General features: G+C 54.1%; 110 protein-coding genes, 3 tRNA genes, 1 other RNA gene and 1 other annotated feature (2 of these 115 cut by a window edge). Of the genes, 43 read left to right on the forward strand and 71 right to left on the reverse strand.

Translation table 11 applies throughout. From position 1 onward, the window contains the following. On the forward strand, positions 1–713 hold the 3' portion of the coding sequence (locus tag ACG1VR_RS13380) for an FUSC family protein (RefSeq protein ID WP_395489038.1). Its footprint begins 1,309 nt before the window's first position; the window shows 713 of its 2,022 coding nt (coding positions 1,310–2,022); its start codon lies off the left edge, out of view; it ends in the stop codon at positions 711–713. 3 nt (positions 714–716) lie between these two features. Here the strand turns inward: ACG1VR_RS13380 and ACG1VR_RS13385 are convergent, their stop codons facing one another. Then, positions 717–1,613 (reverse strand): aldo/keto reductase family oxidoreductase, encoded by an 897-nt coding sequence (locus ACG1VR_RS13385; protein ID WP_395489039.1) that lies wholly within the window; start codon positions 1,611–1,613, stop codon positions 717–719. A gap of 56 nt (positions 1,614–1,669) precedes the next feature. Beyond that, entirely contained in the window at positions 1,670–1,909 is a 240-nt protein-coding gene (locus ACG1VR_RS13390) for a DUF1289 domain-containing protein (protein ID WP_172570170.1), read from the reverse strand. A 166-nt stretch (positions 1,910–2,075) separates the two neighbouring features. Here ACG1VR_RS13390 and eptA point away from each other — a divergent pair, with 166 nt between their 5' ends. The 5 genes from eptA to rnt all read left to right on the forward strand — a co-directional run bounded on the left by eptA (position 2,076) and on the right by rnt (position 6,784). Beyond that, a complete protein-coding gene (gene eptA / locus ACG1VR_RS13395; RefSeq protein WP_395489040.1) occupies positions 2,076–3,704 on the forward strand; it encodes a phosphoethanolamine transferase EptA in 1,629 nt (542 codons plus the stop codon). Positions 3,705–3,777: 73 nt separating this feature from the next. After that, on the forward strand, positions 3,778–4,377 hold the full coding sequence (locus ACG1VR_RS13400) for a TetR/AcrR family transcriptional regulator (RefSeq protein ID WP_172570172.1): 600 nt from the start codon (positions 3,778–3,780) through the stop codon (positions 4,375–4,377). A gap of 52 nt (positions 4,378–4,429) precedes the next feature. After that, entirely contained in the window at positions 4,430–5,527 is a 1,098-nt protein-coding gene (locus ACG1VR_RS13405; protein WP_172570173.1) for an alkene reductase, read from the forward strand. 88 nt (positions 5,528–5,615) lie between these two features. After that, positions 5,616–6,023, forward strand: a complete 408-nt coding sequence (gene gloA, locus ACG1VR_RS13410) for a lactoylglutathione lyase (RefSeq protein WP_166864730.1) — start codon at positions 5,616–5,618, stop codon at positions 6,021–6,023. Between the two features lie 101 nt (positions 6,024–6,124). Further along, positions 6,125–6,784, forward strand: coding sequence for a ribonuclease T (rnt, locus tag ACG1VR_RS13415; protein WP_172570174.1), 660 nt, complete (start codon positions 6,125–6,127; stop codon positions 6,782–6,784). A gap of 42 nt (positions 6,785–6,826) precedes the next feature. On the opposite strand, the gene ACG1VR_RS13420 is transcribed toward rnt, so the two are convergent. Continuing rightward, positions 6,827–7,171, reverse strand: coding sequence for a Grx4 family monothiol glutaredoxin (locus tag ACG1VR_RS13420; RefSeq protein WP_016536094.1), 345 nt, complete (start codon positions 7,169–7,171; stop codon positions 6,827–6,829). Positions 7,172–7,534: 363 nt separating this feature from the next. On the opposite strand from ACG1VR_RS13420, the gene ACG1VR_RS13425 reads away from it, so the two are divergent. Both ACG1VR_RS13425 and sodB read left to right on the forward strand, forming a co-directional pair. Next, positions 7,535–8,368 carry an NlpC/P60 family protein gene (locus ACG1VR_RS13425; RefSeq protein ID WP_395489041.1) on the forward strand — a complete coding sequence of 278 codons (834 nt, stop codon included), beginning with the start codon at positions 7,535–7,537 and terminating at the stop codon, positions 8,366–8,368. 122 nt (positions 8,369–8,490) lie between these two features. Beyond that, positions 8,491–9,072: a superoxide dismutase [Fe] gene (gene sodB / locus ACG1VR_RS13430; RefSeq protein WP_016536092.1), complete on the forward strand. Its 582-nt coding sequence runs from the start codon at positions 8,491–8,493 to the stop codon at positions 9,070–9,072. A 70-nt stretch (positions 9,073–9,142) separates the two neighbouring features. On the opposite strand, the gene ACG1VR_RS13435 is transcribed toward sodB, so the two are convergent. Continuing rightward, positions 9,143–9,232, reverse strand: coding sequence for a YnhF family membrane protein (locus tag ACG1VR_RS13435; protein WP_039898138.1), 90 nt, complete (start codon positions 9,230–9,232; stop codon positions 9,143–9,145). Between the two features lie 291 nt (positions 9,233–9,523). Between ACG1VR_RS13435 and purR the strand changes: the two genes are divergently transcribed. Next, positions 9,524–10,549 (forward strand): HTH-type transcriptional repressor PurR, encoded by a 1,026-nt coding sequence (gene purR / locus ACG1VR_RS13440; protein WP_016536090.1) that lies wholly within the window; start codon positions 9,524–9,526, stop codon positions 10,547–10,549. On the opposite strand, the gene punR is transcribed toward purR, so the two are convergent. Then, on the reverse strand, positions 10,546–11,484 hold the full coding sequence (gene punR, locus ACG1VR_RS13445; protein WP_395489042.1) for a DNA-binding transcriptional activator PunR: 939 nt from the start codon (positions 11,482–11,484) through the stop codon (positions 10,546–10,548). The two genes, purR and punR, sit on opposite strands and share 4 nt — an antisense overlap. Positions 11,485–11,599: 115 nt before the next feature. Between punR and punC the strand changes: the two genes are divergently transcribed. From punC to ACG1VR_RS13460, 3 genes are all read left to right on the forward strand, one after another. Beyond that, a complete protein-coding gene (punC, locus tag ACG1VR_RS13450) occupies positions 11,600–12,802 on the forward strand; it encodes a purine nucleoside transporter PunC (protein WP_395489043.1) in 1,203 nt (400 codons plus the stop codon). Between the two features lie 296 nt (positions 12,803–13,098). Then, on the forward strand, positions 13,099–14,247 hold the full coding sequence (cfa, locus tag ACG1VR_RS13455) for a cyclopropane fatty acyl phospholipid synthase (RefSeq protein WP_395489044.1): 1,149 nt from the start codon (positions 13,099–13,101) through the stop codon (positions 14,245–14,247). 226 nt (positions 14,248–14,473) lie between these two features. After that, positions 14,474–15,865, forward strand: coding sequence for a glycoside hydrolase family 1 protein (locus tag ACG1VR_RS13460; RefSeq protein ID WP_039898134.1), 1,392 nt, complete (start codon positions 14,474–14,476; stop codon positions 15,863–15,865). Positions 15,866–15,916: 51 nt separating this feature from the next. Here the strand turns inward: ACG1VR_RS13460 and ACG1VR_RS13465 are convergent, their stop codons facing one another. Next, positions 15,917–16,561: a riboflavin synthase gene (locus ACG1VR_RS13465; protein ID WP_016536085.1), complete on the reverse strand. Its 645-nt coding sequence runs from the start codon at positions 16,559–16,561 to the stop codon at positions 15,917–15,919. A 237-nt stretch (positions 16,562–16,798) separates the two neighbouring features. Here ACG1VR_RS13465 and mdtK point away from each other — a divergent pair, with 237 nt between their 5' ends. The 9 genes from mdtK (at position 16,799) to ACG1VR_RS13510 (ending at position 22,935) form a co-directional block, all read left to right on the forward strand. Further along, on the forward strand, positions 16,799–18,172 hold the full coding sequence (gene mdtK, locus ACG1VR_RS13470; RefSeq protein WP_395489045.1) for an MdtK family multidrug efflux MATE transporter: 1,374 nt from the start codon (positions 16,799–16,801) through the stop codon (positions 18,170–18,172). Positions 18,173–18,326: 154 nt separating this feature from the next. Further along, positions 18,327–18,403, forward strand: a tRNA-Val gene (locus ACG1VR_RS13475). Positions 18,404–18,419: 16 nt separating this feature from the next. Then, positions 18,420–18,496, forward strand: a tRNA-Val gene (locus ACG1VR_RS13480). 157 nt (positions 18,497–18,653) lie between these two features. Then, positions 18,654–19,010: a hypothetical protein gene (locus tag ACG1VR_RS13485; RefSeq protein ID WP_016536082.1), complete on the forward strand. Its 357-nt coding sequence runs from the start codon at positions 18,654–18,656 to the stop codon at positions 19,008–19,010. Between the two features lie 121 nt (positions 19,011–19,131). After that, positions 19,132–19,272, forward strand: coding sequence for a hypothetical protein (locus ACG1VR_RS13490; protein WP_016536081.1), 141 nt, complete (start codon positions 19,132–19,134; stop codon positions 19,270–19,272). 192 nt (positions 19,273–19,464) lie between these two features. After that, on the forward strand, positions 19,465–20,361 hold the full coding sequence (locus ACG1VR_RS13495; protein WP_395489046.1) for a PhzF family isomerase: 897 nt from the start codon (positions 19,465–19,467) through the stop codon (positions 20,359–20,361). 166 nt (positions 20,362–20,527) lie between these two features. Beyond that, a tRNA-Val gene (locus tag ACG1VR_RS13500) sits at positions 20,528–20,604 on the forward strand. Between the two features lie 373 nt (positions 20,605–20,977). After that, positions 20,978–22,390: a pyruvate kinase PykF gene (gene pykF, locus ACG1VR_RS13505; RefSeq protein WP_172570183.1), complete on the forward strand. Its 1,413-nt coding sequence runs from the start codon at positions 20,978–20,980 to the stop codon at positions 22,388–22,390. A gap of 308 nt (positions 22,391–22,698) precedes the next feature. Continuing rightward, positions 22,699–22,935 (forward strand): major outer membrane lipoprotein, encoded by a 237-nt coding sequence (locus ACG1VR_RS13510; protein ID WP_008456504.1) that lies wholly within the window; start codon positions 22,699–22,701, stop codon positions 22,933–22,935. A 67-nt stretch (positions 22,936–23,002) separates the two neighbouring features. On the opposite strand, the gene ACG1VR_RS13515 is transcribed toward ACG1VR_RS13510, so the two are convergent. From ACG1VR_RS13515 to sufA, 7 genes are all read right to left on the reverse strand, one after another. Then, positions 23,003–24,001: a L,D-transpeptidase family protein gene (locus ACG1VR_RS13515; RefSeq protein ID WP_395489047.1), complete on the reverse strand. Its 999-nt coding sequence runs from the start codon at positions 23,999–24,001 to the stop codon at positions 23,003–23,005. A 109-nt stretch (positions 24,002–24,110) separates the two neighbouring features. Further along, on the reverse strand, positions 24,111–24,527 hold the full coding sequence (gene sufE / locus ACG1VR_RS13520) for a cysteine desulfuration protein SufE (protein WP_172570185.1): 417 nt from the start codon (positions 24,525–24,527) through the stop codon (positions 24,111–24,113). Positions 24,528–24,538: 11 nt separating this feature from the next. After that, positions 24,539–25,759, reverse strand: a complete 1,221-nt coding sequence (gene sufS, locus ACG1VR_RS13525) for a cysteine desulfurase SufS (RefSeq protein ID WP_395489048.1) — start codon at positions 25,757–25,759, stop codon at positions 24,539–24,541. After that, the gene (gene sufD, locus ACG1VR_RS13530; RefSeq protein WP_395489049.1) at positions 25,756–27,036 is read right to left on the reverse strand and encodes a Fe-S cluster assembly protein SufD; all 1,281 of its coding nucleotides are present in this window, start codon (positions 27,034–27,036) and stop codon (positions 25,756–25,758) included. The genes sufS and sufD overlap by 4 nt, the downstream gene beginning before the upstream one ends. After that, positions 27,011–27,757 carry a Fe-S cluster assembly ATPase SufC gene (gene sufC, locus ACG1VR_RS13535; RefSeq protein WP_395489050.1) on the reverse strand — a complete coding sequence of 249 codons (747 nt, stop codon included), beginning with the start codon at positions 27,755–27,757 and terminating at the stop codon, positions 27,011–27,013. The genes sufD and sufC overlap by 26 nt, the downstream gene beginning before the upstream one ends. Before the next feature lie 16 nt (positions 27,758–27,773). Further along, the gene (gene sufB / locus ACG1VR_RS13540; protein ID WP_172570188.1) at positions 27,774–29,255 is read right to left on the reverse strand and encodes a Fe-S cluster assembly protein SufB; all 1,482 of its coding nucleotides are present in this window, start codon (positions 29,253–29,255) and stop codon (positions 27,774–27,776) included. Positions 29,256–29,264: 9 nt separating this feature from the next. Then, positions 29,265–29,633, reverse strand: a complete 369-nt coding sequence (gene sufA / locus ACG1VR_RS13545) for a Fe-S cluster assembly scaffold SufA (protein ID WP_016536072.1) — start codon at positions 29,631–29,633, stop codon at positions 29,265–29,267. Between the two features lie 396 nt (positions 29,634–30,029). Between sufA and ACG1VR_RS13550 the strand changes: the two genes are divergently transcribed. Then, positions 30,030–31,670 carry an ABC1 kinase family protein gene (locus ACG1VR_RS13550; protein WP_395489051.1) on the forward strand — a complete coding sequence of 547 codons (1,641 nt, stop codon included), beginning with the start codon at positions 30,030–30,032 and terminating at the stop codon, positions 31,668–31,670. 99 nt (positions 31,671–31,769) lie between these two features. After that, positions 31,770–32,399, forward strand: a complete 630-nt coding sequence (locus ACG1VR_RS13555; protein WP_395489052.1) for an isochorismatase family cysteine hydrolase — start codon at positions 31,770–31,772, stop codon at positions 32,397–32,399. 14 nt (positions 32,400–32,413) lie between these two features. Here ACG1VR_RS13555 and ACG1VR_RS13560 read toward each other — a convergent pair whose 3' ends face one another. The 4 genes from ACG1VR_RS13560 to ACG1VR_RS13575 form a co-directional block, all read right to left on the reverse strand. Next, positions 32,414–32,974 (reverse strand): TetR/AcrR family transcriptional regulator, encoded by a 561-nt coding sequence (locus ACG1VR_RS13560; protein ID WP_016536069.1) that lies wholly within the window; start codon positions 32,972–32,974, stop codon positions 32,414–32,416. Between the two features lie 103 nt (positions 32,975–33,077). Further along, positions 33,078–33,902 carry a lysostaphin resistance A-like protein gene (locus tag ACG1VR_RS13565; RefSeq protein WP_395489053.1) on the reverse strand — a complete coding sequence of 275 codons (825 nt, stop codon included), beginning with the start codon at positions 33,900–33,902 and terminating at the stop codon, positions 33,078–33,080. Positions 33,903–34,136: 234 nt separating this feature from the next. Continuing rightward, positions 34,137–34,547 (reverse strand): 1,4-dihydroxy-2-naphthoyl-CoA hydrolase, encoded by a 411-nt coding sequence (gene menI, locus ACG1VR_RS13570; RefSeq protein ID WP_172570193.1) that lies wholly within the window; start codon positions 34,545–34,547, stop codon positions 34,137–34,139. Then, positions 34,544–37,600, reverse strand: a complete 3,057-nt coding sequence (locus ACG1VR_RS13575) for an FAD-binding and (Fe-S)-binding domain-containing protein (RefSeq protein WP_395489054.1) — start codon at positions 37,598–37,600, stop codon at positions 34,544–34,546. Before ACG1VR_RS13575 ends, menI begins: the two co-directional genes overlap by 4 nt. A gap of 204 nt (positions 37,601–37,804) precedes the next feature. On the opposite strand from ACG1VR_RS13575, the gene ydiK reads away from it, so the two are divergent. Together ydiK and rprA are read left to right on the forward strand one after the other, a co-directional pair. Then, positions 37,805–38,923, forward strand: a complete 1,119-nt coding sequence (gene ydiK, locus ACG1VR_RS13580) for an AI-2E family transporter YdiK (RefSeq protein WP_016536065.1) — start codon at positions 37,805–37,807, stop codon at positions 38,921–38,923. 202 nt (positions 38,924–39,125) lie between these two features. After that, positions 39,126–39,232: antisense sRNA RprA (gene rprA, locus ACG1VR_RS13585), an RNA gene on the forward strand. Positions 39,233–39,508: 276 nt separating this feature from the next. Here rprA and ACG1VR_RS13590 read toward each other — a convergent pair. From ACG1VR_RS13590 to ACG1VR_RS13600, 3 genes are all read right to left on the reverse strand, one after another. Beyond that, positions 39,509–39,883, reverse strand: coding sequence for a hypothetical protein (locus ACG1VR_RS13590; protein ID WP_395489055.1), 375 nt, complete (start codon positions 39,881–39,883; stop codon positions 39,509–39,511). Between the two features lie 155 nt (positions 39,884–40,038). Further along, a complete protein-coding gene (locus ACG1VR_RS13595; RefSeq protein WP_395489056.1) occupies positions 40,039–40,944 on the reverse strand; it encodes an alpha/beta hydrolase in 906 nt (301 codons plus the stop codon). A gap of 10 nt (positions 40,945–40,954) precedes the next feature. Beyond that, a complete protein-coding gene (locus ACG1VR_RS13600; protein WP_395491110.1) occupies positions 40,955–43,075 on the reverse strand; it encodes a TonB-dependent siderophore receptor in 2,121 nt (706 codons plus the stop codon). Between the two features lie 196 nt (positions 43,076–43,271). On the opposite strand from ACG1VR_RS13600, the gene ACG1VR_RS13605 reads away from it, so the two are divergent. Beyond that, positions 43,272–44,834, forward strand: coding sequence for an alpha/beta hydrolase-fold protein (locus tag ACG1VR_RS13605; protein ID WP_395489057.1), 1,563 nt, complete (start codon positions 43,272–43,274; stop codon positions 44,832–44,834). 74 nt (positions 44,835–44,908) lie between these two features. Here ACG1VR_RS13605 and ACG1VR_RS13610 read toward each other — a convergent pair whose 3' ends face one another. The 3 genes from ACG1VR_RS13610 to ppsA form a co-directional block, all read right to left on the reverse strand. Further along, the gene (locus tag ACG1VR_RS13610) at positions 44,909–47,281 is read right to left on the reverse strand and encodes a glycoside hydrolase family 3 N-terminal domain-containing protein (RefSeq protein WP_395489058.1); all 2,373 of its coding nucleotides are present in this window, start codon (positions 47,279–47,281) and stop codon (positions 44,909–44,911) included. A 3-nt stretch (positions 47,282–47,284) separates the two neighbouring features. Then, a complete protein-coding gene (locus tag ACG1VR_RS13615) occupies positions 47,285–48,682 on the reverse strand; it encodes an MFS transporter (protein WP_395489059.1) in 1,398 nt (465 codons plus the stop codon). Positions 48,683–48,990: 308 nt separating this feature from the next. Beyond that, the gene (gene ppsA / locus ACG1VR_RS13620; RefSeq protein WP_172570200.1) at positions 48,991–51,369 is read right to left on the reverse strand and encodes a phosphoenolpyruvate synthase; all 2,379 of its coding nucleotides are present in this window, start codon (positions 51,367–51,369) and stop codon (positions 48,991–48,993) included. 328 nt (positions 51,370–51,697) lie between these two features. Between ppsA and ACG1VR_RS13625 the strand changes: the two genes are divergently transcribed. The 8 genes from ACG1VR_RS13625 (at position 51,698) to ACG1VR_RS13660 (ending at position 59,807) form a co-directional block, all read left to right on the forward strand. Continuing rightward, on the forward strand, positions 51,698–52,531 hold the full coding sequence (locus ACG1VR_RS13625; protein ID WP_016536054.1) for a pyruvate, water dikinase regulatory protein: 834 nt from the start codon (positions 51,698–51,700) through the stop codon (positions 52,529–52,531). Between the two features lie 169 nt (positions 52,532–52,700). Continuing rightward, positions 52,701–53,747 carry a 3-deoxy-7-phosphoheptulonate synthase AroH gene (aroH, locus tag ACG1VR_RS13630; RefSeq protein WP_395489060.1) on the forward strand — a complete coding sequence of 349 codons (1,047 nt, stop codon included), beginning with the start codon at positions 52,701–52,703 and terminating at the stop codon, positions 53,745–53,747. Positions 53,748–53,936: 189 nt separating this feature from the next. Further along, positions 53,937–54,101 carry a hemin uptake protein HemP gene (gene hemP / locus ACG1VR_RS13635; RefSeq protein ID WP_227317636.1) on the forward strand — a complete coding sequence of 55 codons (165 nt, stop codon included), beginning with the start codon at positions 53,937–53,939 and terminating at the stop codon, positions 54,099–54,101. 103 nt (positions 54,102–54,204) lie between these two features. Then, on the forward strand, positions 54,205–56,181 hold the full coding sequence (locus tag ACG1VR_RS13640) for a TonB-dependent hemoglobin/transferrin/lactoferrin family receptor (protein WP_039898125.1): 1,977 nt from the start codon (positions 54,205–54,207) through the stop codon (positions 56,179–56,181). Positions 56,182–56,192: 11 nt separating this feature from the next. After that, a complete protein-coding gene (locus tag ACG1VR_RS13645) occupies positions 56,193–57,224 on the forward strand; it encodes a hemin-degrading factor (protein ID WP_039898123.1) in 1,032 nt (343 codons plus the stop codon). Next, positions 57,221–58,036 (forward strand): hemin ABC transporter substrate-binding protein, encoded by an 816-nt coding sequence (locus ACG1VR_RS13650; RefSeq protein WP_395489061.1) that lies wholly within the window; start codon positions 57,221–57,223, stop codon positions 58,034–58,036. The genes ACG1VR_RS13645 and ACG1VR_RS13650 overlap by 4 nt, the downstream gene beginning before the upstream one ends. A 35-nt stretch (positions 58,037–58,071) precedes the next feature. Beyond that, positions 58,072–59,028: an iron ABC transporter permease gene (locus ACG1VR_RS13655; RefSeq protein ID WP_016536048.1), complete on the forward strand. Its 957-nt coding sequence runs from the start codon at positions 58,072–58,074 to the stop codon at positions 59,026–59,028. Next, positions 59,028–59,807, forward strand: coding sequence for a heme ABC transporter ATP-binding protein (locus ACG1VR_RS13660; RefSeq protein ID WP_016536047.1), 780 nt, complete (start codon positions 59,028–59,030; stop codon positions 59,805–59,807). Before ACG1VR_RS13655 ends, ACG1VR_RS13660 begins: the two co-directional genes overlap by 1 nt. Position 59,808: 1 nt before the next feature. On the opposite strand, the gene selO is transcribed toward ACG1VR_RS13660, so the two are convergent. From selO to ACG1VR_RS13860, 40 genes are all read right to left on the reverse strand, one after another. After that, positions 59,809–61,254 (reverse strand): protein adenylyltransferase SelO, encoded by a 1,446-nt coding sequence (selO, locus tag ACG1VR_RS13665; protein WP_395489062.1) that lies wholly within the window; start codon positions 61,252–61,254, stop codon positions 59,809–59,811. A gap of 64 nt (positions 61,255–61,318) precedes the next feature. Further along, complete coding sequence (locus ACG1VR_RS13670; RefSeq protein WP_395489063.1) at positions 61,319–62,050, reverse strand: EAL domain-containing protein; 732 nt, start codon at positions 62,048–62,050, stop codon at positions 61,319–61,321. A gap of 167 nt (positions 62,051–62,217) precedes the next feature. Beyond that, on the reverse strand, positions 62,218–63,192 hold the full coding sequence (locus ACG1VR_RS13675; protein ID WP_395489064.1) for a LacI family DNA-binding transcriptional regulator: 975 nt from the start codon (positions 63,190–63,192) through the stop codon (positions 62,218–62,220). 123 nt (positions 63,193–63,315) lie between these two features. Then, positions 63,316–63,777 carry a C40 family peptidase gene (locus ACG1VR_RS13680; RefSeq protein ID WP_172570206.1) on the reverse strand — a complete coding sequence of 154 codons (462 nt, stop codon included), beginning with the start codon at positions 63,775–63,777 and terminating at the stop codon, positions 63,316–63,318. A gap of 77 nt (positions 63,778–63,854) precedes the next feature. Further along, complete coding sequence (btuD, locus tag ACG1VR_RS13685) at positions 63,855–64,592, reverse strand: vitamin B12 ABC transporter ATP-binding protein BtuD (RefSeq protein WP_395491111.1); 738 nt, start codon at positions 64,590–64,592, stop codon at positions 63,855–63,857. A gap of 10 nt (positions 64,593–64,602) precedes the next feature. Continuing rightward, positions 64,603–65,154 (reverse strand): glutathione peroxidase, encoded by a 552-nt coding sequence (locus tag ACG1VR_RS13690; protein WP_395489065.1) that lies wholly within the window; start codon positions 65,152–65,154, stop codon positions 64,603–64,605. A gap of 26 nt (positions 65,155–65,180) precedes the next feature. Then, positions 65,181–66,161, reverse strand: coding sequence for a vitamin B12 ABC transporter permease BtuC (gene btuC, locus ACG1VR_RS13695; protein WP_172570208.1), 981 nt, complete (start codon positions 66,159–66,161; stop codon positions 65,181–65,183). A gap of 110 nt (positions 66,162–66,271) precedes the next feature. Further along, positions 66,272–66,571, reverse strand: a complete 300-nt coding sequence (gene ihfA / locus ACG1VR_RS13700; protein WP_001229265.1) for an integration host factor subunit alpha — start codon at positions 66,569–66,571, stop codon at positions 66,272–66,274. Positions 66,572–66,575: 4 nt separating this feature from the next. Next, positions 66,576–68,963, reverse strand: coding sequence for a phenylalanine--tRNA ligase subunit beta (gene pheT, locus ACG1VR_RS13705; RefSeq protein WP_395489066.1), 2,388 nt, complete (start codon positions 68,961–68,963; stop codon positions 66,576–66,578). Between the two features lie 14 nt (positions 68,964–68,977). Then, the gene (gene pheS, locus ACG1VR_RS13710) at positions 68,978–69,961 is read right to left on the reverse strand and encodes a phenylalanine--tRNA ligase subunit alpha (protein ID WP_016536038.1); all 984 of its coding nucleotides are present in this window, start codon (positions 69,959–69,961) and stop codon (positions 68,978–68,980) included. Positions 69,962–70,021: 60 nt separating this feature from the next. Further along, positions 70,022–70,145 (reverse strand) — a sequence feature (Phe leader region). After that, positions 70,096–70,140 carry a pheST operon leader peptide PheM gene (gene pheM, locus ACG1VR_RS13715; RefSeq protein WP_106120997.1) on the reverse strand — a complete coding sequence of 15 codons (45 nt, stop codon included), beginning with the start codon at positions 70,138–70,140 and terminating at the stop codon, positions 70,096–70,098. It overlaps the preceding feature by 45 nt. Positions 70,146–70,263: 118 nt before the next feature. After that, a complete protein-coding gene (rplT, locus tag ACG1VR_RS13720) occupies positions 70,264–70,620 on the reverse strand; it encodes a 50S ribosomal protein L20 (protein WP_000124850.1) in 357 nt (118 codons plus the stop codon). 46 nt (positions 70,621–70,666) lie between these two features. Beyond that, positions 70,667–70,864, reverse strand: a complete 198-nt coding sequence (rpmI, locus tag ACG1VR_RS13725; RefSeq protein WP_006118955.1) for a 50S ribosomal protein L35 — start codon at positions 70,862–70,864, stop codon at positions 70,667–70,669. 92 nt (positions 70,865–70,956) lie between these two features. After that, positions 70,957–71,499 carry a translation initiation factor IF-3 gene (gene infC, locus ACG1VR_RS13730; RefSeq protein ID WP_071704088.1) on the reverse strand — a complete coding sequence of 181 codons (543 nt, stop codon included), beginning with the start codon at positions 71,497–71,499 and terminating at the stop codon, positions 70,957–70,959. A 3-nt stretch (positions 71,500–71,502) separates the two neighbouring features. Continuing rightward, positions 71,503–73,431: a threonine--tRNA ligase gene (gene thrS / locus ACG1VR_RS13735; protein ID WP_039898108.1), complete on the reverse strand. Its 1,929-nt coding sequence runs from the start codon at positions 73,429–73,431 to the stop codon at positions 71,503–71,505. Between the two features lie 853 nt (positions 73,432–74,284). Continuing rightward, a complete protein-coding gene (locus ACG1VR_RS13740; RefSeq protein ID WP_395489067.1) occupies positions 74,285–75,910 on the reverse strand; it encodes an SgrR family transcriptional regulator in 1,626 nt (541 codons plus the stop codon). A gap of 136 nt (positions 75,911–76,046) precedes the next feature. Further along, positions 76,047–76,763: a helix-turn-helix transcriptional regulator gene (locus ACG1VR_RS13745; RefSeq protein WP_395489068.1), complete on the reverse strand. Its 717-nt coding sequence runs from the start codon at positions 76,761–76,763 to the stop codon at positions 76,047–76,049. After that, complete coding sequence (locus ACG1VR_RS13750; RefSeq protein ID WP_395489069.1) at positions 76,756–77,232, reverse strand: hypothetical protein; 477 nt, start codon at positions 77,230–77,232, stop codon at positions 76,756–76,758. Before ACG1VR_RS13750 ends, ACG1VR_RS13745 begins: the two co-directional genes overlap by 8 nt. Further along, positions 77,229–77,861 carry an HAD family hydrolase gene (locus ACG1VR_RS13755; RefSeq protein WP_395489070.1) on the reverse strand — a complete coding sequence of 211 codons (633 nt, stop codon included), beginning with the start codon at positions 77,859–77,861 and terminating at the stop codon, positions 77,229–77,231. Before ACG1VR_RS13755 ends, ACG1VR_RS13750 begins: the two co-directional genes overlap by 4 nt. Further along, complete coding sequence (locus tag ACG1VR_RS13760; RefSeq protein ID WP_395489071.1) at positions 77,858–78,490, reverse strand: hypothetical protein; 633 nt, start codon at positions 78,488–78,490, stop codon at positions 77,858–77,860. The genes ACG1VR_RS13755 and ACG1VR_RS13760 overlap by 4 nt, the downstream gene beginning before the upstream one ends. A gap of 16 nt (positions 78,491–78,506) precedes the next feature. Then, positions 78,507–79,220, reverse strand: coding sequence for an ABC transporter ATP-binding protein (locus ACG1VR_RS13765; RefSeq protein WP_395489072.1), 714 nt, complete (start codon positions 79,218–79,220; stop codon positions 78,507–78,509). Next, complete coding sequence (locus ACG1VR_RS13770) at positions 79,217–80,035, reverse strand: ABC transporter permease (protein ID WP_016536027.1); 819 nt, start codon at positions 80,033–80,035, stop codon at positions 79,217–79,219. The genes ACG1VR_RS13765 and ACG1VR_RS13770 overlap by 4 nt, the downstream gene beginning before the upstream one ends. A 10-nt stretch (positions 80,036–80,045) precedes the next feature. Next, on the reverse strand, positions 80,046–81,062 hold the full coding sequence (locus ACG1VR_RS13775; RefSeq protein ID WP_395489073.1) for a WavE lipopolysaccharide synthesis family protein: 1,017 nt from the start codon (positions 81,060–81,062) through the stop codon (positions 80,046–80,048). Beyond that, positions 81,062–81,535, reverse strand: coding sequence for a hypothetical protein (locus ACG1VR_RS13780; protein WP_395489074.1), 474 nt, complete (start codon positions 81,533–81,535; stop codon positions 81,062–81,064). Before ACG1VR_RS13780 ends, ACG1VR_RS13775 begins: the two co-directional genes overlap by 1 nt. Continuing rightward, the gene (locus ACG1VR_RS13785) at positions 81,522–83,261 is read right to left on the reverse strand and encodes a hypothetical protein (RefSeq protein WP_395489075.1); all 1,740 of its coding nucleotides are present in this window, start codon (positions 83,259–83,261) and stop codon (positions 81,522–81,524) included. The genes ACG1VR_RS13780 and ACG1VR_RS13785 overlap by 14 nt, the downstream gene beginning before the upstream one ends. Further along, positions 83,258–84,019 carry a glycosyltransferase family 2 protein gene (locus ACG1VR_RS13790; RefSeq protein WP_395489076.1) on the reverse strand — a complete coding sequence of 254 codons (762 nt, stop codon included), beginning with the start codon at positions 84,017–84,019 and terminating at the stop codon, positions 83,258–83,260. The genes ACG1VR_RS13785 and ACG1VR_RS13790 overlap by 4 nt, the downstream gene beginning before the upstream one ends. Further along, positions 84,019–84,399, reverse strand: a complete 381-nt coding sequence (locus ACG1VR_RS13795) for a hypothetical protein (RefSeq protein WP_395489077.1) — start codon at positions 84,397–84,399, stop codon at positions 84,019–84,021. Before ACG1VR_RS13795 ends, ACG1VR_RS13790 begins: the two co-directional genes overlap by 1 nt. Next, entirely contained in the window at positions 84,396–86,240 is a 1,845-nt protein-coding gene (locus ACG1VR_RS13800; RefSeq protein ID WP_395489078.1) for a Wzy polymerase domain-containing protein, read from the reverse strand. Before ACG1VR_RS13800 ends, ACG1VR_RS13795 begins: the two co-directional genes overlap by 4 nt. Then, positions 86,237–86,515, reverse strand: coding sequence for a hypothetical protein (locus ACG1VR_RS13805; RefSeq protein WP_016536020.1), 279 nt, complete (start codon positions 86,513–86,515; stop codon positions 86,237–86,239). The genes ACG1VR_RS13800 and ACG1VR_RS13805 overlap by 4 nt, the downstream gene beginning before the upstream one ends. Positions 86,516–86,600: 85 nt before the next feature. Beyond that, complete coding sequence (locus ACG1VR_RS13810) at positions 86,601–87,542, reverse strand: hypothetical protein (protein ID WP_395489079.1); 942 nt, start codon at positions 87,540–87,542, stop codon at positions 86,601–86,603. A 237-nt stretch (positions 87,543–87,779) separates the two neighbouring features. Continuing rightward, a complete protein-coding gene (locus tag ACG1VR_RS13815; RefSeq protein ID WP_395491112.1) occupies positions 87,780–88,304 on the reverse strand; it encodes a fimbrial protein in 525 nt (174 codons plus the stop codon). A gap of 21 nt (positions 88,305–88,325) precedes the next feature. Then, on the reverse strand, positions 88,326–88,790 hold the full coding sequence (locus tag ACG1VR_RS13820; protein WP_395489080.1) for a fimbrial protein: 465 nt from the start codon (positions 88,788–88,790) through the stop codon (positions 88,326–88,328). Between the two features lie 194 nt (positions 88,791–88,984). Further along, positions 88,985–89,575, reverse strand: coding sequence for a fimbrial protein (locus ACG1VR_RS13825; RefSeq protein ID WP_395489081.1), 591 nt, complete (start codon positions 89,573–89,575; stop codon positions 88,985–88,987). Positions 89,576–89,586: 11 nt separating this feature from the next. Further along, positions 89,587–90,252: a fimbrial protein gene (locus tag ACG1VR_RS13830; protein WP_395489082.1), complete on the reverse strand. Its 666-nt coding sequence runs from the start codon at positions 90,250–90,252 to the stop codon at positions 89,587–89,589. Between the two features lie 44 nt (positions 90,253–90,296). Next, positions 90,297–91,067 (reverse strand): fimbria/pilus periplasmic chaperone, encoded by a 771-nt coding sequence (locus ACG1VR_RS13835; RefSeq protein ID WP_395489083.1) that lies wholly within the window; start codon positions 91,065–91,067, stop codon positions 90,297–90,299. Between the two features lie 119 nt (positions 91,068–91,186). Further along, entirely contained in the window at positions 91,187–93,715 is a 2,529-nt protein-coding gene (locus ACG1VR_RS13840) for an outer membrane usher protein (protein ID WP_395489084.1), read from the reverse strand. Positions 93,716–93,769: 54 nt separating this feature from the next. Further along, positions 93,770–94,333: a fimbrial protein gene (locus ACG1VR_RS13845; RefSeq protein ID WP_016536012.1), complete on the reverse strand. Its 564-nt coding sequence runs from the start codon at positions 94,331–94,333 to the stop codon at positions 93,770–93,772. A gap of 129 nt (positions 94,334–94,462) precedes the next feature. Further along, the gene (locus ACG1VR_RS13850) at positions 94,463–94,993 is read right to left on the reverse strand and encodes a fimbrial protein (protein WP_016536011.1); all 531 of its coding nucleotides are present in this window, start codon (positions 94,991–94,993) and stop codon (positions 94,463–94,465) included. A gap of 1,211 nt (positions 94,994–96,204) precedes the next feature. Beyond that, positions 96,205–97,251 (reverse strand): hypothetical protein, encoded by a 1,047-nt coding sequence (locus ACG1VR_RS13855; RefSeq protein WP_395489085.1) that lies wholly within the window; start codon positions 97,249–97,251, stop codon positions 96,205–96,207. A 480-nt stretch (positions 97,252–97,731) separates the two neighbouring features. Then, entirely contained in the window at positions 97,732–98,490 is a 759-nt protein-coding gene (locus tag ACG1VR_RS13860) for a YdiY family protein (protein WP_016536006.1), read from the reverse strand. Between the two features lie 293 nt (positions 98,491–98,783). Between ACG1VR_RS13860 and pfkB the strand changes: the two genes are divergently transcribed. The 3 genes from pfkB (at position 98,784) to ACG1VR_RS13875 (ending at position 101,056) form a co-directional block, all read left to right on the forward strand. Beyond that, positions 98,784–99,713 (forward strand): 6-phosphofructokinase II, encoded by a 930-nt coding sequence (pfkB, locus tag ACG1VR_RS13865; protein ID WP_395489086.1) that lies wholly within the window; start codon positions 98,784–98,786, stop codon positions 99,711–99,713. Between the two features lie 89 nt (positions 99,714–99,802). Then, positions 99,803–100,087, forward strand: a complete 285-nt coding sequence (ghoS, locus tag ACG1VR_RS13870) for a type V toxin-antitoxin system endoribonuclease antitoxin GhoS (protein WP_395489087.1) — start codon at positions 99,803–99,805, stop codon at positions 100,085–100,087. A 108-nt stretch (positions 100,088–100,195) separates the two neighbouring features. Beyond that, positions 100,196–101,056, forward strand: a complete 861-nt coding sequence (locus tag ACG1VR_RS13875; protein ID WP_395489088.1) for a fructosamine kinase family protein — start codon at positions 100,196–100,198, stop codon at positions 101,054–101,056. A 35-nt stretch (positions 101,057–101,091) separates the two neighbouring features. Here the strand turns inward: ACG1VR_RS13875 and ACG1VR_RS13880 are convergent, their stop codons facing one another. After that, positions 101,092–101,628, reverse strand: coding sequence for a YniB family protein (locus ACG1VR_RS13880; RefSeq protein ID WP_395489089.1), 537 nt, complete (start codon positions 101,626–101,628; stop codon positions 101,092–101,094). A gap of 168 nt (positions 101,629–101,796) precedes the next feature. Here ACG1VR_RS13880 and hxpB point away from each other — a divergent pair, with 168 nt between their 5' ends. The 3 genes from hxpB (at position 101,797) to ACG1VR_RS13895 (ending at position 104,698) form a co-directional block, all read left to right on the forward strand. Beyond that, complete coding sequence (gene hxpB, locus ACG1VR_RS13885; protein ID WP_172570216.1) at positions 101,797–102,465, forward strand: hexitol phosphatase HxpB; 669 nt, start codon at positions 101,797–101,799, stop codon at positions 102,463–102,465. A gap of 118 nt (positions 102,466–102,583) precedes the next feature. Further along, the gene (locus tag ACG1VR_RS13890; protein ID WP_395489090.1) at positions 102,584–103,174 is read left to right on the forward strand and encodes a metal-dependent hydrolase; all 591 of its coding nucleotides are present in this window, start codon (positions 102,584–102,586) and stop codon (positions 103,172–103,174) included. Positions 103,175–103,306: 132 nt separating this feature from the next. Further along, the gene (locus ACG1VR_RS13895; protein WP_395489091.1) at positions 103,307–104,698 is read left to right on the forward strand and encodes an L-cystine transporter; all 1,392 of its coding nucleotides are present in this window, start codon (positions 103,307–103,309) and stop codon (positions 104,696–104,698) included. 45 nt (positions 104,699–104,743) lie between these two features. Here the strand turns inward: ACG1VR_RS13895 and cedA are convergent, their stop codons facing one another. Continuing rightward, positions 104,744–104,980, reverse strand: a complete 237-nt coding sequence (gene cedA / locus ACG1VR_RS13900) for a cell division activator CedA (protein ID WP_016535998.1) — start codon at positions 104,978–104,980, stop codon at positions 104,744–104,746. A 171-nt stretch (positions 104,981–105,151) separates the two neighbouring features. Next, positions 105,152–105,493 carry an osmotically-inducible lipoprotein OsmE gene (gene osmE / locus ACG1VR_RS13905; RefSeq protein ID WP_039899236.1) on the reverse strand — a complete coding sequence of 114 codons (342 nt, stop codon included), beginning with the start codon at positions 105,491–105,493 and terminating at the stop codon, positions 105,152–105,154. Between the two features lie 267 nt (positions 105,494–105,760). Here osmE and nadE point away from each other — a divergent pair, with 267 nt between their 5' ends. The 3 genes from nadE (at position 105,761) to cho (ending at position 108,475) form a co-directional block, all read left to right on the forward strand. Continuing rightward, positions 105,761–106,588, forward strand: a complete 828-nt coding sequence (gene nadE / locus ACG1VR_RS13910) for an ammonia-dependent NAD(+) synthetase (RefSeq protein ID WP_395489092.1) — start codon at positions 105,761–105,763, stop codon at positions 106,586–106,588. Between the two features lie 66 nt (positions 106,589–106,654). Then, on the forward strand, positions 106,655–107,545 hold the full coding sequence (gene yddG, locus ACG1VR_RS13915; protein ID WP_395489093.1) for an aromatic amino acid DMT transporter YddG: 891 nt from the start codon (positions 106,655–106,657) through the stop codon (positions 107,543–107,545). A 66-nt stretch (positions 107,546–107,611) separates the two neighbouring features. Further along, on the forward strand, positions 107,612–108,475 hold the full coding sequence (gene cho, locus ACG1VR_RS13920; RefSeq protein ID WP_395489094.1) for an excinuclease Cho: 864 nt from the start codon (positions 107,612–107,614) through the stop codon (positions 108,473–108,475). 32 nt (positions 108,476–108,507) lie between these two features. On the opposite strand, the gene hutH is transcribed toward cho, so the two are convergent. From hutH to astB, 5 genes are all read right to left on the reverse strand, one after another. Further along, the gene (gene hutH / locus ACG1VR_RS13925) at positions 108,508–110,052 is read right to left on the reverse strand and encodes a histidine ammonia-lyase (RefSeq protein WP_395489095.1); all 1,545 of its coding nucleotides are present in this window, start codon (positions 110,050–110,052) and stop codon (positions 108,508–108,510) included. A gap of 206 nt (positions 110,053–110,258) precedes the next feature. Next, positions 110,259–110,804, reverse strand: coding sequence for an environmental stress-induced protein Ves (ves, locus tag ACG1VR_RS13930; protein ID WP_016535991.1), 546 nt, complete (start codon positions 110,802–110,804; stop codon positions 110,259–110,261). A 336-nt stretch (positions 110,805–111,140) separates the two neighbouring features. Continuing rightward, entirely contained in the window at positions 111,141–111,629 is a 489-nt protein-coding gene (spy, locus tag ACG1VR_RS13935; protein WP_395489096.1) for an ATP-independent periplasmic protein-refolding chaperone Spy, read from the reverse strand. 338 nt (positions 111,630–111,967) lie between these two features. Beyond that, a complete protein-coding gene (gene astE, locus ACG1VR_RS13940; RefSeq protein WP_395489097.1) occupies positions 111,968–112,933 on the reverse strand; it encodes a succinylglutamate desuccinylase in 966 nt (321 codons plus the stop codon). An 11-nt stretch (positions 112,934–112,944) separates the two neighbouring features. Beyond that, positions 112,945–114,058, reverse strand: the 3' portion of a protein-coding gene (gene astB / locus ACG1VR_RS13945; protein ID WP_395489098.1) for an N-succinylarginine dihydrolase. 218 nt of this gene lie beyond the right edge of the window; only the last 1,114 of its 1,332 coding nucleotides appear in the window; the start codon falls outside the window, past its right edge — the gene reads right to left on this strand; the stop codon is at positions 112,945–112,947.

Consider the following 114,058-nt stretch of genomic DNA (forward strand, 5'->3'; position numbering starts at 1 on the left):
AGCTCTGGCAATTCCTGCTTTTCCTGCTGCCGCTGCTGGCAACCATGCAATTGTTAAAATTGCAGCAGCCCAAACGCGCCGCCCTGTGGGGACAGCTGATCGTGTTTATGGGGTCATTTCTCGCCGTCAGCAATCCGCCGGTTTATGACTTTGCCGGTTTTATGAATGACAACCTGGCAAAAGTGCTCGGGGTCGGCATCTCCTGGCTCGCGTTTTCGGTCCTCAAGCCGAGCTCGGATACCCGCCGCAGCCGCCGCCATATCAGAGCGCTGCGGCGCGGTTTTATCGACCAGCTCAGCCGCAAACCGCAGCACAGCGAAAGCCAGTTTGAGTCGCTGGTTTATCATCACATCAGCCAGCTAAGCAGCAGTAAAGATGACGCGGCCCGCCGCTGGCTGCTGCGCTGGGGCGTGGTTCTGCTTAACTGTTCGCATGTTGTCTGGCAGCTACGCGGCTGGGAAACGCGCTCCGATCCGCTGTCGATGGTGCGGGATGTCTGCATCCATACCCTGCGCGACGTGATGAGCGAACGCGGCGTACTGCAAAGGCCGCTGGCGGAGTCACTTAAGGAACTACAGAGGATCTGCGAAACGCTGGCGCACCATCATGATCCGGCGGCGCGGGAACTGGCGGAAATTATCTGGCGGCTTTACTGCTCGCTTTCGCAGCTGGAACAGGCACCGCCTGCCGGAACGCTGGCAGGCGGTCAATAACAGTTAAGGCACGTCGTAACCGAGAGCCGCTTTGCGGATGCGGAACCATTGCTGGCGGCTCATTTCCAGCGACAGGGAGTGGATAGCGGAGCGTACGCGCTCGATTTTGCCCGAGCCGATGATCGGCAGCGGAGAAGACGGGAGGCGCATCACCCAGGCGTAAACCACCTGTTCGATAGTGTCGGCGCCCATTTCTTCCGCCACTTTTTGCAGCTCGTCGCGCAGCGGCTGGTACGCATCATCATTAAACAGGCTGCCGCCGCCGAGGCATGACCACGCCATCGGACGAATGCGCAGTTGCTGGAGCTGATCCAGCGTGCCGTCAAGCAGCAGCGGCTGGTGTACCGGGGAGAGCTCCACTTGGTTGGTTGCCAGGGTAAACGGCAGGCGGGACTGTAACAGCGCAAACTGGGCCGGCGTAAAGTTAGATACGCCGAAGTGGCGTACCTTGCCACTGTGGTGCAGCGCGGTAAACGCCTCGGCCACTTCATCGGCATCCATTAGCGGGTCCGGACGGTGAATAAGCAGCAGGTCGATATAGTCGGTTGCCAGCTTTTTCAGGGAGCTTTCCGCGCTGCTGATAATGTAATCGCGGTCGGTAATATAGTGACCAATAGCGTTCTCTGGCTTCGCCGTAGTGGCGATACCGCACTTGGTAACAATCTCCATTTTGCCACGCAGATGCGGCACCAGGCGCATGGCTTCCCCAAACGCAGCTTCACAGGCATAACCACCATAAATATCGGCGTGGTCCGCGGTGGTAATACCCAGCTCAACGTGCTCTTCAATGAAACTCGCCAGCTGGCGAGGCGACATATTCCATTCCATCAAACGCCAGTAGCCCATCACCAGGCGTGAAAACTCCGGTCCCTGCGGGGCAATCGTAATGCGCTGTACCATAAAAATATAACCTCAATAAGGAAAAGAACTGCCCCGAGTATAACGGCGCTGAATGATTAAAACAGTGAGGGCTGCTCGGGTTCTTCAGGAGAATTTGGCTTGTTTGCTCGTAACTTGCGCAATAAACGCTGGCGGCACAGGCGCAGCACGTCCTGCTTTTGCCCGTCGCTCATTTGCTGCCACTGAAAGCGCTCATCCCGGCTGCGCATACAGCCGCGGCAAAAACCGCGCTCATCCGACTGGCAGATGCCGCGACAGGGACTCTGAATGGGGAAGAACTCAAGCTGTTCGGACACTAACCCACCTCGCTGGCGACTTTGCATCAATTGAAGCCCGACTCTTGCCGGGATGCAAGCGCGGCGGCTAAATAATCGTCGCCCGGATAAAAGCTGGCGAAATTAAGGTTGAGCTAATCTTCCCTCACTATTCTGGCGGAAATTCTGTTTTGTATTCACGGCTTATATGGATTTCCTGAGAAAGTTACGATGTAACGACGCGCAATTTAACCTCTGCTGCGCCTTTTTCTTCACCCTGATTAACTCGCTGTTTATTCGCCGCAGCTGGCAGCTGATCGCCCCGGACTCTTTTCACAGCTGGCTCTTTGCCGCCTCGGTGCCGGTAGTGCTGTTTTGCGCCTGGCTGACCATCTTTAGCGTGATTAACCTGCCGTGGCTGCGCAAACCCGTGCTGGTGCTGCTGGTTATCGGCTGCGCGGCCAGCAACTATTTTATGTTTACCTACGGGGCCGTCATCGATAAAAACATGATGGTTAACGTGTTTGAGACCGACTCCCAGGAAGCCGCCGCCCTGGTTACGCCGCAGCTGATAGGCTGGCTGACGCTGGCTGGCGTGGTTCCCGCCCTTGCACTGGCCGTGGTGAAAGTTTCGCCTGCCCGCTGGTGGCATACTGTCCTTACCCGCCTGGTGAGCATTCTGGCCGGGCTTCTGGTGATAATCCTCGTTGCTTCGGTGTTTTATAAAGATTACGCCTCGCTGTTTCGCAATAATAAAGGCGTGGTGAAAATGGTCACCCCGGCAAACTACATCAGCGCCATTAGCCGCTATAGCAAAGAGCGCTGGTTTGCAGGAGACCAGACGTTAATCAAAATTGGCGAAGATGCTCAAAAAGGCGCCATCATTCGCCACCAGGCGAAGAAAACGCTGGTGCTGCTGGTGGTTGGAGAAGCCTCGCGAGGCGAGAATTATTCCCTTGGCGGCTACCAAAGAGAAACCAATCCGCAGCTTAAAAAACAGCAGGTGATTTACTTCCAGAAAGCGTCATCCTGCGGCACGGAAACGGCGGTGTCGGTGCCGTGCATGTTTTCCGATATGCCGCGTAAAAGCTACGATGCCGACGTGGCTCGCCACCAGGAAGGCGTGCTGGACGTGCTCGCTCACGCCGGGGTAAATGTTCTGTGGCGCGACAACGACGGCGGCTGCAAAGGAGCCTGCGACCGTATACCCCATAGCGATATGACTCAATGGCGGCTGGATTTGTACTGCAAAGATAACGCCTGCATTGATGACGTCCTGCTCCACCGCCTGGATAATGTGATTGACGGATTGCGCCACGACACGGTGATTGTGCTGCACCTGATGGGCAGCCACGGCCCGGCCTATTACCAGCGCTATCCGGAAAACTTCCGTAAATTTGCCCCAACCTGCGACAGCAATCAGATTCAGGATTGCAGCCGCCAGGCGCTGATTAACTCCTACGACAACACCATTCTGCATACCGATGACGTGCTGAGCCGCACCATCGACAAACTAAAGCAACATCAGGAGAAGCTTAACACCGCCCTGATTTATCTTGCCGACCACGGGGAATCTCTCGGCGAGAACGGCATTTACCTGCACGGCACGCCTTATATGCTGGCGCCTTCACAGCAAACGCATATTCCTCTGCTGGTCTGGCTGTCCCAGGATTACCAGCAGAATTTTGCCGTCGATAACGTCTGCCTGGCCCAAAAAGCCGCCAGAGATGAGGTTTCGCAGGATAATTTGTTCTCCACGCTGCTGGGCATGATGAACGTTAATAGTTCGGTTTATCAGAAAGATATGGATATTCTTGCCGACTGTCGTCGCCGTTGAAATCCGGCAGTCGTGAAAAAAAGCGAGCGTCGGGTATTGCATTAGACTGACTGGTCTACTACATTCTGTAGCCATGAATCGACATCCTGAACACGACACTCGCGAACACCTGCTTGCCATCGGCGAACGGCTCTGCCTTGCCAGAGGCTTTACCGGCATGGGTCTTAGCGAACTGTTACGCACGGCGGAAGTGCCAAAAGGCTCGTTCTACCACTACTTTCGCTCTAAAGAAGCGTTTGGCGTGGCGATGCTGGAGCGTTATTACCAGGCGTCGAACCAGCGGCTGGCGGAACACTTTGCTAACGGTGAGGGCAACTACCGCCGCCGTTTGCTGAAGTGGTATCAGGATATGTTGAGCTATTTTTGCCAGAGCGGAAACCTGAGCAACTGCCTGGTGGTTAAGCTGTCGGCAGAAGTGTGTGACCTTTCGGAAGATATGCGCGGCGCGTTAAACAACGGCGGCGCACAGGTTATCGCCCTGCTTGCAGACGCCCTTGAAAAAGGCCGTGCGGAAAAAAGCCTGAGCTTTGAAGGCGAGGCTTTTGACCAGGCAATGGTGCTTTATGCATTGTGGCTCGGCGCCAGCCTGCAGGCAAAAATTTCCCGCAATGCCGTGCCGCTGGAAAGCGCCCTTGCGCATGTGCAAACCCTATTAGCTGAACCCGTTTGTTAACGGGTTTTTATTTACGAAATTACTAGACGACCGGTCTACTTGAGGAAAATCCATGTCAGCAGATAAACTGTTTACGCCGCTTAAAGTTGGCGCAATTACCGTACCAAACCGCATCTTTATGGCTCCGCTGACGCGCCTGCGCAGCATCGAACCCGGCGATATCCCAACGCCGCTAATGGGCGAGTATTACCGTCAACGCGCGAGCGCTGGCCTTATCATCAGCGAAGCTACGCAGATTTCTGCTCAGGCTAAAGGTTATGCCGGTGCGCCAGGCCTGCACAGCGATGAGCAAATCGCGGTGTGGAAAGACATCACCGCTGGCGTACATGCGGCGAAGGGCCATATGGCCGTTCAGCTGTGGCATACCGGTCGTATTTCCCACAACACCCTCCAGCCAGACCAGCAGGCTCCCGTTGCGCCATCCGCAATTATCGCCGGTACCCGCACTTCGCTGCGTGATGAAAACGGTAACGCGGTTCGCGAAGATACTTCGATGCCTCGCGCGCTGGAAACCAGCGAAATCCCGGGTATCGTCAATGACTTCCGTCAGGCGATTGGCAACGCGCGTGACGCCGGTTTCGACCTGGTAGAACTGCACTCCGCCCACGGCTACCTGCTGCACCAGTTCCTGTCCCCTTCTTCTAACCACCGTACCGACGAGTACGGCGGCAGCCGCGAAAATCGCGCTCGCCTGGTGCTTGAGGTGGTGGACGCGGGGATCAAAGAGTGGAGCGCCGATCGCATCGGGATCCGCGTTTCCCCGATTGGCTCCTTCCAGAACGTGGATAACGGCCCGAACGAAGAAGACGACGCTCTGTACCTGATTGAAGAGCTGGGCAAGCGCGGTATCGCATATCTGCATATGTCCGAACCTGACTGGGCAGGCGGCGAGCCGTACACCGAAGCCTTCCGCGAGAAAGTGCGCGAGCGCTTCAGCGGCGTGATTATCGGTGCCGGTGCCTATACGCCTGAAAAAGCGGAAGACCTGATCACCAAAGGTTTGATTGATGCGGTAGCCTTTGGCCGCGCATTCATCGCCAACCCGGACCTGGTTGCCCGCCTGCAGGCCAATGCTGACCTGAACCCGCAGCGCCCTGAGTCCTTCTACGGCGGCGGTGCCGAAGGCTACACCGACTACCCAACTCTGTAATACCGAAGTTCCTTTCATTGATAGCGGCGAGCGATCGCCGCTATACTCAAAGCTTGTGCTAATAACTGTTTCATTCGACGAGGATTTTATGCGTCTACTTCATACCATGCTGCGCGTTGGCGATCTGCAACGCTCCATCGAGTTTTACACCAAAGTGCTGGGCATGAAACTGCTGCGCACCAGCGAAAACACCGAATATAAATACTCTCTCGCCTTTGTTGGCTACGGGGATGAAAGCGACACCGCAGTTATCGAACTGACCTACAACTGGGGCGTGGACAGCTACGATCTCGGCACCGCTTACGGCCACATCGCCTTAAGCGTGGACAACGCGGCTGAAGCCTGCGAACGCATTCGCAACAACGGCGGCAACGTTACCCGCGAAGCGGGCCCGGTTAAAGGCGGCACCACCGTTATCGCCTTCGTGGAAGATCCCGACGGCTATAAAATTGAACTGATCGAAGAGAAGCACGCGGGCAAAGGCCTGGGTAACTGATTTTTTCGTTAGGCAATGGGCGCAATGTGCGCCCAATACTGCAACACTCCCCGAAATTTGCCATAATGCGCGCTGCATTTTCCCCGTATTAAGAGAATCTGATGTCAGACAACACGCAACTGCATGGCCTGTGCGACCGTTTCCGTGGTTTTTATCCGGTGGTTATTGATGTTGAAACCGCGGGTTTTAACGCCAAAACTGATGCGTTACTGGAAATCGCCGCCGTTACCCTGAAAATGGATGAAAACGGCTGGTTATCCCCCGATGAAACGCTGCATTTCCATGTCGATCCGTTTGAAGGCGCTAATCTTCAGCCTGAAGCGCTGGCCTTTAACGGCATTGACCCGCACAACCCGCTGCGCGGTGCAGTCAGCGAATACGATGCGCTGCACGCCATCTTTAAAGCCGTGCGCAAAGGGATTAAGGACAGCGGATGCAGCCGCGCGATTATGGTGGCGCACAACGCAACCTTCGATCACAGCTTTATGATGGCCGCCGCCGAGCGCGCCTCGCTGAAGCGTAATCCGTTCCACCCGTTCGTGACGTTTGATACCGCCGCGCTAAGCGGGCTGGCACTAGGCCAAACGGTGCTGGCAAAAGCCTGTATTGCCGCTGGCCAAAAATTTGACAGCAGCCAGGCACACTCCGCGCTGTACGACACCGAGCAAACCGCCCTGCTGTTCTGCGAAATCGTCAACCGCTGGAAGCGCCTCGGCGGCTGGCCTCTGCCCCCGGCGGAAGAACCCGAGTGCGAAGCATAAAAAAAGCGACCCGAGGGTCGCTTTTTTGTTCGCCGGGCGGGATTACTCCGCGCCTGACTCCTGAGATTTGTACTTCTCTGCGGTCTCTTTAATCAGGGACTGCAATTCGCCGCGCTGGTACATCTCGATGATGATGTCGCAGCCGCCAACCAGTTCGCCGTCAACCCACAGCTGCGGGAAGGTCGGCCAGTTCGCGTATTTCGGCAGCTCGGCGCGAATGTCCGGGTTCTGCAAAATATCAACATAGGCAAAACGCTCGCCGCAGGCGGAAAGTGCCTGAACGGCCTGAGCGGAGAAGCCGCAGCTCGGCAGCTTCGGGGAACCTTTCATATAGAGAAGAATCGGGTTCTCAGCGATCTGGTTTTGAATTTTTTCAATAGTGCTCATTGTCTTGCTTCCTCAAACCTTGATACGGCAACAGTCTGCCATTGTAGCCAGTTGCACCCCGGCCAGAAAACACCAATTTTAGAAAGGTTTTTCCCTGGAATGCGCGGCGATGCAAACATGCTTTAAGAATAACACTTTTCAGCCGCGCGAAAATTAGCAATTTGCTCCATCCACGATCAATAAAACAGCAGATAACCCCCGGGAATGATTAATTTTTTAGCACCAGCTTCCACTTTTGACCGTTAAATAGTAATTGCCTATTAACATTATCGGCTTTTATGCATTAGAATCGTCGGGTTTCGCAAAAATCATACGCAGGCATGATGGTTAGCATCGTGCTTTCATTTATCAGGGGATTGACGAGTGGCGCGGATAAATAAAATCTCTATCACGCTATGTGCTCTGCTATTTGCTTTGCCCTATACTCCTTTGGCGCAGGCGTCCGAGCACGTCCGTCACCATGCTGCACAGAAAAGCCACCCGGCGAAGACCTCAGGTAAAAGCAGCAAGGTCAAAGAGAAAGCAAAAACAAAGGTCAGCACCAGCTCCACAAAGAAGTCCGGAAAGAAAGAAACCGTTCAGGCAAAAAGCAAAGTCGCAAAGAACAAAACCTCCGGCAAAAGCAAAACCCTCGCAAGCAGCAGTAAAAAAACCTCTCAGAAATTGGCCATTCAGCCAACCGCCGCCACCTTCACTGAAAAATGTACCCACCGTAAAGGGCATAAAAAACAGTGCGTAAAGGTGAAGGCAGAAAAAAACCAGACTATCGCTCAGGCGCATAAAGTCCGGGTGCAGAAAGCACAGAAAACGGCAATGAACAAACTGATGGGCCAGATTGGTAAGCCTTATCGCTGGGGCGGCACTTCGCCTCGTACCGGTTTTGACTGCAGCGGCCTCATTTATTACGCCTACAAAGATCTGGTTAACATCCGTATCCCGCGCACCGCAAACGAAATGTATCACCTGCGTGATGCCGCGTCGGTTGGCCGTGGCGAGCTGGAAAGCGGCGATTTAGTGTTCTTCCGCACCCAGGGGCGCGGCACCGCCGATCATGTGGGTGTCTACGTCGGCAACGGCAAGTTTATCCAGTCTCCGCGCAGCGGCCGCGATATCCAGATTACCTCCCTGAGCGAAGATTACTGGCAGCGTCACTACGTCGGCGCCCGCCGCGTGATGACTCCGAAAACCATCCGCTAAATACTGAACTGCCCGGCAACGGGCAGTGCCTTTCTGCTTTTGCACACTCTTTCAATTTGTTACCCTAATAACCACAATAAAAGTAGTTATTTGGTGTACTCAAAATAACAAGGAGTGAAGCAATGTCGTTCGAACTACCCGCCCTGCCCTATGGCAAAGACGCTCTCGCGCCCCACATCTCGGCCGAAACCCTGGAATACCACTACGGTAAGCATCACCAGACCTACGTCACTAACCTGAACAACCTGGTAAAAGGCAGCCCGTTTGAAGGGAAAACGTTAGAACAGATAGTGAAAAGTTCAGAAGGTGGAATTTTCAATAACGCGGCTCAGGTCTGGAACCATACCTTCTACTGGCACTGCCTGGCACCGAACGCTGGCGGAGAGCCAACGGGTGAGCTTCTGGCTAAAATTAACCAGGCGTTTGGCAGCTTTGAGGCGTTTAAAAAGCAGTTTAGTGAAGCGGCAATTAAAAACTTTGGTTCGGGCTGGACCTGGCTTGTGAAAAATAGCGATGGCGGCCTGGCTATTGTTTCTACCGCGAATGCCGGAACGCCGCTGACGACCGACGCCACGCCGCTGCTGACCGTGGATGTCTGGGAACACGCCTACTATATCGATTACCGTAACGCTCGCCCGGTGTACCTTGAGCATTTCTGGGCGCTGGTAAACTGGAGCTTCGTGGCGAAAAACCTCGCCGCCTGATAACCAGAGAGCAAGACGTTTCTCTGTTTGCCAGAAATGTTAAGGGCCGCATTGAGCGGCCCTTATTAAATCAGTGCAGTACGGCGGTTAGCGCACCGGCAACAATCAAGCTCAGTACGACAACCGTGGTCACCACGGAAAACTTCAGATCGGTACTCATCGTAAGCTCCTTTATTTCCCTACAAAGTGTAAGTGGGGTGATTTTCCCACAATTGGCGATAAAAATCCTGCTGGATTTGCACAGATCTCGGTTTTCCCTCTTCCACTTTGCTCCGGGATAAGCCAAAATCCTTCGCTAATTTACCGCGTATCGCCCGGCAACGCCCTCCTCCCGCTGTATGTCGCATTCCCGACAGGCCTGCAACCAACGTGTTGCCCCAGGAGTTAGCGAAGGCAAACGTTTAACACATGAGTTATCAGGAGTTTACGATATGGTCTGGAGTGACATCTAATGGCAACGATTAAGGACGTAGCGAAACGCGCAAACGTTTCCACTACAACTGTGTCACATGTCATCAACAAGACCCGTTTTGTTGCGGAAGAGACGCGCAACGCCGTTTGGGCGGCCATCAAAGAGCTGCATTATTCTCCGAGCGCCGTAGCCCGCAGCCTGAAGGTCAACCACACCAAATCTATTGGCCTGCTGGCAACCTCCAGCGAAGCGCCCTATTTTGCCGAAATTATTGAGTCGGTTGAAAATAGCTGCTTCGCCAAAGGCTATACCCTGATCCTCGGTAATGCGCACAACAACTTTGATAAGCAGCGCGCCTACCTGTCGATGATGGCGCAAAAACGCGTTGATGGGCTGCTGGTGATGTGCTCCGAGTACCCGGAAACGCTGCTCTCCACTTTGGAAGAGTACCGCCATATTCCGATGGTGGTCATGGACTGGGGCGAAGCCCGCGCCGACTTTACCGACTCGGTCATCGATAACGCCTTCCACGGCGGCTATCTCGCTGGCCGCTATCTGATTGAGCGCGGCCATCGCGACATCGGCGCTATTCCCGGCCAGCTGGAACGCAACACCGGCGGCGGTCGCCATGCCGGGTTCCTCAAGGCGCTTGAAGAGGCCAATATCAAGGTGCCGGAGAACTGGGTGGTTCAGGGCGACTTTGAGCCGGAGTCCGGCTACCGCGCCATGCAGCAGTTGCTTAACCAGCCTCATCGCCCTACCGCGGTATTCTGCGGTGGCGATATTATGGCAATGGGCGCCATTTGCGCAGCGGATGAGATGGGACTGCGCGTGCCGCAGGATATCTCCATCATCGGCTACGATAACGTGCGCAACGCCCGCTACTTCTCTCCGGCGTTAACCACTATTCACCAGCCGAAAGAGCGCCTGGGTGAAACCGCCTTTAATATGCTGCTCGACCGTATTGTTAACAAACGCGAAGAGTCGCAGACTATTGAGGTGCATCCGCGCCTGATCGAGCGCCGCTCGGTTGCCGACGGTCCGTTCCGCGACTACCGCCGCTAAACGCTCAGCGGAGCCGGGTTTTGCCGCCCCGGCTCCTGCAGCCATTCCTGATTCATCGTCTCGCTGTCCCCGAGGTAGTCCAGCAGCCAGCTTAAAGCCGGCGAGGCATCGTCCTGCCGCCAGGTCAGGCAACAGGCCGCATCCGGGAACGGATTTTCCAGCGTCAGCTCCCGCCACTCGCCGCCGTCCAGCCATGGCTTAGCAATGTGGGCGGGCACCATGCCAATGCACAGGCCCGCACTCAGGCAGTCCGCCCCCGAAGCCCAGTCCGGCACCACGACTCTGCGCTGGTTATCCAGCAACCAGGTAATGCGCTTGGGCAGAGAACGTGAAGTATCTTCCAGCACCAGCGACGGCCATGCCCTTAGCTCATCATCAGGAATAACACCTTCGTGTTGCGCAAGCGGATGCCCGGAGGAAACCACGCAACGCCAGCTTAACGCCCCCATATCCCGGAACGCATAGCGCCCCCCTACAGGAATGGCCTGAGTTGCGCCTATAGCCGCCTCAACCCGCTCGTCCGCCAGCGCGTCCCACACGCCGTTGAACACTTCCTGAAACACCCGCAGTTCGATATCCGGGAAGTGACGATAAAAATCCAGCACCAGCTGGCGGGTCCGCTCCGGCTTCACGATATTGTCCACCGCGATGGAGAGATGCCCGCGCCAGCCGTTGGCTATCTGCTGGCACTGCTGGCGGGTTGCCATCATTTTTTTGATAACAGAACGCCCTTCTTTAAGAAAAAAGGCTCCGGCGGCGGTTAACTCAACATCGCGATGGCGACGTTCAAACAGCGGCACGGCCAGCCATTCTTCGAGCTGACGTACCGTATAGCTTATGGCAGAAGGCACGCGATGCAGCTCCTGGGCCGCCCCGCTAAAACTGCCGTTGCGCGCCACCGCGTCAACGACCTCCAGAGAATATTCAGACCACATGTTTTTTGCCTGCAAAAATTTTGAATGCAACTCGCAAATATTAGCGTTTCACAAGCGCTTTTGCACTCCGTAGACTCCTGCCCCGTTAACCTGCTATCAAAATCAAGAGAAAACTATGCAACCATCAAAGGGATTTCTTATCTGGCTTGCCGGGCTGAGTGTGCTTGGCTTCCTCGCCACCGACATGTATCTGCCCGCCTTCGCCGCCATTCAGCAAGATCTGGGGACTAACGCCTCGGCGGTCAGCGCCAGCCTGAGCCTGTTCCTCGCCGGGTTTGCCTTCGCGCAGTTAATGTGGGGCCCGCTGTCAGACCGCTTCGGGCGTAAACCTATTCTGCTGATTGGCCTGGGGCTGTTTGCCGTCGGCTGTATCGGCATGCTGTGGGTCGAAGACGCCGCCACGCTGCTGGTCCTGCGTTTTATTCAGGCCGTTGGCGTCTGCTCCGCCGCCGTGAGCTGGCAGGCGCTGGTCACGGATTATTATCCTGCCAACCGCGCGGGCCGCATCTTTGCCACCATTATGCCGCTGGTAGGGCTTTCACCCGCGCTTGCGCCGCTGCTCGGCAGCTGGCTGCTTAACCATTTTGAATGGCAGGCTATTTTTGCCGTGCTGTTCGCCATCGCCCTGCTGCTGATGATCCCCACCCTGCGCCTCAAGCCGCGCACCCAGCATCACCCGCAAACTGAAGACAATAAAGTCAGCTTCTTCTCTTTATTACGCTCGCGCACCTATAGCAGCAATGTGCTGATTTATGCTGCCTGCTCAGCCAGCTTCTTCGCCTGGTTAACCGGTTCGCCGTTTATCCTTAATGAGATGGGCTACAGCCCGTCTGTTATTGGCCTGAGCTATATGCCGCAGACCGTCGCCTTCCTGATTGGCGGCTATGGCTGCCGCAGCGCGCTGCAAAAATGGCAGGGGAAACAGCTGCTGCCTTGGCTGCTGGCGCTGTATGCGTTGAGCATTGTTGCCACCTGGGCCGTAGCGGTGAGCGGCTATGCCAACCTGACGCTGCTGCTGATCCCATTCTGCGTGATGGCGATTGCCAACGGGGCAATTTACCCTATCGTTGTGGCCTCCGCCCTGCTGCCATTCCCTCAGGCAACCGGCAAGGCCGCCGCGCTACAAAACACGCTACAGCTGGGGCTTTGCTTCCTGGCAAGCCTGATGGTTTCCTGGCTGGTCGCCACCCCGCTGCTCACCACCACCAGCGTAATGCTGGCGACAATTTTACTCGCGGTGCTGGGCTATGCGATGCAGTACTCCTCCAGCCGTGCATCGCAGGCTGGCGCCAACGCCGAGCTATCCCGGGCCCAATAACAGACGCGATAGTGTGAATATTGTGTGATTAGCTTGCTAACAATATTCCGTTGAACCATCAAAAAAACAGGCTTATAGTTATTGCGGTTCTACTATAAGCCTCATAAATTTTATTTTTACGGGAGCCGGAGTGCTTCCGTTTTTCCATGGATGGCCTTTCAGTAAGGGAGAATCCCCCCTTTCTCTGTTTACGTCGGATATCAGGCGCACGGAATTTTCCGTGAGAGTTCTCACAAGCCGGTAATAGCGTCTACGCTGTTTTAAGGTTCTGATCACAACAAGGTGATGGAGAAGCTATGAGTTCATCGTGTATAGAAGAAGTGAGCGTACGAGATAACGAATGGTATCGTATCGCAAATGAAATGCTGAGCCGGGCAGGCATAACCGTTAACGGCCCAAACCCTTTTGATATTCAGGTTAAAAACCCAGATTTTTTTAAACGCGTTTTGCAGGAAGGCTCCCTCGGTCTTGGCGAAAGCTATATGGACGGCTGGTGGGAATGCGAACGTCTGGATGTTTTTTTCACTAAAGTGCTGCGCGCCGGGCTGGAAAACCAGCTGCCCCATCATTTCAAAGATACTCTGCGTATCGCCGCTGCCAGGCTGGTTAACCTGCAGTCCAAAAAGCGCGCGTGGATAGTCGGCAAAGAACATTACGATCTCGGTAACGATCTGTTCAGCCGCATGCTGGACGCGCACATGCAATATTCCTGCGGCTACTGGAAAGATGCGACGACTCTCGCCGAAGCCCAGGAAGCGAAGCTGAAAATGATCTGCGAAAAACTGCAGCTTGGCCCCGGCATGAAATTGCTGGATATCGGCTGCGGCTGGGGCGGTCTGGCGGAATTTGCCGCACGAAATTACGATGTTTCCGTGTTTGGCGTAACCATTTCGGCAGAACAACAAAAAATGGCGCAAGAGCGCTGCAAAGGGCTGGATGTAACCATTCTTTTGCAGGACTATCGCGACCTCAACGAGCAGTTTGACCGCATTGTTTCCGTCGGCATGTTTGAGCATGTTGGCCCGAAAAATTATGCCACCTACTTCGACGTTGCCGACCGCAACCTGAAGCCTGACGGTATTTTCCTGCTGCACACCATTGGCTCTACAAAGACCGACAATAATGTCGATCCGTGGATTGATAAGTACATCTTCCCCAACGGGTGCCTGCCTTCTGTGCGACAGATTGCCGACGCCAGCGAACCGCATTTTGTAATGGAAGACTGGCATAATTTCGGTGCCGACTATGATAAAACGCTGATGGCCTGGTACGAAAGCTTCCTCGCCTGCTGGCCGGAAATTGCCGATAACTACTCCGAACGCTTCAAACGGATGTTTAGTTACTACCTCAATGCCTGCGCCGGAGCCTTCCGGGCGCGCGATATTCAGCTGTGGCAGGTGGTATTTAGCCGCGGTATTGAAAACGGTTTACGTGTCCCTCGCTAGTCACTAACCCGGCATCTGCCGGGTTTTTTACCTCCAATTGTCTCTCCTTGCGCACTGACGTGATACACATCACAGGTTTAAGCCTGTCTGGCCGCGACGACTTGATCTGCTTAACAGATATCATTTCCCGTCATAGAAACCGGTTTCATCAATCACAGACAATCAACATATTGACCGTATAAATGATTGCCTGTCGGAGATGACAGGCCAGACCGTGAGGATAACGATGAAATACGCATTTCCTGAGCATTTCTGGTGGGGCAGCGCCGCTTCCGGGCCGCAAACCGAAGGTGAAGCGCTGAACTTTGGTAAATCCGAAACTATTTGGGACCGCTGGTTTGCCGAACAGCCCAATCGCTTCCACCACGGCGTTGGCCCGCAAAATACCTCGACCTTTTATCAGCGCTGGAAGCAGGATATCGCCCTGCTGAAGAAGCTCAACCACAACACCTTCCGCACCTCAATCTCCTGGGCCCGCCTGATCCCGGACGGCACCGGGGAGGTGAATCCTCTGGCGGTAGAATTCTATAACAAGGTTATCGACGAGCTGCTGGCCCAGGGCATCAAGCCGTTTATCAATCTGTATCACTTTGATATGCCAATGGTTATGCAGGAGAAAGGCGGCTGGGAAAGCCGCGAAGTCGTTGACGCCTACGCCAGCTATGCCAATACCTGTTTTGAACTGTTCGGTGACCGGGTGAAGCACTGGTTTACCTTCAATGAACCGGTAGTGCCGGTAGAATGCGGCTACTTGTATGATTACCACTACCCTAACGTCGTGGACTTTGACCGCGCGGTTACCGTGGCCTACCACACCATGCTTGCCCACGCGAAAGCGGTTACAAACTACCACGCTCGCAATGAAGACGGCCAAATTGGCATCATCCTTAACCTGACGCCGTCCTACCCTCGCTCTCAGAATCCGGCAGACGTCAAAGCCGCTAATCTGGCCGACCTGATGTTTAACCGCAGCTTCCTGGACCCGGCGCTGCGCGGCGAGTACCCGCAGGAGCTTGTCGACTTCCTGAAGCAGCATGATAAATTGCCGGCCTGCCAGCCAGAGGACAAAGCCCTGCTTGCCGCCGGCGTGGTCGATTTACTCGGAATTAACTATTACCAGCCGCGCCGCATTAAATGCCGCGACACCCTGGTAAATCCTGAAAGCCCGTTTATGCCGGAGTGGTTCTTCGAGTCCTACGAAATGCCGGGCCGCAAGATGAACCCTTACCGTGGCTGGGAAATCTACGAGCGCGGTATTTACGACATTCTCACCAACCTGCGCGAGAATTACGGCAACCCTGCCTGCTACATCTCCGAGAACGGCATGGGCGTGGAGAACGAAGAACGTTTCATCAACGACGGTCAAATTGACGACGAATACCGCATCGACTTTGTGCGCGACCACCTGAAGTGGCTGCACAAGGGCATCAGCGAGGGCAGCAACTGCCTCGGCTACCATATGTGGACCTTTATCGATAACTGGTCGTGGTGCAACGCCTACAAAAACCGCTATGGCTTTGTCTCGCTGGATCTCAAAACCCAGCAACGTACCATCAAGAAGAGCGGGGAATGGTTTATGAAAACCGCCGCTGAAAACGGTTTCAACGAGCAGGATTAAGAAACAAAAACGGGGCCAATCGGCCCCGTTTCTTATGCTGCGAGAGAAGCGTTATTCGCCCGCAGGAATAGCGGCCACCAGCGCGGCTTCACGGCTCGCCAGCACGCGCTCTACGGTGTCGACAATCGCCTGAGTCTGCGGATCGATTTCGATATTAACGCGCTGCCCAAGTTTCTTAGCGCCAAGCGTTGTACGCTCCAGCGTTTCGGGGATCAGATGCACGCAAAAACGCGTCGCCGTGACCTCGCCCACCGTCAGGCTAATACCGTCGATACCAACATAGCCTTTATGCAGGATGTATTTCATCAACGCTTTATCCTGAATTTTAAACCAGATCTGACGGTTATTTTCCGAGGTCAGGATCTTAGATATTTCGGCGGTAGTCATAATATGGCCGGACATTAAATGACCGCCAATTTCATCATTAAATTTAGCCGCACGTTCAACGTTAACGCTGTCGCCAACGCTTAGCTCACCGAGATTAGTAATACGCAGCGTCTCTTTCATCAGGTCAAAGCTGATGCGGTTCCCGTTGATTTCGGTGACCGTAAGGCAGCAGCCGTTATGCGCCACCGAAGCGCCGGTTTCAAGGCCCGGCAGCATCTCAGTCGGCATCTCAATAATGTGGGTGCGGAAGTTAGGTTTCTCGTCGATGGAAACCAGGGTCGCGGTGCCCTGCACAATACCTGTAAACATCTAAAAACTCCTGGCGATTCACGCGCGGTAAAACTACCGCCGATAAAGGACATTGCCGCACTTTAACAGGTGGAAAATCACCTTGCCAGCCCTGCTCGCCGCAGCGCTATATTTTTGACTGGCGTATAAATAAACTCTCGCTACAATAGACTGGCAAATTCCCCTGTTCATCTTCTTGCTGCCTTTTATGGCGGCTTTTTTAGTCTCTCGTCTCTATAAAAATAATCAGGTGTAAACATGCAGAAGTACTTCACCGAAGCTCGCCAGCTCCTTGCCCTGGCGATACCTGTGATCATCGCTCAGGTAGCACAAACTGCAATGGGATTCGTCGATACCGTTATGGCCGGTGGCTACAGCGCCACCGATATGGCGGCAGTGGCTATAGGCACCTCTATCTGGCTACCGGCCATTTTATTCGGCCACGGGCTCCTGCTCGCCCTGACGCCAACCGTCGCCCAGCTTAACGGCTCCGCGCGTCGCGACCGCATTGCTCACCAGGTTCGTCAGGGATTCTGGCTTGCGGGTATGGTATCCGTGCTGGTGATGGTAGTGCTGTGGAACGCAGGGCACATTATTCATGCCATGCATGACATCGACCCGGAACTTGCCGATAAAGCCGTGCGTTATTTACGTGCGCTGCTGTGGGGCGCGCCGGGTTATCTGTTCTTCCAGGTTGGCCGTAACCAGTGTGAAGGGCTGGCGAAAACCAAGCCCGGCATGGTGATGGGCTTTATCGGCCTGCTGGTGAACATCCCGGTTAACTACATCTTTATTTACGGCCACTTCGGCATGCCGGAATTGGGCGGCGTGGGCTGCGGCGTGGCAACAGCGGCGGTCTACTGGGTGATGTTCTTCAGCATGCTTTCCTATATCAAGAAAGCCCGTTCGATGCGCGACATTAAAAACCCGGACGATTTCAGCAAACCGGACTGGGCGGTGCTTAAACGTTTAAGCCAGCTCGGGCTGCCGATTGCGCTGGCGTTATTTTTCGAAGTCACGCTGTTCGCCGTGGTTGCCCTGCTGGTTTCTCCGCTGGGCATTACCGACGTTGCCGGGCACCAGATAGCGCTTAACTTCAGTTCGCTGATGTTTGTGTTACCGCTTTCATTAGGCGCGGCGGTCACCATTCGCGTGGGTTATCGCCTGGGTCAGGGCTCAACGCTGGATGCCCAGGTTGCCGCCCGCACCGGCGTTGGCGTGGCGATTTGCCTGGCGATGTGTACGGCGCTGTTTACCGTGACCTTCAGGGAGCATATCGCGCTGCTGTATAACGACAACCCGGCGGTCGTAGCACTGGCAGCCCACTTGATGCTGCTGGCGGCGATTTACCAAATCTCCGACTCGATTCAGGTTATCGGCAGCGGCGTGCTGCGCGGCTATAAAGATACGCGTTCGATCTTCTTTATCACCTTTATCGCGTATTGGGTTCTCGGCCTGCCGAGTGGCTATGTGCTGGCACTTACCGACTGGGTGGTTGAGCCGATGGGCCCGGCAGGCTTCTGGATTGGCTTTATTATCGGTCTGACCTCCGCCGCCATCCTGATGATGCTGCGCATGCGTTGGTTACAACGCCAGCCCTCCATCACTATCCTGCAACGCGCTGCACGTTAATTAACCCGTAGCCGCCGTCCTGGCGGCTACTTTCTCAACACTCTGCGCAGATGCTCGGCAATTGCGTGAAATCTGGAATAAAATTGCGTTATTCCCCTTGCAAGCCCCGAAGTGTGCCGCTAATATTCGTCCCCGCTGTCGCCAAGACAACAATGCGTTCATAGCTCAGTTGGTTAGAGCACCACCTTGACATGGTGGGGGTCGTTGGTTCGAGTCCAATTGAACGCACCATTTTCAGATATTCAGTGCGTCCGTAGCTCAGTTGGTTAGAGCACCACCTTGACATGGTGGGGGTCGGTGGTTCGAGTCCACTCGGACGCACCATATTTGCAAATCTCTACTCCTCTGTCTTATCTCCTTTATTTTCAAAACTCATTAAAACAAGCCATTTATTCATCACCCAGGCTATGATTTAGCAAGCCTTAATTCGCCGTTAGTTTTTCTCTCACCCTGCCTGCTGGCATATTCGTTAAGGACAACTATGCTTCGACTCACCCTGCTCCTGATAGCGTCTGTGACGTTAAGCGGCTGTACGTTAACCCGCGTTTCGCAAGCAAGCCATGCCGAAGCGGTGCGTGAATTAAACGCCGTGGGCCTGACAATGAATGAAGCTCGAGCCAGGGCCACGCAGGCCGGGTTCGAGTGCGATGACTACGTTGATACCGATGTCCCGGTGCAAATCGGCAATGTAGTACGCCGATCCACAGTGTTGCAGTGCGGCAAGAAATCCCTTGAACTGATTTGCCCGCAACGCAGATACGTGGTGTTTAATATTGACCCGAAGACCAACAAAGTTTACGCCGTGGGCAATAGAATCAACCAAAACTCCTGCTTCTGATCGCGGGACAGAAGCTGCGCATTTTTATCGTTTTGAGCGTTTCAGGGATATTCGGGATGCAGGACGGTGGAATGTTGAATATTATTTAGAAAGCCGATAACTAAACTGCAACAGGTGACCTATGGAAATCGATCTTGAGAATCTGGTTTTTTCCGGATTAGATGAAGCCGAAGTGCGCAACGCCGAGCGTCAGGAAGATGCTGATAAAAAAGCTCAGGCCGTTGTTGCCGATGACGATTGCGGCGACGCCTGCAAAATCTGATTAATTAAACCGGCTCATTCAGCCGGTTTTTTTATACCCGAAGCCTGCTCAGGCAGACCTCCTCACCGCAAGATATTTCACATTACCCCGTAGTAAAAGAGACACCAGCAGGTGAAAATTTTTCTATTTATCGACAGGCTGGTAAAACATTCAGGCAAAGCTCTGTAAGCAGATTCTGATACGAGAATAAAAATGACGCCACGGATTTACCACGTTGATTCTTTTACCACCCAGCCATTTCGCGGCAACTCGGCGGGCGTAGTGCTCGATGCCGATGGCCTGAGCGAGAGCCAGATGCAGCTCATCGCCCGCGAGCTACGCCATTCTGAAACCGCTTTTGTACTCCGCAGTGAAGAGAGCGATGTGCGCATTCGCTACTTCACGCCAACTGTAGAAGTGCCGATTTGCGGCCATGCGACGGTAGCGGCGCATTACGTGAGAGCGAAAGTGCTTGGGTTGGAAAATTGCGAGCTTTACCAGACCTCGCTGGCAGGCCGCCACCGGGTAGCGATTGAAGTTGTTGAAGACAACGATTACCGCATCACGCTGGTTCAGGGCAGACCGGAATTTGAGCCGCCGCTGGAAGGTGACCTGCGCGCGGCAATTATCGCAGCATTTCACCTGAATGAAGACGATATTCTACCGGGATTCCCCATTCAGGTTGCCTCTACGGGGCATTCCAAGGTGATGGTTCCGCTGAAGCCTGAAGTCGCTCTCGATGCGCTGGCTCCGGACCTGGCTGCGCTTGCCGCCATCAGCAAGGAAATTGGCTGCAACGGCTTCTTCCCGTTTCAGATCCGCCCCGGCGAAAACGCAACGGATGGCCGCATGTTCTCTCCCGCCATCGGTATTGTAGAAGATCCGGTAACGGGAAATGCTAATGGCGCGATGGGCGCGTGGCTGGTGCATCACGGCGCATTGCCCCATGACGGCAAGCTGCTGCGCATTCATGGGAATCAGGGGCGCGCGCTTGGCCGCAGCGGCGTGGTCGATATTGCCGTGACCATCCGCGACAACCAGCCGGAAAAAGTGAGCATTTCCGGCCGGGCGGTGATCCTGTTTAGCGGGGAACTGGCGGTGAAGCTTTAGCGGCGGCGCTGTCTCCCCCGGCGAAAAGCTCAAACATTGTTCACATAGGTACGGCGGGGCTTGTCAATGTCCGCCGCGCCAGTCATAATAACGTCACTCCCCGCAGTGGGAGTTAAAAAGGTAATTAAATCAGTTTGTTAATTATTTTTTTAGCGGAATACTCCGTGCGTTCATAGCTCAGTTGGTTAGAGCACCACCTTGACATGGTGGGGGTCGTTGGTTCGAGTCCAATTGAACGCACCATTCTTTTCTGTTTCATTCTTCTTTCTAGCCTGTAAACATCCCGTAACCCACTCGTTACAACTCGCTGTAAAACTGTGCACTCTGTCGCTGAATCAACGGTTTTGGTTCCTTTCCCGACAAGATCTCTCTATAATACGCCCGTTCTTAACTTGAATGGTTTCAGCTCATTGGACTCCCTTTTTATACAACAACACTGTCTGACTTCACCCCCGGCTGAACCACAAGCACACTTTCCTCTGCACGCTTTATTTCTGTCACCTATCCTTACCAGGTGCCACTTTCAACACCACAGTATTCTTTTAAGCTCCGGCGGCCGCTGTGTCTCCCGGAACCGAGTTTTAACAATCCTCCTCAACTTATAGATAAGACTGTCATGAAAAAGACTAAAATTGTTTGCACCATCGGTCCAAAAACCGAATCTGAAGAGATGCTGAGCAAAATGCTCGATGCGGGCATGAACGTTATGCGCCTGAACTTCTCCCACGGTGACTATGCAGAACACGGTCAGCGCATCAAAAACCTGCGTAATGTTGTTGCTAAAACCGGTAAAAAAGCCGCTATCCTGCTGGACACCAAAGGTCCTGAAATCCGCACCATTAAGCTGGAAGGCGGCAACGACGTTGCGCTGAAAGCGGGCCAGACCTTTACCTTCACTACCGACAAGTCCGTAGTGGGTAACAACGAGATTGTTGCTGTAACCTACGAAGGTTTCACCAGCGACCTGTCCGTAGGCAACACCGTTCTGGTGGATGACGGCCTGATCGGTATGGAAGTCACCGCTATCGAAGGCAAAAACGTTGTCTGTAAAGTGCTGAACAACGGCGACCTGGGCGAGAACAAAGGCGTTAACCTGCCGGGCGTTTCCATCGCGCTGCCTGCTCTGGCTGAAAAAGACAAGCAAGACCTGATCTTCGGCTGCGAGCAGGGCGTTGACTTCGTTGCTGCTTCCTTTATCCGTAAACGTTCTGACGTGGTTGAAATTCGTGAGCACCTGAAGGCTCATGGCGGCGAGAAGATCCAGATCATCTCCAAAATCGAAAACCAGGAAGGCCTGAACAACTTCGACGAAATCCTCGAAGCGTCTGACGGCATCATGGTTGCTCGTGGCGACCTGGGCGTTGAGATCCCGGTTGAAGAAGTTATCTTCGCTCAGAAGATGATGATCGAAAAATGCGTGCGCGCTCGTAAAGTTGTTATCACCGCAACCCAGATGCTCGACTCGATGATCAAAAACCCGCGCCCTACCCGCGCGGAAGCAGGCGACGTTGCTAACGCCATCATCGACGGCACCGATGCAGTTATGCTGTCCGGTGAGTCCGCTAAAGGTAAATACCCGCTGGAAGCCGTGACCATCATGGCAACCATCTGCGAACGTACCGACCGCGTAATGACCAGCCGTCTGGACAACAACAACGACAGCCGTAAACTGCGCATCACCGAAGCAGTTTGCCGCGGCGCGGTTGAGACTGCCGAGAAACTGGAAGCGCCGGTTATCGTCGTTGCAACCCAGGGCGGTAAATCCGCTAAAGCCGTGCGTAAATACTTCCCGAACGCGACCATTCTGGCGCTGACCACCAACGAAGTGACCGCTCGTCAGCTGGTGCTGAGCAAAGGCGTTATCCCTCAGCTGGTGAAAGAAATTGCTTCTACCGACGACTTCTACCGTCTGGGTAAAGAAGTGGCTCTGGAAAGCGGCCTGGCTCGCAAAGGCGACATCGTAGTGATGGTTTCCGGTGCGTTAGTCCCAAGCGGCACCACCAACACCGCTTCCGTACATGTCCTGTAATTGACTTGTTAACAAGTTTATTTACGTCAAAAGCGCCTTAGGGCGCTTTTTTTATATCCGTGCCTTATGGCTATTAATAAAAATGCAAATCGGCTTTTACTATTTAAGCGTCGTTTTAGTAAGACGAATCCGATGAAAATCCCCTGTTTTCTCTCTTTTTTTTAACTTTCCAGCTCGGTTCGATGCTTCTTTGAGCGAACGATCAAATTTAAGGGTATTCCCAACAAAAAATTATTCTCATCACAAAAAAGTTTGTGTAATACTTGTAACGCTACATGGAGATTAACTCAATCTAGAGGGTATTAATAATGAATCGTACTAAACTGGTACTGGGCGCGGTAATCCTGGCTTCTACTATGCTGGCAGGTTGTTCTTCTAACGCTAAAATCGATCAACTGTCTTCTGACGTTCAGACTCTGAACGCTAAAGTTGATCAGCTGAGCAACGACGTGAACGCAGTGCGTTCCGACGTTCAGGCTGCTAAAGACGACGCAGCTCGCGCTAACCAGCGTCTGGACAACCAGGCTCACTCTTACCGTAAGTAAGAGTCACTGGTATAAAATGGCGCACAATGTGCGCCATTTTTTTTGTCCGTCATCCAGCCCTTCTTCATTACTGAGTCGCGCTTGCCGCCTCCCCCGTATTCACCGCCACGTTTTGAGCCGACTGCACGCCATTTGCCGTGACCGAAGTCTGCCCCGCGGAGACCGCAACCGGGTAACCGGCACGCCGATAGAGCGCTTTCTCAATAACCGCCTTGTCTACTTCACTCCCTTCGCGGAACTGGCTAAAACCGGCTGGCAGCACGTAAGGCATGGTTTGCGTATTTTGCTGCTCGTCCTGCGACAGCGGGCGATGCACCTCAACATAACGCACGCCGTTAGGCTCCACGGAGAATTTCACCGGATCGTTAATCACCCGCACAGGCGTGCCCGTTCTCGTCTGCTCAAACAGCGCCTTGATGTCCGGCGCGTTCATGCGGATACACCCGGAACTCACGCGCAGCCCTACGCTGTCCGGCGCGCTGGTACCGTGGATGAGGTATTCACCGTTGCCGTACGCCAGGCGCATAGCAAAGCGCCCCAGCGGGTTGTTCGGCCCGGCGGGAACAACCGGCGGCAGCTTAACGCCGCGCTCAAGAGAACGCTGACGAATGCCTGCCGTTGGTGTCCAGGTCGGGTTAGGGATTTTCTGGCCTATTTTCGTGCTCATCAGAGGCGTTTCCAGCCCCTGCAAGCCAATGCCTATCGGGTAAACCTGAACAATGTTTTCACCCGGCGGGAAGTAATAAAGCCTCAGCTCGGCCAGATTGACGACAATGCCTTCTCTGGGCACATCAGGCAGCAGCAGCTGGCTGGGAATGGTTAACACCGTGCCCGGCTTAGGCACCGGTGCTATAGCGTTATTTGCTTCCAGCAACAGCATCGCGCCGGTATCAAAACGCCGGGCAATGGCCTGCAGGTTGCGGTCACTCTCCTGAACGGTATAAGTCTGGTTTTGGCCAATCAGGCGGCTGCCTTCCGGCGGTAAAGGATAGTCCAGCGCTAAAGCCGGGCGTATGGCGCTGAGCGCGCCTATGATGGCTAGTGTGAGTAAAGACGCGTATTTCATACTTTTTATTCCTGTAGTCACGCCGACGGACGCCGGCAGGCTGAAAGACAAGCGAGGCAGAAAACCGCCTCGCAAAACAGGACCATAGGTATGATTAAGTTTAGCTAACTTAGCTGAGACTGGAGGCTTTATTACGAATCGCGCGGATCATCGCTTCCAGCCCCTGAGAGCGGGATGGGGTTAAGTGCTGAGCGAGCGCCATTTTTTCAAACCACGGGCGCACGTCAAATGCTACGATGTCCTGCGGCGTCATCTGCTGGTAGAGAATAAATACGATGGCGATCAGCCCTTTAACGATAGCCGCATCGCTATCGCCCTCCAGAGTGATAACGCCATCGGGCTGCTGGTGCATCACTATCCACACCTGGCTCTGGCAGCCCTGAATAATATTCCCGGGTCTGCGCTCCTCTTCCGCCAGCTCCGGCAGGCGGCTGCCGAGTTCGATGATGTAGAGATACTTCTCTTCCCAGTTCGCGCAGCGGCTGAAATTCTTGAGTAATTTGTCTTTATCCGGCAGCGTTGCCATGACCGTCTCCGTTATCCTAACAGGCTGTGGATACGCTGCAGGCCAGCGACCAGGCGATCCACTTCTTGCCGGGTATTGTACATGGCAAACGAAGCGCGGCACATTGCGGGTACGCCGTAAAACGCCATCAGCGGCATCGCGCAGTGGTGGCCGGTGCGAACCGCAATACCGTAGTTGTCGAGGAAGCTGCCGACGTCATAGGCGTGATGTTTCCCGAGATTAAAGGCCAACACGCCGCGGCGCTCCGTCGGACCATAAACAACGAGGTCAGGAACGGCCTGCAACGCATTCTGGGCGTAGCTCATCAACGAGCGCTCATACTCGCTAATCTCATCTAGTCCAAGGCTCTCAACGTAGCTCAGAGCGGCTCCCAGACCGATTATCCCTGCGGTGTTAGGCGTACCTGCCTCAAAGCGCCACGGCGCTGCCGCATAGGTTGTGCCCTGCGTCAGGCTGACGGTGGCAATCATCGAGCCACCGCCTTCCCACGGCGGCATATCCTGCAGAATGCTTTCGCGCACATAGAGCACGCCGATGCCCGTTGGCCCGTAAATCTTATGCCCGGAGAACAAATAAAAATCACAATCCAGCGCCGCGACGTCCGTGGCGTGGTGCATTATCGCCTGCGCGCCGTCCACCAGCACTTTCACACCTGCCTGATGCGCGGTGGCAATCATCTCCTGCACCGGGTTTTCCGTCCCCAGCACGTTGGAGATGTGGGTTATCGCCAGCAGCTTTGTGTGCTCGTCAATCAGCGTCGGAAACACATCCAGCTGCAACGTCCCGTCCTGATTCAGCGGAATGATGCGCAGCTCGGCCCCGGTCCGCTCGCACAGCATCTGCCACGGCACGATATTGGCGTGGTGTTCCATAGCGCTGATGATGATGTTATCGCCAGCGGCCACGTTCGCGTTGCCCCAGCTGTTCGCCACCAGGTTAATGCCCTCGGTGGTGCCGCGCACGAATACAATCTCTTCCGGCTTCGCGGCGTTGATGAAACGTGATGCCTGGCTGCGCACATTTTCCATCAGCGTGGTGGCCTGTGCGCTCAGCGTGTGGATGCCGCGATGCACGGCAGCATAGCCATTACGATAGAACTCCAGCTCGGCGTCGATAACCCTCTGCGGCTTCTGGGCGCTGGCGGCGCTGTCGAGATAGGCCAGCGGCTGCCCGTTGACCTCGCGGCTTAATATCGGGAAATCCGCTCTGACCTGCTCAATGGGAAAACTCATGCCTCGCCTCCTGCAAAACGCCGGGCAATACGCGCCAGCACCTGCTGTTTTAAGGCCTCGTCGCGAATGCTCTCGGTCAGCTCCGCGGCAAAGGCGAAGATAATCATCTGCTGCGCGGCCTGTTCGTTAATGCCGCGTGAACGCAGGTAGAACATCTGCTCGTCGTCAATACGCCCGATGGTCGCCCCGTGGCTGCACTTCACGTCGTCGGCGTAAATTTCCAGCTGCGGTTTAGTGTCCACTTCCGCAAGGCGGCCAAGCAGCAGGTTGTTGTTGGTCATCTGCCCGTCGGTCTTGATCGCGTGTTGAGCCACTTTGATCATGCCGTTAAACACCGCTCTGCCTTTATCGCGGACGATGGTTTTATGCAGCTGGCGGCTGTTGCAATAGCCTTTATTATGCTCAAGCCAGGTACGCGTATCGCACACTTCGTTGTTAACCGGCAACGCGAGGCTATTGATGTGCAACTGGTTATTTTCGCCGTTCAGCTGCGTGCTGGTGTTGTGGCGCAGCACCGCGGCCCCCAGCAGGAAGCTGCTGCTGCTTACCGTTGTATCCCGGGCAACCAGCAGGTCGTTGTGGGCGAAGTGGTAGCTGGCGGCATTTTCGAACGCCAGTTTGTAATGATTCAGTTGGGCATTAGCCGCAATTTCAGCGGTAAAGCGTGAGCCGGTAAAATGCGCAGCGTCATCAAGGCTGACAAAATGCTCTATTACCGTAGCCTGCGCGCCCTCACCCAGCGTCAGGTGATGGCGGTAGTGGGCGGTCGCCATTTCCTGCTGCCCACTGCCGCGGGTCACGTGCATCAGCAGCAGCGTTTTCTTAGGCTGTGTGTTGCGAGCTACGTCAATGTGGGTCACCGTTTCGGCCAGGCTCTCGGTAAGGTGCAGGAATACTTCGCCCTGCACCGGGGCGGGCAGCATCTGGCGGTTGTCGTCAATCGTAATAACAAAACCGCTGTTGGCCGTCTCGTCGCTTAACTCCGCGCTAAAATGGCCATCCACAAATACCAGCCTCAGAGCATCTACCGGCAATGCCAGCTCGTCTCGCTGCTGAGCGGTCAACCCGCCCTGCGGCGCCAGCACAAACTGATTGTTCAGCAGGCCTTCCAGCGGCGTGTATTTCCAGTTTTCATGCTTGCGCGTCGGCAGCCCAAGGCGCAGCAGCTGCTGCATATGCTGCTGAGCCACTTCTGAACGCCCCGTGCCCTGGGCTTCAAACAGATGATGCCACTGCTGGAGCGCGTTGCCGTTACTGCTGTTCGGTAAGCCAGCCATAACCCTGCTCCTCCAGTTGTTTCACCAGGCTAAAGTCGCCGGATTTAACGATGCGCCCCTGATACAGCACGTGCACGAAGTCCGGCTTGATGTAGTCGAGGATGCGCTGGTAGTGGGTTACCACAATGAACGAGCGCTTGCCGTCACGCAGGGAGTTAACCCCTTCGGCAACAATTTTCAGGGCGTCAATATCCAGCCCGGAGTCGGTTTCATCGAGAATGCACAGTTCCGGCTCCAGCACCGCCATTTGCAGAATATCGTTGCGCTTTTTCTCGCCGCCGGAGAAGCCGACGTTAACCGAGCGGGTCAGTAGATCTTCCGGCATTTTCAGCAGTTCAATCTTCTCTTCCATCAGATCCTGGAAGTCGAAGCGGTCCAGTGACTCCAGCCCGCGGTATTCACGCACCGCATTCAGCGCGGTTTGCAGGAAGAACTGGTTGCTGACGCCGGGAATTTCCACCGGATACTGGAAGGCCATAAAAATGCCTTCGCCCGCACGGTCTTCCGGCGAAAGCTCCAGCAGATCTTTGCCCTTAAACTGTACCGAACCGCCGGTGATTTCATAGTCTTCACGGCCTGCAAGCGTCGCGGATAAGGTACTTTTGCCGGAGCCGTTCGGCCCCATAATGGCGTGCACTTCGCCCGGCTTCACTTCGAGGTTTAAGCCACGCAGGATCTCTTTGTCCTCAACGCTGACCTGTAAATCTTTAATGCTTAACATAATTTTCCCTTAATCCTTAACCGACGCTGTGTTCGAGGCTGATGGCTAATAATTTTTGTGCTTCCACCGCGAATTCGAGCGGCAACTCTGAGAACACGTCTTTACAGAATCCGTTGACTATCATCGAGATAGCATCATCTTCGCTGATACCGCGCTGCAGGCAGTAGAACAGCTGGTCTTCACCGATGCGCGAGGTTGTGGCTTCGTGCTCAAGCTGAGCCGTGTTGTTACGGCATTCGACATACGGAAAGGTATGCGCCCCGCTGTCCGGGCCGATGAGCATTGAGTCGCACTGGGTGAAGTTACGGGCGTTGGTGGCCGTCGGCATGATTTTCACCAGGCCGCGATAGCTGTTCTGGCTGTGCCCGGCGGAAATCCCTTTCGAAATAATCGTCGATTTGGTGTTCTTGCCGATGTGGATCATCTTGGTGCCGGTGTCCGCCTGCTGGTGGCCGGAGGTCAGCGCCACGGAGAAGAACTCGCCGATGGAGTTGTCGCCGCGCAGGATAACGCTCGGGTACTTCCAGGTGATGGCCGAGCCGGTTTCCGACTGGGTCCAGGACATCTTGCTGTTTTCACCTTCGCATAGCGCGCGCTTGGTCACGAAGTTGAGGATGCCGCCGGTGTTGTTATCCCCCGGGAACCAGTTCTGCACCGTGGAGTATTTTACTTCCGCATCGCGATGAATGATGACTTCTACCACCGCAGCGTGCAGCTGATAGCTGTCGCGAACCGGAGCAGAACAGCCTTCGATATAGCTGACGTAGCTGCCTTCATCGGCCACCAGAATGGTACGCTCGAACTGGCCCGTTTTCTCCGCGTTGATGCGGAAGTAAGTGGACAGCTCCATCGGGCAGCGCACGCCTTTCGGGATGTAGATAAAGGTGCCGTCGGACGCTACGGCGGCATTCAGCGCGGCAAAGAAGTTATCGTTGGACGGCACCACGGTGCCGAGATATTTCTTCACCAGCTCCGGGTAATCATGAATCGCTTCCCCGAAGGAGCAGAAAATAATGCCCTGTTCGGAGAGCTTTTCACGGTAAGTCGTGGCGACCGATACGGAGTCAAAAATGGCATCGACCGCAACTTCGCTACCTTCACGCACCGGCACGCCAAGCTGCTTAAACGCCTCTTCCACTTCGTTAGTCAGAAACGCGTTAGTTGGCTGCTGCACCGCACCCGGCTGAGAGGCACAGTTGTCATCGCAGCTGCCGCACGACGGCGCGGAATAATAGCTGTAGTCCTGGTAGTTAAGCTTTTCATAATGGGCTTTGAGCCAGTGCGGCTCTTCCATCTTCAGCCACGCATGATAAGCGTTCAGGCGAAACTCCAGCATCCAGTCCGGCTCGTTACGACGAGCTGAAATGGCCCGAACCACCTCTTCGTTTACGCCCTTCGCAATCTGCTCGGTTTGCAGCTCGGTGAAGAAGCCCTCTTTATAATTGAGGTTGCCGGTCCAGGTTTTGACATCGTCAGTTGCTTCAGTATTACGAGACATAAGTACCGCCTATACCCCAAAGCTTTCGCCACAGCCGCATTCGTGCTGGGCTTTCGGGTTATTAAATTTAAAGATCTGATTCAGGCCTTCGCGCACGTAATCAACTTCGGTGCCGTCGATAAAAGGCATCGCGGAGAGCGGCACCCACAGGCGCGCGCCGTCAAACTCATACACCAGATCGTCCGGCTTAGGCTCGGTAACCGTGTCCAGCACGTAACCAAACCCCGCACAGCCCGTCTGTTTGATACTCAGGCGTATCCCCCGCAGCTCGGGCTGTTTCGCCGCCAGCTCGCGGATATGAGCGCTGGCCGCCGGGGTCAGGGTTAGCCCCTGCCAGGCAAATTCACTGGGATCGAAGGAACCGGTTTGCACATCCATTAATCACCTCATTTGTCTCTGCGCCCGAAGGCCGATACCCTTATGTTAATGATAACAATTATCAATACAACGTTCTGAAAACAGGGGTATTCGGGAAACGCTGCTTTTTTGGGCGTCTTTACTAAGGATAGACCGTCGTAAAACTCTTGCCGATGGCGAAAAGAGCTGTTTAAGCCACTGGTGTAAAAGGAAATATCAAAGTAGAAAAGCGACTGAACGCCGCAAGGGAAAAGATGTATAGAAAATATCTATTTATGTGATTGGAGGCGTGCTCGACAGGTATTAATTTGACCAAAGTATCACTAAATTTCAGTCAAGCTGCCGTAAATTTTGCTCCAGGCCCAATAGCCGATTTATCAGCTATCCTCCTGATAAGGAAAAAAGGAGTTTAGCCAGATGATAAAAATGATTATGGTCACGGCTCGCGACCGGGTGCGGTTGCAGGAGATAACCGGAGTGATGCTCCGCTACGGCCTGCAGGATATCGTGCGGCTTTTGGGCTTATCTTCTCTTCACGACAAGCTAAGCAGTAATCATCAGCATGATTTGCGCCCTGTGCCGGAGCGCTTATGCGCCGCATTCGAAGAGCTAGGCCCCACCTTCGTTAAGCTCGGGCAAATTCTTTCTACCCGCAGCGATCTGCTGGAGCCAGCCTGGACTCAGGCGCTAAGTCAGCTAAATTCTGGCGCTAATCCGCTGCCCTGGCCGATGCTTGAACCGCAGGTTACCGCTACGCTTGGCGCTCCCCCCGCCGATATATTTGCCCGGTTTGACGAAAAGCCCCTCGCCAGCGGTTCGATGGCGCAAATTCACCGTGCCCGCCTTAAAAACGGCGATGAAGTTATCGTCAAGATCCAGCGCCCCGGGATTGAAGCCACGATAAAAGCAGACCTGCGCCTGCTGCGCTATCTTGCCGAAAGCGTTGAGCAGCAAAGCGAAACGCTGGCACGATTTCAGCCGGTGATGCTGGTCCGTTATCTGGAAAATGCGCTGCATCAGGAGCTGGATTTTTGCCATGAGGCCGCTAACGGTGAAAAAATTTATCAGCTATTCACCAGCTCCGAAGACGTGGCCATTCCTAAAATTTATTGGGAATGGTGCAGTCCTACGCTGATGGTGCAGGCGTTTCTTCCCGGCGTTTCTCCCGTCGACAGCGGCCAGCTTGCTGCCGCCGGTTTTGACGGGGCGCTGCTGGCGCGTAAAGGCTCTGAGGCGTTTATAAAAATGCTTTTCGAGCACCGTATTTATCATGCCGATCCTCATCCTGGCAACGTGATGGCGCTTGAAGGAAACCGCGTAGGTTTTATTGATTTCGGCATGGTGGGTTATCTCAGTGAAGAGCGGCGTAATGAGCTGCTGTCTCTGATTTATGCCATCAGCGAACGCGACGCCAGCGGCATTGTCGATGCCCTGATCTCATGGAGTGACGAGCACTCGCTGAACCTGACCGAACTGGAACTGGCGGCCAACTATTTTCTGCAAAAACAGGGCAATCTCAGGCTTCAATTGGGCAAAACGCTGACCGATATGCTTTCCACCTCACGAGAGTTTCGCCTTACGCTTCCGCCCGACCTGGTGCTGCTGTTCAAAGCGCTAATCACCGCTGATGGCGTACTGCTCCGCATGGACCCACAGTTTGATATTATCCGCATCCTTCGCCCGGTCATTAAGAAAGAAATGTTCAGGCGCTACGCTCGCATAAGCAGCCGCAAACGCCTGCTCGCGCTGGGTAACAAGCTTCTGGACAGCGGCGATTCCCTGCCCCAGACCCTGCGGCTGGTTATGCAGAGACTGCGCCACGGCAAACTCCACGCGGATATTTCCGTGGAGAACATTAGCGATCTTGGTAAATCACTGGAACGTGCCGCAGCAACCCTTGCGCTTGCCATCGTTTTAGCCGCGCTGATGCTGGTGGTTATGCCGTGGCTGTTTGGCCTGAACTGGACGCCGTTTGGCATCCCTTTCTTCCCCGCCATCGGCTTGTTGTGCTCCATAGCCGGAACCGCGTGGCTGGTGTGGCGATTATTATCGAGATAACACTGGCCTCATCGCAGGGTTTATAAAATTCGTTGCGCAAAATAGATTATTATCATACTCTATTTTGCACGAGCAATGCCTAACCCTGAGGTAATGAAAATGAGCCATCCCGTTTATGAACCTGAAATTACCGCGCTGCTGTGCGTGGATCTGTATAACGACTTCCTGGCCGATGAGGGCAAACTCTATCCGTTAATCAAGGATATTGCCGTCAGAAACAACATGCACCAGAACCTGCTTAACATCGTAGCCGCGGCGCGCAAGGCGGGAATTAAGGTCTACCACGTTCCTCACCATCGCTGGGAAGAAGGTGATTATGTAAGCTGGAAATACCCGACGCCGTACCAGCTTAGCGGCGCAGCACGGCAGTCGTTTGCCAAAGGATCGTGGGGCGGAACCTGGCATCAGGATTTCCCTATCCACAAAGATGATATTGTGGCTTCTGAGCACTGGGGCTCCGGCGGTTTTCCTAATACCGATCTGGAGCATCAGCTTAAAAGATACGGCAAGGAAAAGATTATCTGCGTCGGGCTAATGGCGAATACCTGCATCGAAGCTACGGCGCGAATTGGTATGGAACTGGGCTTCCACGTCACCCTGGTTCGGGACGCTACATCCGCCCGTACGGACGAAGCCCTGCACGCCGCTCACGATATCAACGGCCCGACGTATGCCCACGAAATTCTGACCACCAGTGAAATCATCGCGGCGATGGGAGTTAAAGCCTGACTTGCCGCGCAGCGTTATTTTATCGCGGCCAAAACGGCCTTTTTAAGACGCTCGGCGAAGGCGGGATCTGAACTTATTTCACCGAGATAATTCGCCCCGACCATCGCAGCAAACAGCACAAGATTTTTTTCATCATCGGCGCCCTGCTCATCATGAGGGTGCCCGATAAAACACTCCATCAGGGACTTGATCCCGTCGGTACAGTCTTTTGCAAGCTGTTCAGAAGCATTACTTTTCATCACGTCGCCGCCGAAGGCCAGCATCGGGCAGCGCTTTTGTGCAGGCTTTGGCGAGAAATAATAGTCGGCAATGTTATGCTGTACGCTGCCTTTGTCATTCTCATCAATGCTGTCCCAGCGCTCCCTTGCTTTAATAAAAGCCAGTTCGGCGGCTTCAAGCACTAATGCTTCTTTTGACTCAAAGTGTTTATAAAAACCTCCCGCCGTCATGCCCGCAGCTTTCATGATGTCGGGAATGCTGACGTCCGCTATCTGCCGGGCCTTAAAAAGCTCGCTGGTTTTCTCGACGATAAGGTTACGGTTTTCAGCCGCCTGCTGTTTACTGGAACGCCCCATTTGATCCCCAGATAAATAGAGTTTTATTAAAATCTATTTTTGCATGAACGCTCAGGGCTGTCACCTGCAACGGCCCGGAAACCAGGCCGTAAACGGGAATAAATCAGTGCGGAATGTGCCGAAGCATAGGATAGGTAAAGAACAGCAAGTGAGCGGCATTCAACCCAACATGGAAAACCACTGCCACCCAAAGCTGGCCGCTCCACATCCAGGCCAGGCCGTAAATCAGGCCCGCAAGCGCGGCAAACACAATCAGCAGCGGCCCGCCGGCAAAATGAAGCCCGCCAAAAATCGCCGCTGAAATAACCAGCGCCAGAACCGGATGCATAAACCCGGACAGCCGCTGCTGGAGGTAGCCGCGGAACAGCGCCTCTTCTGCCAGAGAGACAAAGAAGATATTGGCAAACAGAAACGGCAGCAGCCACTGCGGGGCGTGAGGTTCAATCTTCAGCCCACCCAGCGCGACGGCCAGAAGCAGTAAAGCGGGGATAGAAGCAACGAGCAGGCCCCACCATGGTTTTGCCGGGCGAGACTCTGGCTCGCTTACGAACAGCGATTTCATTACCACCAGCAGGACGAAAGGCACCAGCGCTTTATCGAAGTTGTAATACATCGAGAAAGGGACACTCAGCGGCCCGGCATTGACCGAATCCAGCACCTTCGGATTATGGAAACCCGGAATAAGATGCATCGTTAACCCGATGGCGCTTACAACCAGCACAAGTTCGAGCGAATACCTGGCGACTTTATGGTGCCCAGTTTTCAAATAAGCCAGCGCGAGTGCGGCGATTACCGCCAGGGCAATAACGGCACGCCAATCGATAACGCCGCCGACTGCGGCCCAAACCAGGGTGATCAACAGCAGCCCGATAGAGGCTTTTTTATTGAACTGCAAAAGCAGCAAGGCAACTGCCAGTAATATCCACATATCCATGTCCTTAAGTTATAAACATCCTGAGGGGGGCTTTTTACCAGCATTTTCACCATGATGGCAAAAATTTAAGAGCTCAGTTTCAACATGGATATAATAGCCTGCCGTTTATTTGTCACCCATCAGGTGCAAATAATGTGCAGTAATAAATAGTATTTTCTTTATTTTATTATAGAAAACGCAATCACTCGCCCTTTCAAAAAGGCGAGTGATTGGTCTCAAAGGATTACCTTAAACCACCGCCGTGGTCAGCCGCGAGGTGCAGCACAGCCTGTCCTGTTGGTCGTAAATGTCTATTTGCCAGACCTGATGACGGCGGCCAGCATGCACCGCCCGGCAAACGCCGCGCACCACGCCTTCGTGCGCGGAGCGAATATGGTTGGCATTCACTTCCAGGCCAACAACCTTCTGCTCGCCTTCGGTACACAGGTAGCCCGCGACCGAACCCAGCGTTTCAGCCAGCACCACGGATGCGCCGCCGTGCAGCAGGCCAAACGGCTGCCGGGTACGTTCATCCACCGGCATGGTGGCCTCTATTTCGTTGTCATCAAAACGGGTAAATTCAATCCCTACATGCCCGACCATGTTATTCGCACCCAGTTTATTGAGCGCGGCAAGCGTCGCTTCACGTCGCCAAATCATCCGATAATCTCCAGAAGTGCCTGTAATGGATGCCGAACGCCGTTGCCTTCAACTCGCTTCACCTGGCTGCGGCACGAATAGCCGGTTGCCAGGCAGCGGTTTCTCGGCAGGCGCTGCATCGCCTGATGCCAGGATAGTTCATAGATGCCCAATGAATTGGCGTGATTCTTCACCTCGTGTCCGTAGGTGCCGGCCATGCCGCAGCAGCCGACGCTAACGTTCTCGAGTTTCGCGCCAAAACGGGCAAAAATTCCGGCCCACTGATTCGGTGCCGTCGGTAACGCAGTCACTTCGGTACAGTGGCCGAACAGGTACCATGCTTCCCCGCCCGCGCTCTGTACTTCCCGCTCTTTCAGCATGTCCTGGAGCCACTCGTGCACCAGCTGCACCTGAAAATCACCGCGTTCTTCACCTAAAGTTTGTTTGTATTCATCGCGATAGCATAGCACCAGCGCAGGATCGACACCCACCATTGGCATGCCCAGCTTCGCAACCCGATTGAGGAAATCGGATGTTTTACGCGCCGTGCGGGCAAAGCGTTGCAGGAAGCCTTTAATGTGCTGCGCTTTACCGTTCGGCGAGAACGGCAGCACAACCGGCTCGAACCCCAACTTGTCCGCCAGCTTGATAAAGTCCGCCACAACCTGAGCATCGTAATAGCTGGTGAACGGATCCTGCACCACCAGTACCGTTTTAGCCCTGCGTTCCGGCGAGTAGCTTTCAAGTTGCTCCAGCGTGGTATTTGCCGAGCGATGCCCCACCAGCTGCTGTTGCAACGTCGGCGTGGAAAGCATCGGCAGGTCAACCATGCCGATATGCTTCTCGGACAGGTTGCGAACCCACGGCTGGCTCATAAAGAAGTTAAAGGTCTTCGGCGCACGCGCCATCAGCGGCGCATAGTTTTCAACCGAAGCCACAACATGATCGCGCAGCGGGCGCAAATAGCGGGTGTGGTAAAGCTGCAGGAAGCGGGAGCGGAACTCCGGCACATCAATTTTAATCGGACACTGGGTGGAGCAGGCTTTACAGGCCAGGCAGCCGGACATCGCCTCTTTCACCTCGTGGGAGAAGTCGTATTCGCCTTTATTGGCGTGCCAGGAGTTGCGCGTCCGCTCAATCAGGCCGCGAAGGCTGGCTTTTTGTTCTGGTAGCTGCTTTTCAAGCTGGAGCGGATCAACGCCGCGCTCCGCCAGCAGGCGCAGCCATTCACGCGTTAGCGTCGCACGCCCTTTCGGAGAATGTATGCGGTTGCTGGAAATCTTCATCGACGGGCACATCGGGCTTTTCACGTCGAAATTAAAGCACAGGCCGTTGCCGTTACACTCCATCGCCCCGCGCCATGAAGTGCGCACCGCGATAGGAATTTGCCTGTCATAAGTCCCGCGTTTTACCGCATCCACCTGCATCATTGGGTCATCCACGCCGAGCGGCGGGCATATTTTCCCCGGATTAAGACGGTTGTTCGGGTCGAAGGCGGCTTTGATCCGGCGCAGTTCCTCATACAGCATCTCGCCAAAGAACGCCGGACTGTACTCCGCGCGGAAGCCCTTACCGTGCTCGCCCCACAGCAGGCCGCCGTATTTTGCCGTCAGCGTCACGACGTCATCTGAGATACTTTTCATCAGCATCTCCTGCTGCGGGTCGCACATGTCCAGCGCCGGGCGAACGTGCAGCACCCCTGCGTCAACGTGGCCGAACATGCCATAACTGAGGTTGTGGCCGTCCAGCAGCGCGCGGAATTCTACGATGTAGTCAGCCAGGTGCTGCGGCGGCACGCAGGTGTCCTCCGCAAACGGAATTGGCTTTGCCAGCCCTTTAGCGTTACCCAGCAGGCCAACGGCTTTTTTACGCATCCCGTAAATTTTTTCGATACCGGCCAGTTCGCTGCAAATCTGCCAGCCAATCACCCCGCCCTCGCCCGACGCTATCAGAGCATCGAGGCGTTCACACAGGGAGCTAACCTGGCTTTCAATAAGCGGCTCATCGTCACCGGCAAACTCAACGATGTTCAGGCCAAGCATCTCTTTATCCGGCACGTCGGTAATCAGGTCGCTGACCGAATGCCAGACGATATCTTCTCGCGCCAGGTTAAGGACTTTGGAATCGACCGTCTCCACCGACAGCGCTCTCGCCTCCACCATAAAAGGCGCATTGCGCAGGGCCGAGTCGAAGGAGTCATATTTTACGTTGACCAGGCGGCGCACTTTCGGCAACCGGGTAATATCCAGCTTAGCCTCGGTGATAAAGGCCAGCGTGCCTTCCGAACCGGTAAGAATGCGCGTCAGGTCGAACTTAGAAAGATCGTCATTGAATACGTGGTGCAGATCGTAGCCGGTCAGGAAGCGGTTTAGTTTGGGGAATTTGTCGAGGATCAGCTGGCGTTGTTCGCGGCAGCGCTCAAGCACCGTGCGGTAAATCTGCCCGGTTATGGTTTGCTCGCGGCCAAGTTCTTCGGCAAGCGCGGTCGCCATCTGGTGCGTGTCCAGGATCTCTCCGCCCATCAACACCGCACGCACGCCCAAAACATGGTCGGAAGTTTTGCCGTACACCAGCGACCCCTGCCCCGAGGCATCGGTATTGATCATCCCGCCCAGCGTGGCGCGGTTGCTGGTGGAGAGTTCAGGCGCAAAGAAATAGCCGTGCGGTTTGAGGAACTGGTTTAGCTGATCTTTGATGACGCCCGCTTCTACGCGCACCCAGCCCTGTTCCGGGTTGATTTCGATGATGCGGTTCATATAGCGGGACATATCCACCACGATGCCGCTATTGAGCGACTGCCCGTTGGTTCCCGTACCGCCGCCGCGCGGGGTAAAGACCAGGGTTTTAAAGCGCTCTTCTGAAGCCAGGCGGGTGATTAACGTGACGTCTGCGGTCGAGCGGGGAAACAGCACCGCGTCCGGCAACAGCTGATAAATGCTGTTATCGGTCGCCATTGTCAGGCGATCCGCGTAGCTGGTGGCGCTATCGCCGGTGAAACCCTGTTGCTCCAGTGCTTGCAAAAAATTGAGCTCCAGCTGAACTACGCCCGGTGCCTGAGAAATTTGTGGGATCATTGACGGGTCGACCCTGTGTTGCGTTGTAAGAGTTATCGTTTGCGTGTCTGTCTTGTTTTTATCATATTCCGTCAGGATTTGCGGCTGTTATTTAAGATAATGCTTCGCGAATTGCGCCTGTCCAAAATCGAGGAAATACATCATCATTAAAGCATCCGCTAAGCGAATTTAGCGCTGGCGCTTTTTATTGAGGTGATTCTTTCTATGGTCAAAGTCAGTCAGCCAAAGGATCTGCTGCAGATCCTGCTGTCCGTGCTGTTTATCTCGGTGATGATTATCGCCTGTCTGTGGATTGTGCGTCCCTTTGTTCTGGGATTTGCCTGGGCGGGAACCATCGTTCTTGCGACGTGGCCGCTGCTGATTAAATTGCAAAAACTGCTGTGGGGTAAACGCTCGCTTGCGGTGCTGGTGATGACGCTCCTGCTGCTGATGCTGTTCGTTATTCCTATCGCTATGCTGGTCAATAGCCTGGTGGACAACAGCGGCCCGGTTATCGCCTGGGCAACAAAGGGCCATATGGCGCTCCCAACCTTTGAGTGGCTGCACAGCATTCCGCTGATAGGCGACAAGCTTTATACCGGCTGGAATGCGCTGGTTAGCAGCGGCGGCAGCGCCATTATGGAAAAAGTTCGGCCTTATATTGGCACCACGACCAGCTGGTTCCTGGGCCAGGCGGTACACATCGGCACCCTGCTCATGCACCTTGGGCTGATGCTGCTGTTTAGCGTCCTGCTGTACGCCAAAGGCGAAACCCTCGGCAACGGCATTCGCCATTTTGCCTTCCGCCTTGCGGATAAACGCGGCGATGCTGCCGTGCTGCTGGCAGGCCAGGCCATTCGCGCCGTAGCATTGGGCGTAGTGGTAACGGCTCTGGTTCAGGGCGTGCTCGGCGGTATCGGTCTGGCGGTGTCCGGCATTCCCTACGCCGCGCTGCTCACCGTGCTGATGGTGCTTAGCTGTCTTATCCAGCTTGGCCCGCTGGTGATTCTGGTTCCGGCGATTATCTGGCTTTACTGGAGCGGCGACACCACCTGGGGCACCGTGCTGCTGGTCTGGAGCTGCGTGGTTGGCACCATGGATAACTTTATTCGCCCGGTGCTGATTCGCATGGGCGCGGATTTGCCGATGATTCTGATCCTTTCGGGTGTTATCGGCGGCCTGATTGCTTTCGGGATGATTGGCCTGTTTATCGGCCCGGTGCTGCTGGCCGTCTCTTATCGCCTGATTTCAGTCTGGATGCACGAGGCACCTGCCCCGCAGGACTCTCCGGAAGAAGTCGTTGAACTGCTCGAAGAGCAGGATACGTTAAACGTTAAAAAATAATCTCCCCCTGACTCCCCCGCCATTCGGGGGAGTCACCTTTCGCAACTAGTTAATAAATCTAATCTATAGCGTATTTTTTTGGCGCTATTCCGGCCATTGAACCGCGCGCGCCCCGCTATCCTGTCGGTAACTATTCACCTTTCGTTAACTATTGAGACGAATCTGAGTGACTGCTTTTGCCGGGATGCCTACTATTTAACTCACGGTTATGAATCAACCCCTTGATTTATAAACATCGATATCCCCTGAGTGAAACAACGAATTGCTGTGTGTAGTCTTTGCCCATCTTGATGATGGGCTTTTTTTTGCCCTTTTTTTGTAACATCCGGCCGCTCAGGCTCCTGGCGAAGCAGGTTGGTAAGAGTCCGGGAAAGGGAGAGAAGGCGCTGAAATAGGAACATAAAAATGGATTTATGTCGCTCCTGTAGGGTTTGGTTAAATACAGTGATTCATAGATGAGAAAAGAATAAAAGATGTTTTATACGTTGAAATGGCCTGCCTGTTTTTCAATATATGGGCAGGCTCTATATTATATTTTTATGTCAGAGCAATCGGTATATCTGAAGCATATGCCCTCATGATCATTTATCGTTCACCGGATGGTGTGCTCCCATAATTAGATATTATGTACAATCCCGAACCGATTATTCCTACACTGCTCAGGGCGAATAAGACTCTACCTTTCCAGCTTATGCTTCTTTCTTCGGTCGCAGGGGGCGGAATCTCTTCCTCTGAGACGTTTAAAAATCGCCCCTGCCTATGTGCAGGCTCAACCTCAGAGTCGGATTCAGAAGCAATGTCCATAGATAACTCTTCCGCGCTGTTATTAACCCTTATTAGTCGGGAAGCCAGCGGAGAATTGTTCTTATCGCTGTCGGCAGGAAGGGATGGCAGGTCGTCTATATTTATACTGTGGGATGAGCGAGCAAGAGGTGGCATTTCGAGAACGGTGTTAGGCATATTGCTATCTCCTGAGAGTGAACGAACCGAAAATAAACATCACTGATATTTATAAATACAATTAATCCTGTCGCTATTAAAAAGCGCTTTTAATAACAGACACTCTCAGGCGATAACAGTTATTAGTTCAGCCCATCGTGATGATGGGCTATTGTTCATTCAGGCTTAGCAAAGTGATTAATAATAGCGCCGTGCAATACCAGCGGCGCAATCGTCAGGTGGGTTTGCCCTTCAACAAGGCTAAAATCGACGCGCTGCGGGGCTTTAGCTTTAAGCGACTCGGCCAGTTGGCGAGCGCCGTCAACCATTGCTCTTTGGCCCCGGTGCTGGGCCAGGACCGCTTTTCTCGCCTCCGGGAGCTTCATCTCATGGGGCTGAAGCGACTGCTCATACTCTCCGACATAAACCGACAGGTGAGAGCGGCTATCGTCCGGCTGCCAATTTTGCGCCGTGCGCAACAGGTAGCGATTGTTCCACCATACCGAAGGACTGGCGGCGTAAAAATGCTGGAACGCGTTTGGCGAGGTCATAAACAGCCAGGTGATAAACAGCCCGCCATAAGAGTGGCCAAACAGGGCCTGCCGCTGAGGATTTGTTTTCCAGCGCTGCGAGACCCATGGCTTAAGCTCGGTATCGATAAACTGCCAGAATTTCTGAGCTTCACCCGGTTTTCCTGGCGGATAAGTGCCACCGGCAGGATTCGCTTCCAGCACGATTTTATCAACCGCCGGGCGGTAATCCCTCTCCCGTCGGCTCTCTTCCGGGTAGTCAATGGCGACAATAACACCCGGCACCAGCGGGCAGCGATCGCAGGTCAGGCGCTGCATCAGCGAGACGGCTCCCGGAAACACCGACTCACCGTCCAGCAGGTAAATTACCGGCCAGCCCTCAGACGGGGCTATCCCCTGCGGCCACGAAACCAGAATTTTATAATCGCCGTTTTCCGGCGAGCTAAGGGTATGCACCAGCGTATTCACCAGCGTATAGGGCTTATCTTCACTCACTACCGCCCCCGCAGGGGCAGCGATGAGCGCCATAAGCATTGTTAGCAGGTAGCGCACGTTTTTCTCCTTACCAGCCGTAGCTGACGGTTGCCGTGATGGTGCGGCCAATACCGTAGAAGCAGGCCGAGTCCGAAGCGCAGGACGCAACATACTTAGTGTCGGCAAGGTTATTGATGTTGAACTGAACGGCCGCCCCTTTCAGGCTGCTGCTGACTTCACCCAGCTCATAACGCACCATCGCGTCATACAAATCCACGGCCGCTACTTTAAAGGTATTTTTTGCATCGCCATAGCTTGTTCCGATATAGCGCACGCCCACGCCGGTGGTCAGGTTTTTAAACAGGCCTCCCGGAACGGTGTAGCTGCCCCACGCCGAAGCCATATGCGTTGGGATACGGGCTGGCGTCTTGCCTTCGGTTCCGGCCACGGTGGTGCTGGCGGTTTCAGCATCGGTCCAGGTGTAAGAGCCAATCAGATTAAGACTGTCGAATAACGTCGAATGAACCTCAGCTTCAAGCCCTTTAGAGTGGACTTCACCGGCGTTTTCGAACCACCCCTTCGCGCTGTTATAAGTCCCGACATTGGTCTGGCGGAGGTCAAACAGCGCCAGCGTCATGTATGTCTGTTCCTGCGGCTGATACTTCAGCCCGATTTCGGTTTGCTTGCCGAGACTCGGGTCAAAAGGTGCCGCCCCCGGAGCACGATTCGTTTGCAGATTCGGTTCAAACGAAGTGCTGTAGCTGATGTACGGCGAAAGCCCGAAGTCAAAAGCGTACAGCAGGCCGGTACGCCAGGTGAATTTACCGTCATTCTGCTGCACCATTTTGTTTTTGAGCCGGTCGGTTGTGCGCACCTCGGCCTGGTCGTAGCGCCCGGAAAGCAGCAGCTGCCAGTTATTCCAGCTGAGCTGATCCTGCAAATAGACCCCAACCTGATCGAGATTCTGCTGGTCGTCGCTCACCGCACTGAAAGTGCTTTCATCTACGTTGATGCCGTAACGCGGGTTTGGCCAGTAGAGATCATACTGAGATCCCATGCCGCGGCTAAGCTGCTGACGGTCGTGACTGGATTTATAATCAAGCCCGCTCAGCAGGGTATGCCCGACGCTTGCGGTGTCGAACTGCGCTTCTAGTTGGTTATCCAGCCCGAACTCTTCGGTGTCGCGTGTTTCATGCTGGGCGCGGCGCGAAAGCAGCGTGTCGCTTTTGGAGGTGGAATAGACAAGATAGCGGTACTTCTGGTTAATCTTCGCGTAGCGGGCGTTCTGGCGGAAGGTGAAGACATCATTAAAGCTATGTTCAAACTCATAGCCAATCATCGTCTGTTCGCGCCACGACTGGTCATAGCTCGGGTCACTGACGTTAAAGTCCAGCGGAATATACCCGGCAGACGTCTTAGTGACCAGGCCTGCGGCGGGCAGGAAATTACGGTAGCCCGCCTGCGGATCTTTTTGATAGCTGGTGAGCAGCGTAAAACGAGTCTGGTCATTTGGATACCAGGTCAGCGCCGGGGCAATCGCCATACGCTGCTCTTTATAATCGGCAACCTGGCTATGCTGGGTGCGGGCGATGCCGTTAAGGCGGTAAAGCACGCGGCCATCGTCGCTTAGCGGACCGCCAAAATCAAAAGCGCCCTCGGCAAGATGCTGGTTCCCGGTGCGGAACTGCACTTCATGTATTGCTTCGCGTACCGGGCGTTTGCTGGTCATGCTGATAAGCCCGCCGGGGTTCACCTGGCCAAACAGCACCGAGGCCGGGCCGCGAACCAGCTCCACGCGCTCCAGCAGCCAGGGGTCAAAAGTCCCGGTCTGCGACGAGGCGGTTGCGCCGTAGCTCAGGCCGTCGAGGTATTTAGGCACGTAGCTAAAGCCGCGTACAAAAACCTCGTCATTACGGTTCGAGCTGCCCCGATATTCGGTAAACACCCCTGCCGTATAGCGCAGCGCCTGGGAGACGGAGGTGACATCCTGGGCGTTCATCTGGTCGCGGGTAATAACCGATACCGACTGCGGCGTTTTCACCAGGTCGGCAACCGTTTTAGTGGCGGACAGCGTTTTAGTCGCCACTATCCCTTTCACCGGCGCGGAGGGATCCTCACTCACCCTGCCGGATACCACAATCGTCTCTTCAGCAGCGCGGCGGTCTTCCGCCTGCGCGCCGCTAACCATCCCAATGCTACTCAGACCCATCAGCAAGATGCCGTGGGTCATTTTATTGTTTTTAAAATTCATTACCGTTACGTCCCCTGTTACTGGGTTAACAAAGATCGCCCCGCGATCTCCGGTTACGTTTTGTCATAAAGCGCAACGGTTCGCAATGTTATTGCAAATCAATCTCATTTGCATTAGCGTGTAACAACTTTTTTTACAGCAAAGATGGAACAACATGAGAGCCGCGTGGAGCGCACTAATGATCGGACTTTGTTCAGCCTCGGCGGTCGCCGCAACCTGCACATTTACCGGTAGCCAGGGAGAGCAGGAGGGGAAGTTCGACGCCAGCGGTGAAATCTGTTTTGGCCTTCCCGCTCTTAGGGATAACTACGCCAATGTGAAACTCGCGGGCATAACGGACGCCAGCCTGCTTGACAGTAAAGGCCGTGTCTGGCGCGCGCTGGTGGAAAATGGCCCGGTCGATGGCAAACATAACCCGCTCTTTGCTTTGCCGGTTGGCGTGCCCTCAACCCTGGTATTGCGCGGGGAACCCGGCCAGCGTTGGCGGTTCCGCTGGCAAATTCGCGAAACCGTTCCGCTGAAACGGAATGAAGTGCTGACCCCGGAAAGCCCGGCGCTGCTGGCTCTGGAGCAGGCTCTGAGCCACGGCGGCAATACCGATGCTTTCTGGAAGGCAAGACGTGAGCAAGGCACGCCTCTGGTGGAGGCAATAGACGCCAGTAATAAACGCGTGACTTTCCTGTGGCGCGGCGCGACCAGCAATGTCTTCGTGCTTGGCTCTCCCGCCGGGGATCACGACCCGATGTTCCGCCTCGGCCAGTCGGACGTCTGGTATCGCAGCTATGTCGTTCCGGCCGACACGCTGATGCAATATAAGCTCGCGCCGGACGTTCCTCTGGTAGAAGGCACCGCTCGCGAACAGCGTCGCGCTATTCTGGTGAGCGCCCAGGCCGACCCGCTCAACCCCCAGTCCAGTCCCGCAGGCCAGGCCGACCGCTGGAACCGCTTCTCGCTTTTAAACCTCACGTCCACCCGCTACTTCACGCCTCACGCAACCTCGGAGCCGATTCGCAACGGTTCGCTGGTGCGCTATCAGGTGGAGAGCAAGAAGCTTGCTAACAGCCGCGAAGTCACTGTCTATCGCCCGCGCGGCAGCCAGCCCGCACGCTGGACGCTGATGCTGTTTGATGGCCGCATGTATCAGAATCGCTACCGTCTCGCTAACGTGCTGGACGGCCTGATCGCCCGCCATTCACTCCCGCCAATCAATGCGGTATTTATTGACAGCCTCGACGGCGATCGGCGCGAAAAAGAGCTGCCGCCCAATCGGGACTTCGCCGATTTTATGGCCCAGGAACTGGTGCCGTGGCTACAACGTCAGGGCATTAGCCTGACGGCGCAGAAAACTATTGTCGCTGGTTCAAGCTATGGCGGCCTGGCTTCGTCGTGGGTTGCCCTGCGTCACCCCGACGTTTTCGGCAACGTGCTGAGCCTGTCCGGTTCTTACTGGTGGGCGCCGGAGGGCGAAGCGCCGGGCTGGCTTACTCGCCAATATCAGCAGTCTCCTCGCCTGCCGGTTCGCTTCTGGCTTCAGGCCGGGAGATTTGAAAGCAAAGGCTCAGACGGCGGAATTTACCGTAATACGCAGCAGCTTGAGACGGTACTGCGCGACAAAGGTTATGAGGTCAGTTTTCACCCGTGGTCAAGCGGCCATGATTATGCCGCCTGGTGCGAGGCCATTATCGCGGGCGTGAAGGATTTGATTAAGCGGGATTAATTTTTCCCTGCCTCGTGGCTTGCCGGACGGCGCCCCTCTTTCGGCCGAAAGAGGGGTTGTCACAAACATAAAAATTAGCGGCTAACTTCGCAGTGGCTCAGCATTCGCCATATCTTCGGCAAAGTTCGCGTTTCCCCCAGCACTTCAACCTGAGTTGTCTCGCGAATATCCTCAGACGACGCGCCCACCATCAGCGTAAACTCTCCCGGTTCAACAATGCGTTTCCCGCTGCGGGCGGTGAAATTAAGCATATCGACGGGCAGAATAAAGGTCAGCGTGGCCGATTCCCCCGCCTCAAGTTCAACGCGCTCAAAGCCCTTTAGCTCCTTAACCGGCCGCACCATCGAGGCTACGTTGTCGCGAACGTAAAGCTGAACAACTTCACTTCCGCTGCGCTCCCCGGTGTTGGTTACGGTCACGCTTAGCGTAATCTCTCCATCTATCGCCACCGTTTTACCGCGCAGGGTTATTGGGCTGTAGCTGAAGCTGGTCCAGCTTTTGCCATAGCCAAACGGGTAGCGGCTGCCAAAATGAAACGCATACGGCGTGCCGCCGCTTTTCAGTTTGTGGTTGTAATAATAAGGCATCGCTCCGGCGCTCTTCGGTATGCTGACGGTCAACCTACCCTGCGGCTCCGCCCGGCCTGTCAAAACGTCTGCAATCGCCCAGCCGCCTTCCTGACCCGGCGCCCACGCGATAATGAGTGCTGAAACTTTATCTTCCAGCCCCCCCAAGTTATAAGGGCGCCCGCCGGTCATCACTACAATGACCGGCTTTCCGGTCGCTACCAGCGCTTCCAGCAGTTGCTGCTGAACGCCGGGTAAATTAAGAGAGTCAGTATCCGACCCTTCCCCCACCGTACCGCTTTGGAAGAGTCCGGCTAAGTCACCCACGCAGGCGACAACAATATCGCTTTGCTCCGCAGTACGAACCGCTTGCGCAATCAGAGAAGTATCAAGCGAAACCGGTGAATGCTGAATCGGTTTTCCGCTGCTGTCGCCGGGGAAGACCGGCGCACCGGCCATGCGTTTTTCGATAATATGGCAGCCTTTGGCATAGCTGACCTTCTCATCGCCCAGGTAATGGCACAGCGCCGCCAGAGGCGTGGTGACCTGCGTTGTTTCCTCAAGCATGTCGCTGATTATCAAATGCACCGGGAAGCTGTAGCCGCTCAGCAGCGCCAGAGGATCGTCGGCGGTCGGCCCGATCACGGCCATCCTCTGATTTTCTGCCAGCGGTATTGCCGCCCTGTTTTCCAGAAGCGTAACGGAACGCGTGGCAACGTCTCTGGCAACCTGCCGCGCTTGTTTGCTCTGAAGCACGACCTTCGTTTCATCGGCATAAGGCCGTTCAAACAGGCCAAGCTGGAACTTCACCGCCAGCGTGCGGGCAACAATCTCATCAATTTTTGCCATACTGATAAGCCCGCGTTCCACCGCATCGCCTAAATGGCGGACGCAGTCATCCTTGGGTAATTCCACGTCCAGCCCGGCATTAAACGCCAGCGCCGCCGACTCCGCCGCATCCCGCGCAACGCCGTGATGTTGATGTAGAAGACTGACGCCGCCGTAATCCGCTACGATGATGCCGTCAAACCCCCACTGCTCGCGCAAAATATCCGTCATCAGGAAGCCGTCACTGTGGCCGGGCTGATTGTCGATATCGTGATAGGCGGGCATCACGGAGCCTGCGTGCGACAGCTTCACCGCCATCTCAAACGGCAGCAGGAAGGTATCATTTAGTTCGCAAAACCCCAGATGAACCGGCGCATGATTACGCGCACCTTCGCTGAACGAATGCCCCACGTAGTGCTTTAACGTCGCCAGCAAATCGCGTTTTTTACCCTGCAACCCTTCGACATAAGCACAGGCCATAAGCCCCACCAGCCAGGGATCTTCGCCGAATGTCTCTTCCGTCCGTCCCCAGCGAACATCCCGGGAAACGTCCAGCACCGGAGCAAGCCCCTGATGGCAGCCGGTGCTGCGGGCCTCGTCTCCAATGTGCATGGCGGCCTGGCGAATAAGGGCCGGGTCCCAGGTTGAACCGTAGTTCAGCGAAGAAGGAAAAAGGGTCGCATCTTTGCAGAGCAGGCCCACAAGGCACTCTTCATGAAACAGCGCGGGAATACCCAGCCGGGTCTCCTCGACCAGCATTTTTTGCAGCTTGTTGGCGGCCCGCACGCCCTCTTTAGCCTCAACAATATGCGTTCCCAAAGGCCGCGTTATTTGCCCCACGCCAATCTTCAACCTTTGTGCCAGCGAGGCCTGTTCCGAAACACCGGCAAACTCATCGCTCATATCCGTTCTTTCACGGTGTTCACCGGTTTCTGAAAGCACCAGCCAGTAAGCATGCATCTGGGCAAATTTTTCTTCCGGCGTCATTCGCGCCAGCAGGTCGGCAACTCGCTCGGCTACGGGGCGCTGCGGGTCTTTGTAGATTACGGTCATCGGTTACTCCTGGGTAGCTGAATGAAAGGTTGGCTGCTGCGCCTGCCCCGCGCCGTTGGCTCGCTTTTGTGCCAGCTTGCGGGCGATAGTATCTGCCGTGCGGCTGTTCAGTTTGTAAATCGCCAGCAGCGCGACCATCGCAATAAAGAGTCCGGCAGGGATAAAGGTAAACAGCAAGTTGATAGTGGTGAGCACGCCTGACGCCTGCTGCGCCTGATTCGGCACATAATCCACCATGCCCAACACCCAGCCCACCACCGCACCGCCGAGAGCGAGACCAAACTTGATGGCAAACAGCGCGGTCGAAAAGACCAGTCCGTCCATCCGTCGCCCGCTGCGATGCTCCTCGTAGTCGACAACGTCCGAGAACATGGTCCACTGAAGCGGCGTGGTCAAATTTTGAATAAAACTAAAAACGATATTGAGGCCAAAAATAAGCCACACGTTTTCGGCAGGAATAAAGAAAATCAGCAGACAAAAAATAATAAAGGTCACCATCGTCCACTGGTAAGCCCGCACCCGGTCAAATTTCCCCAGCAATTTTGCGGATAAAAGCGCACCGCTCAGCGCGGCAATCATCCCGCCGACAATAAAGGTAAAGACCATTTCCGGGCGCAGTAAAACATATTTCACGTAATACATTGTCGCCGAGCCACGCGTGACTACCGCCGTCAGCAGCAAAATATTAAACAGAAAGACAATCCTCCACTGGCCGTTAGCCGCAAGAAGTTTCAGGTCGCCAACCAGCGAGCCAGAGGTTTCATTGCGTGGCGTAAACCGTTCGCGGGTAAAAAAGAAACAGCAGAAAAACAGAATAATCCCCAGCAGGCCCATCAGGCTCATGGCATAAAAATAGCCCTGCTTGTCGTCGCCCTTGCCAAGGCTCGCCACCAGCGGCAGCGCAATCACCGTCACAATCAGCCCACCGACAAACGACAGGCCAAAGCGCCAGGACTGAAGGGAATGGCGCTCATGCGGGTCCATCGTTAAGGCTCCGGGCATAGCGCAGTAAGGCACATTAATAGCGGAATAGATAAAGCTGAGTAGCGCGTAGGTCAGGCAGGCATAGGCTATTTTTGCCGTCTCGCCCACGTCCGGCACGTAGAAGGTAATAATGCAGCTGACGCCGAACGGAATAGCAAACCACAGCAGCCATGGGCGAAAACGGCCGTGGCGGGTTTGCGTTCTGTCTACCAGCGCGCCAATACAGGGGTCAACAAAAGCATCAATAACCCGCACCAGCAGGAACATGGTGCCCATAATAGCCGCCGGTAGGCCAAACACATCCGTGTAAAAATAAGCAAGAAATAGCGTAGCCGTTTGCCACACCAGGGCGCTTGCCATATCGCCAAGGCCATAGCCAATTTTATCTTTCGTAGAGAGTACGGAGGATATTGTCATTATTATCTGCCTTATCAGGTTAAAAAGCATTTTCAACCCGTGGTGCAATATTCAATGCCGGTATTGCACGACGCACCCTGAGTATTAAAAAGTCGGCAGACAGCGACAATTGTAGAATTAAACTGTGGGTTTATGATTTTTTGTTTTTTTGCCGGAATGTGATCGCCAACATGAATGAAAACTGATTTTTTATGGCGCGTGGGGAATTTACACCCTCTGTTCCGGGGTGATTATTAACGATGCGAAGGATTTTATTTCAGGAGGGATAATTCCCCTCTCTTTTTTCAAAGAGAGGGGAAGATTAAGTCTTACTTGTTTAGTTCGGCGAGGCTCAGCCAGGTCTGCACCACGGTGTCCGGGTTCAGGGACAGACTATCAATCCCCTCTTCCATCAGCCACGCGGCGAAGTCCTCATGGTCGGAAGGCCCCTGCCCGCAAATCCCGACGTATTTACCCTGCTTCTTCGCCGCTTTGATAGCCATCGACAGCAGCGCTTTCACCGCGTCGTTGCGCTCATCAAAGAGTTCGGAAACCACGCCGGAATCGCGGTCCAGCCCCAGCGTCAGCTGAGTCATGTCGTTCGAGCCGATAGAGAAGCCGTCAAAGTATTGCAGGAACTCCTCGGCCAGCAGGGCGTTGGACGGGATCTCGCACATCATGATGATTTTCAGTCCGTTTTCGCCACGCTTCAGGCCCTGCCGCTCCAGCTCCTCAACCACCGCTTTTGCCTGCGCTACGGTACGCACGAACGGCACCATCACTTCAACGTTGGTCAGACCCATTTCGTTGCGCACGCGCTTCATGGCCGCACATTCCAGAGCGAAGCAGTCACGGAAGCTGTCTGCCACATAGCGGCCCGCCCCGCGGAAGCCCAGCATCGGGTTCTCTTCTTCAGGCTCGTAGCGCTCGCCGCCCACCAGGTTGGCGTATTCGTTCGACTTAAAGTCAGACAAACGCACGATAACGCGCTTCGGCCAGAAGGCCGCGCCCAGGGTTGCGATCCCTTCGGTCAAACGGCCCACGTAGAATTCGATCGGATCGTCGTAGCCTTTCATCATCGAGCGGATTTCAGCCTGCAAAGCTGGTTCCTGCTGGTCAAACTCCAGCAGCGCACGCGGATGCACGCCGATCATGCGGTTGATGATAAATTCCAGACGGGCCAGGCCAACGCCTTCGTTCGGCAGGCAGGCAAAATCGAAAGCGCGGTCCGGGTTGCCGACGTTCATCATTATCTTCAGCGGCAGATCGGGCATCGCGTCAACGGTAGAGCTTTTTACGGTGAAGTCGAGGATCTCGGCGTACACATAGCCGGTATCGCCTTCCGCGCAGGAGACGGTCACGTTCTGGCCCTCGCTCATGCGCTCGGTCGCATCACCACAGCCCACAACCGCAGGAATACCCAGCTCGCGCGCAATGATGGCCGCGTGACAGGTACGCCCGCCGCGGTTGGTCACAATCGCCGCCGCCTTCTTCATGATAGGTTCCCAGTCCGGGTCGGTCATATCGGTGACCAGTACATCGCCCGGCTGAATGCGGTTCATTTCGCTGATATCGTGAATCACTTTTACCGGCCCGGCGCCAATGCGGTGGCCGATAGCGCGGCCTTCGGCCACGATTTGGCCCTGGGCGTGCAGCTGGTAGCGCTCCATCACCTGGCCCTGAGATCGAACGGTTTCCGGGCGAGCCTGAACGATAAACAGCTTGCCGGTATGCCCGTCTTTAGCCCACTCGATATCCATCGGGCGGCCGTAGTGTTTTTCAATCTGCACCGCCTGCTTCGCCAGCTCCTGGATTTCATCCGGGGTGATGCAGAAGCGGTCGCGGTCGGCTTCCGGCACGTCTTCGATACGCACCTGCTTACCGTGCTCCTGGGTTGGAGCGTAGACCATACGGATTTTTTTCGACCCCATCGTGCGGCGCACGATAGCCGGTTTGCCCGCTTCGAGCGTCGGCTTGTGGACGTAGAATTCGTCCGGGTTGACGGCGCCCTGCACTACCATTTCACCCAGGCCCCACGCGGCGGTGATAAACACAACCTGGTCAAAACCGGATTCGGTGTCGATGGAGAACAACACGCCGGAGGAAGCTAAGTCTGAACGAACCATACGCTGCACGCCCGCAGACAGCGCCACGCCGCGATGGTCGTAGCCCTGGTGCACGCGGTAAGAAATAGCGCGGTCGTTAAACAGCGAGGCGAAAACGTGTTTCACCGCCACCAGCACGGCGTCAAAGCCCTGCACGTTAAGGAAAGTTTCTTGTTGCCCGGCAAACGAGGCGTCCGGCATGTCTTCGGCGGTAGCGGAGGAGCGTACCGCGAAAGAGGCTTCGGCATCGTCTGAAGAGAGAGTTTGATAGGCTTCGCGGATTGCGTTTTCCAGTTCAGGCTGGAATGGCGTATCGATAATCCACTGGCGAATCTGCGCCCCGGCTTTTGCCAGCGCGGTGACATCATCAATATCGGTCTTATCCAGCAGCTCATAAATGCGCTGGTTCACGCCGCTCTGGTCGAGAAACAGGTTAAACGCCTCGGCGGTAGTGGCAAAACCATTCGGGACGGAGACGCCCATACCCGAAAGATTGGTAATCATTTCACCCAGGGAGGCATTTTTGCCCCCGACCCTGTCTACATCGTTCATGCCGAGTTGGTTATACCAAAGAACCAGCGGTGACGAGCCATTATTGGACATCGAAACAATCCTTTTTTAAATGAATGGGTACAAGAAACACCAGACTTCGTATTTAGCTTTGCATATTCTGAGGGTGGAATGAAACCGGTGAATCGTTCAAGCAAAATAAAATATGAGATTTTCGGATAGATCCGCTCACTTCATAAACCGTTGATTATCATATAGTCCACACTATACAAATGGTTATAGTGTTGTATTGATTATATTTGCGATGGTTTATTAAATTTAAAAACGCTATTTCACTTTTAAAATTAAGATTAGCGCTACTCGGAATACCTTGTTTTACTTTATGCTTTAGAAAAATGGCATCCAGGGTTCAGGAATAAAAATGGATAACTTAGTCGATCGTCACGTATTTTGTATTTCCGACGGCACCGCTATTACTGCCGAAGTGCTTGGCCATGCGGTGATGTCACAATTCCCGGTATCTATCAACAGTATTACGTTGCCGTTTGTGGAAAACGAAAGCCGGGCCAGGGCGGTTAAAGAGCAAATTGACGCAATTTATCAGCAGACCGGCGTGCGCCCGCTGGTGTTTTATTCCATCGTGCTGCCCGCAATCCGCGACATCATTGTGCAGAGCGAAGGTTTTTGTCAGGACATCGTGCAGACGCTGGTCGCCCCGCTGCAGCAGGAGCTAAAACTCGACCCTACGCCCGTTGCCCACCGCACCCACGGCCTTAACCCCGGCAACCTGACAAAGTATGATGCTCGTATCGCCGCTATTGACTACACGCTGGCGCACGATGACGGCATTTCTATGCGTAATCTTGATCAGGCCCAGGTGATTTTGCTGGGTGTTTCTCGCTGTGGAAAAACGCCGACCAGCCTCTATCTGGCGATGCAATTTGGCATTCGCGCCGCCAACTACCCGTTTATCGCCGATGATATGGATAATATTCAGCTCCCGGCGGTACTCAAACCGCTTCAGCATAAGCTGTTCGGCCTGACGATTAACCCCGAGCGGCTGGCGGCTATCCGTGAAGAGCGCCGGGAAAACAGCCGCTATGCCTCCCTGCGCCAGTGCCGCCTTGAAGTGGCCGAGGTCGAAGCGCTGTTTCGTAAAAACCAGATTCGCTACCTCAACAGCACCAATTATTCAGTGGAAGAGATGGCGACCAAGATCCTCGACATTATGGGACTGAATCGCCGCATGTACTAAGAAACTAGTACAAAAGATTTTCCCTGTATGTTAGGGTGTACAGACTGCGTTGGGGTAATCCATCCATCAGAGCGGCCCGGGAGTTGAAATCGGTCAGCTTTGGTTTATTGTGATCCCCATCACTTCCCGGTAAATCGCCGCAGAGAAGACAAAATTTCTGAGACACCCAATGAATAAAACAGATGAATTGCGGACCGCGCGCATCGACAGCCTGGTCACCCCGGCCGAGCTGACCGAACGCTTCCCGGTTTCCGCTGAGGTGGCACAGCACGTCACCGCGGCCCGCCGCCGCATTGAAAAGATCCTCACCGGCGAAGATAAACGCCTGCTGGTTATCGTCGGCCCCTGCTCGATTCACGATCTCGATGCCGCGATGGATTACGCCCGGCAGCTCAAGACCCTGCGCGATAAACATCAGGGCAGCCTTGAGATTGTCATGCGTACCTATTTTGAAAAACCGCGCACCGTGGTGGGCTGGAAAGGGCTTATCTCCGATCCTGATTTGAACGGCAGCTACCGCATTAATTACGGCCTCGAGCAGGCCCGACGCCTGCTGTTACAGGTTAATGAGCTGGGCGTGCCGACCGCCACGGAATTTCTCGATATGGTGACCGGGCAGTATATCGCCGACCTGATCAGCTGGGGCGCAATTGGGGCACGCACCACCGAGAGCCAAATCCACCGCGAGATGGCGTCTGCGCTCTCCTGCCCGGTGGGCTTCAAAAACGGCACCGACGGCAATACCCGCATCGCGGTTGACGCTATCCGCGCCGCGCGCGCCAGCCATATGTTCCTCTCCCCGGATAAAGAAGGGCAGATGACCATCTATCAGACCAGCGGCAACCCTTACGGGCACATCATCATGCGCGGCGGCAAGCAGCCGAATTACCATGCGGAAGATATTGCCGCGGGGTGCGATACGCTAAGCGCTTTCGACCTGCCGGAGCACCTGGTTATCGACTTTAGCCACGGCAACTGCCAGAAACAGCATCGCCGCCAGCTGGACGTGTGTGAGGATGTCTGCACCCAGATCCGCAACGGATCCCGCGCTATTTCCGGCATTATGGCTGAGAGCTTCCTGAAGGAAGGCACCCAGCAGATTGTTGCCGGACAGCCGCTGAACTACGGCCAGTCGATTACCGACCCGTGCCTGAACTGGGAAGACACTGAAACCCTGGTCAACATGCTGGCGGAAGCCACCGCCCGACGTTTCTAGCCCATATTTTCCGGCGGGAATTTTAATAACCCGCCGGATTTCATAGCGTTACCCGTAACGACAGCCGTTTTGTCACAAAATTCCGCAATTCACATATTTCTTACAAATAATGCTTGCCGCAGAATCGCCTTTTTCTGATAATGATTCTCATTGTTACACTGATTGTCATTTGTATACAGAGTGAAGCGTATGGAAAAGCCATTCACCCCTGCCAGCCCGCAGACCACAACGGAACCCCGCCAGATTGACAGCAAAGCGCTGCTTGGCGCAGACGGCCGCGTGGTTATCGTCCATGAAGGGCAGCAATACCTGTTACGCCAGACTCAGGCAGGAAAGCTTATCCTGACTAAATAAATTTAAACAAACCGTTCCCCTGACTAAAACGGGGACATTAGCCAGCCACCCAGGTCATCCCCAGGCAGCCAGCGCTTTCGTTATTCCTATGGAGAGTTGCGCTATGCCTTGCACACACACGGCGGGTTTCCGTCTGTCTTTACTCACATTAGCCGTATTCACCGCCCTGCCCGCTTTTGCTAAAGACGAGCAGATGACCGTTGTTGCCACCGGCAACCAGCGCAGCACCTTTGAGGCGCCGATGATGGTTAGCGTCATCGACGGCAGCTCTCCGGAAAGCCAGACGGCAACGTCCGCGGCCGACATGCTGCGTAAAGTTCCGGGAATAACCATCGACGGCTCCGGGCGCACTAACGGCCAGGACATCAATATGCGCGGCTACGATCGTCGCGGCGTTCTGACCCTGGTGGACGGCATTCGCCAGGGCACTGACACCGGGCACCTGAACAGCACCTTCCTCGATCCTGCGCTGATTAAACGTATTGAAGTCGTGCGTGGGCCTGCGGCTCTGCTGTACGGCAGCGGCGCGCTGGGCGGCGTTATCTCCTATGAAACCGCCGACGCGGCTGATTTACTGTTTGAAGGCCAGAACAGCGGTTACCGCGTATTTGGCACCGGCGGCACCGGCGACCACAGCCTCGGTCTCGGCGCCAGCGCATTTGGCCGTACCGATAATCTGGACGGCGTCGTTGCCTGGTCCAGCCGCGACCGCGGCAATCTGCGTCAGAGCGACGGTGAAACCGCGCCTAACGACGAAAACATCGGCAATATGCTGGCCAAAGGCACCTGGTACATCGACTCCGCCCAGTCTCTGGCGGGCTCCCTGCGTTATTACAACAACAGCGCTCGCGAACCGAAGAACCCGCAAACGACGGACGCATCTTCCTCTAACCCGATGACCAACCGCTCTACCATCCAGCGCGATGCCCAGCTGAAATATCACCTTGATCCGCAGGATAACGACTGGCTGAACGCTGATGCGACGGCTTACTGGTCAGAAGCGCGTATCAATGCCGAAACCCCGGGAGCGGGCGGCGAGTTCCGCAAGCAAACCACCAAAGGCGGCAAACTGGAAAACCGCAGCCGTCTGTTTAACGACAGCTTTGCGGCTAACCTGCTGACCTACGGCGGCGAATATTATCGCCAGCAGCAGAACCCAGGCGGCCTGACCACCGGTTTCCCACAGGCGAAAATCGACTTCGGCTCCGGCTGGTTGCAGGACGAAATCACCCTGCGTGACCTGCCTGTTTCTATCCTCGCCGGAACCCGCTATGACAACTACAGCGGCAGCAGCCAGGGTTATAAAGACGTAGATGCCGATAAGTGGTCATCTCGCGGCGCCGTGTCCGTTAGCCCGACCGACTGGCTGATGCTGTTTGGCTCTTATGCTCAGGCATTCCGCGCCCCAACTATGGGCGAAATGTATAACGATTCCAAACACTTCACCATCCCTCGCATGGGGACTAACTACTGGGTGCCAAACCCTAACCTGCGCCCGGAAACCAACGAAACTCAGGAATACGGTTTCGGCCTGCGCTTCGACAACCTGGCAATGGCTAACGACGGCCTGGAGTTCAAAGCGAGCTATTTCGATACCAAAGCGAAGGACTACATCTCCACCACGGTCGATATGCGCAAGATGACGACCATGTCCTACAACGTGCCGAAAGCCAAAATCTGGGGCTGGGACGTTAACGCCAAATACACCGCCGACCTGTTCAGCCTGGATACCGCTTATAACCGCACCCGCGGTAAAGACGAAGATACCGGCGAGTACATTTCCAGCCTGAACCCGGACACCGTGACCACCACGCTGGACATTCCTGTGGCACACAGCGGCTTCTCAGTGGGCTGGGTCGGCACCTTCGCCGAGCGCTCTACCCACATCAGCAGCTCTTATGCTCAGCAACCGGGTTACGCGGTCAACGATTTCTATGTCAGCTATACGGGGCAACAGCAGCTGCGCGGTTTAACCACCACGCTGGTGTTTGGTAACGCCTTCGATAAAGAGTACTGGTCACCGCAGGGTATGCCGCAGGATGGCCGTAACGGTAAAATTTTCGTGAGCTATCAATGGTAAAGGAGTTTTTCATGAGTCAGCGTTATGACAGCTGGTTGCAGCTGAAGCAGGAACACCCGAAGAAATACGCCCGGGATATCGCCAAACTGATGCAAATCAGTGAAGCGGAACTGACCCATGCCCGCGTCGGACACGACGCATGGCGCTTAAAAGGTGATGTGAAAGAAGTGTTTGCCGCGCTGGAAGCCGTTGGCGAAACCAAATGCATCTGCCGCAACGAATATGCGGTACACGAGCAGGTGGGCCGCTTTGAGAACCAGCATCTGAACGGCCATGCCGGGCTGGTGCTGAACCCTCGCGCCCTGGACTTGCGCCTGTTCCTGAACCAGTGGGCCAGCATCTTCCACGTCCGCGAAACAACCGCTCGCGGCGAGCGTCAGAGTATTCAGTTCTTCGACCATCAGGGCGATGCGCTGTTGAAGGTGTACACCACCGACAATACTGACTTTGATGCATGGAGCCAGGTGCTGACCCGTTTCATTCACGCGGATAACCCAGCGCTTGAGCTAAAAGCCGTTGAAGAAGCGGTAATGACCCCAACCGTAGAAGCCGACAAGCTCGATAGCGAATGGCGCGCCATGACCGACGTGCATCAGTTCTTTATGCTGCTGAAACGCCACCAGTTGACTCGTCAGCAGGCTTTCCGCCTGGTGAAAGACGATCTGGCCTGCCGCGTGGATAACGAAGCGCTTTCTCATTTGCTGAACCAGGCGAAGAAAGACGGCAACGAAATCATGGTGTTCGTTGGCAACCGCGGCTGCGTGCAGATCTTCACCGGCGAAATTCAGAAAGTCGTGCCGATGGAAAACTGGGTCAATATCTTCAACCCGGAATTCACCCTGCACCTGATGGCCGATACCATCGCCGAGAGCTGGGTAACGCGCAAGCCAACCGCAGACGGCCACGTAACCAGCCTTGAGCTGTTTGCCGCCGACGGTACGCAGATTGCCCAGCTGTACGGCCAGCGCACCGAAGGCCAGCCGGAGCAGGAGCAATGGCGTCTTCAGATTGACGCATTGACCGGCAAAGGGCTGGCAGCATGAAACGCCTGATCCTCACCTTATTCGCCCTGCCGTTAATGGCAGGTGCGGCAGAGCGCGTGGTGACAATCGGTGGCGATGTCACCGAAATCGCCTGGGCTCTGGGTGCGGGTCAGGACGTGGTGGCTCGTGATAGCACGAGCCTTCATCCTGAGACCGTGAAAAAACTGCCGGATGTCGGCTATCTGCGCCAGCTGAGCGCCGAAGGCATCCTCGCTATGCGCCCTACTCTGGTACTTGCCAGCGCTCAGGCCCAGCCTTCGCTGGCGCTTAAGCAGCTTGAGTCCAGCAAGGTAAAGGTCATTACCGTACCGGCGGATAATAATCTCAACGGAATTGATGCCAAAGTGGCCGCCGTTGCCGGTGCGCTGGGGAAAACGGAACAGGGCGACAAGCTGCGTAAACAGCTTCACGACCAGCTGGCCGCTATCCCTGAAAAACCGCTGGGTAAAAAAGTGCTGTTTATTATGAGCCACGGCGGGATGACCGCGATGGCCGCCGGGCAGGAAACCGCGGCAGACGCGGCAATTCATGCTGCCGGGCTAAGTAATGCGATGCAGGGCTTTAAGCGCTACCAGCCGCTCTCTCAGGAAGGCGTAATTGCCAGCCAGCCTGACTTAGTGCTGGTGACAACAGACGGCGTGAAAACCCTCGGCGGGGAAGCTAACGTCTGGGCCTTACCGGGCCTGGCGCAAACCCCTGCGGGCAAGCATAAACAGCTGATGGTGGTTGACGATATGGCGCTGCTCGGCTTCGGGATTGATACCCCGCAGGCTATTCTCGCCCTGCGCCAGAAAGCGGAGCAACTCCCGTGATACGTCGCCCCCTGCCCCATCATGCCCTGTGGTTAATGGGCCTGGTGCTGCTGGCGCTGGCGCTGCTCGCCGCTAATCTCGGCGCGATGCGGCTGTCCGTTGCCGTGCTGTGGCAGGCTCATGATGAAGCGCTACGCGACATCTGGCTAAACATTCGTCTCCCCCGGGTGCTGCTGGCCGCGCTTATCGGCGGCGCGCTGGCGCTTTCCGGCTGTGTAATGCAGGGGCTGTTTCGTAACCCGCTGGCCGACCCTGGCCTGCTGGGGATCAGCAGCGGAGCCGCGCTGGCGGTCGGCCTGTCCGTCGTCCTCCCGCTGGCTCTGCCTGCCGTGCTCGCGTTATATGCTCCAATGCTTGCCGCTTTTGTCGGCAGCCTTGCTGTGACCCTTGCCATCTTCCTGCTTAGTCGTAAAGGCAGCAATAGCCTGTCACGCCTGCTGCTGGTCGGGATTGCTATCAACGCCCTGTGCGGCGCGGCGGTTGGCGTGCTGTCGTGGGTAAGCAATGATGCGCAGCTGCGCCAGCTTTCGCTGTGGGGTATGGGCAGTCTCGGCCAGGCGCAGTGGTCAACCTTGCTTGCGACCGCTTCGCTTATTCTGCCCGCCGCCGTCGGTATCTGGCTGCTGGCTAAACGCCTTAACCTGCTCCAGCTGGGTGACGAAGAAGCGCATTACCTGGGCGTTGACGTGAAAACCACCCAGCGCCAGCTGCTGATCCTCAGCGCGCTGCTGGTCGCGGCGGCGGTGGCAATCAGCGGCGTAATTGGTTTTGTCGGCCTCGTGGTCCCTCATCTGGTGCGCATGTGGCTCGGCTCCGACCACCGCTGGCTGGTGCCGGGCTCGGTGCTGGCGGGCGCAATGCTGCTGCTGATTGCCGACACCCTGGCGCGTACCCTGGTCGCGCCTGCCGAAATGCCGGTTGGCTTACTCACCAGCCTGATTGGCGGCCCGTGGTTCCTGGCGATGATATTCCGCAACAAGGAGAAAGGCTGATGTCTGCGGTTCTGCAAACGCACCATGTTTCGCTGAAAATGGGTCACCGCCTGCTGATTGATGACGTCAACGTCGCCCTTAAACCGGGTGAGGTGGTCGCCCTGATAGGCCCTAACGGCGCGGGTAAGTCCACGCTGCTGCGCCTGCTTACCGGGTTTCAGCTGCCCGACAGCGGGCATGTTGCCCTGGCCGGTGACGATTTGACGCAGTGGTCAAGTGAGGCGCTTTCCCGCAAGCGTGCGGTGATGCGCCAGCAAAGCAGCATGGCTTTTAGCTGGACGGTAGAAGAAGTGATTGCCATGGGTCGAGCGCCCTGGCCGCAGGAATCCACCGGCAAAGTAGTGGCCGAAGTGATGGCGCTTACCGGCTGCGATGATCTGAGCGGAAGAGATTTTTGCCGCTTATCCGGCGGTGAACAGCAGCGGGTGCAGCTTGCCCGCGCGCTGGCTCAGCTGTGGTGCGACGGTCAGCCGCACGGCTGGCTGTTCCTCGACGAACCGACCTCTGCCCTGGACTTATACCACCAGCAGCACGTTTTACGCCTGCTGCGCCGCCTGGCGCAAATGGGTACCCTGTCGGTTTGTGTAGTGCTGCACGACCTGAATCTGGCCGCGCTCTGGGCCGACCGCATCGTGCTGCTGCATAAGGGAAGAATGGTGGCCGACGGTACGCCGGACGAGGTGCTCGATGAGCAAGTTTTACAGCACTGGTATCAGGCCGACCTGCGGGTATTCCGCCACCCGGAACACCCGGTTCCCCAGGTTGGCCTGCGCCAGTAAACTAGCTCGAACAGCTGACTTCCAGCCGTTTTCCCCAGTCAGGCGGACGCCGTGTGATATCGTCCTGGCGGTCGGTAAACGGCTGAAGCAGCGCCTGATGTAGCTTCTCCAGTTCGCCTGTATCCCCCTGCTCCGCAGCGGCAATTGCCCGCTGCGCCAGCCAGTTTCTTAGCACCAGCGCCGGGTTTGTCGCCTGCATTTTCCTCTGGCGCTCCGCGTCGCTTATCTGCTCAGCCTGCAATCTTTCACGATAGCGAGCAAACCAGGCATCAAAACTCGCCCTGTCGATAAACTCGTCCCGCAGCGGTGAAGCCGCGCTCTGCTGCTCCGTCATGCCGAGCAGGCGGAAAGTCCTGGTGTAATCGCTTCCCTCCTTGCTCATCAGAGCAAGCAGTTCGCTGAGGATCTGGTTATCGTTCTGCTGCTCGCTGAACAACCCGAGCTTAGCCCGCATTTGTTTGCCGAAGGCACGCATTATCGCGGGCTGGTAGCCGTCCAGAATGGTATTCAACCTGTCAGCCGGGATAAAGGGCGACAGGGTCTGGGCCAGGCGTTGCAGATTCCAGAGGCCGACCGCAGGCTGATTATCGAAGGCGTAACGCCCCTGGTAGTCAGAGTGATTGCAGATAAATTCTGGCTGATAATCGTCAAGGAAACCATACGGGCCGTAGTCCATGGTCAGACCGAGAATCGACATGTTATCGGTGTTCATTACGCCGTGCGCAAAGCCAACGGTTTGCCAGTGCGCAATCAACGAGGCGGTGCGTTCCACCACATCGCTAAACCACAATTCGTAGCGCTCGTTCAGCCCCAGCAGGTGCGGCCAGTGGTGGAGAATGGCGTAATCGGCAAGTTGTTGAACCTTTTCCGGCTCCCGGCGATAGTAAAAATGTTCGAAATGACCGAAACGCAGGTGGCTTTCTGACACCCGCAGCAGCATCGCGCCCTGCTCAACCGTTTCACGCTGCACCGGCGTTTCGCTGGTAACAATGGTCAGCGCCCGCGTAGTGGGAATACCCAGCGCATGCATGGCTTCGCTGGCGAGAAACTCGCGAATAGTTGAGCGCAGCACCGCCCGCCCATCGCCCATTCTCGAGTAAGGGGTAAGCCCTGCGCCTTTCAGATGCCAGTCAACTTTGCGCCCGTCGGCAAGCTGTTGCTCGCCCAGCAGAATGCCTCGCCCGTCGCCCAGTTGCCCTGCCCAGACCCCAAACTGATGGCCGCTATATACCTGCGCCAGCGGCTGCATACCCGGCAGCAGTGTTTCACCGCTCCAGATGCCCGCGTGCTGCGCATCAAAAAGCGAAGCATCCAGCCCGAGTTCATCGGCCAGAGGCCGGCTGTGATAAAGCAGCCGCGCATTTTTCAGCGGGGTCGGTTTTAATTCGCTGTAGAACCCCGGCAGCTCGTCGTGCCAGCTGTTCAGAAAAGCTAAAGTATTGGTCATGGTTCCTCCGGCCCACAGTGTAGCCCCTGTCATGACTTTTAAACACGGTCAGCCAGCAGGGGCTTTAGTGCATCAGCCCCTCGTGCGGAGGTAAAAGAGAAACTAACTCATTGGGCGGCACCAGCGGCCAGAGCTTGCCCTGCATCGCGGCAAAGCCAAGCCCCTGTACTTTGCGCCGGGCAGCGCTGGTATTGATTCCGTCCACCAGCAGCGATTCACAAAAAGGCGAAATTTGCCCGATGATGGCCAGCATAAACGGCGTAAAACTGCGCCCCGGCAGCTGTTTTTGAATAAAGAAACGATCCATTATTACGCGCCTGAACAGGCCGTCAAAAATAGGTTTTGTGGTGGCGTTTCCGGCACCGAAGTCAGCCAGCACCAGTGAAAAATCACCCGCAATTTGCGCCAGCCTTAAATTAGCCGTTCCGCTATTCAGGTCGGGGAAACTTTCGCTCAGGGTTAATTCAATAAACGGCAGCGCTTTTAACCTGAGGAATAAACTCTGGTCATTAATTAGCGCGTCAACAATGATTTCATTAATATGAACCCAGGCAATCAGGCGCTGTGAGATAAAGAAACTTTTATGTTCTTCAATAAGCGCTAATTTTTCGCTAAACAGGGAGAGCTGCTGCTGCGGGCTAAGATGGGGAGTAAGAAGCTCAACGGGAATACGCACCGGCGCATCCTCACCGACAAAGTTTGCCACTATTTCCACGCCCATAACGCTATCATCCGGCTTCATTGCCGGGCGAAAGTAGAGGTGAGAACAATAAACAATATCAAGTGAAACAATCATTTGCCAGCCCTGTAGATTTCCGGTTGGACGGCAGAGAGATACAGCGCCACTCCGAGAAAATTCGGATAGCCGCTATCGCTGTGTATTTCACACTCATCCCTGAAACGTTTAAGCTTTATCTTTTAATTATTTGCAGCTTATCCTGGATATCCGTACATAGCCAGTTTTTAACGCAAATCACGCACCGAGTCGCGGGCTACGATCGAAGGTAAAAAAGATTCATTCTCACATTGTTCATTTAATAATTTACGCGTTGCATAACGCGCCATATCCCCGATGGGGAAATAGATGCTGGTTAACGCCGGGCGAACAAATGCCGCTCGGTCTCCACTGTCATAACATATAAGGGATATATCCAGCGGGATGCGTAAACCGCGTTCGGTAATGGCTAACATAGCGCCGACGGCCATCTCTTCATTACAGCAGTAAAGGGCGCTGATTTTATACTTATCCAGCAGCGCCGCCGTCTGCTTGTAGCCGCTTGGCATGTCGTACTCGCCCTCCACCACCGCGACCGGCTTAATGCCGTCTCGTTCCATCACGTCCAGAAACCCCTGGCGACGCAGCAGGCTCGAGGCTCGCTGAGTCGGGCCGTGAACACAGGCGATAGCCCGGTGGCCGGCATCCAGCAGATATTGGGTCGCCATCTGGCTGGCAAGGCGATGATCGAAGACCACGCAGCGCTCGCGAAGCGCCGGAACCTCTCTGTCGAGCACGATAAATTTATTACCGCGCTCGGCCAGTTGCACAAGGGTTTCGTCAGATATCGCACGAACGTGAATAACCAGCCCGTCGCAGCGCAGATTGTAGAGCCGCTGGATGGCATTGCGTTCGTTCTCTTCCACGCCGCGCCCCTGGGTCACCAGCAGCTGTTTACCGTTTGATTCGGCTTCGCTTTGCACCGTGTCCATCAGCGAGCCAAAGAAGCCGCCGGTGTAAGACGTAGTCACCAGCCCGATGGTGTGGCTCTGGCTGGAGGCCAGCGCCCTCGCGGCAGGATTGGGGGAATAACCCAGCTCGGCAATCGCGGCTTCGACTTTAGTCCGGGTATGCGATTTAACCTTAGTATCGCCGTTCACCACGCGAGAGACGGTGGCGCGAGAGACACCGGCGTGGGCGGCAACATCTTCGAGGGTAACCATTGAACAATCCTTAGCGGGAAAACAGAGTGCTTGCCGATATTACCTGATATTAGAAAGCGCGTTGACACCGCCCGCAGATTTGCGGGAACGGTCACGATTTTTAGCCAGGTTTAACGGAAGAAGCTAGATACGGCGCGCCTGCCAGAACTTTTTGCGCCAGTAGACGTTATCCAGCGAGGAGCGCATTACGCCGCGGCTGGTAGAGGCGTGGATAAAGGTATTGTCGGTGTCGTAGATGCCAACGTGGAGGCCGCTTTCTCCCGAGCCGGTTTTGAAGAAAACCAAGTCTCCCGGCAACAGATCGTCTTTATCGATTCGGGTGCCGATTTCCGCCTGCTGGCTGGTCATACGCGGCAGCATCAGCTCAAACCTGTCGCGGAAGGTCATCAACACGAAGCCCGAGCAGTCAACGCCGCGGCGGCTCATGCCGCCATAGCTGTACGGCGTGCCGTGCCAGCTACGCAGCTGATCGTTTAATTGAGCAATAACGGTGATGGAGTCCGAAAGCCGGGCGTTTGGATGAGGGGCATTATGGCTACACCCGACCAAAACTATGCATGCCACTGCAATAAGCCACAAACGCATTTTTCAGACATCTCCTGGCGTTATAATTTCCGATAATTTAGCCTGCCATGCGAAATTATTGCAAGCTTTCCGCGATGTTATAGCGGACTTATCAGCATACTGTGCCCTTCAATGCGCAATAAGCGAAACGGCATCTGGTAGGCGGCGGCTAAATTTTGCGGCGTCAGCACCAAATCGCGGCCGCCCTGAGCCACCATTTTACCCTCGCGCAGCAGCCACACTTTATGGGCGTGGCGCAGGCTGTGGTTCAGGTCATGGCCGCTCATCACAACCGCAATACCGGCTTCGCAAAACGCCAGCAGCACGCGGTCAAGCGCCGCCTGCTGGGCAACGTCAAGGCTGTTCATCGGCTCGTCCAGCAGCAGAAGCTGCCCGAGAGGATTGGCCTCCGGGTCGATTTGCAGCAGCACCGCAGCAAGCCGCACGCGCTGCCATTCGCCGCCCGAAAGCTGGTTAACCGGCCGCGTTAACTTATCCGTCAGCCACAAAGCCTCCGCCAGGCGCATCATTGCCTGTTCCGCATCGGGCGAAGGCTGATGCAGTTGCAGGTAATGCCAGACCGGCATGGCAAAAGGAGGAAGTTGCTGCTGGCTAAGCCAGGCGCGACGGCGTGAAAGCGCGGCGGGGAGCCAGGCCTCAAGCGGCCGGTCGTTGAGCTGAATACTGCCCTGCCCCTCGATCAGCCCGGCCATGCGCGCCAGCAAGGTGCTCTTACCCGCCCCGTTAGGCCCCACGAGGTGGATAAGCTCGCCCGGCTCCACCGTCGCGGTTATCGGCCCAAGCCGGTCTGCGACGGTGACTCCGTTTAATTGCAGGAGTGGCAAATTATTTCGCCAGCGCCTGTTTGATAGCGTCCAGAATAATCGGATCTTCCGGCGTCATATCCGGTGAGAAGCGCTGGATAACTTTACCGTCACGCCCGATGAGGAATTTCTCGAAGTTCCACAGGATATCGTCAGGGTACAGCGGGCCGCGGCCTTTGCTGCTCATGCGTTCGTAGAAGCCGCTACCTTCCGGCGCTATGGCCGCCGGGCAGGCGTCGATCAGCTTCTGGTAGAACGGGTGGCGGTGCTCGCCGTTAACGTCGATTTTGCTGAACAGCGGGAAGGTTACGCCGTAAGTGGTGCTGCAAAAAGTTTTGATCTCTTCGCTGCTGCCCGGCTCCTGGCCAAGGAACTGGTTGCACGGGAAGCCCAGCACGCTAAAGCCCTGTGCCTCGAAATCTTTCTGCAGGTTTTCCAGCTGCTCGTACTGAGGCGTCAGGCCGCATTTAGACGCGACGTTAACAATCAACAGCACCTTACCCTGCCAGTTTTCCAGCGTGGTGTTTTCGCCTTCAATGGTCGTTACTTCGGTATTCAGAACATTGCTTTGCATAGCATCCCCTTAATCAGTGAGCCGGGTTAACGCCCGGCTTTCAATAACAACCAGATAAATACCGGTGCGCCCAGCGTGGCGGTGACCACGCCGATAGGCAGCTCGGCTGAGTTTAATGCAAGCCGCGCCACCACGTCCGCCCCGGTTAACACCGCCGCACCGGCTAATGCGCTGGCGGGCAGCAGAACACGATGGTCCGTCAGCCCGCTGAGGCGCAGCATATGCGGGATAACCAAGCCAACAAAGCCAATTGCCCCGGCAAGCGCAACGCTCACGCCCACCAGCCAGCCTGTCGCGACCACCATAATATTGCGCCAGAGCCAGACCGGCAGGCCAAGCTGGCGGGCAGAGTTTTCCCCAAGCGCCATCAGGTTCAACGGCGCATGCTGGCGGCATAGCCAGATAATCACCGGCAGCAGCGTCGCCATTAGCCAGGCCTGCTGCCAGTCCACGCCGCCAAAACCGCCCATCATCCAGTACATTAACTGGCGCAGGTCGAGACTGGAGCTGAAGTAGACCGCCCAGGTCATCAGCGCGCTACAGATAATACCCAGCGCCACCCCTGCAAGTAATAGACGACTGGTGGAGAGATGACGACGGGAAAAACGTAACAGAATAAGAGTGATGGCAAGCGCCCCGGAGATAGCGCACAGGCCGAGCGCCCAGCCGGGCAATATCCCCTGCCCCAGCAGCAGCCCGCCGACCAGCGCCACGCCCGCGCCGTTAGACACGCCCAGCAGACCGGGTTCAGCCAGCGGGTTTTCAAACAGCGCCTGCATAACGGTGCCGGATACCGCCAGCGCCGCCCCGACCAGCAGCACCGCCAGCGTTCTCGGTAATCTTATTTGCCAGATGAATAGATGCGCCTCATCGCTCCACCAGGAGAGCGGCGAAAACCAGACGTCACCGGCGCACAGGCTCAGCGCCGCCACCGCGGCCATCGCGAAGATCAGCGCAAAAAGCCAGCGCCGCTCGAATCGACGTTGCCTGGTAACAAAACTCAGCATCAGCGTAAAGGCTCCAGCCCGGCACATTTATGCGCCTGATTTTACGGGGAGTTTATGGGTGAGAACAAGAAAAGAAAAAGGCCGCGTTAGCGGCCTTTTGTTAACTCAGGTTACTCGTCTTTTGGCGACGCGTTTTCAACCCGACTTTTTAGCTTCTGACCAGGTCGGAAGGTCACCACACGGCGCGCCGTAATGGGAATATCTTCACCGGTCTTCGGGTTGCGCCCGGGACGTTGGTTTTTATCGCGTAAGTCAAAATTACCAAAGCCCGAGAGTTTAACCTGCTCACCGTTTTCCAGAGCGCGACGGATCTCTTCGAAAAACAGCTCTACCAGCTCTTTGGCATCTCGTTTGCTAAGACCAAGCTTATCAAACAGATATTCTGACATTTCAGCTTTTGTAAGCGCCATACGTTCAATCCCTCAATGATGCCTGGAATCGCTCTTTTAATGCCTCTACACATTTTGCAACGGTAGCGGCAATCTCCTCTTCTTCGAGTGTACGGCCCGTATCCTGAAGGATAAGGCTTATGGCCAGGCTCTTGTAGCCTTCGGCTACGCCCTTGCCACGGTACACGTCAAATAAGTTTACGCCAACTACCTGATTTGCGCCAACTTTCTTACACTCGACCAAAATATCTGCTGCGGGAACGTTTTCAGCCACCACAACGGCGATATCACGGCGGTTTGCCGGGAAGCGTGAAATCTCCTGAGCGTCAGGCACCACGCGGTCTGCGAGCCTGTTCCACAGCACTTCGAACACCAGCGTGCGGCCGTTCAGGTCAAGCTTACGCTCCAGCTCCGGGTGAACAACACCAATGAAACCAATGCATTCACCTGCTAAATAAATGGCAGCACTTTGCCCTGGATGCAAGGCCGGATTTGCTTCTGCTCTGAATTCGATGTCCGAAAGTTTGCCGGTCAGGGCCAGAACAGACTCCAGATCGCCTTTCAGATCATAGAAGTCAACGCCGTTACGCGCCAGATCCCAGTGCTCTTCATAGCGGTTTCCACAGATGGCGCCGCCCAGCATAAGATCCTGACGAATGCCAAGGTCCGCCTGAGTATCAGGCACAAAGCGCAGGCCGGACTCGAAAATACGCACGCGGCTTTGCTGACGGTTCTGGTTATAAACCACGGTAGTCAGCAGGCCGGTCAGCAGAGACAGACGCATCGCGGACATATCGCTGGAGATAGGATTAGGAAGAATCAGATTTTCTTCGCCCGGGTGCAGAAGCTGCTGAATTTTCGGGTCAACGAAGCTATAGGTGATGACTTCCTGGTAGCCTTTGTCCACCAGCATGGTTTTCACACGCTTCAGGGACAGGTCCGCTTCACGATGCGTACCCATCACCAGGCCTGCCTGTACCGGGCTGTTTGGAATGCTGTTGTAGCCGTAGATACGGGCAACTTCTTCCACCAGATCCTCTTCAATTTCCATGTCGAAACGCCAGCTTGGCGCAACGGCAGTCCATTGATCCTGGCCTTCGGTCACTTCGCAGCCCAGGCGGCGCAGAATGTCGCTAACCTGCGCATCTTCGATATGGTGGCCAATCAGGCGATCCAGCTTGCTGCGGCGCAGAGTAATGGTTGCACGCTTAGGCAGGTGAGCTTCATTTGTTACGTCGATAACCGGGCCGGCTTCGCCGCCGCAAATATCAATCAGCAGGCGGGTAGCGCGCTCCATCGCTTTGTATTGCAGAGCCGGATCTACGCCACGCTCATAGCGGTGAGAAGCGTCGGTGTGCAGGCCGTGACGACGTGCGCGACCGGTAATGGAAAGCGGGCTGAAGAAGGCGCATTCCAGCAGGACGTTCTGGGTTTCATCGTTAACGCCGGAGTGCTCGCCGCCGAAGATGCCGCCCATTGCCAGCGCTTTGTTATGGTCCGCGATGACCAGGGTATCCGCGTTCAGTTTAGCTTCGCTGCCGTCCAGCAGTACGAGGGTTTCGCCCTCTTGCGCCATACGCACTACGATCCCGCCTTCAATGCGGTTCAGATCGAAGGCGTGCATCGGCTGGCCAAGTTCCATCAGCACGTAGTTGGTTACGTCAACCACGGCATCAATGGAGCGAATACCGCAGCGGCGCAGTTTCTCTTGCATCCACAGCGGGGTTGGCGCCTTAACGTTGATACCTTTAACAACGCGGCCCAGGTAGCGAGGGCAGGCTTCTGCGGCGTCTACGCGAATCGGCAGCGTGTCGTTGACGGTAGCCGCTACGGCGGCCATTTCTGGCTCAACCAGAGGCAACTTGTTCAGCACGGCAACGTCGCGAGCCACGCCGATAATGCCCAGGCAGTCCGCGCGGTTTGGCGTTACGCTAATTTCGATGGTGTTATCGTCAAGCTTCAGGAATTCGCGGATGTCGGTGCCGACAGGTGCATCCGCAGGCAGCTCGATGATGCCGTCGTGGTCGCCGGAAATACCCAGCTCGGAGAAGGAGCACAGCATGCCTTCAGAAGGCTCACCACGCAGCTTAGCCGCTTTAATTTTGAAATCGCCCGGCAGTACCGCGCCAACGGTCGCTACGGCCACTTTCAGGCCCTGACGACAGTTTGATGCGCCGCAGACGATATCAAGCAGGCGATCGCCGCCTACGTTGACTTTTGTCACGCGCAGCTTGTCGGCGTTAGGGTGCTGGCCGCACTCAACCACTTCACCCACCACTACGCCGTGGAATGCGCCCGCAACGGCATCAACGCCGTCTACTTCCAGACCAGCCATGGTTATCTGGCCGGATAACTCGTCACTGCTGTTGGCTGGATTTACCCATTCGCGTAACCAGAGTTCACTGAATTTCATTGGATATCCCGCCCTTATTTGAACTGTTTGAGGAAACGTAAATCATTTTCGAAGAATGCGCGCAGGTCGGTCACGCCGTAGCGCAGCATGGTCAGACGCTCCATGCCCATACCGAAGGCAAAGCCGGAGTAAACTTCCGGATCGATGCCGACGTTGCGCAGTACGTTCGGGTGCACCATGCCGCAGCCCAGCACTTCCAGCCACTTGCCGTTTTTACCCATTACGTCCACTTCTGCGGACGGCTCGGTGAACGGGAAGTAGGACGGGCGGAAGCGAATTTGCAGGTCTTCTTCGAAGAAGTTATTCAGGAAGTCGTGCAGCGTGCCCTTCAGGTTGGTGAAGTTGATATTGGTATCAACAATCAGGCCTTCCATCTGGTGGAACATCGGGGTGTGGGTCTGATCGTAGTCGTTACGATAGACGCGGCCCGGCGCAATAATACGGATTGGCGGCTGCTTGTCTTTCATGGTGCGGATCTGCACGCCGGACGTCTGGGTACGCAGCAGGCGAGTCGCATCGAACCAGAAGGTATCGTGGTCAGCACGAGCCGGGTGGTGCCCGGGAATATTCAGCGCGTCGAAGTTGTGGTAGTCATCTTCGATTTCCGGACCGGTCGCCACGGTAAAGCCCAGCTCGCCAAAGAAGCTTTCTATACGGTCGATAGTACGGGTCACCGGGTGCAGACCGCCATTTTCGATACGGCGGCCAGGCAGAGAAACATCGATGGTTTCCGCGGCCAGGCGTTTATTCAACTCTGCGCTTTCCAGCGCGGCTTTGCGGGCGTTCAGGGCTTCCTGAACCTGCTCTTTAGCTTCGTTGATGACCGCGCCAGCTGCCGGACGTTCTTCCGGCGGCAGTTCACGCAGGGTCGTCATCTGGAGGGTCAGGTGGCCCTTCTTCCCTAAATATTCGACGCGTACAACATCTAACGCGGCAACATCCTGGGCATCGTTTATGGCTGCTTTTGCACTGGCAACCAGCTCTGCGAGATGTGGCATGGTATTCCTCTTATGCCGGCAAACTGCCGGGGTGGTTGGTCTGATTCGAAAACGAAACGCAAAAAAAAAGCCTCCGGACAGGAGGCTTTCGGCGCTGTTTTTCGTTTCTTTTCTTACGCGCAAAGCCCCCTGAGTCAGGCGCTAAAGTAAAAAAAGAAGCGGAAAATAGCAGCATTCATGCTTGCAGTTACCTTATTTCGACAGTTTTCGCTTCGGCTATTGAACGAGCCCGGGCGCTAAAAGTCAATAAATTGATTATCTTGTATATAAAAAGAGGGAGCAAGCTCCCTCTCTTAACTGGCTTAAGCCAGAGCTGCTTTCGCTTTTTCGACCAGGGCAGTGAATGCCACTTTGTCGAATACTGCGATGTCAGCCAGGATCTTACGGTCGATTTCAACAGAGGCTTTTTTCAGGCCGTTGATGAATTTGCTGTAAGAGATACCGTTCTGACGAGCTGCAGCGTTGATACGTGCAATCCACAGCTGGCGGAACTGACGTTTACGTTGACGACGGTCGCGGTAAGCGTACTGACCAGCTTTGATAACAGCCTGGAAGGCAACGCGGTATACGCGAGAACGCGCACCATAGTAGCCTTTAGCTTGTTTGAGGATTTTTTTGTGACGAGCACGTGCGATTACACCACGTTTTACGCGAGCCATTTAGCTCTCCTGTTTCTATATTCTGAATTAATTAAAAAAAGTTTACTTATGCGTACGGCAGGCACGCGACTACCAGGCCCAGATCCCCTTTGGAGACCATGCCTTTCGGACGCAGATGACGTTTACGCTTAGTAGACTTCTTAGTCAGAATGTGACGCAGGTTAGCGTGCTTACGCTTAAAACCGCCAGAAGCAGTCTTTTTGAAGCGCTTAGCGGCGCCGCGTACTGTTTTAATCTTTGGCATTTCAATTTCCACTTCGCATTGTTAATAAAACGAACCAGTAGGCGAACAAAAATCCGCAGGGCCGGAGCCCCGCGGCATGTTACTTGATGGCCTTACTGTTTCTTCTTAGGAGCAAGCACCATGATCATCTGGCGGCCTTCGATCTTCGTAGGGAAGGATTCGACCACTGCCAGTTCACTCAGATCGTCACGGACGCGGTTAAGCACTTCCATACCAATCTGTTGGTGAGCCATCTCACGACCGCGGAAACGCAGTGTGATCTTGGCTTTATCTCCTTCTTCCAGAAAGCGAACCAGGCTGCGGAGTTTTACCTGGTAGTCGCCATCATCGGTGCCAGGTCGGAATTTAATTTCCTTAACCTGAATAACTTTTTGCTTCTTCTTCTGTTCCTTAGAAGATTTGCTTTTCTCGTAGAGGAACTTGCCGTAGTCCATGATGCGGCAAACAGGCGGTTCGGCATTTGGACTGATTTCAACTAAATCAACCCCTGCCTCTTCGGCTTTTTCTAAAGCTTCATTCAGACTGACAATACCAATCTGCTCGCCATCTATACCGGTCAGACGAACCTCAGTGGCACGAATCTCTCTGTTAATGCGATTAGGACGCGCCGGTTGAACTCTTTTTCCGCCTTTAATACTTTATTCCTCCAGTTGATGAAGATTGCGGCTGCGAATCTCTTGCTGCAGCTTTTCAATCAATTCGTTGACGTCCATGCTCCCCAGGTCTTTACCGCGGCGGGTACGAACGGCAACTTTGCCTGCTTCGACCTCTTTATCGCCACAAACCAACATATAAGGGACACGACGTAACGTGTGTTCACGGATTTTAAAGCCTATCTTCTCATTTCTCAAGTCTGCTTTTACGCGAATGCCCGCATTTTGGAGTTTACGAGTCAATTCGTTAACGTAATCGGCCTGGCCATCGGTGATATTCATCACCACAGCCTGCACCGGAGCCAGCCATGTTGGGAAGAACCCGGCGAACTCTTCGGTCAGAATACCGATAAAGCGTTCCATTGAGCCCAAAATGGCGCGGTGAATCATTACCGGCACCAAACGCTCGTTATTTTCGCCGATATAAGAGGCGTTCAAGCGAGTTGGGAGGGAGAAGTCAAGCTGCACGGTACCACACTGCCAGGCACGATCAAGGCAGTCGTACAGGGTAAATTCAATTTTAGGGCCGTAGAATGCACCCTCACCCGGCTGATAGTCAAACGGGATATTGTTTTCCTGCAGCGCAACGGCCAGATCCGCTTCCGCGCGATCCCACATTTCGTCGCTGCCGATGCGTTTTTCCGGACGGGTAGACAGCTTGACGACGATTTTTTCAAAACCGAAGGTGCTGTACATGTCGTACACCATACGGATGCAGCTGTTTACTTCGTCACGAACCTGTTCTTCAGTACAGAAGACGTGGGCATCGTCCTGAGTAAATCCGCGCACGCGCATCAGGCCGTGCAGCGCGCCCGAAGGCTCGTTGCGGTGGCAGCTACCGAATTCGGCCATGCGCAGCGGCAGGTCGCGGTAAGACTTCAGGCCCTGGTTGAAAATCTGCACGTGACCCGGGCAGTTCATCGGTTTGATGCAGTATTCACGGTTCTCGGAAGACGTGGTAAACATCGCATCTTTGTAGTTGTCCCAGTGGCCGGTTTTTTCCCACAGCACACGGTCCATCATGAACGGGCCTTTCACTTCCTGGTACTGGTACTCTTTCAGCTTGGAGCGAACAAATACTTCCAGTTCACGGAAGATAGTCCAGCCGTCATTGTGCCAGAACACCATACCCGGCGCTTCTTCCTGCATATGGTACAGGTCAAGCTGCTTGCCGATTTTACGGTGGTCGCGTTTGGACGCTTCTTCCAGGCGTTGCAGATAAGCATTCAGCTGCTTTTTATCCGCCCAGGCGGTGCCGTAGATACGCTGCAACATCTTATTGTTGCTGTCGCCACGCCAGTAAGCACCGGAGGTTTTCTGCAGCTTGAAGTGATGGCAGAAACGCATGTTCGGTACGTGTGGGCCGCGGCACATATCCACGTATTCTTCATGATGATACAAACCGGGTTTGTCATCATGGCTGATATTTTCATCAAGAATGGCAACTTTGTAGTTTTCACCGCGGTTGACAAAAGTCTCACGCGCTTCCTGCCAGCTCACCTTCTTCTTAATGACGTCATAATCTTTCTCGGCCAGCTCATGCATACGCTTTTCGAGCAGCTCAAGATCTTCCTGCGTCAGGGTGTGGTCAAGGTCAACGTCGTAGTAGAAACCGTTGTCGATAACCGGGCCAATCGCCATTTTGGTGTGCGGCCACAGCTGCTTGATGGCATGACCCAGCAGGTGAGCACAAGAGTGGCGCAGAATTTCCAGACCGGCTTCGTCTTTTGCCGTGATGATGGCGAGCTTCGCATCGTGGTCGATAATATCGGAGGCGTCTACCAGTTCACCGTCTACGCGACCGGCAATACACGCTTTTGCGAGGCCTGGACCAATATCCAGCGCAACATCCATCGGGCTAACGGGTTTGTCGTAATGGCGTTGGCTGCCATCAGGAAGAGTAATAACAGGCATGTTATGTCCTTATCTGCAGTGGTGACCCACACGAAAGATCACATACAGTTCTATTGAAGTTTAGATTAATCAGAGAGTTGAGGTGAGTTGAATGCTTCACTCTGCAAACTGTGTACGTCCGGAAGAACATTGTCCCCGAAGTACCCTCTCCTGCTCTCTAACTACGCAGCACAATAGTACACGTCATTGATGTTGTTATAAAGCAAGAAAAAATGCTGACGTACAGATGGCATCTCATCGCAAGCATCCTTCTCACTTTATTCGTGTACGGCACAGAGGAAAGAGACCCGTTCCGCTCAATAAATTCTTTGGCTTAATAGCAAACAATGACAAGTCCAGATAACGTAATCTATTAGTAACAGCAGCCATGAATTAAGAAAATATCAAGTGGTAGCGTATGAAATTTATAAGAAATAATTAAAAACTGCGAGTGGTACGTTGGTATCGGAACCTCTGGCTCATGCTGTATTCAAGCTCCTTACCGAGGCTGGCATTATAGTTTCCATCCTCTTTTGGGACCATTTCAATTGAAGATGGAAAAGTACAGAATTCCCAATCAGGTATTACTTCACATTTAGCAACTATCATATCGCGTCCGAACGACAGCTTTTTATTTATTATCTCCCCGATGAAGACTTTAAGTCTGAAGCCATGCCTGCATTTTATCTAAACACATGGAACAAACAAAAATAAATTATCGCAATCATCAACGATATTTTTGTCATTCGCTATTAGCTTTATGTAATTCACCAGAACCATAAATAAGGGGCGCCATTTGCACCCTTTATTTAATTGACCACAATAAAACACTGCACTAGCAACTAATCGTAATGTGTATCATTCCATACTATTTTCACTTCCCCTGAACCCACAATCGAGTCAGATCTGGCCAGCCCTGCGAAGTCACTTCCACACCGCGGATCTGGGGCGTTGACTTAACCTGGAAACTAAAACTAAACAAAGGGAACAGGAAAGACTTATCAATCAAAAACCGCATCAATTTATGTGAGCGTTCCGGATAGCGTTCAGCATCCTTACCCATCCTTTCTTGTATTCTCATTAGACGTTGCAGGGTTGGTTCCGGCATAAACCTCTGCATCATTAAAGAGTGACAAAAACGCTCTTCCGGCGAGAACCACTTCGACTTACCGAAGCGAAGATCTGAGACGCCAATATCCCAGTCCTCCCATCCCGAGGTTAAGAACCAGTGATTAGCATCCACCGGCTGCAGAACCAGGCGACACTGCCAATAGGATAGCTGGCGGACCAGTTGTTTCATAAGCTGTTCTGTTTCCGGAGCCCAGAAATAGACCAGAGTTAACGTGGCAGGAAGCTTCACATCGGGTTCCATCGCCTGGCGCGGCGCTGTGCAGGCGAACTCACTGTCCACGGCCTGCATCCCCTCCACTCCATCCAGCGCACTAACGGCTATTCGAGCCAGCCCCCGGATAAGATCCTGCTGGGCTTTGCTTAACCCTCCTTTGCGTTCATTAAACGCAAGGAAGACAAACCCGGAGGAATCGCTCGAAACATGGATCTGGTCGGCCGCCTCCACGCTATCTTCAGGTTGAGTCACCGTTACCGTCGTCCACTTATGTTTAGGTAAACGGGCCATGATTCTGTATTCAACTTCCTGAACCAACGGGCGCAGGCCGTGATACTCCATAAAGCGATTAAGAATAATATGCTCATCATCATGATGCCTGACCGCAAATGCGCCAAGGCCAATTTCAGCCCCGCAGGGATGTGATAAAGCATGAACCGTATTTGCAAGGCGATGCGCAAGTAAAGCATCGGAACGAGCCAATGTGAGTACGATGGCATCTTCTCCTGCCAGGGCGGCTGAAATCACATGCTGGAAAGCAGGCCTTACAAGGTGATGTTTCAGAGACTGGAGAAGCTGCTCCGCCTGGACTCGTTCGCCATTGTGCCAAATAAGCCCCGATCGCAGATGGAAAATCCATACCGTATGGTTATTCCTGCTTTCAACGGTATGCGCAAGGTCTGGCTCCGGGATGCCATGCTCGTTAAGCCTGGTCAGCCCCGCATGAACCATCATAATTAAATGACGCTCCACTCTCCCAGTGTGGTCGGAAGGGGTAATTTTTTCCACAGGACGATAGAAAGGTATTACCACCCGAGTACCGCGCCCGTTAGCACTAACGAGGCTGTGGTGCGTAACGAATGATTCCGTTCGCTCATCCTGTTGTGCGGAGTCAAGCCCCCATTCATTTACCCGGCAGTGGAGTCGCCCTTTTGCTCCCCTGCCCGGACGTGATGCCCAGGTTAGCCATTTTCGCTCAATCATGGCGTGGAGTAATACGCGGGCATACCGTGGAGTACAGACCAGCACCGCTGCAACCTCAGGGAGACTCACTTCCACCGCCTGCGTCTGCCAGCGCCATAACAGACGCTTATACTGACGTTTTAGACGATCTTCCTGCAGAGAGTGAGTCTCTCTTTTATTATCTTTTTCCATGAAACATCAACTCCATTAACATCTCACCAGAGTTTACCCTGGTCTTTTTTAGTAATGTTTTCTGACAGTACGTGGATGCCATAGCCCCCCCCCCCAAAGGCTCTTTTAAAGTATGAAAAGGTAGAAAAAGGTCAATCTAAGCTGACATTTCGGAGTACAGAGAATGATTATTGAAATGCTTTATCGTTGTTTTGTATATGCTCAACGGAGAGACACGATATTTAACAAGCTGACGCCATTGTTGCTGAGGCAATCTCGATAGCATAGAGCATAAGATGAGCATCTCCCCGCGATGTTCAATGTTCATCTTCTTCATTATCATCATTTTAGTATTACTGACTACTTTTACCGACATTCCTAAATAGCGCCCGATAGTCGCGGTATCTTTTCCATAAATCAGGAGATAAAAAACTTCCTGCTGGCGCTGGGTTAACCTTAGAAAACCCTCATTAATAGGCGACGAATTTCGCCCCGACGGTCGTTTTTTCAGAAATGCAACCACTTCATGAATAGGACTTTTTATCTGTAATACAGGTATCCCTGGTGCCAGCAGTGTAAGCAACTGCCCCTGCGCAGCGGTTATCAACAACTGAGTGACTTTCGGATACTTCATGGCGGCATCCAGTATGGCATGAAGTCCGTGCAGCAGACTTTGCCCTACCCCAATAAGCAGGCGGGTATTGAGGCCAATTTCATCTTTTATTTCGTCCGGTGATGACACATAAGCAATCGTTTCATCCGGATAAAGCTCCTCAAGGATAAAGCGGATACCAGTTGCAGCCGCATATTCACCCCATATCACCACATTGGCCTGCCCAGCCGGTGACAGAATACTGCCTTTATGCTCACACATATCCGGCCTCTACATCCAATACATCACGCGTCAGTCCGCGTTCATCCTCCGGTGAAAGCATCCCCATAATGGAAGCCTGATGCCAACAATCTTGCAGCGTTACGGGCCCTTGCAACGGGTTATGCGTGCGAATAGCATTTTGAGCACAGGTGACAAACTGCTCACGGCGCGGGAAATAAAGCATTCCAGCATCCGGGGCGCTGAGATCGGCTCTGGCACAGTCCGCGTCGGGCAAAGGAAGAGACGCCTTTTGCTCAGTTATCAGCGCCACGGGTACCGCCAGAGGCCAACCCTCTCCCACCAGCAGCCCCTGGCAGAGCGGCGGAATTTTTGTCCCGGGCAAAATAATGACCTGATCCGCATCCGACTCTGCACGCTGAAGCAGTGAAGGAGCACACCACACCGTATTCCACTCAGGCCATTGCCCTTTCGGCGGCATAGAGGTCATGATTAGCAATAAAGGTTTCATGCTGCTTCCTCACACTTCGCGATAAAATTCCGGAGTCGGTTCCAGGTCACCTCTGAGGGCCCTGCAACTTCCATTACGTGCGCGCCGGACGCTCTTGCGGCCGCAATGCCGTGCGGATTATCTTCAACAATCACGCATTCCTGCGGTTTAAGGCCCAGACAAAGCTGCGCTTTTAGATAAATTTCCGGATCCGGTTTACCCCGGCTAACATCCTCGTTTGAAAGGGTAAACTGTAGATAATCAAGCAGTTTTGCCCGTGACAGCATGTTATCGATGCTGCCGCGTACAGAATTTGAAGCAACGGCCAGCCTGTAGCCGTGCTGCTTAAGACGGGATAACGCGAGCTGGTGTTCGTACACCGGCCAGCAGTTTTGGTTGATAAGCTGTAAAGTGTAAATCTGCTTCATCTCATTGATGAAAGCATGCAGCGAGGCAGGCAAACCATAACGCGCCGTTAAGCGGTCAAGTTTTTCCCTGGTCGGCAGGCCGTCAAATTCACCCTCATGTTCAGCTCGGGTAATCGTTAATCCAAACAAAGCGAGAGCCTGATTCAGCGCGTCGTAATGCCACTCTTTCGCGTCAATCAGCACCCCATCCATATCAAAAATAACTCCGCGAATACGGCTCATCCCAGCAACTCCTGCGCTTTGAGTGGGCTGTCGGTGCACAGCATTAAATGAGGATCTTTACGTAACGAAAGCGGCATTGCTGCCAGTTGTGCCCAAAGGGCAGCGTGGTCTCGCCCATGTAACTCAGGCGAAACCAGGCACACTTGCTTGCCCGCACACAACCATTTTTCCAGTTGGGCGATACTGATTTCCAGACCATAAAAACCATCCACCCACAGCACCTGAGACTTTTCGCTTAACGGCCCCTCAGGTTCATACTCGCTGAGGCGAGCGGCAACATTCATCCCGGCAGCCAGGTAAGGCATCGTGTCGGGCACGGACATATCGAAGCAAAAATATTGGCTGATATTCCGCTCGTTTAGCAGTTTTTTTAAGCGGGCAGTTAAGCCATCTGATTTAATATTTAGAGCCAGCATAGCGCCAGATTTTGATGCAATATAATCATCAAGAAATTGCGCCACGGTTAATACTCCATCACGTGGCGTATCATGACTTACTACTAACTCACCATTGAGGTCACGAATATCAGTTTCTATTCCCCAACCGCTGGTTAATGCTTTATATAATATCGGAGCGGTATTTTGTTCATCACGGGACGACCAGGCACCACGATGTGCTAAAATCTGCATATAGACTCCTTGCCCATTAAATTAAATTGTAATGTTCGAGGGCGGTGTTTATGTCACCGTCAAATAGTAAGGTTCCGTGCTCAAGCAGAATTCCGCGTTCACACGTTTTGCGCAGCTGGTTCTCATCATGGCTAACCAGCACCAGGGTGCCTCCCCGGGCTTTAAACTCGTTGATTTTGCCAAAACATTTCTCGCGGAAGCTTTTGTCCCCGACCGCCAGCGCCTCATCAATAGCCAGGATATCGCTATCCAGATGAATGCCCACGGAAAAGGCAAGACGCAAAAACATCCCCGACGAATAGGTGCGTACCGGCTGATCAAGAAACGACTCCAGCTCTGAAAAGGCTATTATTTCATCAAGATGCTGATGAATTGCCTTGCGGGACATACCTAATATGCTGCCTGCCAGAAAGATATTCTCTCTCCCGCTCAGGTCGTGATGGAAACCGGCTCCCACTTCAAGCAAGGAAGACATACTCCCGCCAACATTAATGCAACCAGCGCTCGGACGAGTCACCCGGGTCAATAGTTTGAGTAACGTAGACTTGCCCGCGCCGTTACGGCCTAACACGCCAACGGACTCTCCCGCTTTAATGGTAAAGCTGACATCATTAATTGCCGTGAACGCCGGAATTGGCGCAGCGCGGCGAAAACTGAATGCCGTACGCAGGCTATTACCCTGGACGTAACTCGCGGAATAATTTTTCGTAACCTTCTCGAATGTAATCATTCCCTGTCCATTACCTGTGATTCATAACGAATAAAACAGCCATAGCCCACTACGGCAACAAATAGTGTCAATCCCACGCTGATAGAAATAGAAAAGGCAGAAGGAGGCTGACCACCTAATAAGGCAAAACGAAACAGTCCGACCAGGCCATATAACGGATTTAATGCCATCAGATGATATAAATTTTTAGGCAATAGACCCGGAGTCCAGACTACAGGAGTCAGGTAAAAGAGCCCCTGGATCATCAACGGAATAATATGGCGAAAATCACGAAAACGTAGCTGGGCTAGCGCCATCAGGCAACCCAGCCCCCACCCTAGCAGCGCGACCATGACGCCGCACAACAGCAAAAGAGGAAGATGCACTACCGGGAAACGCACACCACAGAGCGGCAATAACACGCATACCCAGAACAGCAGTAGCAGAAAATCAATCACGCTAATGCCCATTCCCGCAAGCGTCAGACCAATGCGCGGGAAATAGATTTTCTTTACTAACTCAAGGTTATTAAGCAACACCTCACCGACGGCGTTAGCCGTATTGGCAAACAGCATCCACAGAGCAAGTCCGCTCAGCAGCACCCAGGCATAGGGCACGTTATATTCCGGCGGATTGAAGCGTACGATGATGCCGAATACGCCGTAGTACATTCCGAGTTGCAGCAGCGGATTGAGTAGCGCCCACAGCCATCCAAGCCAGGTCTGGCGGTAGCGCACCGAAAAATCACGCAGCACAAGCTGGCTTATCAAATGCCTGGACTGCCATAGTTCAGCCAGCGAACTAGTGCTGCGGGCGTGGGAGATAAAACCTTTCATTTCCCGGTTCCTATTTACGATGAGAAAAAAGTGCAAGCAGCACTCTACGAATATGCGGAACACGCACTATTCTTGCCCTTAGTCGGTAACAGGCTCGCCAAATCAGAGTGCCTGCCATATCCAGCAATAGCATTGGCGTCAGAGGGGTTGATTGCCCGTGGACCCGGTGGTGAAGCCGCAGCCAGCGGCGTTGGGTATAAATGCTGAATAACCCGCGCAGCGGGTAGCTACGCCAGTATTTTGGCCAACGAAAACCCAGCTGACGTGGGCTGTAAGGAATGAAATTAGCCAGGTAATATCTTTCCGAGCAGTCGAGCAGAGCAGCTGTGTGGGAAAAATTGCCCTCAAAAACCGTAACTCCCCTGGCTTTGGCAATCGCGTGGATCCAGTAGTATTGCTCGGAGACATAGCGCCACGCGCTCCAGAGACCTGCGATGCCCGTAGGATGGAACAGGTCATCGTGGTGGGCCAGAGGTGCGGCAAAAAAGGAGCGCACATCTGCCGTTTTACCGGCCAGCATGATATCGCCTGGATGAAACAGAATCGGAATACTCCCTCGCGCATCGCGGGCGTACAGATTCAAGTTGATAACTCTGGACTGGAAAACCGTGTAGCGGCCGTCACGATCAAGGCCATCCAGTGCCAGCACGCGGCTGGTCAATAACCTGACAAGCTTGCGTGAATACAGGTAGCTGTCGATACGCATCTTGATTGCCAGCGGACGCGTAGCCGCAGCAAGCCCGGTGCGGCTTGAGATCAATTGCCTATTCACATTGGTGACATATTTTCCGCCACGGTCGTAACCCACAACCGGGCCAGGATCATCGCTTAAGACCAGGATGATGTTCTGCCCGGCCAGTTGGGCCTGCAGTTGAGCATCACGCTCAGGGCTGGTTTTCCAGCCAGATACAATGAGTTCGGCGAGAGGGAATGTCCGCCGCGTTCGCAGAATGTATTTCCAGGTAGTCCGGGGCAGCTCCCCCGCATCACCCAGCGGCCCTTGCAAAACAATACTTAAGCTTTGCATTACTTCCTCCTGCGGACCAGGCGTAGGAGCGGCCTTAACACTTTTCTGGCCTGCTCGCCATAAACCAGGCTAGTTGCGAGAACCAGCGCCTGCAGTCGGAACAGCGGGGGCCTGCCGTGCGTAACAAATGCCTGCTTTTCTTCCCAGGCCTGCTTGCTACCCGCTAAATCGCCACCAGACAGCACGAGCCAGAGTGGCTGCTCGAGGCATCGAGCCTGAAGAATGTAACGACTTAGCGCTGGTTCTATATTTTCAGGCGGCGTAAACCAGCCATCCTGATGCAGAATAACCACGGTCTGAACACCATTAGCATGAAGCTTTTCATAAACCGGCGAGGCCTCATTATTAAGCGTGAACCACAGGCAAGTAACGTCTGCCAGGGCAGGAAGTTCAGGCAGCGTGTTCACTCCATTCAGCCAGTCAATGACCTCTCCCTCAGTACCAGTTACCACGCGGATATCAGCCTTTTTCATGGCTAACCCCCGAGTTATTCGTATGCGATACTTCATTACAGGAAATAAGCAGACGCCATAATTCGAACAACGGAAGGCGAATGGCGGTGTGGCTACAGCCATACTTGAGCCAAACGGCACTGACCAGGCTGCCAAAAGCCCGACGCAGCGGCCCCGCGAATACCGGTTTGCCGTCATCAGATAAAAAAAGCGAACTAAAGGGGTTGTTGTAAAGCTGCCGGCTTAGAGATGGATGGCGTAACCAGTTGATTTTTTTGCGCGCGTTACCGGCGATGCCATCCAGTACCGACTGGAGGTACTCTTTGTCCTGCGGAATAGCAGCTTCACAAAGCACAAGGCTATGCCAATCATCAACAAGATTTGTGGTATCGCCTTTCGCTGCCCATAACAGGCGAGCAATAAGGATATATCGCCGTACCCCAATTAAAGATTTGCTCTGGCGTACCAGGCTATCGTCACCGATATAACGGTGTGCGAACTCGGATAAACGCGCCACGGCCGTTGCCTGAGAGATACCAAGATGAGGGCGACGCGGAAAACCCCATAGTTCCTGTGGGGCACGCTGGAGTGTGACTCGCCCGTTCTTTTTCATGCACAAAGTCCGACCAAGACAATGAAAAACGCTGCGATAAAAATTACTCGAGGTCAGGCTATAGGGATTAATACGAGAAGGAATCCCTTCGGCGGCGGCGCACAAACCCTGCTCGACATCTTCGTATTCCTGCCAGTAGAGGTCTTCATTTTGTGGAAGATGCGCCCAGACGGATTTTTTGCAGAGATATAAACTGCCAGTTAAATATTCACGCCCAAAGCTGGCACGTTCAGGATGCCTGTATGACTGACGCATCGACTCAAATAAGCGTCGATTTTTTCGCTCCACGCGGCCTGCGCGGAAGTTTATATCCGGCAGCACAGTAGCAACATCCGTGTCCGAGTAGCGCCGGGGTACGGCCTGCCATTTATCGGCAAACCAGAAGGACTGAAAACCGACAAACGGGTAATCATCTCCGAACTGCTGAACCGCCTGATAAAAGTTAAGCGGCAGTAAAACCCGGTCATGCAAAATGCAAAGATTCGGGTAATGAGCTTCCTGAGCCAGCACGTTTTTTTTGCGGGTGATATGCACCGGCGGAGCAGAAATATCCTCACCAACGATGCGCACCTGTGACCAGTAGAGGAAATCCTCTCTCGGGCGGCCACAGAGGATAATCTCGAATTGCGGGACATTCAGCGCCAGTATTCTTGCCACGCAGTCATTTAACAAAGCCGGGTCGCCGTTGCCGGTTGGAATGCAGAAACTCCATGCATCCAGCCCACGGTCGGCCTCGGCCATGAGCGTGCCTGTCTTAGTAAAAGAACGTACGCCAGAGGACGTTCTCGCCGTCTCACAAAATGTATCGCGGTAGTAGGAACGCGAGAGGATCTCCGCCACTTCGTCGGACGCTTGTAAATAGAGCGTTTTGCCGACAGGCAGGCGGTGTGCAGCATCCCAGAGAAGCTGGGGCCCGAGAGGAGAACTATCGAAATACGACAGCACAATGTCGCCTTCAGGCGCAACGTCCAGCCTGTCCAGCGCGGACATTCTACGTGCAGGCAAGCTGCTTCCGGCAAAGGTAATAACCGTCGTATTATCCGGGTCGGCAACCTTCAGGCTTGCGGGATCAAACAAGCTATAGCAGCCCGGATATTTCAGGGCATGGATATGTGCAAGAGCGATGATGTTCATGCGGCAACCCGGCCGCTATTCAGCGCTTTATTCAGTACATGACTATTAATAAAGGTAGCGAGATCGGCCGGCGTACCCAGGCCATACATTCCCGCGCCAATTTGGCAGGTATCGATGCGGGTAAACCCCTCCTGATAAAGATGGGTATAAACCGGCGCGACGTAAAATTCACCCATGCTGCGCTCGTCACGCTCGATCATTTCTTGTGCCAGACGGCAGAAATCGCTCCCACGGCGGAAGTTATAAATACCCACGGTAGCCTCGTCAGAAACCACTTCTTTTTCTACGACTTTGCAGACCCGATTTTGCGTATCCCGCAGAACGTAAGACCATTTGGGGTCGGCGGCAGTAAAGGTCATAATCAGGCCGTCTAACTGCCGTTCCTCCATGGCGCTTAAATAGCTATCAATATCAACGTCAACCCACTGGTCTGAATTTGCCACCATCAAAGGGTCGTCGTTATTAATAAGTGAGGAAGCAGCCAGTACCGAACAAGCGGCGCCCTCCGTCACGCCAGAAAGACCAATAACTTCGCAGCCGGGGGCAATAGCCTGCAAACGACGATAAAAATCATAGCGATCGAGATGCGTCTGCTGGCAAATGAAGATAAATCGATGTGGGCGAGAAGGTCTTAAATTACGGATAACCAATTCAACCATCGGCAATCCACCTACCGGGATAAAAGGCTTAGGATCGGTAAAACCAGCCTGCGCAAAACGGCTTCCAAGGCCTGCCATTGGGATAACGATATTAAGCATCAGACTTTCTCATCAAGGTATTTGTCATTCAGCGCGCCCGGGTGTTTCACCACCACGGTCACGCAGTCTTCTATAGCTTCGAAAGAGGAGGAAACACCCGGCGATAATGTCAGTATGTCCCCCGCGACCATCTCCATTCCGGCCATGCGAGCGCGCCCGGAAATAAGTAAAGTGACCTCTGTTGCCACTTTGTGATGATGGGAGGCGCCCACATAGCCTGCAGCAAAATGCTGCATTGCGACTTCAACATCCGGAGTGCTATGGGCTACAGGAGTAAAAGCCCCCACGAACCAGCCCCCGGTCATTTTCTCCAGCCGGTCATGTTTAACGCCGCCAGGCAGCGAAAGTGGCGACGCAACGGTCTCCATATGTGTTGTCATTTTTTACTCCGTAATAACGTTGAACCCACACTCGGGGATCCATCGCACTGAAAACGCATGTCCTGGCTAAAACTAAGGCAGCCGCGATGACGCCAATACTCCTCACGCAACTCATTTCTGTGTAGCCGTGCAATACGCACAAGGCTCCACGTGAGGTTTGCGTCGTTATGGCGTCCAAGCCAGTTTTCAGCCATTGCCTGGAAGCGGTCGAGAGCGGTTTGATCATGAGTCTGGCTAAACACCATCAATTCGGTCACCGCCCGATCAAAGAGCAAGCGGTCGGGCTGAGACCAGGGATTCATCACCTCCAACAGCGCGGTGGAATCCATCATTTCAAAAGATTCGGCATCTCTAAGCTGTGAGGCGGTGCTTAGGCCTGTAGCCATAAAAACAATCACAGTCAGGCTTAGCAGAGCCACGGCAGAGGTCAGCGCCACGCGCAGGCCGAATCCCGCAAAAAAAGAAGATGACGCCGCCGGGCGCACCACCCGAACGGGCAAAGCCAGCCAAACGAGAACCACCAGCAGGACGGCATGAATAGCGGACTGATACAGAGGAAACTCACTCATGGTATGGGCGATAAGCGGTAAGATAATGGCACCACGGGAGGCAACTTTTCGCCCGGCAAGCCCATCAGAGGTTCCGCTGCAGGCTAAGCGTCGCCAGCAGCTCGTCAAGAGGCGCTGGAACGGCATAAAGCCAACACAAAGCCACGCAAACAGGCCTATCACCGCAACAATCCCGCCTTCGAACCAGGCGTAAAGGATTTCGTTATGCGGGTGGCTTACCGTCAGCGGAAAGGGATTATTCACGCCATTTTGGGACAGGATTTTCGGGAACAGAACCTCGAAACTCCCCAACCCTTCGCCAGCGAAAATATAGTGACGCTCCATTGTCGTAGTGGCCTGCATCATCACGAACCGCTCGTTATTGGAGTGAGCACGGTTCCACTTCAGGCGAGCCTGGTAATCAACCGGTTGTGTATTGGTGGCTTCTGCATCAGCGGCCTGCCGCATCGACTGCAACGTGGGGAAAAGTAACGAGCCGGTAATTACGCCTGCGATCAGCCATATTCCGACGTGACGCACGGCATTGGTGTTGAGCAGCAGCAAAACAACCACCGCCAGTACCGAGGCTACCTGCATTGCACGGGATTGCGTCAGAATGACCCCGGCGCTCAGCAATAACGTACTCAGACCATTTAAAATATGCAGATAGCGTTTACGCTTTAGGCTTCCGGTACCCAACAAGACCGAGCAGGCCAAAGCTGTAGCGACAAAAGAGCCAAGCTGATTAGCCTGACTCAGGCTGCCCGCCGGGCGGCTGGCCATAAGATTGATGTCATAACCCATCCAGACCTGAGCCGAAGCGGGAAACAGAAGCTGCCAGACGCTCAGGCCAACCTGAATCAGGCCGGCAAAGACGATCGTCGCGTAGATACGGCGGCGCAAATCGCCGCGAGCCGGAACCTGTAAAAGAAGGCATAAAAAAACGGCCATCCCCCACAATCCGGCAACCCTGTCATAGGCATTCGAACGAAAAGTTTCTGAGGTCCACATTAGGGGCAGGCTCATCAGCAGCGCACCGGTAAATACCAGCTTTGCCACTTGTCCGCCCTGAAGACGACGGCGCAATAATGTCGTGCAAAGGCCCAGGCCGCACAGGCCAACCCAAATCCAGGTAATCAAATTTATCGTTAGCAGCAATCCCGTTCCCGGCAAAGTTGGCCAGGGAATAATTAATAAAACGCTCAATAGCAGGGCAAGCATTCCCACTATGGCGCAATCCGGAATCGCCCTTTTAAAGTAGCGAGAGAAGGCTCGCAAAGGTAAATACATCATTTAAAGTCAGCCTTTCGTTTAGCGATATCCGTCTGCATATGCTCCAAATCTAGCTCTCCGGCAAAGGTGATGTCTCGCAGATAGCGGGCGACATCCTCGAGCAGCCGCGCGGTCTCAGGGTCGCTAAGCCATAATGGCTTCGCCGCTTTGAGTACTCGCTCCTGGAGATGCACTATCCCGCCGCCGTAGTTGATAACGGCATTTTCCAGCACGCCAAGTCGATACATCGGATCGTCGAGCTGGTTTTCGTTAACCGACCTTTTTGTTCGCATCATTATCTGTACGCCTTTCTCATCGTTATTCGGCCAGAATGAGCTCTATCCCGGTGGGCACGCCCCCCCCCTCACAACCAAACGAGCTCTATAGTCTGGTTATGCGGTACTCAAGCACGGTAAAGGGCTGAACGTCGGTTGGCAGAGGCAGCTGGCCATAGACAGATTTAGCCAACGCATAGGCTGTAACGGAGCCACCGGCTCCCAATAGAGGTAATGCATTGCGAATCACAGCAGGCATTTCATCTTCAGAAGAGAGGATTAAAGAGGGCACCTCGCTGACCACCCGGCCACCGAGAATCTGCTCGCGCAGGGCAAGTTTTACCGGAGCATTTTTATCGTCTACCGGTTTCCCCTTTTTCAGCACCAGAAAAGTCATGCCGTTTTTTTCGAGCGCGGGAGTTCGACCATTAAGTTTTTTTATAATGCTCTCTTTGCCGGCCTTCATTTCTTCATCCACGGCGATTTGAATCAGGCTGCTAAAACTCTGCCAGGCGGATTCAGCCTGTTCGGGGTTCAGGCTTTGACGTGAGTCCAGACCATCTCGCAGCCCCCTGTCCAGCCAGACTGAGTCAACCTTTATTCCTAATGCCGTCCAGCTATCAAGCCGCCTCTGAATGCCAGAGGTCAGCGATAGCCCTGCAACATAGGCCATTTTTTGATCGTCAGAAACCGGAGGCTGCGCGTTCTCTTCCGCCGCGGCCTTGAGGGCGTCCTGTGCCTTTTGCAGCTCAGATAGCTTGCTATTTAAATCACGACGTTCCTGATACAACTTATCCAGATCGTCCTGCAGCCGGTGGTTCTGAGCCTCCAGCACCATACCGCTCACGCCATATTCGGACAGGGGTCTCGCATCCGTATGCTGTTCCGGCTTAACGCTCTCTTTAGTCGCGGAAGCGGGTTCAGCGCTTTTAACATCATTCTTAGCTATATGCGCCGTTGAGGCGGCGCACCATGCAAGAGACGGGAATAACAATGCGGCGGCTAGGCCTGCAACACGCAAACCTGGATATAATTTATTTTTAAACATGGCATTAACTCAAATAATTTTTATCAAAAAAAATCAAACCAATATTATTGTGAAGATCACTTTCAATTATTAAAAGCACCGCGCTTCCTGCACATCAGCCAGCCACAATTAATACTTCGATACAAAGCCAAGCAGCATTTGAATAATTATTTACTCGACAATGTAAAAACCAAAAACAGAAGAGCACCCTGTATTAACTATGTCTACCTTCCGCATAAGCGAGAAATGATAATGTTGTCACATATACTCTGCCAGCAACGTTCCGGTAACCGAAAAAGAAGCTTCCTGCAAATCAACTGCCGGGTCTTTTGCTAATAAAACCTCGAACTTTGGCGGATTATCAGGATCTAAAATTTTAAATTCAGTACCCAATTCATAGGGCATACTGTCTTTAAGAATTTTAGCCCATAATCCAGGCGCACTGGTCTGCATCGCACTTTTATCCGAGGGTGCCACCGAAGCGGTAGTAAACGACATAATAATCGTATTGCTTGACGTTGCGCTTCCGCAGTCAAGTTTAAACTCTATCGGCTTTATATAGATGCCGCTATCCACCTTTGAAATGCCGACATTTTTAAAATCGACGATAATCTGGTTGCCATTATCTATGGAGCAAGCAATCATCTCATGCAACCGTCCCTTAAAGGTAAAGTCCTTGGTATCACCCATTTGAGTTGCATGACTAAAAATGGGCAACACAGCTGTGGCAACTAAAAAAGCTTGCATCACTGATTTAATTCGCCCCCAATTCTCACTGTTCATCACTTTTATATGCCCCATTTATTAGAGGAAGTTCAGCGTCAACGTTGCCGTAGCGCTGAAAGTTGCGCCACTGACAAAACTCTTGCCGTTGCCAATTTGAACCAGTTCAACTTCCAGTTTTGGCCCTGAAGGTTGTGTAATATCAACGGCAAAATCTTCACCTATGTTTTGAGAAACTGAATTTACCAGTAGGCGAATCGCCAGATCCTTACTTACCGTCCCTTTGCTATCATCAACAACCTGCATGAGCTTAGCTCCCTGGTAATCAACCGTTCCTTTACCCGGGGTTAATACCATATTTGTAGCGCCAAAATAATCTTCAGAACAATCCATTACGGCATCAAGTTCCTTGGGGGCAACATCTTTAAGCGTATTACTGCCGCTCATTGCGCTGTAGTACACTTCACCAAAATCTATCGGCGTGAGCCTTTCTTTAAATTTGCATGTTCCCGATGCAGTAATCGTCCCTCTCATATTCATAGTCATTTTATATTCCTCCCCGGGGACACCCATATCTGCCGCTGTCGGGGGAATGATAGACATTGACAAACAGGTCATTGTCAGTAATTGGCATAAGCCTCTGCGCAAACAGTTTTTTTGTTTTCTAATAATCATAATATTTCCTGTATGCAGAGGCCCCGCTATCACAAACAATACGCTCTGCTTATCAATAAAATAGGCTACGGATAGTTTATTTCGAAAGTTGCCGTGCCAATAAAAGGGCCAAGTAAAATACTTTCATTTTTTAAAGCGTCAGGCTCTGCCTGAATGTACCCCTGTAAATTAATCTCGGTTTCGCCATCGCTAAGTTCAAAAACTGGGCTCAGTTTATTAAAGGGGACGGGCTGACCCTCACGGGTTTCAATGCCAAAAGCAATACCGTGCGTGTCTCCGTCGTCGGGCACCATTAGCCCCGGCAGCACGCCTTCGCTCCCGGTAAATGCCACCATAGCCGTATTTCCCAGACTGGTGTCACAATCAACGAGCTTAATGATAAACGGTATTCCCGAAGTACGTCCGTTAATATAAAGATACTTGCTCACAACACTTTTAAAATCCAGAGGGATAAGTTCACTCTCCGGGGATAATGAACAAGGTTCGGTAACTAACTCACCTTTTATCTCAACATTATCCGCTGCTAATGCAGTATTCGTTATCGCCATCGCCATCGCCATCGCCAGCAGAAAAAAGCATAGTGAGCCATTTTTCACCGCTGCGACCGTGCGCCCAGCTTGTTTCAACGCGCAGGAAAGATATTTTTGCCCATTCATCGTGCCCGGCCTCAGTCATAACTCAGTTGAAAATTCACCACTGCCCGGAAATGCCCCGTCAATAAAGGTGCCGATGTTCTCTCGGGCGTGATGGTAAATTCCAGCGTATTATCACCAACGCTCAAAAACTGCGGTGAGATTCTATGCCCCAACTCAATTTCATGATGTTTTACATCACTGATTCTTAGCCCAATTCCATCCAGACCAGCCACCTGGATCAGGTCGCTGTGACTCACGTGGCCAGCATCAAATGAAAGCGTCAGCACCGGCTGAAAAGGATCCCAGGTATGCTCGTCAGTTTGCCAGTCCTGTTCATCTCCGCGCATGCGAATGCAATCGTGCAACACAACGGTAAAATGAGTCGGCTCACCGGTATCCCCGGGATGAATCAGCCCGGCAGTAGAAACCGTACCGAGCTCAACATCCTGCCAGATGGACTTCATATCCAAAGAGCAAGCGCCTTCCAGCAACCTTCCCTCCACGGCTAACTCGCCGTGCGCACCTTCCACTTCCCAGTTATCAGGTAATGAGGCCGAAGCCTGGAAAAACGCCCCCCCCGCAAACATCAACGCTGCCGCTAAGCCACGAGAGGAAATCACTCCATTTTTTCGCCGCACCGCCCTACTTTTCTCTGTTTTGTGCATGTTTATATTGCTCAATGTTACCGTCTTGCTCACGCCAATCGCCGAGAGCTAACGCGCTGCTTCAGCCCAAAACTAATTTACCCGGCTAGCGAGCTTTTCACGCTACAAACGCTCCCGGCGCAGCCAAACGCAAGGCGCGGGTGACCCCCGTAATCATTGATATAGGTCAGTACTGGGGAGTTCCCCATAGCTTTAGCGCTGCCCGTTAATGTGACGTCCGCCTTAGGGCTAAGCATCACGGGGATAAAACCAGCCACTTGATTGCCTGTCGCAGAAGGTGAAACGGCCGTTAATGTGACGAAATAAGGGGTTGGATTATGAACAACATACTTATCTCCCTGACGCGTAAGCGTTATCTGCTCCCAGGGCTTACTGTTCTGATCCAGATGGATAGCAGCCGGGCGATAAAAGAGTTTCACTCGCGTCTGCAAAGCTATCTGCAATGAGTTGGCCTTGGTGGACTTAGGCGGGATTTCCCGGACGTTGAAATAGAAAACGCTTTCTTTGTCCTGCGGCAGCTGTTCCATATCCGAGGCAACCTGCACCTTAATTTGCCCTTTAGCGCCGGGCTCCACACGCTGCAAAGGAGGCAAAGCCAGCAGCGGCTTCTGAATTTTGTTCCCCTGCTCATCCTCGACCCATGTCTGAGCCAGATAAGGAAGCGCCTTATTTTTATTGGTAACGGTCAAGGTAACGGACCTGGCTTCACCGTCCAGAATCACACGGGTTCGGTCCAGACTAATAGCCGCGCCAGCCCCCTGAGATGCCAGCAAGGTTGAAAGCATTAATGTTACCGTTGTCACCTGGATAGCGGTGAACTTTGCTGATATGCGTTTTACATTAACCATGGCGTACTCTATTTCTCCGAGTTAAAACTTTTTATCGGCCAGCCCTTCTCGGGCTGGCCATTATCAAACATTAAATTCTGCTGACGCCCCATTAACGCTTTGACGGAACGTTCGTCGGACTAACTTTTATGTATTACCGGCAAGCAAGGCAGCAACAGACTTCCCTCCGGGATGGCCGACGGCAGCGTAAATCCACACTGTTCTGCCCCGTTCCATTTCACGACCATCCGCTCATCAGGGTTCATCCCTGACAGCCAGACGTTTCCTTCTTCACTGACCATCCCGGTCTGATCGCTATTTGCATTCATCACAACAGAACCGAAAGGCGGGGAGCTGCCGTCGACAAGACGAATAACCGCCATGCCCTTTTGCCCTTCAATAATGCCGAACTTGCGGTAACCAATAGCCCCTTCAGTTAAGGTTCCTTCAACCACCGAGCGCGTCGCCTCAACGTTATTACCAAGTTCGTTCAGATCGACGTTAAGGCTGTTGCGGTAATAACTGCTGACATCGCTGACAACCGCTTTACCAAACATGTTGGTATAAGTTGACGAGCCCACACCACGAACCGGCACATTGCTGGCGCCACCGGTGTCCACCATCATTCGTGTTCCCCCCGGCATACCGCTGCGATGCAGCGCGACCCCATTAGCAGTACCGGTCACCCCTCCCTTCATCGATACCGCCAGGGAGGTGTAGTTGTTACGTTCATAACTCGCCGAAGCATTGATTTCAGCCAGGCTCGCCTGGTGGGATAAATAGCCACTTACTCTTTTACTTTTATCCTGGCCCACGCCTGCCGAAATTCGATAGTTATCCCGCTCGCCTATACGGTCGCTGTACCCCAGGTTATGGCTGCTGCCGCCGCCTCGTTCGGCCTGAGTGTCGTAACTCAACGAACCGCTCTCACCCCACGGCACGGAAATACTGACATACATACCATCGTCATTAATGCCGTCTTTCTTCGTACGGAACGCTGAAAAGTTCACGCTTGCATTTTTGAACTTCCAAAAATCAAAGTAACGAGAAACCGATAAGGTATAAGTGTCGCTGGGAGATCGATCCCAATAGGTCTGATGCCCGTAGTTCAGATAGGCGGTCATATTCAGCGCGCGGATTTGCTGGTTGAAATTCAGGGTATAAAATTCCTTACTATTGCCGCCGCTATAGCTGTTCTGATATCTCTCATTAAGGTACTGAGACATACTGCGGAAGTTACGCTCGGAAAAGCGGTAGCCCGCAAATGTCACCTGGCTGTCCGTGGCATCAAAACGTTTGGAGTAACTTAGGCGGTATGAGCCCCCCTGAAGGGTATTGCCGTTTGGGTATTTAGCCCGTGACTGGGTGATATCAAAAGACATAGCACCGAACTCCAGCAGGTCACGACCTATGCCCACCGCAAGCGCATTATAATCCCCGGCGGCAAGCAGACCGCCAAAGGCTGACCAGCCGTTGCTGATCCCCATAGAAAACTCGCCGGTAGCAAATCCCTGCCCCTGCCCATGGTGCCCATAATTAGAGGGTTTGCCGCTGGCAAATTTGTAGCGGATAACGCCAGGGCGCGTCAGGTAGGGAATGGTCGCCGTATCTAACTCGAAGGTCTGGACGCTACCATCCGACTCCTGGATTTTCACATCAAGCTTACCGCTAACGGTATTATTCAAATCCTGAATACGGAACGGACCAGCAGCCACGGTGGTTTCGTAAATAACCCGCCCACTCTGGCTAATGGTGACTCTTGCATTCGTTTTTGCCACGCCGGTCACTTCAGGCGCATAGCCACGCAGGTTAGGGGGCAACATACCGTCATCGGAAACCAGGCTTGCGCCGGTATAGCGAAAGCTATCAAACATACCGGAGTTAAGATAATTCTCACCCAGCATAAGCTGCGCCCGTAATGCTTTAATCGCGCGGTACATGTAATAGCGGTTCCATGTCCAGTTCCGCTCGACGCCACCGTCCCCCGAGCCATGGTTATATTCTGCCTGCCAGTCCGCACGCAGCCGCCATGGCCCGAAGTTTGCTCCCGCTACCCCGTTACCGGAGAGGGAACGACTCTCGCTGCCTGATTCCCCCTGCTGTTTAATGTCCTGGCCATTCAGGCTGTAGTCGAAAAGCAGACCCGCAACGCCTTCATCCCAGCGAGCCGGGGGATCCCAGTTCTCTGCGGTATATTCTTGATAGGCTTGCGGAATGTTTACATGCAACACCCCGGCCCCCATATCGCCCTCAATGGTCATTCCTGGCAGTGAGGCCGGGTTGAGACATTCATTGTGGTGCCACCAGGTTAGCTGCCCTTCAGCATCGTGCTTGAGGTTCAATATCGGCACGATTTCTGGCGTCAGGCAGGCAAGGCTGCCGTTTGCGTCATCATCGGGAACTAAAAAACGCACGGCCTGTTCCGGCAGCGAACTGGTGTTGATTTGCAAAGCCAGGCTATAGGTTCCGGGCATAACATAGCCAGCCTGGGAAAATTGGCTCAAATCAATCTGTGAACGGTCTTTGAGATCCAGAACTTCGGTATTGAATTGAATAGGCTCGACCGCATGGGCTGGCAACCCCAACTGCCCGAGACTCAACGCCAGCAAAATATTTAATACCAGCGGGCGCAGGCGGTTTCTCTTCGAAGAAAGGGGCAATTCAGACATATACGTTTCCACCAAAAGAGGTGTTCGCCTAAAGAATGACATACCGGCACCTCCTCAATAGTAATCGAGCTTAAATCGAATAGTGGTACGGTAGTCCCCCGAACGTAAACGTTCGTGGTTGCCGGCCAGGTTCAGGGTAAAATTCAGGTTCATATCCCCGGTCTGTAGATCCCGGAGAGCCATGGGATACCCCGGCTGGGCAACGGCACCGCGCTCATCGGTAATTCTCAAGCCAATCCCTTCAGCCCGGCCCTGAACGCCAAATAACCCGTCATTGGTTACCGGACCGTCAAACGTCACCTGAAAGGTGCTCCAGTCGGGTAAGGCAGGGTTCTGGTGATGTAACGTGCAGTCTGACAAATGGATGCTGAAAGGGACGCCAGTTCCAAATCCGTCACGGATAATTTGCCCGACGGGCAACGGCGGCATCTCGATATGCTGGTACAGGCTGGCCATATCAATGGCACATGCGGTGTCTATGATGCTGCCCTGCATGGTGACAATGCCATGCTCCTTGACTTCGGCCGCCGCGGCACCTGAGATAAATGCCCCTCCGACCAAAGCCACCGCAGCGAGCAGATAAAGCATCTTCATCGCCTTTAAGGTTCTATCAGACATGCTGCGAATACTCTTATAGGGGGCTCTCTGACCGACTTTCAAACCCCCGGATATCAAATATTCTGGGGGTTTGAAAAGTAACCTTGCTCTACACGGACAGCGTCAGTAGCAGAACCAGGCCGCCATTTTTTACTTGTAGTTCATCACGAAGTTAGCGGTCGCGGAGAACGCACCGGTGGCAACAGTCGTGGTACCACCCTGGGCATAAGCCTGGAATGCCAGCTCATTTTCACCGTCATTCAGCGCAATAGCTGTTGCTGGTTTGTTAGGCTCAACAATAACGCCGCCTGCCTGGGTGATAACAACGCCAACGGTACCCGCGGCAACACCTGTAGTAGCAAACGTTTTGTCCAGACCTTCACCCTGATCGCCAGCAGGACCGTTAAAGGTAACCTCGGCGTTAGAACCAATTTTGGCATCGCAATCTTCAAGTTTGATGCTGAAGTCACGCGGGGTAGATTTACCGCCAGAGAGCAACTGATGACGAGCGATAGAACCTAAAGAAACGGTCTGATCCAGGCTGTCAGGATTGATAGAACAAGCGGCTTCGATAACGGTCCCTTCAAAAGTAATTTTACCGTGTCCCTGGTCTGCAGCATTAGCGCCAGCAATCATTGCGGAAGACATAGCCATCGCAAGAACAATTTTCTTCATATTCATTTTTATTTCCTGTTTTACCGATATTTTATCTACGGAGATATTTATCCATCTCCTGTGGAGATCCGGCAAATAAAAGAATCCAAACCGAGACGGTTGAATAATTAAGAACAGTGACATCTACAGCTTTTAAAAATATCAGAAATGTCAGAGTCAAACTAAAACAACCAGGGCTAATCCCGATAAACAAGAAATTCTCTTAGGTGCCAAAGCAGACGTATTCTCAACCTTAAGAACCATTCAGTCAAATAAAGCCAAAAAACGCACAAAAATACCATAACAGCATGTTTTTAAAGGGGTTAACAAAGATGAAATACCCTTTACCCATTCATTTTTAAGATAAGTAAGGTCAAGCCACGGTAATATCCATCACCAAAAGGCCATATTCAACATCAATATCCGGTTTATAACACTGAAATTGATACATAAAAAAGCATATAAAACCAAAATACAAAAATAACCCAAAATTTGTCACCAATAAAGACGACAAAGACAACCATATCGCAACAAAAAAAGGATAAATCCCATGCGCCATATGGCGATCATGAGACTAATATAAGACAATGAAATTTATATAAAAAATAGAGAAAGGGACAAAGTTAAAGCCACTTATGTCATAAACATGTAACCAGGGTGTGACGGTTATATATAAACAACATTCATGAAGCAATAAAAATATAATTAACCCCAAAGGAAATAAAGAGTTCATCTTTACAATATAATAAAATAGCAAGGTAATGATTAGAATGCTATTGATTATTATTCCGTCGTATTGAGAAAGAAAAATTAGAATCAACGCTGAATAAAGCTTTATATTTCGTCCTTCCAAAAGCCACCAACAAGCATTCGGGCAAGATACCAGCCGCATTAATTTTTGATCTTCAAGGTGACAGCCGGCTTCTTGTTACTCACAAGCAGAAACGCCAGTCGTCACGCAGCAAGCAAAACCACTTCCATACAAGATGCAAAAGCAGCTTATCCAGAACGAGTTCAGCCCGGTCGGTTGACGAATTTGAACAGAAACACGAGATGAGAATCGGGTAGCTAAGCGCGTAACAGCCTCGTGTAGACGCAGCTAAAAAGGAGAGATTGAGCAATTGAAGCCGGGCCTCAGGAACAAAGCATATTGTTTGCTTTTGAGGCCCGTAATTGGAAAGCAGATGGTTAAAAACCAAGAAGGGGCATACGGCATGCCCCAATAGATTGTGTAAAACTTACTGCAGAGTCATTATTACAGTAGCCACGGCGGTAAAATCGCCCGTTGTCACCTCACCCACGGACACATTAGGGTCGCGGATAAGTTGAAACTCATATTCGGTATCTGTGGTCCCCTGCTCGAAACTCTCGTTAATCCGGGTAGTTGTATCGACCAGTGTACCGTTATAAAAAATGGCCACTCCGGTATTACTGGCTGTGGTTTTAACCAGCTCAACCCCATTTATCACAATGGGCTCAAATTCGAACCGCGTCACGACATCGACCCTGGAATCCCGGGTACACAGCACGGGAGCCTTGTACTTACTTCCCGCGCCTTTGCTCGGCGCCGTCGCAATATCTCTTCGCTCTGTGGTGCCCAGATAAACGTCCAGCGGAGTACCGTAGTTGATGTAGCACAAGGCTGGCGTATCGGGTAACGCATTGGCATCCGTGCATGTCCTGACCAAAGTACCAGGAGCCCCCCTCCAGTGAATGCCATTCGAGCCCATCAGAGTAAGGCAGGCATTAAAAGGGTAATTCAGCACCTTTTTCGCTACCCCCCCCCACCTGGGTACCTGATCCTCGATAGTTTTACTGGAGTCTAACGCTACAGCAGTAGCGGCATCAAGATGCTCAACGCTTTGGCCCATAGTGCATTCGCCAGGACCGCCGCTGGCATCACAGATCCACAGGCGCACAACGTAAGCATCTTTGACGGGGACGTATAATCCAGCCAGCAGATCCGTAAACGAAGAATAAAATGATACGCCCGTTCCAGCATTCATAAGCCACGGATCAGCACCAGTTGGAACACACGCATGACCCAGGTCAGTGGCCCCTGAGGTAGTCTTGATATTCGTACCTTGACCATCGCACCACTGGGCACCAGCTTCACCCGAAGAAACAAAAGTGACAACCCCTGGAAGCCCTTGCTGTAGGGCGAATGCAGCGTTACTTACAAAAAAAAGTCCGAAAAAAAACATGCCGGAAAGAACATAACTCAGCCCAGGGCCTGATTTGCGCCCACGAGATCCTCGCCCAAATAAATTTAAGCGTATAAACATAAATAAACCCCTTAATATTTCGGCCTGGTTCGTTTTAATACCAGCGGCTTCAGATGACGGGGTTAGACCAGAACGCTAAAAGAAGCCTCAATGACGCACGCCGATGGAAGTGGGCGTGATTTTCACATCAGACCTCCGGGGAGTCAAACGACGAGAAACATCACACAATATAGAGGTAACACAATGTTTTAATTGAATTTATATTAATTTTTGAAAGGTTTTCTGTTTACCACAAGATCTTGTAAAACCGTCGGGCAACAGAAAAATACTTCAAGACCCGTCAATCAGACCGTATTTACCGGTTTTATATTCTGCAAGGCTACGGTAATAAATATATCATTCCTAAAGAAAATATTATGATATGAAATCTTATAGTAAATGAGCTTAAAAAGTTAATTTAATGTGAAGGGTGGGCGAGCTAAATAACGGAAAGGCGAATGCGGGATAAAATAAAGCCGGATATTATCCGGCTTATTAATATTACATTTTATACCCGAGGGTAATTTGCGTACGTCTGTCGGTATGGTTTGGTGCCGTTGACGGAGGATCGGAGTTCCAGGTCACGTTATAGCCCACTTTCAGGCCAAAATGCTCGCTGATAGCCACGTCGAGAGCCGTTTCAGAGTTCACCGTAGTGTCGTCGCTGCCCAGCACCGAAACGCCCTGAATAAACTTAGCGTTGTCGGTCAGCTGCCAGTTATAAGTCGCAGACGCATAACCCAGCGCCTGAGTCTCGTGCTCGCCATCGGTAAATTCGTCATAACGAACGCCTGGACCGAATTCCACACGCAGGCTGTGAACCGGGCCGTTCAGCAACTGGCGACCATAACCCGCGGTAAAGACATCGCGCGCATGGTAGCCGTTGTAACGGTCGGTCAGCCAGCTTGCCTGACCAAATACATAGTCATAGTCGGTCATGTTGTAACGACCACGCCCGCCCGCCGAGTATTTCTCAGAAGAGCGCACGTCATTGGAAGAGGTGTTACTGGCGTTACCCCAAATTGACCACGCGGTAGCGGTGTTGTACCAGGTCATATTGGTGTTAGCAGTCAAGTTGGAACTTTTGGTGTTGCCTGCCTGCGCAAGATAGCCTGCATTCAAATTACCTTCGAAGGGTTTCTTCGCGGTAGTCGGGTCATCCATGACAGTAAATACTGAGTCATCTGCCACCGCAAAGTGGCTAAAGAACGCTCCACCGGTGAGTAAAAGTGCAACCGGTACTGTCTTTAAAAGCTTCATTTATTAATCCGCACAACACAAAAAAGAAACCATCAAGGTTCCGGAATCTTTCCCCGGAGGTCAAATCTGAGACCGCCCGGAAAGGTTACAAATTATAAAAACTCCCGATTAACATAGCAATGGATTCTTATTTCATTTTTTATCTAAGAGGGCTCTGAAAATACTTTTATTTTCATAAGGATACGAAGATTGTGGATTTAGCATAATCATTCGATAAATCATGATTTTAATTAACATTTAAGCCGCCGCTTCGGTGCTACGCTTTAGGACAATGGCTAAAAAAAGGAGCAGATATGACAGCTATCTACACATTAACGCTCGCCCCTTCTCTGGACAGCGCAACCGTCACTGACCAGATTTACCCTGAAGGAAAGCTTCGCTGCAGCTCGCCGGTCTTTGAGCCGGGCGGCGGCGGCATCAACGTTGCGCGCGCCATTGCGCACCTTGGCGGTCACGCAACGGCGATTTTTCCGGTCGGAGGAGCAACCGGGCAGCACCTCAGCGAATTATTGCTCGAGGAGAAAGTTGCCGTCGATACGGTCGAGTCCGGAGACTGGACGCGCCAGAATCTCCACGTTCATACCCAATCAACCGGCGAACAGTATCGCTTCGTGATGCCGGGTGCCGCATTAACCGATGATGAGTTTCATCGCCTGGAGGAAAAAGCGCTCTCCATCCGCAGCGGCGATATTCTGGTGATTAGCGGTAGCCTGCCGCCGGGCGTTGAGGTAGAAAAACTTTGCCGATTAGTGAAAGCCGCGCAGGATAAAGGGATCCGCTGCATCGTGGACAGCTCGGGCGAGGCGTTAAAAGCCACGCTTGCCCTTGGCAATATCGAACTGGTTAAGCCTAATCAGAAAGAGCTGAGCACCCTCGTTGGGCGCGAACTCACCCAGCCGGATGATGTGCGTAAAGCCGCACAGCAGATAGTAAACAGCGGCCAGGCGAAACGCGTTGTGGTTTCTCTTGGGCCGCAGGGCGCGCTGGGCGTGGACTCGCAGAACTGCGTGCATGTTGTGCCCCCGCCGGTAAAAAGCCAAAGCACCGTAGGCGCGGGAGACAGCATGGTCGGCGCCATGACGCTGAAGCTCGCTGAAAACGCTTCATTACTCGACATCGTGCGCTATGGCGTTGCGGCCGGGAGCGCTGCGACGCTAAATAAAGGCACCCGCCTTTGCTCGCTGGAAAATACGCAAAATATCTATCGCTACCTGAAAAGCTAATTTTCATCAGCATCATGCGGAGCCGCACAAGGCTCCGCATTCCAACAGCATGAACTATGCTAAACCTTCAGGATAACAATGGAGTGACTATGAGTGACGTAGAACGCTATGTGGTGACGGTAAAATTTGAGCAACAGGGGCTAACCGAAATCAACGAACTGAATAATCAGTTAACGCTCGGCGGCTTCACCCTCACCCTCACCGATGACGACGGGAAAGTGCATGAGCTCGGCCCCGGCAACTTTGGCCTGATCAGCACTTTAGACGAGCAGCAGGTTAAGGAACTCGCCAGAGGATTAGGCAACGTGGCGCTGGGTAAAGAGCCTGAGGTGGCCATCACCCGCTGGGAAATATGGCAGAAACAAAAGTCGTAAATTTTACTTAGTGCAGGCCGGGATTGTGCGTTAGCGCCTGTTTTGCCCCGGCAAACGGCGATAAGCTATTGATTGTAGTGTCTACCAGCTAACCTGGGGAGAAAAGTCATGTGGCAAGCCATCCGTCATTTATTAAGTGAGCAACTGGGTGAGGCCGAAATTGAGCGCCGCACCGAGCTACCCGGTGGAGAAATCCATGCGGCCTGGCGCATTCACTACGCCGGCCATGAGATTTTCGTCAAATGCGATGATCGCGAACTCCTGCCCATCTTTACCGCCGAAGCCGACCAGCTGGAGCTGCTCTCGCGCAGTACAACGGTGCGGGTGCCAAAAGTCTGGGGGCTGGGCAGCGACAGAGACTACAGTTTCCTGCTGCTGGAATACCTGCCCTGCAAACCGCTTGATGCCCACAATGCCTTTCTTCTCGGCCAGCAGCTGGCAAAACTTCACCAGTGGAGCGACCAGCCGCAGTTCGGCCTCGATTTTGACAACGATCTTTCCACCACCCCGCAGCCCAACGCCTGGCAGCGCCGCTGGTCAACCTTCTTCGCTGAACAGCGTATTGGCTGGCAGCTGGAAATGGCGGCGGAAAAAGGCATCGACTACGGCGATATTGACCTGATTGTCAACTTTGTTCAGCAGGCGCTGGCCTCTCATCAGCCCCAGCCTTCCCTGCTGCACGGCGACCTGTGGTCAGGAAACTGCGCCCTGGGTCCGAACGGGCCGTTTATTTACGATCCGGCCTGCTACTGGGGCGACAGAGAGTGTGACCTGGCGATGCTGCCGCTGCATAACGACCAGCCGCCGCAAATCTACGATGGCTATCAGTCGGTTTCACCGCTGCCGTCGGGCTTCCTCGAGCGCCAGCCCATCTACCAGCTCTATACTCTGCTGAACCGCGCTATTTTGTTCGGCGGCCAGCATCTGGTCACGGCGCAAAAAGCGCTTGAGCGGGTTTTAGCGGCGTAAAAGATGGCCACTCCTGCGCGGAGTGGCCGCCAGTCTTAAAGAAAGCCGAGCAGCTTAAAGCAGAAGTAACCGGCAACAATGACGATAACCGGCAACACGTAGAGCGGGAAAATTTGCAGCAGAATGGTGTGGTGAGGCACAACAATTTTCGCGTCCAGCTGCGCTTTATTCAATCCATCCTGCCCCTTAGCCTGCTCAAGAATCAGCTGATCCTGAACACCTTCACGCAGGTATTTTGCCTGGCGGCTCATACGTGCGCCGGAATCCTGTAGCGCCAGCCCGATGAAAATCAAAGCATAAATAAGCCAGAAAAACACGTTCGCCTGGGCGTGAAAGTCCGGCTGCGGCGAGTTGTACCAGAATAAATTCAGGAACGGCGTGTTAAAACGCATCATCTCAATCATCACATGGAAAAAGTCCAGCATCACGGCATCAATGCCGGGCTGTTTTTCGCTGTGTTGATACATAAACTTCAGAACCGAAATCACGGTAGAAAGCAGCGCCGGGATAAAAATCACCCATCCCGCAACCCGTTTCAAAATCGCAATGCGTCCAGCCTGTTGATACGTCATGCACTCCCCTTTTTTAGGACGTAACGTTATACCCACAAAGTCTACCCTGTATGGCGCTATTTCGCCTGAGCTTTGCGGGCGAAATTCGCAAAAGCGGTGGCTTCAGGTATTGTTTCCGGCTAAAGATACACAATCATTTATTCAAGACGAACGGAAAGGAGTCATTTTATGGCCGATACGCGCCAGATCCTCGCGGCAATTTTTGATATGGATGGGCTACTGATTGATTCGGAACCGCTTTGGGATCGTGCGGAACTGGATACCCTGCAAAGTATTGGCGTTGATATCACGCGCCGCAATGAGCTGCCGGACACCCTCGGGCTGCGCATCGATTTAGTGGTAGACCTTTGGTTCTCACGCCAGCCGTGGAGCGGGCCGTCAAAAGAAGAAGTCACCGCACTCGTTATCGAACGCGCCATCGCATTAGTCGATGAGCAGCGTCCGCTTTTGCCGGGCGTTGTAGAAGCGGTTAAACGCTGTAAAGCACTCGGTCTCAAAGTGGGCCTGGCCTCCGCCTCCCCGCTGCATATGCTGGAAAAAGTGCTGGAAATGTTCGACCTGCGCCAGTATTTCGACGCTATCGCCTCAGCCGAGCATCTTCCGTACAGCAAACCGCACCCGCAGGTTTACCTGGACGCGGCGGCAAAACTTGGCGTTGACCCGCTTTCATGCGTCACGCTGGAGGACTCGGTTAACGGCATGATTGCCACTAAAGCCGCACGCATGCGCTCGATAGTGGTTCCGGCTGAAGAAAATAGTGCGGACCCACGCTGGTGCCTTGCTGATGCAAAACTCTCCTCTCTGGTCGAGCTGAACGAGAAACACCTCAAAGGCTAAGCCTCAGGGCGGCTCAGGCCGCCCGTTTTGCTGACAAAATGTTACAGCGTCACCTCTTCCGAACACTGTACAAAAACCCTATACTGGATGAATCGACAGTTTTTATTCGGGTTGTATCATGACGGCGGAAGGCCACCTGCTTTTTTCTATTGCCTGTGCAGTATTTGCCAAAAACGCCGAGCTTACGCCTGTACTTGCCCAGGGCGACTGGTGGCACATTGTGCCGTCTGCGATCCTGACCTGCCTGCTCCCCGATATCGACCACCCCAAATCCTTTCTTGGCCAGCGGCTGAAGTGGATCTCTAAGCCCGTGGCGCGCATGTGCGGGCATCGAGGCTTCACCCACAGCCTGTTCGCCGTCTTTGCCGGGCTGGCGCTGTGTTACCTGAAAGTGCCGGAAAAGTGGGTTATCCCGGCCGATGCTATCCAGGGCATGGTGCTGGGTTACCTGAGCCACATTATCGCCGACATGCTGACGCCCGCCGGAGTGCCACTGCTCTGGCCATGCCGCTGGCGCTTTCGCTTTCCCGTCGTCAGGCCGCAAAAAGGCAACCAGCTGGAGCGCGTACTCTGCATGGCGCTGTTTGGCTTCGCGGTGTGGATGCCGCAGAACATGCCCGAAAACGGTGCGGTGCGCTGGTCCTCACAAATGATAAATTCCTTACAGATGAGCTTTTATAGCTTGTTAAATCACCAGGTCGAGCGTTAATTAACCCCAAAACATCATTTGGTAATAATCAATTCTTTTTGGATATAAGACAGTGCTGCGGAGTCTGTTACGCTTTGCAACATAACGGCGGCGTAACAGCGGCTGTATGACAATAAATCAGGAGATACGGGGATGAATTTTCCACTGATAGCGAACATTGTGGTGTTCGTTGTTTTGCTATTGCTGCTGGCGCAAACCCGCCACAAACAATGGAGCCTGGCCAAAAAAGTGCTGGCCGGTCTGGTACTCGGCGTGGTCTTCGGCCTGGCGCTGCACACCATTTATGGCTCCGACAGCGCGGTTCTGAAAGATTCTATTCAGTGGTTTAACGTCGTCGGTAACGGCTACGTCCAACTGCTGCAAATGATCGTCATGCCGCTGGTGTTCGCCTCGATTCTGAGCGCGGTAGCCAAGCTGCATAACGCCTCTTCGCTGGGTAAAATCAGTATCCTGAGCATCGGGACGCTGCTGTTCACCACGCTGATTGCCGCGCTGGTCGGCGTGCTGGTCACCAACCTGTTTGGCCTGACGGCAGAAGGCCTGGTGCAGGGCAATGCGGAAAGCGCACGCCTGGCAGCCATTCAGTCGAACTATATCGGCAAAGTTGCCGACCTGACCGTACCGCAGCTTATCCTCTCCTTCGTGCCGAAGAACCCGTTTGCTGACCTTACCGGCGCAAGCCCGACGTCTATCATCAGCATCGTTATCTTCGCCGCTTTCCTCGGCGTGGCCGCCCTGAAGCTGCTGAAAGATGATGCCCCGAAAGGCGAGCGCGTACTGGTAGCCATCGACACCCTGCAAAGCTGGGTGATGAAGCTGGTTCGCCTGGTGATGCAGCTGACGCCATACGGCGTGCTGGCGCTGATGACCAAAGTGGTCGCTGGTTCCAACCTGCAGGACATCATCAAGCTGGGCAGCTTCGTTGTTGCTTCCTACCTTGGCCTGGCGATTATGTTTGGCGTGCACGCAGTTCTGCTGGCGTTCAACGGCGTTAGCCCGGTGAAATACTTCCGTAAAGTCTGGCCGGTGCTGACCTTCGCCTTCACCAGCCGCTCCAGCGCCGCCAGCATTCCGCTGAACGTTGAAGCGCAGACCCGCCGTCTTGGCGTGCCGGAGTCCATCGCCAGCTTCTCCGCCTCCTTCGGCGCCACCATCGGGCAGAACGGCTGTGCCGGTCTCTACCCTGCTATGCTGGCCGTCATGGTTGCGCCAACCGTTGGCATCAACCCGTTTGACCCGGTATGGATTGCGACCCTGGTGGGCATCGTCACCGTTAGCTCCGCGGGCGTTGCCGGCGTGGGCGGCGGTGCAACCTTCGCCGCGCTTATCGTCCTGCCTGCTATGGGCCTGCCGGTCACGCTGGTCGCGCTGCTTATTTCCGTTGAACCTCTTATCGACATGGGCCGTACCGCCCTGAACGTAAGCGGCTCGATGACCGCCGGGACAATCACCAGCCAGCTGATGAAGCAGACTGATAAAGAGATCCTTAACAGCGATGAAGAAGTGGAATTAGCCCACCGCTAATCCACCGTAAGCATTAAAAAGGCCGCTATTCTTAGCGGCCTTTTTTTATACTTCGTTTTCCTGGCGAACCTGCGTTGCCCAGCGCTGCGCCGACTCCGGCAGCGTAAACGGCGGCGACTGGCGGAAGGCGTCCCCCAAAAGCACAAACGCGATGTACTGCCCGCGCAGCAGATAGACATCTTTGAAGCCATCCACGCGCCAGGCATGAGCGGGCGGTGCCGGCTCCACGCGAGGCTTGTAGGTAATTATCGGGCGAGTATTCGGTTGGCGAAGTGGTTTCATAGGCTACGAAATTCAAAGAAGATTAGTTAACAACATCCCCATAATAGCGGATTTCATGTCGGCTCGTCGCCCCCGATCTCAGCCCTTTCCACACCCACGCCGTCAGGCAAAATATTTGGGCCATAAAAAAGCCCGGTGGCAAAAGCGACCGGGCCGGTATTCAATTGTGCATTAAGCTTTTGGTGCCTGCGGGTCAGTATCGTATTCGGCGCAGCTCTGGTAGCCAGAGTTCATCACGCGGCCTGCGTCATCCAGCGCGACAAAGTAGGTTTCCGCTTTACCGTTACGCTGGCCAAGAATATAAGTCTGGCAGGTGCCTTTGGCGTGGATCATCGTCACTTCGGAAGAAGGCTTCCCGGCAATCTGCTGTACCTGAGCACGGGTCATGCCCTTTTTAACATCTTTTACCACCGGCTCGGTGACCAGATCTTTGGTACGATCGTAAGCCGTACACCCTGCCAACATAGTCATTACTGCTGCCGCGCCTAAAAAACCTGCAAATTTATTATTCATAATCATCCTCATCAATCAACGTGTTGATCCTGCGTGTTAGATAAGCCTGGAATATAAAAGAACATTTTTCAACTTGTTACCGTTAATGATCTGAAATTCGGACAAATGGAGTATCCACGAGATTAAGCGCTGGTTTGCGCTAAAAGTCGCCGCCCGAGGCGTGCCTAACCCTTTGAGCCTTGTCGTTTTAACCGCAACAGGGTAAGTTTTAAGGCAGCAAAATTTCCTGCCTGCGCGTTGCGGGCACTCGGTAATCGGAGGGGTTAAATGGCTCTGCAACAAGAGATTATTCAGGCACTGGGCGTTAAGCCGCAGGTAGACGCCGCCCGGGAGATCCGCGTCAGCGTCGATTTCCTGAAAACATATCTTAAAACTTTCCCGTTCATTAAATCTCTGGTGCTGGGGATCAGCGGTGGCCAGGACTCAACCCTGACCGGCAAACTGTGCCAGTTGGCCATCAGCGAACTGCGCGAAGAGACCGGCGACGAGAGCTATCAGTTTATCGCCGTGCGCCTACCGTTTGGCGTGCAGGCCGACGAGCAGGATTGCCAGGACGCGATTACCTTTATCCATCCGGACCGCGTGCTAACGGTAAACATCAAAGGCTCGGTTCTTGCCAGCGAGCAGGCGCTGCGTGAAGCGGGTATTGAGCTGAGCGACTTTGTGCGCGGCAACGAAAAAGCCCGCGAGCGCATGAAAGCTCAATACAGCATCGCCGGGATGAGCAAAGGCGTTGTTGTCGGCACCGACCACGCGGCCGAAGCGGTGACAGGCTTCTTCACCAAATACGGCGACGGAGGCACCGACATTAATCCAATCTTCCGCCTGAATAAGCGCCAGGGGAAACAGCTGTTAAAAACGCTGGGCTGCCCGGAACACCTTTACCTGAAAGCGCCAACCGCTGACCTGGAAGACGACCGCCCTTCTCTGCCGGACGAAGCCGCCCTGGGCGTAACTTACCAGCAAATTGACGACTATCTGGAAGGCAAAGCGCTGCCCGCTGAGACCGCCAAAATTATCGAAGGCTGGTATCTGAAAACCGAGCATAAACGCCGCCCTCCGATTACCGTGTTCGACGACTTCTGGAAGAAATAGTCGCCTCAGACTCAGTTTAGATAAATCATCAGGGCGGCAATTTGCCGCCTTTTTTACGGGATTAGCATGGAAAACTCACCGCAGCGGGCCACGGTTATCGGCCTGGTCGCGATTTTGCTCTGGAGCACCTCCGTAGGCCTGCTGCGCAGCATCAGCGAACATTTTGGCCCGGTCGGCGGCGCGGCGCTGCTGTACACCGTCAGCTCGGTCTGCCTGTGCATTGCGCGCGGCCTACCCAACATTCGCGACCTGCCGCTTCGGTATCTCTGGGTTGGCGGCGCTTTATTTGTTGGCTATGAAATCAGCCTGGCGCTCTCAATAGGCCTGGCCCATACCCGCGCCCAATCTCTTGAGCTGGGCATGATCAACTACCTCTGGCCGTGCCTGACCGTCTTCTTCGCGCTGTTTATCAACGGCCAGCGCAGTAATCTCTGGCTGTGGCCGGGGCTGGCGCTCTCCCTTGCCGGAATTGTTCAGGTCATGAAGGGCGACGGCGACTGGTCGCCGATAACCATGTGGCACAATATTCAGGATAATCCGCTGGCTTACGGGCTGGCCTTTGCCGCAGCCATTGTCTGGGCGCTCTACTGCAACCTGACCCGCCGCTGGAGCGAAGGCAAAAGCGGGGTCAGCCTGTTTTTCTGCGCAACCGCCGCAGTGCTGTGGGTTAAATTTCTTTTCACCGCCCAGCCCCCCATGCACTTCACCCTGTCGGGTAGCGGGCAACTGCTGTTTATGGGCATTTCTACCGCCGTTGCCTACTCCGCCTGGAACTACGGCATTCAGCGCGGGAATATGACCCTGCTGGCGACCGCCTCCTACTTCACGCCGGTGCTCTCTGCCCTGCTGGCAACGCTCTGGCTGGGCTTGCACCCTGGTTTTGCCTTCTGGCAGGGCGTGCTGATGGTTGTGGGCGGCTCGCTGCTCTGCTGGCTCGCTACCCGCCGTTACGGCTAACGGCTATTTCCCCCTCGCCTTACCCGCTGCTATACTGGACATATAAACAGCACTCAGGAGTCAGATGTGGTAAGGCGAGCAAATTCGCCGCGGCTGGAGTTCGAAGCCGCGGCGGTCTATGAATATCCGGAACACCTCAGGCCCTGGCTTGACGGCCTGCCCAGGCAGCCGGGAATCTATGTTTTCCACGGCGAGAGCGACGTTATGCCGCTCTACATCGGTAAAAGCATCAACATTCGCACCCGCGTAATGTCCCACTTCCGCACCCCGGATGAAGCGCCCCTTCTGCGCCAGTCGCGCCGCATAACCTTTATGCGCACCGCGGGAGAACTGGGAGCGCTGCTGCTCGAAGCAAGGATGATCAAAGAGCAGCAGCCGCTGTTCAACAAGCGCCTGCGTCGTAACCGCCAGCTTTGCTCCCTTTCTTTGCAGGGCGATATCCCTCAGGTGGTTTATGCCAAAGATGTTGATTTCTCTCGCCAGCCTGGCCTTTACGGGCTGTACGCCAACCGCAGAGCGGCACTTCAGATTCTCCAGCAGTTGGCCGATGAACATCAGCTCTGCTACGGGCTGCTTGGGCTGGAGCCGCTAAGCAAAGGGAGAGCCTGCTTTCGCTCGGCGCTAAAACGCTGCGCCGGAGCCTGCTGCGGCAGGGAAACGCATCAGGATCATCACTCACGCCTGCTGGCGGCGCTTGAGCAGGTGCGGCTGGTTTGCTGGCCGTGGAAGCAGGCCGTGGCTATCGTGGAGAGTGGACCGGAGCTGACGCAGTATCACATCATCGATCACTGGTTTTATCTGGGCTCCGTCGAACAGCTTGAGCAGGCAAGAACGCTGCGGCAGCCGCCGGATGGTTTCGATAATGACGGCTACAAAATACTCTGCAAGCTGATGCTGAGCGGGGAATACGAAATCATTGAGCTGGGTTAGCGCCTCCCCGGGGAAGAGAGGCGCGCTAAACTTTACGCCGACGAGGAAGGCAGCAGGCGGGTAATCATTTCAGGCCAGTTATCGCTGGCGCCCCAGAGGCGCATTTGCTCGATATCCGGTGCCAGCAGGCGATCTTTTTCCAGGAAAGCAACGCGCTCGCGTATCTCACCAAACACCTTCTCCAGCTGCGGCGAACTGCGCAGCGGCCGGTAAAACTCAATGCCCTGAGCGGCAGCCATCGCCTCAATACCAACCACCGCTGCGGTATTAAAGCACATCGCTCCCAGGCGGCGCGCCGCATAGGTCGCCATTGAAACATGGTCTTCCTGGTTGGCGGAGGTCGGCAGGCTGTCAACGCTGCCAGGGTGAGCAAGGGATTTGTTTTCTGAGGCCAGCGCCGCCGCGGTGACCTGGGCAATCATAAAGCCGGAGTTAATCCCGCCCTCTTTCACCAGGAACGGCGGCAGGCCGGACAGCCCGGTGTCCAGCAGCAGCGCGAGACGCCGCTCGGAAATAGCGCCGATCTCCGCAACCGCCAGGGCAATAATGTCGGCGGCAAAAGCTACCGGCTCGGCGTGGAAGTTACCGCCGGAAATCACCTCTCCGGTATCGCTGAAGACCAGCGGGTTATCGGAAGCGGCATTCGCCTCAATCTGCAAAATACGCGCGGCATGGCGCAGGTTGTCGAGGCAGGCTCCCATCACCTGCGGAACGCAGCGGATGGAATACGGATCCTGCACTCGTCCGCAATGCTGGTGCGAGTCAACAATCTCACTCCCGGCCAGCAGTTCGCTCACCGCCGCCGCAACATCTATCTGCCCGGCCTGGCCGCGAGCCTGATGAATTCGCGCGTCAAACGGCTTCACCGAACCTTTAATGGCTTCAAGCGACAACGCGCCCGCCACCAGCCCGGCGGCAAAAGATTTTTCGCCTTCAAACAGTCCGCGTAAAGCCAGAGCGGTAGAAACCTGAGTCCCGTTAAGCAGCGCCAGCCCCTCTTTCGGCCCAAGCACCAGCGGTTCAACACCCGCAAGCTTAAGCCCCTCGGTCGCCGGAATTTCTTCGCCATTGACCCGCACATTGCCCTCGCCGAGCAGCATCAGCGACAGATGCGCCAGCGGAGCGAGGTCGCCGGATGCGCCAACCGAGCCTTTTTCAGGGATAACCGGCATCACGCCCGCGTTGAACAGCGCAATCAGGCTGTCGATAAGCAGCATGCGCATACCCGAATGCCCGCGCGCCAGGCTGATTATTTTGCCGGCCATCACCAGGCGCACAACATCGTCCGGCAGCGGCTCGCCGAGGCCTACGCTGTGGGAAAGCACCAGGTTGCGCTGTAATTCGGCAAGGTTATCTGCGGCGATAGTGGTTTGCGCCAGTTTGCCAAAGCCGGTATTGATGCCGTACACAACATCTCCGTGAGCAACGATGGTCTCTACCGTGCCAAGCGCCCGTTCAACGGCCGCTACCGCGCCGGGGTCAAGCCGCAGCAGCACGGTGCCATGGTAAATTTCACGCAGCATAGCTAGCGAAACGGAGCCGGGAGTAAGGCTGGATAACTTCTTTTGCGTTGACATGTCAGGATCCTGTGGCGTCGAAAAGTCTGTTCTGTATGTATTTGTATATACAAGCTAACTAATAAACCAAAAAATCCGCCAGTTGGTCATAGGACTTTTTTATCGAACGGTGAGCAGGATCGCGCTTGTGAAATTTATTCGGAACTAAAGAACAGGCCATAGCCCGGCGGCTGTTTCCGGGCCAGCAAAAGAAGAAAACTCAGGATTTACAGGTAGGTAATTTCGCTAAACAGCAGCTGCCCTTCATTTTTTAACAACCGCAGCGTATGGGTGCCCTGCTGCCACCAGGCTCCCTGATCCGGCGACAACAGCTTATCTTCAAGCTGCCATTCCCCGCTCAGCACGTAGACCACGCCGCCCCGGGTGCCGAAGGTGGTAAAGGTGCGGTCGGCAACCCGAACTTTCGCCCGGCAGCGGTCGCGGTGGGTCATGATATTAAAATCCATCGACATCCCGCGCGTCACCTCGGCCTTGACCTGCTGGTCACCGGCGAAGGTAAACGGCTGGTAGCGCTTTAGCGTATGGCGAAAAGCCTTACCGGCATCCAGCACCACTTCGCTGCCTTCGAGCAGCGTCATTACCCGGTCGACCTGCGGGAACACAGGAAAGTCGCCGCTGTTGGCCAAAGACGCGATACTGGCTCGCCAGTTGAAATCCCGGGTTGCGGGCGGAAAGCAGCAAATCTCCCGGGTTTCCCCGGCGCCGTTGCGCCATAAACTGACCGGCACTTTCCGTATATCAAAGAATTCCATCACCACTCCTGAAGTTCGCGCATCACCTGCGCAATTAGCCCTGAATCATTGTTATCGGCAGAGTGTGTCCGTAGCTGTAGCCTTAGATGACACCTGCCCAGGCCGCACAAAAAAACGCAGCGCCTGATTTCATTTTTATTTTTGGTAGCAATGATTTAGCGATTTTTTTCCTGCGAATCAATGCAAATTTTTCATCGTCAGGTTCGGGCTAAAAAAACTGCGGAGCAGCCTGCAATTTTCTCCTCATGTTGCAGAAATGAGAAAACCGCCGGTCCTGTCCACAGCGTACATCGCTATTGTGAACAGGACCGGCGGTCTTAATTTATTCGCTCAGTCTTACTGAGCTGCTGGCATTTTACCTTCGTGAGTCGGGCGTTCTGTCAGACGCTTCTCAAAATTGGCATTAAATTGTTTTTTCTGTTCCGGGGTCAGAATGTTGTAGATCTTATTCTGAGTCTGCATGTGGGCCAGCATGCGGGTTTTGTTCTGCTCGGCCATTTTATCTACCTGAGCCTGAGCTTTGGCCTGGTCGAAGCTGTCGCTGGCAATCACGTCATGCATTGCGCGGCGTTCTTCAACCGACGGACGCTGCATGTTGCCGCGCTGCTCTTTCATAATGTCTTTAATTTGCTGTTTCTGCGCGTCGGTCAGGTTCAGGTCTTTGAACATCATTTCATGCATCGGGCCGCGCATCATTTTATGGTGCATCATCGGCGCATCGGTTTTAGCGTCGGCGGCCGGAGTGGTGGTGTCAGCTGCGTGAGCCAGGTTAGCGGCGCCCAGAGCTAAAGTAGAAGCGACGAACAGTGCTGTTAATTTACGCATAATATTAACCTTCTCTCTCTTAATTAAATTTACGACCCGCAGTGAGATGCATCGCCGTGTTGACGAGAATGAGTTTACGAGCCTTATCGTCAAGGAAGCGATGCCATCGGTAAATCATTGCAAGGGTATAAAACAAGAATGCATCAATTATGGAGAAAATAAGGAATAAGGCTGGGATTATTGAAACAAAATATAACAACACGCTGATTTTAAAGATAATATGAAGAAAGTGTACAGCAATCCACTCGCTGAATAAAGCAGCATTCCAGGAATCTTCTGTAAATATTAAAATAACACAAAAAGATTAAGCAGCCCGGCAATGAAGAGCTGCTTAAATATTAAATTTCCTGAAGCATCAATCCGGCACGCAGGCCCGGGGCAACGTCAGGATTGGGAAATAATACGAACTCTTTATCTTCATTCACCACAAAGCGCTTATCGCCGTCTTCCGCCAGCAGCGTTCCGCGTGGGAATGCGGTGAAGTTCTGCGTTTGCCTGGACATGTGCAGTACAAAGTGGTCTGAAAGACGCGTTAACTGCTGCACCACGCGATAACGCAGCGGCTCCGCTTCCATTGCAGGCTGCTCTCCTCCGCTCAATAAAGCCGCCAGAGCATCTTTGGTAACCGCAAACTGGCTCAGGTCATTTGCGCCAAACGGCTGCGCCTTGCCCAGTTCCAGGGTGCAGCTCAGAGCCCCGAAGTGCTCGCTGCTAAAGTGGCTGAACGTGCCTCCGGGCTTCTGGTGAAACACCAGCGCCTGTAGCCCTGCGCAGCCCAGCCAGTGCAGAAAATCTTCACCGTACGGCAGCGGCCGCGACGGCAGCACGCCAAAACGCGGATGGTACGAGCTACGGATGGCGGTATGCATATCGAGATGCCAGCGGGTTTGCTCCTCGCTGCGCGACCAGAATTGTTCAAGCGCGTGCTCAAGCCTGGCGGCACGCTGGGTTTCCACGCTTTCCGGGAACTGCTGCCAGCGCCCGCCGAACATGCGGTTCATATCGCTGTGGGTATAGCGCTTATCCACGCGCAGCGCCGCCGGGTTGCCGAGAATAACCATCAGCCTCCACTCCAGCGGCAGTTCACCCGCCAGCAGGGCATCCACCAGTTGGGCAAGAATTTCTACCGGGGCGGTTTCATTCCCGTGAATGCCGGCCGAGAGCACCAGCGCTTTGCCGGTTTGCCGGTGCGGCGTCAGGGTCAATATGCCCTCGTCCCACCAGCGCCAGTTCAGGTGCGCATTTGCCCCCTCGCTCTGTTTAGGCGCTTTCCCTTCCAGGGTCTGCGCCAGAAAATCCATCATTGTGCCTCCGTCTACTGCTGGAATGGGTATACCGGGCCTAAGTCGAGGATCCGCGTCAGCTCGTCAAGCGCCTCGCGGCCTTCGAACAGCAGCTGAGGGTCAGCCAAATCTGCCTGAGTTAGCCGATCGCGATACCAGCGGTCGACCCAACCGTTGAGCGTCATAAATAGCGTGTCGTTCATCATCACCGCCGGGTTCACCGCCGCCAGTTCCTGTTCGGTCAGCACCACGCGCAGGCGCAGGCAGGCAGGACCGCCGCCGTTAGCCATACTTTCACGCAGGTCAAAAACCTTCAGCTCGCTAATCGGGTTATCGGCCTGGAGCAGCTCATTAAGGTAGCGCCAGACGCCGGGATGCTGGCGTGACTCTTCCGGCAACACCAGCGTCATACCGCCGTCATCGCGGCTGAGCAATTGGCTGTTAAACAGATAAGTGGCTACCGCATCGGCAACTGAAACCTTGTTCGTCGGAACTTCAATGGCGCAAAAGCCCGGCACTTTGTCACCCAGCTGGCGATAAAGCTGCTGCTGGTCAACAAACGCCTGCTGATGGCAGAACAGCACCTGCCGGTTCGAAACCGCAATCACGTCATTGTGAAACACGCCCTGGTCGATAACCGCCGGGTTCTGTTGGGCAAAAATAACCTGCTCCGGCCGCACCTGATTTAAACGCGCTACCGCCTGGCTGGCCTCTAAAGTCTGGCGAGCCGGGTAGCGAGCAGGAGCGTGGCCGCTCTGCATCGCCTCGCGCCCGTAAACAAACAGCTGCGTGCCCGGTTCGCCGTATTCCCCGCCGAAGCGGTTATGGTTTGCCGCCCCCTCATCGCCGAACAGCGCAACCTGGGGCAACGCGGCGTGAACGCTAAAATGCCTGCCGTCCCGGAACATCGCACGCAGCACGTTTTCCGTCGTGGGCGCTTCGCTGGCGCGGTGGAATTTATTATTAAGGTTGGCAACCGTCAGGTGTACTTTGCCGTCGAGCGTATCGGCGGAGGGCGCAACGGTGGCGGCATTCGCCACCCACATAGAAGAAGCCGAACTGGCGGCAGACAGCAGCTGCAGAGCCTGGCGAGCCGCCCGCTCTACTACCTGCTCGTCGCTGCCGCTAAAGCCAATCTGGCGCAGC

It is taken from the genome of Cedecea davisae (assembly GCF_044095835.1).
Classification (GTDB): domain Bacteria; phylum Pseudomonadota; class Gammaproteobacteria; order Enterobacterales; family Enterobacteriaceae; genus Cedecea; species Cedecea davisae.

Excerpts from the sequence above, each read along its gene's own strand:
- ACG1VR_RS13385 (WP_395489039.1), bottom strand. The coding sequence starts at position 1,613 with ATGGTACAGCGCATTACGATTGCCCCGCAGGGACCGGAGTTTTCACGC.
- eptA (WP_395489040.1), top strand. The coding sequence starts at position 2,076 with ATGGATTTCCTGAGAAAGTTACGATGTAACGACGCGCAATTTAACCTC.
- ACG1VR_RS13400 (WP_172570172.1), top strand. The coding sequence starts at position 3,778 with ATGAATCGACATCCTGAACACGACACTCGCGAACACCTGCTTGCCATC.
- ACG1VR_RS13405 (WP_172570173.1), top strand. The coding sequence starts at position 4,430 with ATGTCAGCAGATAAACTGTTTACGCCGCTTAAAGTTGGCGCAATTACC.
- gloA (WP_166864730.1), top strand. The coding sequence starts at position 5,616 with ATGCGTCTACTTCATACCATGCTGCGCGTTGGCGATCTGCAACGCTCC.
- rnt (WP_172570174.1), top strand. The coding sequence starts at position 6,125 with ATGTCAGACAACACGCAACTGCATGGCCTGTGCGACCGTTTCCGTGGT.
- ACG1VR_RS13420 (WP_016536094.1), bottom strand. The coding sequence starts at position 7,171 with ATGAGCACTATTGAAAAAATTCAAAACCAGATCGCTGAGAACCCGATT.
- sodB (WP_016536092.1), top strand. The coding sequence starts at position 8,491 with ATGTCGTTCGAACTACCCGCCCTGCCCTATGGCAAAGACGCTCTCGCG.
- ACG1VR_RS13435 (WP_039898138.1), bottom strand. The coding sequence starts at position 9,232 with ATGAGTACCGATCTGAAGTTTTCCGTGGTGACCACGGTTGTCGTACTG.
- purR (WP_016536090.1), top strand. The coding sequence starts at position 9,524 with ATGGCAACGATTAAGGACGTAGCGAAACGCGCAAACGTTTCCACTACA.
- punR (WP_395489042.1), bottom strand. The coding sequence starts at position 11,484 with ATGTGGTCTGAATATTCTCTGGAGGTCGTTGACGCGGTGGCGCGCAAC.
- punC (WP_395489043.1), top strand. The coding sequence starts at position 11,600 with ATGCAACCATCAAAGGGATTTCTTATCTGGCTTGCCGGGCTGAGTGTG.
- cfa (WP_395489044.1), top strand. The coding sequence starts at position 13,099 with ATGAGTTCATCGTGTATAGAAGAAGTGAGCGTACGAGATAACGAATGG.
- ACG1VR_RS13460 (WP_039898134.1), top strand. The coding sequence starts at position 14,474 with ATGAAATACGCATTTCCTGAGCATTTCTGGTGGGGCAGCGCCGCTTCC.
- ACG1VR_RS13465 (WP_016536085.1), bottom strand. The coding sequence starts at position 16,561 with ATGTTTACAGGTATTGTGCAGGGCACCGCGACCCTGGTTTCCATCGAC.
- mdtK (WP_395489045.1), top strand. The coding sequence starts at position 16,799 with ATGCAGAAGTACTTCACCGAAGCTCGCCAGCTCCTTGCCCTGGCGATA.
- ACG1VR_RS13485 (WP_016536082.1), top strand. The coding sequence starts at position 18,654 with ATGCTTCGACTCACCCTGCTCCTGATAGCGTCTGTGACGTTAAGCGGC.
- ACG1VR_RS13490 (WP_016536081.1), top strand. The coding sequence starts at position 19,132 with ATGGAAATCGATCTTGAGAATCTGGTTTTTTCCGGATTAGATGAAGCC.
- ACG1VR_RS13495 (WP_395489046.1), top strand. The coding sequence starts at position 19,465 with ATGACGCCACGGATTTACCACGTTGATTCTTTTACCACCCAGCCATTT.
- pykF (WP_172570183.1), top strand. The coding sequence starts at position 20,978 with ATGAAAAAGACTAAAATTGTTTGCACCATCGGTCCAAAAACCGAATCT.
- ACG1VR_RS13510 (WP_008456504.1), top strand. The coding sequence starts at position 22,699 with ATGAATCGTACTAAACTGGTACTGGGCGCGGTAATCCTGGCTTCTACT.
- ACG1VR_RS13515 (WP_395489047.1), bottom strand. The coding sequence starts at position 24,001 with ATGAAATACGCGTCTTTACTCACACTAGCCATCATAGGCGCGCTCAGC.
- sufE (WP_172570185.1), bottom strand. The coding sequence starts at position 24,527 with ATGGCAACGCTGCCGGATAAAGACAAATTACTCAAGAATTTCAGCCGC.
- sufS (WP_395489048.1), bottom strand. The coding sequence starts at position 25,759 with ATGAGTTTTCCCATTGAGCAGGTCAGAGCGGATTTCCCGATATTAAGC.
- sufD (WP_395489049.1), bottom strand. The coding sequence starts at position 27,036 with ATGGCTGGCTTACCGAACAGCAGTAACGGCAACGCGCTCCAGCAGTGG.
- sufC (WP_395489050.1), bottom strand. The coding sequence starts at position 27,757 with ATGTTAAGCATTAAAGATTTACAGGTCAGCGTTGAGGACAAAGAGATC.
- sufB (WP_172570188.1), bottom strand. The coding sequence starts at position 29,255 with ATGTCTCGTAATACTGAAGCAACTGACGATGTCAAAACCTGGACCGGC.
- sufA (WP_016536072.1), bottom strand. The coding sequence starts at position 29,633 with ATGGATGTGCAAACCGGTTCCTTCGATCCCAGTGAATTTGCCTGGCAG.
- ACG1VR_RS13550 (WP_395489051.1), top strand. The coding sequence starts at position 30,030 with ATGATAAAAATGATTATGGTCACGGCTCGCGACCGGGTGCGGTTGCAG.
- ACG1VR_RS13555 (WP_395489052.1), top strand. The coding sequence starts at position 31,770 with ATGAGCCATCCCGTTTATGAACCTGAAATTACCGCGCTGCTGTGCGTG.
- ACG1VR_RS13560 (WP_016536069.1), bottom strand. The coding sequence starts at position 32,974 with ATGGGGCGTTCCAGTAAACAGCAGGCGGCTGAAAACCGTAACCTTATC.
- ACG1VR_RS13565 (WP_395489053.1), bottom strand. The coding sequence starts at position 33,902 with ATGTGGATATTACTGGCAGTTGCCTTGCTGCTTTTGCAGTTCAATAAA.
- menI (WP_172570193.1), bottom strand. The coding sequence starts at position 34,547 with ATGATTTGGCGACGTGAAGCGACGCTTGCCGCGCTCAATAAACTGGGT.
- ACG1VR_RS13575 (WP_395489054.1), bottom strand. The coding sequence starts at position 37,600 with ATGATCCCACAAATTTCTCAGGCACCGGGCGTAGTTCAGCTGGAGCTC.
- ydiK (WP_016536065.1), top strand. The coding sequence starts at position 37,805 with ATGGTCAAAGTCAGTCAGCCAAAGGATCTGCTGCAGATCCTGCTGTCC.
- ACG1VR_RS13590 (WP_395489055.1), bottom strand. The coding sequence starts at position 39,883 with ATGCCTAACACCGTTCTCGAAATGCCACCTCTTGCTCGCTCATCCCAC.
- ACG1VR_RS13600 (WP_395491110.1), bottom strand. The coding sequence starts at position 43,075 with ATGGGTCTGAGTAGCATTGGGATGGTTAGCGGCGCGCAGGCGGAAGAC.
- ACG1VR_RS13605 (WP_395489057.1), top strand. The coding sequence starts at position 43,272 with ATGAGAGCCGCGTGGAGCGCACTAATGATCGGACTTTGTTCAGCCTCG.
- ACG1VR_RS13610 (WP_395489058.1), bottom strand. The coding sequence starts at position 47,281 with ATGACCGTAATCTACAAAGACCCGCAGCGCCCCGTAGCCGAGCGAGTT.
- ACG1VR_RS13615 (WP_395489059.1), bottom strand. The coding sequence starts at position 48,682 with ATGACAATATCCTCCGTACTCTCTACGAAAGATAAAATTGGCTATGGC.
- ppsA (WP_172570200.1), bottom strand. The coding sequence starts at position 51,369 with ATGTCCAATAATGGCTCGTCACCGCTGGTTCTTTGGTATAACCAACTC.
- ACG1VR_RS13625 (WP_016536054.1), top strand. The coding sequence starts at position 51,698 with ATGGATAACTTAGTCGATCGTCACGTATTTTGTATTTCCGACGGCACC.
- aroH (WP_395489060.1), top strand. The coding sequence starts at position 52,701 with ATGAATAAAACAGATGAATTGCGGACCGCGCGCATCGACAGCCTGGTC.
- hemP (WP_227317636.1), top strand. The coding sequence starts at position 53,937 with ATGGAAAAGCCATTCACCCCTGCCAGCCCGCAGACCACAACGGAACCC.
- ACG1VR_RS13640 (WP_039898125.1), top strand. The coding sequence starts at position 54,205 with ATGCCTTGCACACACACGGCGGGTTTCCGTCTGTCTTTACTCACATTA.
- ACG1VR_RS13645 (WP_039898123.1), top strand. The coding sequence starts at position 56,193 with ATGAGTCAGCGTTATGACAGCTGGTTGCAGCTGAAGCAGGAACACCCG.
- ACG1VR_RS13650 (WP_395489061.1), top strand. The coding sequence starts at position 57,221 with ATGAAACGCCTGATCCTCACCTTATTCGCCCTGCCGTTAATGGCAGGT.
- ACG1VR_RS13655 (WP_016536048.1), top strand. The coding sequence starts at position 58,072 with ATGGGCCTGGTGCTGCTGGCGCTGGCGCTGCTCGCCGCTAATCTCGGC.
- ACG1VR_RS13660 (WP_016536047.1), top strand. The coding sequence starts at position 59,028 with ATGTCTGCGGTTCTGCAAACGCACCATGTTTCGCTGAAAATGGGTCAC.
- selO (WP_395489062.1), bottom strand. The coding sequence starts at position 61,254 with ATGACCAATACTTTAGCTTTTCTGAACAGCTGGCACGACGAGCTGCCG.
- ACG1VR_RS13670 (WP_395489063.1), bottom strand. The coding sequence starts at position 62,050 with ATGATTGTTTCACTTGATATTGTTTATTGTTCTCACCTCTACTTTCGC.
- ACG1VR_RS13675 (WP_395489064.1), bottom strand. The coding sequence starts at position 63,192 with ATGGTTACCCTCGAAGATGTTGCCGCCCACGCCGGTGTCTCTCGCGCC.
- ACG1VR_RS13680 (WP_172570206.1), bottom strand. The coding sequence starts at position 63,777 with ATGCGTTTGTGGCTTATTGCAGTGGCATGCATAGTTTTGGTCGGGTGT.
- ACG1VR_RS13690 (WP_395489065.1), bottom strand. The coding sequence starts at position 65,154 with ATGCAAAGCAATGTTCTGAATACCGAAGTAACGACCATTGAAGGCGAA.
- btuC (WP_172570208.1), bottom strand. The coding sequence starts at position 66,161 with ATGCTGAGTTTTGTTACCAGGCAACGTCGATTCGAGCGGCGCTGGCTT.
- ihfA (WP_001229265.1), bottom strand. The coding sequence starts at position 66,571 with ATGGCGCTTACAAAAGCTGAAATGTCAGAATATCTGTTTGATAAGCTT.
- pheT (WP_395489066.1), bottom strand. The coding sequence starts at position 68,963 with ATGAAATTCAGTGAACTCTGGTTACGCGAATGGGTAAATCCAGCCAAC.
- pheS (WP_016536038.1), bottom strand. The coding sequence starts at position 69,961 with ATGCCACATCTCGCAGAGCTGGTTGCCAGTGCAAAAGCAGCCATAAAC.
- rplT (WP_000124850.1), bottom strand. The coding sequence starts at position 70,620 with ATGGCTCGCGTAAAACGTGGTGTAATCGCACGTGCTCGTCACAAAAAA.
- rpmI (WP_006118955.1), bottom strand. The coding sequence starts at position 70,864 with ATGCCAAAGATTAAAACAGTACGCGGCGCCGCTAAGCGCTTCAAAAAG.
- thrS (WP_039898108.1), bottom strand. The coding sequence starts at position 73,431 with ATGCCTGTTATTACTCTTCCTGATGGCAGCCAACGCCATTACGACAAA.
- ACG1VR_RS13740 (WP_395489067.1), bottom strand. The coding sequence starts at position 75,910 with ATGGAAAAAGATAATAAAAGAGAGACTCACTCTCTGCAGGAAGATCGT.
- ACG1VR_RS13745 (WP_395489068.1), bottom strand. The coding sequence starts at position 76,763 with ATGTGTGAGCATAAAGGCAGTATTCTGTCACCGGCTGGGCAGGCCAAT.
- ACG1VR_RS13750 (WP_395489069.1), bottom strand. The coding sequence starts at position 77,232 with ATGAAACCTTTATTGCTAATCATGACCTCTATGCCGCCGAAAGGGCAA.
- ACG1VR_RS13755 (WP_395489070.1), bottom strand. The coding sequence starts at position 77,861 with ATGAGCCGTATTCGCGGAGTTATTTTTGATATGGATGGGGTGCTGATT.
- ACG1VR_RS13760 (WP_395489071.1), bottom strand. The coding sequence starts at position 78,490 with ATGCAGATTTTAGCACATCGTGGTGCCTGGTCGTCCCGTGATGAACAA.
- ACG1VR_RS13765 (WP_395489072.1), bottom strand. The coding sequence starts at position 79,220 with ATGATTACATTCGAGAAGGTTACGAAAAATTATTCCGCGAGTTACGTC.
- ACG1VR_RS13770 (WP_016536027.1), bottom strand. The coding sequence starts at position 80,035 with ATGAAAGGTTTTATCTCCCACGCCCGCAGCACTAGTTCGCTGGCTGAA.
- ACG1VR_RS13775 (WP_395489073.1), bottom strand. The coding sequence starts at position 81,062 with ATGCAAAGCTTAAGTATTGTTTTGCAAGGGCCGCTGGGTGATGCGGGG.
- ACG1VR_RS13780 (WP_395489074.1), bottom strand. The coding sequence starts at position 81,535 with ATGAAAAAGGCTGATATCCGCGTGGTAACTGGTACTGAGGGAGAGGTC.
- ACG1VR_RS13785 (WP_395489075.1), bottom strand. The coding sequence starts at position 83,261 with ATGAACATCATCGCTCTTGCACATATCCATGCCCTGAAATATCCGGGC.
- ACG1VR_RS13790 (WP_395489076.1), bottom strand. The coding sequence starts at position 84,019 with ATGCTTAATATCGTTATCCCAATGGCAGGCCTTGGAAGCCGTTTTGCG.
- ACG1VR_RS13795 (WP_395489077.1), bottom strand. The coding sequence starts at position 84,399 with ATGACAACACATATGGAGACCGTTGCGTCGCCACTTTCGCTGCCTGGC.
- ACG1VR_RS13800 (WP_395489078.1), bottom strand. The coding sequence starts at position 86,240 with ATGATGTATTTACCTTTGCGAGCCTTCTCTCGCTACTTTAAAAGGGCG.
- ACG1VR_RS13805 (WP_016536020.1), bottom strand. The coding sequence starts at position 86,515 with ATGATGCGAACAAAAAGGTCGGTTAACGAAAACCAGCTCGACGATCCG.
- ACG1VR_RS13810 (WP_395489079.1), bottom strand. The coding sequence starts at position 87,542 with ATGTTTAAAAATAAATTATATCCAGGTTTGCGTGTTGCAGGCCTAGCC.
- ACG1VR_RS13815 (WP_395491112.1), bottom strand. The coding sequence starts at position 88,304 with ATGAACAGTGAGAATTGGGGGCGAATTAAATCAGTGATGCAAGCTTTT.
- ACG1VR_RS13820 (WP_395489080.1), bottom strand. The coding sequence starts at position 88,790 with ATGACTATGAATATGAGAGGGACGATTACTGCATCGGGAACATGCAAA.
- ACG1VR_RS13825 (WP_395489081.1), bottom strand. The coding sequence starts at position 89,575 with ATGAATGGGCAAAAATATCTTTCCTGCGCGTTGAAACAAGCTGGGCGC.
- ACG1VR_RS13835 (WP_395489083.1), bottom strand. The coding sequence starts at position 91,067 with ATGGTTAATGTAAAACGCATATCAGCAAAGTTCACCGCTATCCAGGTG.
- ACG1VR_RS13840 (WP_395489084.1), bottom strand. The coding sequence starts at position 93,715 with ATGTCTGAATTGCCCCTTTCTTCGAAGAGAAACCGCCTGCGCCCGCTG.
- ACG1VR_RS13845 (WP_016536012.1), bottom strand. The coding sequence starts at position 94,333 with ATGTCTGATAGAACCTTAAAGGCGATGAAGATGCTTTATCTGCTCGCT.
- ACG1VR_RS13850 (WP_016536011.1), bottom strand. The coding sequence starts at position 94,993 with ATGAATATGAAGAAAATTGTTCTTGCGATGGCTATGTCTTCCGCAATG.
- ACG1VR_RS13855 (WP_395489085.1), bottom strand. The coding sequence starts at position 97,251 with ATGTTTATACGCTTAAATTTATTTGGGCGAGGATCTCGTGGGCGCAAA.
- ACG1VR_RS13860 (WP_016536006.1), bottom strand. The coding sequence starts at position 98,490 with ATGAAGCTTTTAAAGACAGTACCGGTTGCACTTTTACTCACCGGTGGA.
- pfkB (WP_395489086.1), top strand. The coding sequence starts at position 98,784 with ATGACAGCTATCTACACATTAACGCTCGCCCCTTCTCTGGACAGCGCA.
- ghoS (WP_395489087.1), top strand. The coding sequence starts at position 99,803 with ATGAGTGACGTAGAACGCTATGTGGTGACGGTAAAATTTGAGCAACAG.
- ACG1VR_RS13875 (WP_395489088.1), top strand. The coding sequence starts at position 100,196 with ATGTGGCAAGCCATCCGTCATTTATTAAGTGAGCAACTGGGTGAGGCC.
- ACG1VR_RS13880 (WP_395489089.1), bottom strand. The coding sequence starts at position 101,628 with ATGACGTATCAACAGGCTGGACGCATTGCGATTTTGAAACGGGTTGCG.
- hxpB (WP_172570216.1), top strand. The coding sequence starts at position 101,797 with ATGGCCGATACGCGCCAGATCCTCGCGGCAATTTTTGATATGGATGGG.
- ACG1VR_RS13890 (WP_395489090.1), top strand. The coding sequence starts at position 102,584 with ATGACGGCGGAAGGCCACCTGCTTTTTTCTATTGCCTGTGCAGTATTT.
- ACG1VR_RS13895 (WP_395489091.1), top strand. The coding sequence starts at position 103,307 with ATGAATTTTCCACTGATAGCGAACATTGTGGTGTTCGTTGTTTTGCTA.
- cedA (WP_016535998.1), bottom strand. The coding sequence starts at position 104,980 with ATGAAACCACTTCGCCAACCGAATACTCGCCCGATAATTACCTACAAG.
- osmE (WP_039899236.1), bottom strand. The coding sequence starts at position 105,493 with ATGAATAATAAATTTGCAGGTTTTTTAGGCGCGGCAGCAGTAATGACT.
- nadE (WP_395489092.1), top strand. The coding sequence starts at position 105,761 with ATGGCTCTGCAACAAGAGATTATTCAGGCACTGGGCGTTAAGCCGCAG.
- yddG (WP_395489093.1), top strand. The coding sequence starts at position 106,655 with ATGGAAAACTCACCGCAGCGGGCCACGGTTATCGGCCTGGTCGCGATT.
- hutH (WP_395489095.1), bottom strand. The coding sequence starts at position 110,052 with ATGTCAACGCAAAAGAAGTTATCCAGCCTTACTCCCGGCTCCGTTTCG.
- ves (WP_016535991.1), bottom strand. The coding sequence starts at position 110,804 with ATGGAATTCTTTGATATACGGAAAGTGCCGGTCAGTTTATGGCGCAAC.
- spy (WP_395489096.1), bottom strand. The coding sequence starts at position 111,629 with ATGCGTAAATTAACAGCACTGTTCGTCGCTTCTACTTTAGCTCTGGGC.
- astE (WP_395489097.1), bottom strand. The coding sequence starts at position 112,933 with ATGATGGATTTTCTGGCGCAGACCCTGGAAGGGAAAGCGCCTAAACAG.